This is a genomic window from Aeribacillus sp. FSL W8-0870, from assembly GCF_037963755.1.
Taxonomy (GTDB): domain Bacteria; phylum Bacillota; class Bacilli; order Bacillales; family Aeribacillaceae; genus Aeribacillus; species Aeribacillus composti.
In genome coordinates this window covers 3,368,746-3,484,088 of sequence record NZ_CP150165.1, presented here as the reverse complement: position 1 = coordinate 3,484,088, position 115,343 = coordinate 3,368,746, and the positions used below count along the sequence as shown (strand labels likewise).

The 115,343-nt window shown below is 38.8% G+C and carries 108 protein-coding genes, 3 pseudogenes and 1 riboswitch (2 of these 112 only partly in view); of the genes and pseudogenes, 76 read left to right on the top strand and 35 right to left on the bottom strand.

From position 1 onward, the window contains the following. Together yfkAB and NSU02_RS16925 are read right to left on the bottom strand one after the other, a co-directional pair. A protein-coding gene (gene yfkAB / locus NSU02_RS16930) for a radical SAM/CxCxxxxC motif protein YfkAB (protein ID WP_063386763.1) crosses the window boundary here: on the bottom strand, positions 1-331 show its beginning. It extends 791 nt beyond the left edge of the window; 331 of the gene's 1,122 nt are visible here — the first part of the coding sequence; its start codon is at positions 329-331; its stop codon lies off the left edge, out of view. Positions 332-464: 133 nt separating this feature from the next. Next, positions 465-767, bottom strand: coding sequence for a hypothetical protein (locus tag NSU02_RS16925; RefSeq protein WP_339193361.1), 303 nt, complete (start codon positions 765-767; stop codon positions 465-467). Between the two features lie 368 nt (positions 768-1,135). Here NSU02_RS16925 and NSU02_RS16920 point away from each other — a divergent pair, with 368 nt between their 5' ends. The 3 genes from NSU02_RS16920 (at position 1,136) to NSU02_RS16910 (ending at position 4,904) form a co-directional block, all read left to right on the top strand. Next, positions 1,136-1,792 carry a UPF0236 family protein gene (locus NSU02_RS16920; protein WP_339193360.1) on the top strand — a complete coding sequence of 219 codons (657 nt, stop codon included), beginning with the start codon at positions 1,136-1,138 and terminating at the stop codon, positions 1,790-1,792. Positions 1,793-1,894: 102 nt separating this feature from the next. After that, on the top strand, positions 1,895-3,172 hold the full coding sequence (locus NSU02_RS16915) for an IS110 family transposase (protein ID WP_339193359.1): 1,278 nt from the start codon (positions 1,895-1,897) through the stop codon (positions 3,170-3,172). A 550-nt stretch (positions 3,173-3,722) separates the two neighbouring features. Continuing rightward, on the top strand, positions 3,723-4,904 hold the full coding sequence (locus tag NSU02_RS16910) for an IS701 family transposase (protein WP_063388773.1): 1,182 nt from the start codon (positions 3,723-3,725) through the stop codon (positions 4,902-4,904). A gap of 86 nt (positions 4,905-4,990) precedes the next feature. Here NSU02_RS16910 and NSU02_RS16905 read toward each other — a convergent pair whose 3' ends face one another. Together NSU02_RS16905 and NSU02_RS16900 are read right to left on the bottom strand one after the other, a co-directional pair. Next, the gene (locus NSU02_RS16905) at positions 4,991-5,371 is read right to left on the bottom strand and encodes a hypothetical protein (RefSeq protein WP_339193358.1); all 381 of its coding nucleotides are present in this window, start codon (positions 5,369-5,371) and stop codon (positions 4,991-4,993) included. 26 nt (positions 5,372-5,397) lie between these two features. Further along, positions 5,398-5,940: a hypothetical protein gene (locus tag NSU02_RS16900; RefSeq protein WP_339193357.1), complete on the bottom strand. Its 543-nt coding sequence runs from the start codon at positions 5,938-5,940 to the stop codon at positions 5,398-5,400. A gap of 364 nt (positions 5,941-6,304) precedes the next feature. Beyond that, a riboswitch (SAM riboswitch) is annotated at positions 6,305-6,410 on the top strand. Between the two features lie 78 nt (positions 6,411-6,488). On the opposite strand from NSU02_RS16900, the gene NSU02_RS16895 reads away from it, so the two are divergent. From NSU02_RS16895 to mtnA, 6 genes are all read left to right on the top strand, one after another. Then, complete coding sequence (locus NSU02_RS16895) at positions 6,489-7,712, top strand: 2,3-diketo-5-methylthiopentyl-1-phosphate enolase (RefSeq protein WP_339193356.1); 1,224 nt, start codon at positions 6,489-6,491, stop codon at positions 7,710-7,712. Continuing rightward, positions 7,688-8,398 (top strand): 2-hydroxy-3-keto-5-methylthiopentenyl-1-phosphate phosphatase, encoded by a 711-nt coding sequence (locus tag NSU02_RS16890; RefSeq protein WP_063386761.1) that lies wholly within the window; start codon positions 7,688-7,690, stop codon positions 8,396-8,398. The genes NSU02_RS16895 and NSU02_RS16890 overlap by 25 nt, the downstream gene beginning before the upstream one ends. Further along, positions 8,395-9,042, top strand: coding sequence for a methylthioribulose 1-phosphate dehydratase (locus tag NSU02_RS16885; protein ID WP_339193355.1), 648 nt, complete (start codon positions 8,395-8,397; stop codon positions 9,040-9,042). The genes NSU02_RS16890 and NSU02_RS16885 overlap by 4 nt, the downstream gene beginning before the upstream one ends. 22 nt (positions 9,043-9,064) lie before the next feature. After that, positions 9,065-9,595, top strand: coding sequence for a cupin domain-containing protein (locus NSU02_RS16880; protein WP_339193354.1), 531 nt, complete (start codon positions 9,065-9,067; stop codon positions 9,593-9,595). A gap of 672 nt (positions 9,596-10,267) precedes the next feature. Next, positions 10,268-11,545: an S-methyl-5-thioribose kinase gene (gene mtnK, locus NSU02_RS16875; protein WP_339193353.1), complete on the top strand. Its 1,278-nt coding sequence runs from the start codon at positions 10,268-10,270 to the stop codon at positions 11,543-11,545. Then, positions 11,505-12,566 carry an S-methyl-5-thioribose-1-phosphate isomerase gene (gene mtnA / locus NSU02_RS16870; protein WP_339193352.1) on the top strand — a complete coding sequence of 354 codons (1,062 nt, stop codon included), beginning with the start codon at positions 11,505-11,507 and terminating at the stop codon, positions 12,564-12,566. The genes mtnK and mtnA overlap by 41 nt, the downstream gene beginning before the upstream one ends. Before the next feature lie 66 nt (positions 12,567-12,632). On the opposite strand, the gene NSU02_RS16865 is transcribed toward mtnA, so the two are convergent. After that, positions 12,633-13,415, bottom strand: coding sequence for a carbon-nitrogen family hydrolase (locus tag NSU02_RS16865; RefSeq protein ID WP_311066503.1), 783 nt, complete (start codon positions 13,413-13,415; stop codon positions 12,633-12,635). Positions 13,416-13,502: 87 nt separating this feature from the next. On the opposite strand from NSU02_RS16865, the gene NSU02_RS16860 reads away from it, so the two are divergent. The 7 genes from NSU02_RS16860 to NSU02_RS16830 all read left to right on the top strand — a co-directional run bounded on the left by NSU02_RS16860 (position 13,503) and on the right by NSU02_RS16830 (position 21,115). Beyond that, positions 13,503-14,666 carry a pyridoxal phosphate-dependent aminotransferase gene (locus NSU02_RS16860; protein WP_339193351.1) on the top strand — a complete coding sequence of 388 codons (1,164 nt, stop codon included), beginning with the start codon at positions 13,503-13,505 and terminating at the stop codon, positions 14,664-14,666. Between the two features lie 147 nt (positions 14,667-14,813). Beyond that, on the top strand, positions 14,814-16,358 hold the full coding sequence (locus NSU02_RS16855) for a fumarate hydratase (protein ID WP_327863747.1): 1,545 nt from the start codon (positions 14,814-14,816) through the stop codon (positions 16,356-16,358). Positions 16,359-16,481: 123 nt separating this feature from the next. After that, positions 16,482-17,279: a delta-lactam-biosynthetic de-N-acetylase gene (gene pdaA, locus NSU02_RS16850; protein WP_327856984.1), complete on the top strand. Its 798-nt coding sequence runs from the start codon at positions 16,482-16,484 to the stop codon at positions 17,277-17,279. 59 nt (positions 17,280-17,338) lie between these two features. Further along, entirely contained in the window at positions 17,339-18,229 is an 891-nt protein-coding gene (locus tag NSU02_RS16845) for a DNA-3-methyladenine glycosylase (protein ID WP_327847645.1), read from the top strand. Next, positions 18,226-19,614, top strand: a complete 1,389-nt coding sequence (gene rlmD, locus NSU02_RS16840; protein WP_339193350.1) for a 23S rRNA (uracil(1939)-C(5))-methyltransferase RlmD — start codon at positions 18,226-18,228, stop codon at positions 19,612-19,614. Before NSU02_RS16845 ends, rlmD begins: the two co-directional genes overlap by 4 nt. 806 nt (positions 19,615-20,420) lie before the next feature. Then, the gene (locus NSU02_RS16835; protein ID WP_130158900.1) at positions 20,421-20,732 is read left to right on the top strand and encodes a nucleotidyltransferase domain-containing protein; all 312 of its coding nucleotides are present in this window, start codon (positions 20,421-20,423) and stop codon (positions 20,730-20,732) included. Further along, positions 20,720-21,115: an HI0074 family nucleotidyltransferase substrate-binding subunit gene (locus NSU02_RS16830; RefSeq protein ID WP_063389150.1), complete on the top strand. Its 396-nt coding sequence runs from the start codon at positions 20,720-20,722 to the stop codon at positions 21,113-21,115. The genes NSU02_RS16835 and NSU02_RS16830 overlap by 13 nt, the downstream gene beginning before the upstream one ends. Positions 21,116-21,247: 132 nt before the next feature. On the opposite strand, the gene NSU02_RS16825 is transcribed toward NSU02_RS16830, so the two are convergent. From NSU02_RS16825 to NSU02_RS16815, 3 genes and pseudogenes are all read right to left on the bottom strand, one after another. Beyond that, the gene (locus NSU02_RS16825) at positions 21,248-21,478 is read right to left on the bottom strand and encodes a hypothetical protein (protein ID WP_339193349.1); all 231 of its coding nucleotides are present in this window, start codon (positions 21,476-21,478) and stop codon (positions 21,248-21,250) included. Next, positions 21,479-21,835, bottom strand: coding sequence for a cupin domain-containing protein (locus tag NSU02_RS16820; protein ID WP_339193348.1), 357 nt, complete (start codon positions 21,833-21,835; stop codon positions 21,479-21,481). A 204-nt stretch (positions 21,836-22,039) separates the two neighbouring features. Continuing rightward, positions 22,040-22,745: pseudogene (locus NSU02_RS16815) on the bottom strand (transposase); the annotation flags it as partial. 236 nt (positions 22,746-22,981) lie between these two features. On the opposite strand from NSU02_RS16815, the gene NSU02_RS16810 reads away from it, so the two are divergent. The 7 genes and pseudogenes from NSU02_RS16810 to esaA form a co-directional block, all read left to right on the top strand. Beyond that, the gene (locus NSU02_RS16810; protein WP_339193347.1) at positions 22,982-23,368 is read left to right on the top strand and encodes a hypothetical protein; all 387 of its coding nucleotides are present in this window, start codon (positions 22,982-22,984) and stop codon (positions 23,366-23,368) included. Positions 23,369-23,447: 79 nt separating this feature from the next. Further along, positions 23,448-23,990, top strand: coding sequence for a hypothetical protein (locus NSU02_RS16805; RefSeq protein WP_130158894.1), 543 nt, complete (start codon positions 23,448-23,450; stop codon positions 23,988-23,990). A gap of 607 nt (positions 23,991-24,597) precedes the next feature. Then, positions 24,598-25,874: pseudogene (locus tag NSU02_RS16800) on the top strand (IS110 family transposase). Positions 25,875-26,342: 468 nt separating this feature from the next. Next, complete coding sequence (locus NSU02_RS16795) at positions 26,343-26,744, top strand: hypothetical protein (RefSeq protein WP_066247764.1); 402 nt, start codon at positions 26,343-26,345, stop codon at positions 26,742-26,744. Between the two features lie 267 nt (positions 26,745-27,011). Continuing rightward, complete coding sequence (locus NSU02_RS16790) at positions 27,012-28,937, top strand: LPXTG cell wall anchor domain-containing protein (RefSeq protein WP_339193346.1); 1,926 nt, start codon at positions 27,012-27,014, stop codon at positions 28,935-28,937. 634 nt (positions 28,938-29,571) lie between these two features. Further along, positions 29,572-29,868 carry a WXG100 family type VII secretion target gene (locus NSU02_RS16785; protein WP_066249497.1) on the top strand — a complete coding sequence of 99 codons (297 nt, stop codon included), beginning with the start codon at positions 29,572-29,574 and terminating at the stop codon, positions 29,866-29,868. A gap of 881 nt (positions 29,869-30,749) precedes the next feature. Beyond that, positions 30,750-31,313: pseudogene (esaA, locus tag NSU02_RS16780) on the top strand (type VII secretion protein EsaA); the annotation flags it as partial. A gap of 19 nt (positions 31,314-31,332) precedes the next feature. On the opposite strand, the gene NSU02_RS16775 reads toward esaA, so the two are convergent. After that, on the bottom strand, positions 31,333-32,211 hold the full coding sequence (locus tag NSU02_RS16775) for an IS982 family transposase (RefSeq protein ID WP_327848482.1): 879 nt from the start codon (positions 32,209-32,211) through the stop codon (positions 31,333-31,335). Positions 32,212-32,419: 208 nt separating this feature from the next. On the opposite strand from NSU02_RS16775, the gene NSU02_RS16770 reads away from it, so the two are divergent. From NSU02_RS16770 to NSU02_RS16705, 14 genes are all read left to right on the top strand, one after another. Then, the gene (locus NSU02_RS16770; RefSeq protein WP_339193345.1) at positions 32,420-35,017 is read left to right on the top strand and encodes a hypothetical protein; all 2,598 of its coding nucleotides are present in this window, start codon (positions 32,420-32,422) and stop codon (positions 35,015-35,017) included. Then, a complete protein-coding gene (essA, locus tag NSU02_RS16765) occupies positions 34,995-35,507 on the top strand; it encodes a type VII secretion protein EssA (RefSeq protein ID WP_066249501.1) in 513 nt (170 codons plus the stop codon). The genes NSU02_RS16770 and essA overlap by 23 nt, the downstream gene beginning before the upstream one ends. A gap of 14 nt (positions 35,508-35,521) precedes the next feature. Further along, the gene (locus tag NSU02_RS16760) at positions 35,522-35,773 is read left to right on the top strand and encodes an EsaB/YukD family protein (protein ID WP_066249503.1); all 252 of its coding nucleotides are present in this window, start codon (positions 35,522-35,524) and stop codon (positions 35,771-35,773) included. 57 nt (positions 35,774-35,830) lie between these two features. Next, positions 35,831-37,153, top strand: a complete 1,323-nt coding sequence (gene essB / locus NSU02_RS16755) for a type VII secretion protein EssB (RefSeq protein WP_339193344.1) — start codon at positions 35,831-35,833, stop codon at positions 37,151-37,153. 160 nt (positions 37,154-37,313) lie between these two features. Next, positions 37,314-41,849: a type VII secretion protein EssC gene (essC, locus tag NSU02_RS16750; protein ID WP_339193343.1), complete on the top strand. Its 4,536-nt coding sequence runs from the start codon at positions 37,314-37,316 to the stop codon at positions 41,847-41,849. After that, positions 41,842-42,234 carry a chorismate synthase gene (locus NSU02_RS16745; protein WP_339193342.1) on the top strand — a complete coding sequence of 131 codons (393 nt, stop codon included), beginning with the start codon at positions 41,842-41,844 and terminating at the stop codon, positions 42,232-42,234. Before essC ends, NSU02_RS16745 begins: the two co-directional genes overlap by 8 nt. Next, positions 42,221-42,520 (top strand): WXG100 family type VII secretion target, encoded by a 300-nt coding sequence (locus NSU02_RS16740; RefSeq protein ID WP_066249517.1) that lies wholly within the window; start codon positions 42,221-42,223, stop codon positions 42,518-42,520. The genes NSU02_RS16745 and NSU02_RS16740 overlap by 14 nt, the downstream gene beginning before the upstream one ends. Further along, positions 42,517-43,221 (top strand): DUF5081 family protein, encoded by a 705-nt coding sequence (locus tag NSU02_RS16735; RefSeq protein WP_066249519.1) that lies wholly within the window; start codon positions 42,517-42,519, stop codon positions 43,219-43,221. The genes NSU02_RS16740 and NSU02_RS16735 overlap by 4 nt, the downstream gene beginning before the upstream one ends. Beyond that, on the top strand, positions 43,214-43,543 hold the full coding sequence (locus tag NSU02_RS16730) for a hypothetical protein (RefSeq protein WP_066249523.1): 330 nt from the start codon (positions 43,214-43,216) through the stop codon (positions 43,541-43,543). Before NSU02_RS16735 ends, NSU02_RS16730 begins: the two co-directional genes overlap by 8 nt. A 4-nt stretch (positions 43,544-43,547) precedes the next feature. Next, complete coding sequence (locus NSU02_RS16725; protein WP_339193341.1) at positions 43,548-45,284, top strand: TNT domain-containing protein; 1,737 nt, start codon at positions 43,548-43,550, stop codon at positions 45,282-45,284. Continuing rightward, positions 45,281-45,922, top strand: a complete 642-nt coding sequence (locus tag NSU02_RS16720; RefSeq protein ID WP_066251020.1) for a hypothetical protein — start codon at positions 45,281-45,283, stop codon at positions 45,920-45,922. Before NSU02_RS16725 ends, NSU02_RS16720 begins: the two co-directional genes overlap by 4 nt. Positions 45,923-46,324: 402 nt before the next feature. Next, a complete protein-coding gene (locus tag NSU02_RS16715; protein WP_094244501.1) occupies positions 46,325-46,681 on the top strand; it encodes a hypothetical protein in 357 nt (118 codons plus the stop codon). Between the two features lie 176 nt (positions 46,682-46,857). Next, positions 46,858-47,028, top strand: a complete 171-nt coding sequence (locus NSU02_RS16710) for a hypothetical protein (protein ID WP_157727863.1) — start codon at positions 46,858-46,860, stop codon at positions 47,026-47,028. A gap of 3 nt (positions 47,029-47,031) precedes the next feature. Continuing rightward, complete coding sequence (locus NSU02_RS16705) at positions 47,032-47,271, top strand: hypothetical protein (protein ID WP_130157206.1); 240 nt, start codon at positions 47,032-47,034, stop codon at positions 47,269-47,271. 761 nt (positions 47,272-48,032) lie between these two features. Here the strand turns inward: NSU02_RS16705 and NSU02_RS16700 are convergent. The 4 genes from NSU02_RS16700 to NSU02_RS16685 all read right to left on the bottom strand — a co-directional run bounded on the left by NSU02_RS16700 (position 48,033) and on the right by NSU02_RS16685 (position 53,419). Next, complete coding sequence (locus NSU02_RS16700; protein WP_066250760.1) at positions 48,033-48,533, bottom strand: PTS glucose transporter subunit IIA; 501 nt, start codon at positions 48,531-48,533, stop codon at positions 48,033-48,035. 526 nt (positions 48,534-49,059) lie between these two features. Further along, on the bottom strand, positions 49,060-49,851 hold the full coding sequence (locus NSU02_RS16695; RefSeq protein WP_094244504.1) for a MurR/RpiR family transcriptional regulator: 792 nt from the start codon (positions 49,849-49,851) through the stop codon (positions 49,060-49,062). Between the two features lie 404 nt (positions 49,852-50,255). After that, positions 50,256-51,614: a 6-phospho-alpha-glucosidase gene (locus NSU02_RS16690; protein ID WP_066250754.1), complete on the bottom strand. Its 1,359-nt coding sequence runs from the start codon at positions 51,612-51,614 to the stop codon at positions 50,256-50,258. Positions 51,615-51,802: 188 nt separating this feature from the next. Beyond that, entirely contained in the window at positions 51,803-53,419 is a 1,617-nt protein-coding gene (locus NSU02_RS16685) for an alpha-glucoside-specific PTS transporter subunit IIBC (RefSeq protein WP_130157209.1), read from the bottom strand. 345 nt (positions 53,420-53,764) lie between these two features. On the opposite strand from NSU02_RS16685, the gene NSU02_RS16680 reads away from it, so the two are divergent. The 4 genes from NSU02_RS16680 to NSU02_RS16665 all read left to right on the top strand — a co-directional run bounded on the left by NSU02_RS16680 (position 53,765) and on the right by NSU02_RS16665 (position 56,794). Further along, positions 53,765-53,944, top strand: a complete 180-nt coding sequence (locus NSU02_RS16680) for a hypothetical protein (protein ID WP_130157211.1) — start codon at positions 53,765-53,767, stop codon at positions 53,942-53,944. A 629-nt stretch (positions 53,945-54,573) separates the two neighbouring features. Continuing rightward, the gene (locus tag NSU02_RS16675; RefSeq protein ID WP_130157213.1) at positions 54,574-55,422 is read left to right on the top strand and encodes an ABC transporter ATP-binding protein; all 849 of its coding nucleotides are present in this window, start codon (positions 54,574-54,576) and stop codon (positions 55,420-55,422) included. A 7-nt stretch (positions 55,423-55,429) separates the two neighbouring features. Beyond that, complete coding sequence (locus NSU02_RS16670) at positions 55,430-56,074, top strand: ABC-2 transporter permease (protein WP_063388946.1); 645 nt, start codon at positions 55,430-55,432, stop codon at positions 56,072-56,074. A 204-nt stretch (positions 56,075-56,278) separates the two neighbouring features. Then, a complete protein-coding gene (locus tag NSU02_RS16665; protein WP_339193340.1) occupies positions 56,279-56,794 on the top strand; it encodes a hypothetical protein in 516 nt (171 codons plus the stop codon). A 598-nt stretch (positions 56,795-57,392) separates the two neighbouring features. Here NSU02_RS16665 and NSU02_RS16660 read toward each other — a convergent pair. Further along, positions 57,393-58,322 carry a hypothetical protein gene (locus NSU02_RS16660; protein WP_144598183.1) on the bottom strand — a complete coding sequence of 310 codons (930 nt, stop codon included), beginning with the start codon at positions 58,320-58,322 and terminating at the stop codon, positions 57,393-57,395. Between the two features lie 628 nt (positions 58,323-58,950). On the opposite strand from NSU02_RS16660, the gene NSU02_RS16655 reads away from it, so the two are divergent. Further along, positions 58,951-59,223, top strand: coding sequence for a hypothetical protein (locus NSU02_RS16655; RefSeq protein ID WP_339193339.1), 273 nt, complete (start codon positions 58,951-58,953; stop codon positions 59,221-59,223). 699 nt (positions 59,224-59,922) lie between these two features. Here NSU02_RS16655 and NSU02_RS16650 read toward each other — a convergent pair. From NSU02_RS16650 to NSU02_RS16630, 5 genes are read right to left on the bottom strand one after another with little or no spacing between them, the layout of a single operon-like run. Further along, positions 59,923-60,546 carry a 4Fe-4S single cluster domain-containing protein gene (locus tag NSU02_RS16650; RefSeq protein ID WP_339195827.1) on the bottom strand — a complete coding sequence of 208 codons (624 nt, stop codon included), beginning with the start codon at positions 60,544-60,546 and terminating at the stop codon, positions 59,923-59,925. Beyond that, entirely contained in the window at positions 60,546-61,262 is a 717-nt protein-coding gene (locus tag NSU02_RS16645; RefSeq protein WP_339193338.1) for a helix-hairpin-helix domain-containing protein, read from the bottom strand. Before NSU02_RS16645 ends, NSU02_RS16650 begins: the two co-directional genes overlap by 1 nt. After that, positions 61,263-61,475: a DUF2997 domain-containing protein gene (locus NSU02_RS16640; protein ID WP_066248063.1), complete on the bottom strand. Its 213-nt coding sequence runs from the start codon at positions 61,473-61,475 to the stop codon at positions 61,263-61,265. An 8-nt stretch (positions 61,476-61,483) separates the two neighbouring features. Next, a complete protein-coding gene (locus tag NSU02_RS16635) occupies positions 61,484-61,930 on the bottom strand; it encodes a hypothetical protein (RefSeq protein ID WP_066248066.1) in 447 nt (148 codons plus the stop codon). Between the two features lie 19 nt (positions 61,931-61,949). After that, positions 61,950-63,590 carry an AAA family ATPase gene (locus tag NSU02_RS16630; protein ID WP_066248067.1) on the bottom strand — a complete coding sequence of 547 codons (1,641 nt, stop codon included), beginning with the start codon at positions 63,588-63,590 and terminating at the stop codon, positions 61,950-61,952. Positions 63,591-64,656: 1,066 nt separating this feature from the next. On the opposite strand from NSU02_RS16630, the gene NSU02_RS16625 reads away from it, so the two are divergent. Then, on the top strand, positions 64,657-65,811 hold the full coding sequence (locus tag NSU02_RS16625; RefSeq protein ID WP_339193337.1) for an MFS transporter: 1,155 nt from the start codon (positions 64,657-64,659) through the stop codon (positions 65,809-65,811). A gap of 608 nt (positions 65,812-66,419) precedes the next feature. Here the strand turns inward: NSU02_RS16625 and NSU02_RS16620 are convergent. The 5 genes from NSU02_RS16620 to NSU02_RS16600 all read right to left on the bottom strand — a co-directional run bounded on the left by NSU02_RS16620 (position 66,420) and on the right by NSU02_RS16600 (position 70,398). Next, positions 66,420-67,151 (bottom strand): ABC transporter ATP-binding protein, encoded by a 732-nt coding sequence (locus NSU02_RS16620; RefSeq protein WP_066248071.1) that lies wholly within the window; start codon positions 67,149-67,151, stop codon positions 66,420-66,422. Between the two features lie 13 nt (positions 67,152-67,164). Continuing rightward, the gene (locus NSU02_RS16615; RefSeq protein ID WP_339193336.1) at positions 67,165-68,901 is read right to left on the bottom strand and encodes a hypothetical protein; all 1,737 of its coding nucleotides are present in this window, start codon (positions 68,899-68,901) and stop codon (positions 67,165-67,167) included. Between the two features lie 15 nt (positions 68,902-68,916). Then, on the bottom strand, positions 68,917-69,432 hold the full coding sequence (locus tag NSU02_RS16610; RefSeq protein ID WP_311066486.1) for a stage II sporulation protein M: 516 nt from the start codon (positions 69,430-69,432) through the stop codon (positions 68,917-68,919). Between the two features lie 83 nt (positions 69,433-69,515). Further along, on the bottom strand, positions 69,516-69,701 hold the full coding sequence (locus tag NSU02_RS16605; RefSeq protein ID WP_339193335.1) for a hypothetical protein: 186 nt from the start codon (positions 69,699-69,701) through the stop codon (positions 69,516-69,518). Between the two features lie 16 nt (positions 69,702-69,717). Next, a complete protein-coding gene (locus tag NSU02_RS16600) occupies positions 69,718-70,398 on the bottom strand; it encodes a YIP1 family protein (RefSeq protein WP_339193334.1) in 681 nt (226 codons plus the stop codon). An 876-nt stretch (positions 70,399-71,274) separates the two neighbouring features. Between NSU02_RS16600 and NSU02_RS16595 the strand changes: the two genes are divergently transcribed. The 12 genes from NSU02_RS16595 to NSU02_RS16540 all read left to right on the top strand — a co-directional run bounded on the left by NSU02_RS16595 (position 71,275) and on the right by NSU02_RS16540 (position 82,050). Next, the gene (locus NSU02_RS16595; protein WP_339193333.1) at positions 71,275-71,880 is read left to right on the top strand and encodes a response regulator transcription factor; all 606 of its coding nucleotides are present in this window, start codon (positions 71,275-71,277) and stop codon (positions 71,878-71,880) included. Positions 71,881-72,218: 338 nt separating this feature from the next. Beyond that, on the top strand, positions 72,219-72,422 hold the full coding sequence (locus NSU02_RS16590) for a hypothetical protein (protein ID WP_063388395.1): 204 nt from the start codon (positions 72,219-72,221) through the stop codon (positions 72,420-72,422). Between the two features lie 91 nt (positions 72,423-72,513). After that, on the top strand, positions 72,514-73,476 hold the full coding sequence (locus NSU02_RS16585) for an ATP-grasp domain-containing protein (RefSeq protein WP_339193332.1): 963 nt from the start codon (positions 72,514-72,516) through the stop codon (positions 73,474-73,476). Between the two features lie 20 nt (positions 73,477-73,496). Further along, a complete protein-coding gene (locus NSU02_RS16580) occupies positions 73,497-74,591 on the top strand; it encodes a hypothetical protein (protein ID WP_339193330.1) in 1,095 nt (364 codons plus the stop codon). Positions 74,592-74,964: 373 nt separating this feature from the next. After that, positions 74,965-75,258 (top strand): UxaA family hydrolase, encoded by a 294-nt coding sequence (locus NSU02_RS16575; protein ID WP_232515603.1) that lies wholly within the window; start codon positions 74,965-74,967, stop codon positions 75,256-75,258. After that, positions 75,248-76,402, top strand: coding sequence for a UxaA family hydrolase (locus tag NSU02_RS16570; protein ID WP_066248079.1), 1,155 nt, complete (start codon positions 75,248-75,250; stop codon positions 76,400-76,402). The genes NSU02_RS16575 and NSU02_RS16570 overlap by 11 nt, the downstream gene beginning before the upstream one ends. Before the next feature lie 13 nt (positions 76,403-76,415). Further along, positions 76,416-77,372, top strand: coding sequence for a hydroxyacid dehydrogenase (locus NSU02_RS16565; RefSeq protein ID WP_339193329.1), 957 nt, complete (start codon positions 76,416-76,418; stop codon positions 77,370-77,372). A 14-nt stretch (positions 77,373-77,386) separates the two neighbouring features. After that, positions 77,387-78,448, top strand: a complete 1,062-nt coding sequence (locus tag NSU02_RS16560) for an Ldh family oxidoreductase (protein WP_339193328.1) — start codon at positions 77,387-77,389, stop codon at positions 78,446-78,448. After that, complete coding sequence (locus NSU02_RS16555; protein WP_063388402.1) at positions 78,441-79,154, top strand: FadR/GntR family transcriptional regulator; 714 nt, start codon at positions 78,441-78,443, stop codon at positions 79,152-79,154. The genes NSU02_RS16560 and NSU02_RS16555 overlap by 8 nt, the downstream gene beginning before the upstream one ends. A 649-nt stretch (positions 79,155-79,803) precedes the next feature. Further along, positions 79,804-80,250 (top strand): GNAT family N-acetyltransferase, encoded by a 447-nt coding sequence (locus tag NSU02_RS16550; protein ID WP_327848706.1) that lies wholly within the window; start codon positions 79,804-79,806, stop codon positions 80,248-80,250. A gap of 232 nt (positions 80,251-80,482) precedes the next feature. Then, complete coding sequence (locus NSU02_RS16545) at positions 80,483-80,923, top strand: MarR family winged helix-turn-helix transcriptional regulator (RefSeq protein ID WP_063388404.1); 441 nt, start codon at positions 80,483-80,485, stop codon at positions 80,921-80,923. Between the two features lie 35 nt (positions 80,924-80,958). Further along, the gene (locus NSU02_RS16540; RefSeq protein ID WP_063388405.1) at positions 80,959-82,050 is read left to right on the top strand and encodes an SDR family NAD(P)-dependent oxidoreductase; all 1,092 of its coding nucleotides are present in this window, start codon (positions 80,959-80,961) and stop codon (positions 82,048-82,050) included. A gap of 664 nt (positions 82,051-82,714) precedes the next feature. On the opposite strand, the gene NSU02_RS16535 is transcribed toward NSU02_RS16540, so the two are convergent. Continuing rightward, the gene (locus tag NSU02_RS16535) at positions 82,715-83,125 is read right to left on the bottom strand and encodes a DUF5367 family protein (protein WP_063388406.1); all 411 of its coding nucleotides are present in this window, start codon (positions 83,123-83,125) and stop codon (positions 82,715-82,717) included. Then, on the bottom strand, positions 83,122-83,706 hold the full coding sequence (locus NSU02_RS16530; RefSeq protein WP_063388407.1) for a TetR/AcrR family transcriptional regulator: 585 nt from the start codon (positions 83,704-83,706) through the stop codon (positions 83,122-83,124). The genes NSU02_RS16535 and NSU02_RS16530 overlap by 4 nt, the downstream gene beginning before the upstream one ends. 225 nt (positions 83,707-83,931) lie before the next feature. Between NSU02_RS16530 and NSU02_RS16525 the strand changes: the two genes are divergently transcribed. Further along, positions 83,932-84,252 (top strand): MazG-like family protein, encoded by a 321-nt coding sequence (locus tag NSU02_RS16525; RefSeq protein WP_063388408.1) that lies wholly within the window; start codon positions 83,932-83,934, stop codon positions 84,250-84,252. Between the two features lie 408 nt (positions 84,253-84,660). On the opposite strand, the gene NSU02_RS16520 is transcribed toward NSU02_RS16525, so the two are convergent. Beyond that, positions 84,661-85,563: a TauD/TfdA family dioxygenase gene (locus NSU02_RS16520; RefSeq protein WP_186439284.1), complete on the bottom strand. Its 903-nt coding sequence runs from the start codon at positions 85,561-85,563 to the stop codon at positions 84,661-84,663. A gap of 627 nt (positions 85,564-86,190) precedes the next feature. Here NSU02_RS16520 and NSU02_RS16515 point away from each other — a divergent pair. The 5 genes from NSU02_RS16515 (at position 86,191) to NSU02_RS16495 (ending at position 91,098) form a co-directional block, all read left to right on the top strand. After that, complete coding sequence (locus NSU02_RS16515) at positions 86,191-87,225, top strand: ABC transporter substrate-binding protein (RefSeq protein ID WP_063388410.1); 1,035 nt, start codon at positions 86,191-86,193, stop codon at positions 87,223-87,225. A gap of 39 nt (positions 87,226-87,264) precedes the next feature. Further along, on the top strand, positions 87,265-88,092 hold the full coding sequence (locus NSU02_RS16510; RefSeq protein WP_339193327.1) for an ABC transporter ATP-binding protein: 828 nt from the start codon (positions 87,265-87,267) through the stop codon (positions 88,090-88,092). 26 nt (positions 88,093-88,118) lie between these two features. Further along, a complete protein-coding gene (locus NSU02_RS16505; protein ID WP_232515604.1) occupies positions 88,119-88,940 on the top strand; it encodes an ABC transporter permease in 822 nt (273 codons plus the stop codon). 23 nt (positions 88,941-88,963) lie between these two features. Further along, positions 88,964-90,319: an LLM class flavin-dependent oxidoreductase gene (locus tag NSU02_RS16500; RefSeq protein WP_339193326.1), complete on the top strand. Its 1,356-nt coding sequence runs from the start codon at positions 88,964-88,966 to the stop codon at positions 90,317-90,319. Positions 90,320-90,705: 386 nt separating this feature from the next. Beyond that, entirely contained in the window at positions 90,706-91,098 is a 393-nt protein-coding gene (locus tag NSU02_RS16495; protein WP_339193325.1) for a hypothetical protein, read from the top strand. Between the two features lie 418 nt (positions 91,099-91,516). Here NSU02_RS16495 and NSU02_RS16490 read toward each other — a convergent pair whose 3' ends face one another. The 7 genes from NSU02_RS16490 to NSU02_RS16460 all read right to left on the bottom strand — a co-directional run bounded on the left by NSU02_RS16490 (position 91,517) and on the right by NSU02_RS16460 (position 99,695). Next, entirely contained in the window at positions 91,517-92,968 is a 1,452-nt protein-coding gene (locus tag NSU02_RS16490) for a 4-hydroxyphenylacetate 3-hydroxylase N-terminal domain-containing protein (protein WP_339193324.1), read from the bottom strand. A 12-nt stretch (positions 92,969-92,980) separates the two neighbouring features. Beyond that, complete coding sequence (locus tag NSU02_RS16485; protein WP_339193323.1) at positions 92,981-93,949, bottom strand: ABC transporter substrate-binding protein; 969 nt, start codon at positions 93,947-93,949, stop codon at positions 92,981-92,983. Next, positions 93,946-94,725, bottom strand: a complete 780-nt coding sequence (locus NSU02_RS16480; protein ID WP_339193322.1) for an ABC transporter permease — start codon at positions 94,723-94,725, stop codon at positions 93,946-93,948. The genes NSU02_RS16485 and NSU02_RS16480 overlap by 4 nt, the downstream gene beginning before the upstream one ends. Beyond that, positions 94,709-95,572: an ABC transporter ATP-binding protein gene (locus NSU02_RS16475; protein ID WP_339193321.1), complete on the bottom strand. Its 864-nt coding sequence runs from the start codon at positions 95,570-95,572 to the stop codon at positions 94,709-94,711. Before NSU02_RS16475 ends, NSU02_RS16480 begins: the two co-directional genes overlap by 17 nt. A 16-nt stretch (positions 95,573-95,588) precedes the next feature. Continuing rightward, on the bottom strand, positions 95,589-96,584 hold the full coding sequence (locus NSU02_RS16470; RefSeq protein ID WP_327856710.1) for an ABC transporter substrate-binding protein: 996 nt from the start codon (positions 96,582-96,584) through the stop codon (positions 95,589-95,591). 36 nt (positions 96,585-96,620) lie between these two features. Then, the gene (locus tag NSU02_RS16465; protein ID WP_339193320.1) at positions 96,621-97,937 is read right to left on the bottom strand and encodes a 4-hydroxyphenylacetate 3-hydroxylase C-terminal domain-containing protein; all 1,317 of its coding nucleotides are present in this window, start codon (positions 97,935-97,937) and stop codon (positions 96,621-96,623) included. Positions 97,938-98,465: 528 nt separating this feature from the next. Next, on the bottom strand, positions 98,466-99,695 hold the full coding sequence (locus NSU02_RS16460) for an IS110 family transposase (protein WP_027725928.1): 1,230 nt from the start codon (positions 99,693-99,695) through the stop codon (positions 98,466-98,468). 486 nt (positions 99,696-100,181) lie between these two features. Between NSU02_RS16460 and NSU02_RS16455 the strand changes: the two genes are divergently transcribed. The 10 genes from NSU02_RS16455 (at position 100,182) to NSU02_RS16410 (ending at position 109,880) form a co-directional block, all read left to right on the top strand. Beyond that, on the top strand, positions 100,182-101,462 hold the full coding sequence (locus NSU02_RS16455; protein WP_339193319.1) for a NosD domain-containing protein: 1,281 nt from the start codon (positions 100,182-100,184) through the stop codon (positions 101,460-101,462). Further along, positions 101,459-102,019, top strand: a complete 561-nt coding sequence (locus tag NSU02_RS16450; protein WP_339193318.1) for a nitrous oxide reductase accessory protein NosL — start codon at positions 101,459-101,461, stop codon at positions 102,017-102,019. The genes NSU02_RS16455 and NSU02_RS16450 overlap by 4 nt, the downstream gene beginning before the upstream one ends. A gap of 248 nt (positions 102,020-102,267) precedes the next feature. Next, on the top strand, positions 102,268-103,080 hold the full coding sequence (locus NSU02_RS16445) for an ABC transporter permease (RefSeq protein WP_339193317.1): 813 nt from the start codon (positions 102,268-102,270) through the stop codon (positions 103,078-103,080). Further along, positions 103,077-103,772, top strand: coding sequence for an ABC transporter ATP-binding protein (locus tag NSU02_RS16440; protein WP_339193316.1), 696 nt, complete (start codon positions 103,077-103,079; stop codon positions 103,770-103,772). Before NSU02_RS16445 ends, NSU02_RS16440 begins: the two co-directional genes overlap by 4 nt. Before the next feature lie 694 nt (positions 103,773-104,466). Beyond that, positions 104,467-105,381, top strand: coding sequence for a catechol 2,3-dioxygenase (locus NSU02_RS16435; RefSeq protein ID WP_063388369.1), 915 nt, complete (start codon positions 104,467-104,469; stop codon positions 105,379-105,381). Between the two features lie 36 nt (positions 105,382-105,417). Further along, a complete protein-coding gene (locus NSU02_RS16430; protein WP_339193315.1) occupies positions 105,418-105,624 on the top strand; it encodes a 2-hydroxymuconate tautomerase family protein in 207 nt (68 codons plus the stop codon). 222 nt (positions 105,625-105,846) lie between these two features. Continuing rightward, positions 105,847-107,049, top strand: a complete 1,203-nt coding sequence (locus NSU02_RS16425) for a flavin-dependent monooxygenase (protein ID WP_339193314.1) — start codon at positions 105,847-105,849, stop codon at positions 107,047-107,049. A 208-nt stretch (positions 107,050-107,257) separates the two neighbouring features. Beyond that, complete coding sequence (locus tag NSU02_RS16420; RefSeq protein ID WP_327873250.1) at positions 107,258-107,743, top strand: flavin reductase family protein; 486 nt, start codon at positions 107,258-107,260, stop codon at positions 107,741-107,743. 170 nt (positions 107,744-107,913) lie between these two features. Then, positions 107,914-108,216, top strand: a complete 303-nt coding sequence (locus tag NSU02_RS16415) for a 2Fe-2S iron-sulfur cluster binding domain-containing protein (protein ID WP_130157373.1) — start codon at positions 107,914-107,916, stop codon at positions 108,214-108,216. 11 nt (positions 108,217-108,227) lie between these two features. Further along, complete coding sequence (locus NSU02_RS16410) at positions 108,228-109,880, top strand: XylR N-terminal domain-containing protein (RefSeq protein WP_339193313.1); 1,653 nt, start codon at positions 108,228-108,230, stop codon at positions 109,878-109,880. Positions 109,881-109,932: 52 nt separating this feature from the next. On the opposite strand, the gene NSU02_RS16405 is transcribed toward NSU02_RS16410, so the two are convergent. Further along, positions 109,933-111,114: an IS701 family transposase gene (locus NSU02_RS16405; protein WP_311066339.1), complete on the bottom strand. Its 1,182-nt coding sequence runs from the start codon at positions 111,112-111,114 to the stop codon at positions 109,933-109,935. Between the two features lie 156 nt (positions 111,115-111,270). Between NSU02_RS16405 and NSU02_RS16400 the strand changes: the two genes are divergently transcribed. From NSU02_RS16400 to NSU02_RS16380, 5 genes are all read left to right on the top strand, one after another. Further along, positions 111,271-111,525 carry a helix-turn-helix domain-containing protein gene (locus NSU02_RS16400; protein ID WP_339193312.1) on the top strand — a complete coding sequence of 85 codons (255 nt, stop codon included), beginning with the start codon at positions 111,271-111,273 and terminating at the stop codon, positions 111,523-111,525. A gap of 360 nt (positions 111,526-111,885) precedes the next feature. Beyond that, complete coding sequence (locus tag NSU02_RS16395) at positions 111,886-112,674, top strand: 2-keto-4-pentenoate hydratase (protein ID WP_339193311.1); 789 nt, start codon at positions 111,886-111,888, stop codon at positions 112,672-112,674. Between the two features lie 39 nt (positions 112,675-112,713). Continuing rightward, the gene (locus NSU02_RS16390; protein WP_327873247.1) at positions 112,714-113,598 is read left to right on the top strand and encodes an acetaldehyde dehydrogenase (acetylating); all 885 of its coding nucleotides are present in this window, start codon (positions 112,714-112,716) and stop codon (positions 113,596-113,598) included. Between the two features lie 14 nt (positions 113,599-113,612). After that, on the top strand, positions 113,613-114,641 hold the full coding sequence (gene dmpG, locus NSU02_RS16385) for a 4-hydroxy-2-oxovalerate aldolase (protein ID WP_339193310.1): 1,029 nt from the start codon (positions 113,613-113,615) through the stop codon (positions 114,639-114,641). 15 nt (positions 114,642-114,656) lie between these two features. Further along, positions 114,657-115,343, top strand: the 5' portion of a protein-coding gene (locus tag NSU02_RS16380) for a fumarylacetoacetate hydrolase family protein (RefSeq protein ID WP_339193309.1). The gene runs 111 nt beyond the window's last position; the window shows 687 of its 798 coding nt (coding positions 1-687); it begins with the start codon at positions 114,657-114,659; its stop codon lies beyond the right edge, outside the window.

Genomic DNA, 115,343 nt, shown 5'->3' with positions numbered 1-115,343 from the left:
TCCCGCGTTCATGTGCGTATTTTAAAATGGGAACGACATAATTTTCCACAGATTTTATCGAAAGCATCGGCTCCCCGCCGGTAATCGAAAGGGATCGCAATGTCGGCACTTCGTCTAGCCTTTTTAAAAGTAAATCGAGCGGCAGCCCTTCCGGATCTTTCGGAGATAAAGTGTATCCTACAGCGCAATGCTCACATCGCATATTACAGATTGTGGTGGTGGTAAATTCTATATTTGATAATGTTAATTCACCGTATTCCTTCATATCTAAATAAGCTTCCCAAGGGTCATAGGAAGGAGTAATCTTTTTGAGGGTTGTATAAGTTTCCATAAAAATCATTTCTCCTTTAATTAACGTTCTCAAGACATAACGTTCCTTATGACGATATTGCCCTATTACCTCTACACCGTTTTTTGAATTAATGCTTCCAGCAATGCGGAATACCCTTGAAGCATCAACCGCCCTAGAGTCGCCCCCTAGCTCTTTTAATTGTTCTAAGAAGTGATTTTGTACCGCTTGCCATAACGGCTTTGTAAGGAACAGGCTCTTTAAGCCAAATTAAAACCATTCCTTGACCGCTAAAAATGATTATATTCGGCTCTGGAATCGATTGGCCAAAATAATCGTATTCTAATTTGCCGATGATCCAGTTCGAATTATAATTAAACAAATAAAAATCTAAATCAACATATAACGACTTTAATTGCCTTATATTCGTAATTTGTCGGCTAGGCTTATAAAATTGTATTCTAGCTAAAATAAACATCCTCTTCGAGCCATTCTGTTAGTTTTTCAGCCAATTCCTGTGGTTTGTAATGATATTGGATGAATTTACCTTCTTTTTTCTTTGCAACAGTAATCCATCAATCAGAGTTATGATGATGAAACCATGCATGGTATCTAGCGTTATCTAGCCTTTTTGCATTTTCCATAAATATTTTCTGGTGTGCGTAAAATGTTTGTGGGAGAAATTCTTAGAATTCCCGATGAGGGGGGATGGGAACGTAGGTTCGCAATCCCCTCATCGGGGTCACCAAGCGAAAGCGCGGTAGGATCCCAAGCAGGAACATGAAAAAAGGACTCTCTCCCTGATAAGATGATTGACCACACTATCAAACAGGAGGAGAGAGTCCCATGAATATTCAACAACATCTTACCACAAATTCGTTGACATGGAAAGAGATCGAACTTGATTTGTTTCGAGCCCTGCAAAACGCCTTCGCCGAACTGTTTACGGCTTTGTTGGAGGACATCGACCGACAATTGGCGGAAACCCGGGACAAGCGCCGGTACCACTTGAAAGACAAACGACGCTCCACGATTCAAACCCTGTTTGGCGAAGTCACCTTTGAGCGAAACTACTATTTAGACCGAGAACAAAACCGTTACACGTTTTTGCTTGACTCCCTTCTAGCGTTTGATGGATCGCAGTCAATCAGTCCTTGTCTAGAAGAAACGGCGGTGGGATTGGTTGTGGAGTGCTCTTCTTATCGCAAAGCGGCTTGTACGCTTGCCCAGATGGTCGGGTATCCGGTGATAAGCCATGAGGCGATCCGCCAGTTGGTGCTCGAAGCCGAAGCTCCGCTGCACTGCCCGGTTGACCAGCAATATGGACGGATGCTGTTTGTGGGAGGCCGATGGACTGTTTGTCTCTCGCCAAGGGAAGAGAAAACGGGCCAAGGAAGACAAATCCTGATCGTTCACGAAGGGTGGAAGCGCAACGGCTTACGGATCGAATTCGTGAATCAGCGCCATTACGTCCATGAGGGCAAGGGGGAGCATTCCTGTTAGAAGTTTTTTCGGGGACTTGAATAAAAAAAGCCCTCTTGGTATGATTCGGGGGTGTCAATCAACCGAATTGACCCCTAATTTGGATACCAAGGAGGACTATACATGAATTCTATCTCAAACAAGAAGATTAATCAAGTCACCGATCAAACGCTGGTTGTTGGGATGGATATCGCAAAGAAAAAACATTATGCCTGCTTTGTGGATGAGCGAGGGAGGGTGTTAAAAAAGCCGTTTCCCGTTCTGCAATCGAGAGAAGGATTGGAATGGTTGTACCAGTGCATCGTGGAAGCCATGAAGGAATTTGGAAAAACCGAGGTGATCGTTGGCATCGAGCCAACAGGACATTATTGGCTGAATCTCGCCTATTTTCTTGATGAGAAAGGCATCCCTCTCGTCATGACAAACCCGATGCACGTGAAGCGATCCAAAGAACTGGACGACAACCTTCCAACCAAGCACGATGCGAAAGACGCGCTCGTCATTGCCCGGTTAGTGAAAGATGGCCGATTCAGCTATCCACGTATTCTCAAAGGGATGGAGGCGGATCTGCGCGTGGGAGCGACATTTCGCTCCAAATTGGTGGAAGAACAGGGAGCGATTCGAAATCAAATGATTCGCTGGCTTGATCGATATTTTCCGGAGTTTTCCCAAGTCTTCCCGTCATTTGGGAAAATGGCGCTCGCGGTGCTGGAATATACGCCATTTCCGAGTGATCTGGCAGGAAAAGAACTAGAAGAGGTGCTGGCCCTTTACCGGCAAAGTGAGGGATTACAATCGCCACAAAAGCCGAAAGCGAAGAAGTTGATGGAATTGGCCCAACACTCCATTGGCGTAACGGAAGGACAACAGATGGCCCGTATCGAAATTGCCACGCTTGTCCGCCGGTACCGCCAACTGGAAGAAGAAATCGAGGCACTGACAGAGCAGCTGATCGAACTCGTACAGACATCGGTCGAGTACGAATGGTTGAAGACCGTTCCGGGCTTAGGCGATGCGACCATCGTAGAATTGTTATCAGAGATCGGGAGTTTCTCCCATTATCAGGATCCGCGGCAGCTTATCAAATTAGCGGGCCTGACGCTGCGGGAACATTCCTCCGGCCAACACAAAGGGCAAAAACGGATCTCCAAGCGTGGAAGAAGGCGGTTGCGCGCCCTTCTGTTCCGGGTGATGATGCCGATGATCCGCCACAACGAAGCGTTTCGGCAGCTGCACGACTATTACACGGCACGTCCTGATAATCCGTTGCGGAAGAAGCAATCGATTGTGGTGTTATGCGGAAAATTATTGAAGGTATTGCACGCTGTATGTACGAAGCACCAAGCGTTCGATGCGAAGCGAATGATGCAGGACATCTTTGGCCTCGAAACGGCTGCTTGATGCCTATAGTCTCGATTCTCTAGACAACAAGGATGACACGGAGAAGCTGGCGCGATATCATCCATTCGACCTTGAGTCCCTAAAGGAGCTTAGCCGGCCTCTGCCTGATGACTAGACCGAACGAAGGAATGTAGGCACAAGGATGCCAAGAGACATGGGAGGGTTCGTCATCATCAGCGATGCAGAGATCCACGGTGCATCCCATACGCTTCCCCCACTACAACCAAATTTAACCAGTAGTGGCCGCGAAGCGTACCCAGTCAATGTAAGATATACACATATTTAAGAAATAATGTTAGAAACTTTGTCGAAAAATATTTTTTTGACACCCCTGAAACGGCTACAACCGTTGATATATCAACATTTATAGAGGGAGGGCTGTCAAGAAAAACTCGACAGCCTAAAATTAAATCCAGATTTTAATTAACAAACTGTAGATGAGCAAATTCACTAACATAAATTTACATCCGAACAAAAAAGGAGACATGAACCCGATTCCTTGATTAGAATAGATGTGTCACCAAACCATTCTCAAGGAGGTTCATGTCTCATGAATAGACTACCACATCACCAAGGAATCGACAAGTTTTTCGCAATGTTGGGGCTGGCCCTTTATTTCTCTAAGCCGGTCATGAAGCATCTCGTTCATATTATCGATGCGCTGACAACGAAAGGATTTGTGGGAACCTTGACCGATCTGCATCATGAGAGCTTTCATCCCAACCATCGAACGACACTGAGCCATTTTTTCACGAAAAGCCCTTGGGATGAAGAAATCTTGCTTCGCAAACTCCAGCAGTGGATGCTTCGTCATGTGGAACGAACGGCCAAGCGAAAGAATCACCCCATTTTTGTTTCGATCGATGATACGATCTGCCGAAAAACGAAGCCTTCGTCACAGGCGAAACACGCTATTGAAGGGTGTAATTGGCATTATTCTCACGCGGACAAAAAGTCGATTTGGGGACACTCTCTCGTCTGGCTCATGGTTCATACGATGACGCAAGCCTTTCCCTTTGCGTTTCGCCTCTACGACAAGGCGGATGGGAAAAGCAAGGGTCAATGGGCCATCGAGATGCTTTCTTCTTTGGATGTGCACGGTTCTGTTTATGTGCTGATGGATTCTTGGTACCCATCGAAAACACTCGTGGAAGCCTGCCTGAAAAAAGGATTCCACGTCATTGCGATGCTCAAGACGAATCGGGTTCTTTATCCAAAAGGCATCGCCATCCAAGCCAAACAGTTTGCCCGCTATATCGAACCGAACGACACCCATCTCGTCACGGTGGGAGAAGAGCGTTATCGCGTGTATCGCTACGAGGGAGCGCTGAAAGGTCTCGATGATGCCGTTGTGTTGTTGGCTTGGAAAGCCGATCAGCCGATGACACCTGAACATCTTCACTGCGTCTTGAGCACCGACCGGGAGCTAAGCGATGAAGAGATCTTGCGCTACTATGCCCAGCGTTGGTCGATCGAATGCTTTTTTCGACAAGCGAAAGACCAGCTGAAGCTCGATGGGTACCGCGTTCGTCAACGTCGGGCGGTGAAACGGTATTGGATCTTGGTGCAACTCGCTTATGTGTACAGTATGGTCGAATCCAACAGCGATTTCTCTACCGGGCTTGACTTCCTTCGAAAGAAGAAAGGACATAGCCTCGTGGAGTTTATTTACGATGCAGCGAAACAAGATATTCCCATTGATGTCGTTAAAAAACAGCTTCATGTGGCATAAGGGGTACTCCGTTTGTCTCTTTTTACATGGTAATTATTGTAATGAAAATTGCTCAACTACAGTAACAAATTTAATTGTTTCCACCTTTAAAATTCCCTTTGCTCTTCCACCTTTAGCATTTCCTTTTCTATAACGTCTACCAATTTTTTAGTACTATACATATATAGCACTAACTCTTTATCCCCATCTTCAATGTGGATTTCAGCTTGAACCCTTATTTTTGATGGCTTTCCTTTATAGATAACATCGAAAGTTCCAAACTCTTTGATCTCATTGTCTTCATTCATTTTATCTATTTCAGATATTTCAGATAGAATCATGTTGATTTCTTCTTGAGTCAAGCCTGAATCTAAAATTGAGTTTGATAAATGGTTTAAAAAGGGTTCTATCTCTTCAAGATCAAAATTCATTCCTGCAGCATAACGTGCTTCTTTGTATTTAGTAACTTTATTCCAAAAATTAATCATAAAAATAGGTTCCTCCTATCAAATGTTTAATTTTCAGGTTTAATTCTAGAATATAAAACATCATGTTCTTTAATTGATCGATCCTCGTTTTTAATTAAATCATCCGTTCCAGTAAATAACATATAACATCCTTTCCTTACATACGATTCACTTATTCCTAGCAATTTAGCTAATTTGTAATTCGAGAAATCAGGATTCAACTCAATTGCTTGTCTAAGTTTTTCTAAGTTCTTATCCGTTTTATTGCGCTGTTCTTTTAAATACTCCTCACGGCTTTTTACGCCCATTTCCCGGCGTTTTTGTTTCCTTCTCCGCTTTTCATTCGCATCTATAATCGTGCTTAAATGGCGTTGTTCGTCCTCTGTTATATCTAACCATTCAATTAATTTTTTATTGCTGATATTATATCCAGCGCCAGGATACCCTTTTTCTCTGGCTATTCGGTTTGCTTCTTCGTTATTCCGTGCATAATAGGCCTTTTCAGCGCTTCTGGTGGATCTTCTTAAAGGCTCATTAAACTGTAAATTAAACGTTAGCGTTTGTTTTAAGGCTTCTTCTGGATCATTCAAAAAGCAACATAACCAATAACGGTACAAGAAACAAATTGTCTCACGATAACCAGTAACGTTATAATTGCGTAATTCAACCAGTTTTTCTAAGTCTAGTAATCTAGCATGATGCGATCGGAAGACGTTAAAAAGATGTTGTACCTTCTTTTTTCGTCCTCTTTTTTTAGGCTTTCCTGTTTTGGCTCAACCTCAAGTTCCGGTAAATACCTCAAATTGTAAACTGCACCATTAAATAATTGTAGCATGCCATCAGAAAAATGTAAGCGAATTTGAATCGAATATGATGTAAAAAAGTGTTGACAGAGGGGAAGGATAGTGGCATAATCCAAGTAACCAAATAAGAATTATAAAGTTAATAATAAAACTCTTATCAAGAGCAGGTGGAGGGATGAGCCCAATGAAGCCCGGCAACCGACTCATATGATGAGCACGGTGCTAATTCTCCCAACAGAGATGTTGAAAGATAAGAAGTTGTTTTGACAAAAAACCTCTTCTTATTGAAGAGGTTTTATTTATATAAAAAAATCTGAATGAAGAGGATTGAAAAAATGGGTCACGTAACAGCAGTATACCAAATCATTGCGAAACGAGAAGATTTAGAAAAAAAAGCAGAAGGCATTGCTCTTGGATTAACGGTAGGTTCGTGGACTGATCTTCCTCTTTTAGTGCAAGAGCAGTTAAAAAAGCATAAAGGACAAGTGGTTGAAATAAAAGAAACAGGCGAGGATCCATCCTCCGGCAAAACGATTGCACAGCTTCACATTCGCTTTCCGGGAGAAAACTTTTCTAAAGACATTCCTGCCATCTTAACGACAACTTTTGGAAAATTATCACTAGATGGAGAAATAAAATTACTAGATTTGCAGTTTGACGATGAGATCTTTCGGTATTTTCCAGGTCCTCGATTTGGAATTCAGGGGATACGAGAAAAACTTGGCGTTTACGACAGACCGTTAGTGATGAGCATCTTTAAAGGTGTAATTGGACGTGATATAGATTACCTTCTTGCCCAATTGCGGGAGCAGGCTCTCGGGGGCGTCGACTTAGTAAAGGATGATGAAATACTTTTTGAAAATTCGCTCACATCATTTGAAACAAGAATAAAGGAAGGCAAAAAAGTTCTTGATAACGTGTATCAAGAAAAAGGACACCGAACTTTGTATGCGGTCAATTTGACGGGAAAAACATTTGAATTGAAAGATAAGGCAAGAAAAGCAAAAGAATTAGGTGCCGATATTTTGCTATTTAATGTTTTTACATATGGCCTCGATGTGCTGCAAGCATTAAGGGAAGATGATGAAATCGCCCTCCCGATTATGGCTCATCCGGCGTTTAGCGGATCGTTTACTTCATCCGAAAAATATGGGCTCTCTCATTCCTTATTGCTTGGAAAATTGATAAGAATTGCTGGAGCAGATTTTTCGTTGTTCCCTTCACCATATGGCAGCGTTGCATTGGAGCGTGACAAAGTTTTAAACGTGAAAGAAGAATTGGTGAAGAAATCAGTTTTAAAACCAGTTTTTCCTGTTCCATCTGCTGGCATTCACCCGGGTCTTGTTCCCATTTTAATTCATGATTTTGGAAAAGATTGTGTCATTAATGCAGGAGGCGGTGTTCACGGTCACCCGCAAGGTGCTAAAGGTGGAGGAAAAGCTTTCCGTCAAGCAGTTGACGCTGTTTCCCGGGGTGTTCCCCTTAATGAAGCAGCTGAAGACATAGAATTACAAGAAGCAATTCGGCTCTGGGGATGGAAGGAGGCACCGTCCAATTGAAGCCAGTAATATTTTGTGATTTTGATGGAACGGTGACAAAAAAAGATAACATCGTTAGCATCATGAAGCGTTTCGCTCCAAAAGAGTGGGAGCAATTGAAGGATGGCGTCCTTTCCCAGTCGATTAGTATTCAGGAAGGAGTCGGCAAGATGTTTGCACTTCTTCCATCTTCTTTAAAGGGTGACATCATTCACTATATTTTAGAAACTGCAGAAATAAGGGAAGGATTTCGCGACTTTGTTCATTATGCGAAAAACATGAACATTCCTTTATACATTGTCAGCGGCGGAATCGATTTTTTTATTAAACCGCTGTTGCAGCCTTTTGATTCTATTACCGCACTGTTTTGCAATAAAGCGGATTTTAGCGGAGAAACGATCACCATTCATTGGCCTTATACGTGTGATGAAAAATGTCCCAATCAAAATTGTGGGTGCTGCAAACCGACAATTATTCGGCAAATTGCAAATGCTGACACTCATTCCATCATCATCGGGGATTCCGTCACAGATTTAGAAGCCGCGAAGATTGCAGATACAGTTATTGCACGTGATTATTTATCAAAAAAATGTCAAGAATTTTCTATTCCTTATCAATCTTTCGAAACATTTTACGACTGTATTGACATTTTAGAGAAGACAATAAACAAAACAAATTTCATAGAAGAAAAAGGTGGCGCAAAATGAGTGTCGTTTTAACTCGTGTTCATGAGCTTGCGGAGATTAAAGAGGAGCTTGCTGCGAGGGATTGGTTTATGGGGACAAGCGGCAATTTAGCCATAAAAGTTCAAGATTCCCCGCTTCAGTTTCTTGTGACCGCAAGCGGCAAAGATAAACGAAAAAAAACGAAGGAAGATTTTTTGCTTGTTGATGGAGAAGGAAATCCTGTAGGCGCAACACATCTGAGGCCTTCGGCAGAAACGCTATTGCATTGCGAAATATATAAAAGAAGCAAAGCCGGCTGCAGCCTGCATGTACATACGGTTGCAAATAATGTCATTTCTGAACTTTATGGTGACGCTGGGAAAATTGTATTTCAAGGACAAGAACTGATAAAAGCGTTTGACCGCTGGGAGGAAGATGCAGAATTACAGATTCCGATTATTTATAATTATGCCCATATTCCTACATTAGCAAGCACTTTGGGCGATTTCGTGAAGGAGGATAAAGGGGCAGTTCTTATTCGCAACCACGGAATTACTGTATGGGGAAAAGATGGCTTTGAAGCAAAGAAAATTTTAGAAGCTTGTGAATTTTTATTTCAGTATCAGCTTGCTCTTATTCAAGCAAAAGCCGGTCTCCTTGCGAGTACAGGAGCTTTAAATAATTAAACATTTTAAGGAGGTATTTTACATGACAACGATTAAAATTCAAGGAACAAACGAAGTTATCAGCAATCAAGAGGAAGTGATTTCATTTTTAAATCAACAAGGTGTTATTTACGAGCAATGGGATATTGCCAAATTACCAGAGCATTTAAAAGAGAAATATCTTTTAAATGATGAGGAAAAACAAACGATTTTACAATCTTTTGAAAATGAAATTAAAGATATTTCAGCAAGACGCGGCTACAAAGCTTGGGATGTCATTTCTTTAGCAGATCATACGCCAAACCTTGAAGAGCTGCTGAAAAATTTTCAGCGTGAACATCATCATACAGATGATGAAGTGCGCTTTATTGTAAGCGGCCATGGAATTTTTGTTATTCAAGGACAGGACGGAAAATTTTTTGAAGTGCATCTTAATCCGGGAGACCTTATTTCTGTTCCAGAGGGCAGACGCCACTATTTCACATTAGCTGATGACCGAAAAGTTGTTGCGATCCGCATCTTTGTGTCAGAAGAAGGCTGGGTGCCTGTTTACGAAAAAGAAGAAGTAAATTAAGTTTTCAAAAAATTGATGAAAAAGCGGCTTTAAACGTTCACAGCTGCAAGCTTAACATCATCTTTTTCATATAACTGGCTGCTCTTCGGATACACGATTCATCCAGCTCAGTGAACAATGTTCCTGAATGCAAAGAAACTATGAAAAATACCACAGCGGCTGTTGACCCGGTTTTAATAGGTTTATACATTTTTGCGAAGAAGCTTGCAGCTAAAAGAGCACCACAAAAATAAGCTTGTCTTATGTTACAAGAGGATATAGTTTCACTTGAAAACCAAGTAAACACAGATAATTTATCAAGTATTATGGCGGGATGGGGAAAATCAAGAATAAATGATGCAGATTTATATTTTTGGGAAGGGGCTGTCTTAGAAAGTCAAAATCCATTGAAAACGAAACATCATAAGCATTGATATATCAACGTTTCTAAAACATTAAAGGGGCGTCTATAAGCCGGAAAATCGACTTATTAGACAGCCCCCTCTATTTAATGGATGCGGCGGCTGCTTTGGATCTAGAAATCCGAATCCATTTGGAGCATTTGCCGAAATCGGCTTTTACAAGCAGGTGACGAAGTGGTCTTGTAATAATGTCGTCCCCATATTGTGAATGGATATTATGAAAGACTCTTTTTTCGCTTTATGACAAACAAAGATAGAGGAGGGAATTTTTTTGAAGGATTTTACAACATATTTTACGATGACTGAGAAAGATGTCATCGAATATGTACAGAAAAAACTCGATATTTTTGAACAAAACGCAGAATTGGAATGCCGAGAGATTGGCGATGGCAACTTAAATTATGTATTTCGTGTCGTTGATCAAAATAGCGGCCAGTCTGTCATTATTAAACAAGCTGGTCCGGTTGCACGTATTTCAGACGCCTTTAAAGTTTCGCCAGATCGCAATCGGATTGAAAGCGAAGCATTGAAGCTGCAAGGGGAATTAGCGCCTGGATTTGTACCTAAGGTTTATTCGTATGATCCGATTATGAATTGTTGTGTGATGGATGATCTATCTGACCATGAAATTATGAGGACAGCTCTTTTAAAACATAAAAAATTTCCTTTGTTTGCCGATCATATTACAACGTTTCTTGTCAACACCTTATTGCTTACTTCAGATGCCGTTATCGATCATAAAGAGAAGAAAGCATTGGTGCAAAAATTTACAAACCCAGAATTATGTGAAATAACAGAAGATCTCGTGTATACAGAACCTTTTTACGACTGTGAGCAAAATGATGTATTTCCAGAAACGAGAGAATTCATCCGCGAAGAAATTTGGAATGATTCAAAGCTTGCATTGGAAACAGCTAAACTGAAGTTTGATTTTATGACAAAAGCACAGTCCCTCCTCCACGGCGACCTTCATACCGGTTCCATTTTTATAAAGGAAGATTCAACAAAAATAATCGATCCTGAGTTTGCTTTTTATGGACCTGCTGGGTTCGATATTGGGAATGTGATTGCAAACCTTATTTTCGCCTATGTAAATGCAAGCTTTACAATTGAAGATCAAGAAACAAAGGAAGACTACTTGCAATATATTCAACAAACAATCTCAGACGTAATAGAGCTGTTTACAAAAAAATTTTTACATGCTTGGGATGAGAATATAAAAGAAAGAACTGCAAGTGCACCTAGTTTTAAAGAATGGTATTTAAATTCCATCCTTGAGGATGCCTCAGCCGCTGCCGGACTTGAATTATGCAGAAGAATTATTGGGATCGCCCATGTAAAAGACATCACGTCAATTGAAAATAAAGAATCCCGAGCTTTGGCTGAAAAAATTTGTTTAACAGCTGGTAAAACCTTTATTCTTGAACGTGCAAACATTCGTACAGGCGACGACTTTGTGAATGTTTTATTACAAAGTGTCCGCAAATTTATTGAAGGGGAAAAGTTTTATGACAGCAGTAAAAGCCATTCAATCCGTACAACTGGATGATGAAAACAATACGGTGATCATACTCGACCAAACGTTATTGCCGAATGAGAAAGTATTTCTGCATCTTTCTACTCCAGAAGAAATATGGGAGGCCATTTACCATCTGAAGGTTAGAGGAGCGCCTGCGATCGGAATTGCTGCTGCATTCGGTGTTTATTTAGGCACGAAGCAATCAAAAGCGTCGACTTATGAACAGCTTTTGGATGATTTTCAAAAAATCAAACAGTATTTGGCTTCATCGCGGCCGACTGCAGTGAATTTATTTTGGGCTTTAGATCGCATGGAGGATAGACTCAAAGTAGAAAAAGACAAAAGCATCGAGGAAATTAAAAACGCACTGAAGGAAGAAGCAGAACATATCCGTAATGAGGATGAGCAAGTCTGTTATTCGATCGGGGAGCATGCCCTGTCATTATTAAAACCCGGCTGGGGTCTTCTGACCCATTGCAATGCAGGAACAATTGCGACGGCGAGGTATGGGACTGCGTTAGCTCCCATCTACTTAGGCCAAGAAAGAGGCTACCATTTCAAAGTTTTTGCAGATGAAACAAGACCGCTTCTTCAAGGTGCACGTCTAACTGCATGGGAATTGCAGGAAGCTGGTGTGGATGTAACGTTAATTTGTGACAACATGGCATCCATTGTGATGAAGGAGGGAAAAGTACAAGCGGTTTTAGTCGGATGTGATCGAGTTGCCGCAAACGGAGATACTGCGAATAAAATTGGAACTTCCGGAGTGGCAATCTTAGCAAAATATTATGGAATCCCGTTTTATGTTTGTGCTCCGCTTTCAACAATCGATTTAGATTGTCCGACAGGGGAACATATACCGATCGAAGTGAGAAAAGCAGAGGAGATCACGACAAAATGGTATGAAAAACCGATGGCGCCGGAAAATGTGCAAACATATAATCCGGCATTCGACGTGACCGATCATGAACTCATTACGGCAATTATTACAGAAAAAGGGATTGCCTATCCACCCTTTACCAAAAGTTTAAAACAAATGAAAAGCGTTTAATTGCCTTTTCATACAAAAACCCCTTAAAAGGGAATGCTTTCACATTCTTTTAAGGGGTGTAAAATTTTATTCGAAATATAATTCCGGACGTCTGTCTTGAAAAATAGGAATGGTTTTTCTTACACGGTCAATTTCTTGAAGATCCAGTTGGGCGTAAAAAATTCCTGCATCTGTTTGATCATGAACAAGAAGCTCGCCCCAAGGGGCAATGACCATTGAGTGTCCATTAAATTCATTATTTTGATCCGCTCCGACCCGGTTTACTGCTACAACAAACATTTGATTTTCAATTGCCCGTGCTTGGAGAAGCAATTGCCAATGGTCAATTCGCTTTTTCGGCCATTCGGCAGGAATGAACATAATGTTTGCACCTTTTAATGCATGGGTGCGAATCCATTCCGGAAAACGCAAATCATAACAAATAACACCACCGCAAGTGATGCCGTCCAGCTCAAATATATTTACTTTTTGACCGGCACTCATAAATTTATGCTCATCCATCAATTTAAACAGATGGGCTTTGTCGTATTCAGCGGTGATATTTCCGAATCGGTCGACAACGTACATGGTATTAAAAAATTGTCCGTTTTTTTTCGTTGCAACTGAACCGCCGACAATATTGACATGATATGTTTTAGCAAGGGATGTCAGCAGCTCAATTGTTTTTTCTCCATTTTTGTCTGCAAGCTCATCAAGCTGATCAAGGGCGTATCCTGTATTCCACATTTCAGGCAAAACAATTGTATCCGCTTGATGGCTTGCTGCTTCTATTATATTTTTTTGAGCGATTTCATAGTTTTGGTCCGGTTCGCCTAAAATGATATTCATTTGTATACAAGCAACTTTCATGATTTTCAGCCCCTAGACATTTTTATATAAAGACTATAGAATTTTTATGATAATTTCAACTATTTTTATAAAAAAAGGTGGATTAGAGTGGAGATTTCAGAACGTTTAAAAAAGCTTCCAACACAATTTTTCTCTGCCCTTGTGAAAAAAGTGAATAACGCTGTAGCCGAAGGAAGAGATATTATTAATTTAGGACAAGGAAATCCTGACCAGCCGACTCCCCCGCATATCGTCAAAGCGCTGCAAACCGCAGCAGAAGACCCGAAAACACATAAATATTCACCATTTTCAGGTCTGATCGAGCTAAAACATGCGGCTAGTGAATATTATAAGAAACAATACGGAGTCGATATAGATCCAGAAAAAGAAGTGGCGATTTTATTCGGTACGAAAACTGGACTTGTTGAATTGCCGATGTGCCTATTAAATGAAGGAGATCTAATGCTATTGCCCGACCCGGGTTATCCAGACTATTTATCAGGCGTTGTTTTAGCCGGGGCTCAATTTAAAACGTTCCCGCTGTTGGCAGAAAATCAGTTTTTACCTGATTACAACGCCATTTCGTTGGAGGATAAAGAAGCGGCAAAATTGATGTATTTAAACTACCCGAACAATCCGACAGGAGCAACGGCCGATCTTAAGTTTTTTGAGGAAACGGTTACGTTTGCAAAAAAGCATCGAATTTCCGTTGTCCATGATTTTGCGTACGGTGCGATCGGCTTTGACGGCAAAAAACCGACCAGCCTTCTTGAAGCGGAAGGAGCTAAGGACATCGGCATTGAAATGTACACATTGTCGAAAACCTACAATATGGCCGGCTGGCGCGTTGGATTTGCTGTAGGGAACCAGAATATCATTGAAAGTATTAATCTTATTCAAGATCACTTATATTGCAGCCTTTTTCCAGCAATACAATTAGCAGCAGCTGCCGCATTAACAGGCGATCAGTCGTGTGTAGAGGAGCTTGTCTCCCTTTATGAAAAACGGCGAAATACGTTTATCAATGCTATTCGGCAAATTGGCTGGAACGCCCAAGCTCCGAAAGGATCATTTTTTGCCTGGCTCCCTGTTCCGAAAGGATTTACTAGCGAAGAGTTTGCCGATTATTTGCTTGAAAAAGCAGATGTCGCCGTTGCGCCAGGAAACGGCTTCGGGCAATATGGAGAAGGATACATACGCGTTGGTTTATTAGTTGATGAGAGCAGGCTTTTAGAAGCGGTTGATAGAATTCGCAAGCTGAACCTTTTTTAACTGCTGCAATGAATGTTGAAACACTCTCCTTATCCCCCTAAAAAAATGATCAGCACGTGAATGCCTTTCCAATCAAAATTAAAAGAAGTATAATAAAAATTGTGTTAAGTGGGAGTTTTTTGACTGAATGTAAGGGGGATAAGCGGGATGGAAAAATTATATGAGAGTATGTATCAATTAATTGTGGAAACGTCTACAAAATTGCCGAAGGATGTCCGCCGCGCTATTTTGAAGGCGAAGCAGCGTGAAAATGCTGGTACAAGAGCTGCGATGTCGCTTGCCACGATAACCGAAAATATTAAAATGGCAGATGAAAATGTATCGCCGATCTGCCAAGATACCGGATTGCCGACATTTAAAATTAAAGTGCCAGTCGGTATCAATCAAATTCAAATAAAGGAAACAATAAAAAAAGCGATCGCTCAAGCGACGAAGGACGGGAAGCTTCGCCCGAACTCGGTCGATTCACTCACTGGAGAAAATTCCGGCGATAACTTGGGCGAAGGGCTTCCAGTCGTAAAATTTGAACAATGGGAAAAAGATTATATGGATGTTCGCTTAATATTAAAAGGCGGCGGCTGCGAAAACAAAAATATTCAATACAGCCTGCCGTGCGAACTAGAAGGATTGGGAAGAGCCGGCAGAGATTTGGATGGAATCCGCAAATGTATTTTGCATGCGGTATATCAAGCACAGGGCCAAGGATGCAGCGCAGGATTCATTGGAGTTGGAATTGGCGGAGACCGTTCAGCGGGGTACGATTTAGCGAAAGAACAATTATTCCGCGAAGTCGATGACGTAAATCCTAACGAAGAATTGCGCCAATTGGAAGAATATATTATGGAAAATGCAAACAAGCTTGGCATCGGAACGATGGGATTTGGCGGGGAAACCACTTTATTAGGCTGCAAAGTCGGCGCAATGCACAGAATTCCTGCAAGCTTTTTTGTTTCTGTCGCATACAACTGCTGGGCATTCCGCCGTTTAGGTGTGCATATCGATCCAAATACGGGTGAAATCATAAAATGGCTTTATCAAGATGGAGAAGATGTTGATTTTCAAGAAAATGCTGCACAAGAAGAACATGCAGCATCAACGGACTCTGAAAGACGTGTCATCACGCTGCAAGCGCCAATTACAGAAGAACAAATCCGCGAGCTGAAAGTCGGCGACGTTGTTCGCATCAACGGAATCATTTACACAGGAAGGGATGCCATCCATAAATATTTAATGGATCATGATGCGCCGGTTGATTTAAACGGTCAAATTATTTACCACTGCGGACCTGTCATGTTAAAAGATGAAAACGGTAATTGGGAAGTGAAAGCGGCCGGGCCGACCACTTCCATTCGCGAAGAGCCTTATCAAGGGGATATTATGAAAAAATTTGGCATCCGTGCGGTAATGGGCAAAGGCGGCATGGGGCAAAAAACGCTGCAAGCTTTAAAAGAGCATGGCGGAGTATACTTGAATGCGATTGGCGGTGCTGCTCAATATTATGCGGATTGCATCGAAGCGGTTGAAGGTGTTGACTTGCTGGAGTTTGGAATTCCAGAAGCTATGTGGCATTTGCGCGTAAAAGACTTCACGGCCGTTGTCACAATGGATTCACACGGCAACAGCCTGCATGAAGACATTGAAAAATCGTCATTAGAAAAGCTTTCTCAATTTAAAGAGCCGGTATTTAGCTAAATATTAAACTCAATGCCATAGCCAGATGATTGGCTATGGTATTTTTTTGAAATCAAGATGGAGCATAATTCCTAAAAACGGATAAAGACTAATAGTAAAAATAATGGAAAGGAGATTCACAGCTTGAATTATTTCCGGATTTTATATTGCTCTGTCTTGTTATTTTTTTCTTTTTTTAGCTGCGCCTCTGCTGCTGTCAGCAATCACCCGATTCATTGGGGTTTTCAAAAAAACAATAATCATCAGCCTCCTGATGCCGGGAAAGAATGGAATGAACTTTTAAATAAATATGGAGCGTTTTATTTAGGAGATCCCAGCAAAAAAGAGATTTATTTAACGTTTGATAATGGCTATGAAAACGGCTATACATCGAAAATTTTGGACGTACTGAAAAAGCACGATGTACATGCGACGTTTTTTGTAACAGGCCATTATTTAAAAACAGCCCCTGATCTTGTAAAGAGAATGGTGAAAGAAGGGCATATTGTTGGCAATCATTCATGGAGTCACCCTGATATGACGACAATAAGTGCTGATAAAATAAAGAAGGAGCTTGATGCCGTCAGCGACAAAGTAAAGGAGCTTACAGGCCAAGAAGGAACAGTATATGTGAGACCGCCAAGGGGCATTTTTAGCGAACGCACACTTGCATTGTCCGAAAAATACGGTTATCGCAATATTTTTTGGTCGCTTGCATTTGTCGACTGGAAGGTGAATGAACAAAAAGGCTGGCGATATGCATACGACAACATTATCAATCAAATTCATCCGGGCGCGATCATTTTGCTGCACACCGTATCAAAAGACAACGCTGATGCGCTTGATGAAGCGATTAAAACTTTAAAACAGCAAGGCTATACTTTTAAAAGCTTAGACGATCTAGTGATGGAGAAAATGTTTGAAAGTCCATTTCTTTATTAATAGAAGCGGATTATGTGATATAATAGCTCCGAAAAAATACGATAAAGGTCGGTAAAAACATGTGGAATGTGACGATAAAAGCGGCGCCGCCGTATGACTTCGACCGCGTGTTAGAGCGCCTTTCACTTGATCCGTTGAACAAGGTGGACGTGCACAAGCGAACCGTCCTTGTTCCTCTTTATAGTGAAAAAGAAGAACCTTTTGTTGCCGCTGTAAAAGCAATCGGATCGAAGGAAAACCCAGTATTTGAAATATCAGGGGAACAGGATGAACAAAAAGAACGAGCCATCCATGAGCTGACACGCATATTTCAATGGAAGAATTCGCTTAAAACCATTCAAGATCATTTCCTGCAAACCAACCTTGCTCCGCTTTTTCAAGAGCATGAAGGGACGCCGCTCGTGCTAGATTTTCATCCGTATGCTTGTTTAATGAAATGCATTATTCATCAGCAATTAAATTTATCATTTGCCTATCAGTTGACGACCGCTTTTGTGCAAACTTTTGGGTTTAAAGTAGATAATGTATGGTTTTATCCAAAACCGGAAACAGTAGCCAAATTGAATTATGAGGATTTGCGGGCGCTGAAATTCAGCATGAGAAAAGCGGAATATGTTATTGATACCTCCAGACTGATTGCAGAAGGAGCACTGCCGCTTCAGGCCTTCCATGAATGGAGCGATGATGACATTATGAAAAAATTGGTTCAAGTGCGCGGCATCGGCCCGTGGACGGTGCAAAATTTTCTTTTATTTGGGCTAGGCAGGCCGAATCTGTTTCCTGCTGCTGATATCGGCTTGCAAAATGCTATCAAGCATTATTTTCAACTGGAAAAGAAACCGACAAAAGAAGAAATGGAAAACTACAGCCGCGAGTGGGCTCCTTATTTAAGCTATGCAGCTTTTTATTTATGGCGAAGCATCGAAAAGAGACGGGGAGAAGCGAAATGAAGATAAAAAATAGACCGGCATCTGTGACGATTCAAAAGGGACAGCAATTTCCGCTGACCATTAAGCGGCTTGGCATTAACGGAGAAGGTGTCGGGTATTTTAAGAAACAAGTCGTCTTTGTCCCGGGAGCTTTGCCCGGGGAAGAAGTGGTCGTTCAAGCAGAGAATATCCAACCAAATTATGCAGAAGCCGTTATTAAAAAAATACGGAAAAAATCCCCTCATCGTGTGAAACCGCCCTGCATCTATTATGACCGATGCGGAGGCTGCCAATTGCAGCATTTGCAATATGAACAGCAGCTTGCTGCCAAACGGGACATTGTCATTCAAGCGCTTGAGCGCCATACGAACCTAGAGGTTGACACCCTCGACATCCGTCCGACAATCGGTATGGACGACCCTTGGCATTACCGCAATAAAAGTCAATTTCAGCTCGGAAATGAAAAACAGCAAGTGATAGCGGGCCTGTATGGTGCGAATTCACACAAGCTTGTTCCAATTCACTCTTGCATGGTCCAGCACCCGCTGACAGATAAAATTACCCAAACGGTAAAACAAGTACTGGAGGATTTTCACATTCCGATTTACCATGAGCGAAAACGGACGGGCATCGTTCGCACAATCGTTGTACGCGCCGGCGTTCAAACGAACCATGTGCAAGTCGTCCTCATTACAAAAGCGGAAGAATTGCCGCGAAAAGAACTGATTGCAGCGGAGATCATGAAGCGCGCGCCGGAAGTAAAATCAGTCATGCAAAATATAAATGGAAGCAAAACATCGCTGATTTTCGGCGACAAAACGGTTTTGTTAAAAGGTGAAGAAGTCATCCAAGAAACATTGGGCGATCTTTCCTTTGAACTATCCGCCCGCGCTTTTTTCCAGCTTAACCCGGTGCAAACGGTCAAACTTTATGACGAAGTCAAAAAAGCAGCAGGTTTAACAGGAAGCGAAAAAATCGTAGATGCCTATTGCGGCGTCGGCACGATCGGCTTGTGGCTGGCAAAGGATGCAGCAGAAATCAGAGGAATGGATGTCATTGAAGAATCCATCCGCGACGCGAAAAAAAACGCCGAAAAACACGGGATCAAAAATGCAACATATGTCACAGGCAAAGCAGAAACATGGATGCCAAAATGGGCAAAAGAAGGCTGGCGCCCAGATGTTGTCGTCGTCGACCCTCCCCGCACCGGCTGCGACCGAGCGTTTCTCAAAACAATCAAAAAAGTGAAGCCAAAACGATTCGTTTACGTCTCATGCAATCCGTCCACCCTGGCAAAAGACATTCAATTTCTTTCCAGCTTGTACAAAGTCGAATACATCCAGCCCGTCGACATGTTCCCGCACACGGCGCATGTGGAGTGCTGCGCGTTGCTTATAAAAAAATAAATATTCGAAAAAGCGCGTTTCTGAAAATCAATGAAACGGGCTTTTCCTAATGGATAATACAACTGACAGATCCGATTAGTTCGAAACAAATCAAAGAAGGAATAATCCATCCAGACTTGCCCGATACAATGAATTTATTTTTTCCGTGAAATAGATTTTTGAATCTGTTCTAAAAAAACCGGAACAAATGGAACAACCAAAATGCGCTATAAATAAGGCTTTAGCGCGAGTTGTTCCCTTGTTCCTAAAATTTTTGCATAGTGCTATATAATTTTATGATGGAAATCGAAAAAGTTATTAATAGTTGGGTACTTAATTAATGGAACTTTGGAACACTGAATATTAAGTAGTCGAAAAATGCAATAATTGCAAGTCTTTGTTTTAATATAGGTGTTCCAAAACAAATAAGAGCTTAGAACATATTTGGAGCATTAGTTTTTCACAGAGAAACAAAGGTCTGGTAATAACTTTGTAGAATTACAAGGTTATGTGCGATCCCATTCTCCTTTACAATCCGGGCATTGCCACCTTACTACACGGTCTTCCTCTAAACTAGATATCCCGATTTTTCGACTAAAGTGTGTCGCATTGTAATGATGTTGTTTTTCCTTGGGGATGGGATCTCCTTGTAGACAGCTCCCACAAAATGGACAGTACTCTAAATTATCTTCCAAAATTATCATCCTTTCTTAATTTATTAAACATTAGATCTTGTGGAATTTTGATGTTAGTCTAAAAATTGGACACGTTTATGATACATTTTATGGTATAATCATTTTCAAATTCAAAAAAGGGTTTGATAAAAAATGGATTTAAATTCGGCTGATCGGGAACAGATACTGTCGTTTTTGAAAAAAATAATTGTTGAAACATTACATGATCAATCAGTAAAAGTCTATCTGTTTGGTTCGTGGGCTCGTAAAGAGGAAAAGAGGACATCCGATATTGACATCGCTCTTTCTGCAGATTCAGCTATTCCGATTTCTAAGTGGGTGGAACTTCGTGAACGAATAGAGGAATCGCCATTACCGTACAGAGTAGATCTTGTCGATTTATCTAAAGCCGATCAGGCTATGAAAGAAAAAGTGAAAAAGGAAGGAATTTTATGGAACGGTTAAAGGAACGTATTCAACTTGCTTTAAAAGCTCTTCGTGCTTTCCAAGAGGTTTTGCTCCTAGAGAATCCAACGGAAGTTGAACGGGATGCAGCTATTCAGCGATTTGAGTTTAGTTTTGAAGCTTGTTGGAAAGCAGTAAAACAATTTTTATATGATAAAGAAGGAATTGATGTCGGTTCACCTAAAGGAGTAATTCGTTCAAGCAGGGAAATTGGAATTTTATCTGATGAGGAAACGATCATTGCATTAAAAATGGTAGATGATCGGAATTTGACAGTTCATACATACAATGAAGAGCTAGCTGTTGAAATTTTTGGCAATCTCCATAAATATTATCAACTTCTCTATAACTGGATTATCCGTATAGAGAAGAGAGAATATTAAATATAGTTGGAAGAGTAAAATTCCGTTAACGATGTATCGTTGTTTTTTAAGATTGGCATTTGCAGTTCGCCCACTCAATTTTCTACGCCTGGAAAGAATTATGAACATCGTTTTATATTGAACAGATTTTCCCTATTTTTTCTCAAACAATCGATTGTTTATCGTCAATACCGAATACATGCATTCGGTATTGACTTGTGTAAATGAAATTTGCTTCATCGGTATCGACGGTATTCGGGAGAAAAGCGGAAAAACGGCTTTACCGGTCGGGTCTGAAGGATCGGCTGACAATAAGGATCCGGTTTTTGCTTTATTTTGTTTTTTGATTAAGCCAATTCCCGATTTCAGCCATCGGTTCCACATTCACTTTATCATTCCCCGGGGGCGCTTTAATAAAAAAATAACTGTGCCGGGTTGTGACCGTTGAGCATATTTAATGCCTGGGGTAGTTACATAGAAATCGCCTTTTTGAAAGGTGTACAGTTCTCCTGTTTCCACATCTAAATATTCCGTTTTTCCGCTGATAATGTATTGATATTCATAAGCTTGCGTGTGGTAATGCGGCAATTCACCCTTAAAATCACCGTATGAAGTGATTCCGATTTCCAGTTTGTCGCCTTCTATAAATGGAAGTGTTTGCGGGCGTGATAATTGGCCGACAAAATATTGCCTTGTCGTCTTTTCGGGCGATTTCTTAATTTGTTCGCTTATTTCCTTCACGAATTGACAAAGTTTTCCCCCCTCTTTTTTGATAGTTCTAATGTTTCTTTTGTTTTTGGCGCCTGTTTCTCAGTTTAAACTTCTTTCTTCGAATATGAAAAAAGGGACGAATGCAAAAATCTCGTCCAGTAGGAGTTGCTCTGATACACTTATTATTATCTTCAAAAAGCAAACAAAGATCCCCTTATGCCACTCGTAACTGGTTTTTTTAATGGAATCTAGTAGCATTCCTCGTTGGGCTTCGTAATAAATAAACTCAATGAGATTGTGAATTTTTCTCGATCTCACACTCGCAAGACCGGTTGAAAAATCACTTGAATGTTCTGTCATGCAATAGATATACGTAAATTGTACGATGGCCCAAAATCGTTTAATGGCTCGCTCATGTCGGATTCGATATCGATCGAAACCTAATGTTTCTTTCGTTTGCCGAAAGTAGCTTTCGATCGACCAGCGTTTCGCATAGTATTCAAGAATAGCCTAATCGCTCAGTTTTTGTGTCTGTACTTAAAAAACAACGCAAATGCTCGCTCGTCATCGGTTGATCGGTTTTCCAACAAAAAAATACCACCGCATTTGGAATGTCGTTCAATGCCCCTTCGTAGCGATACATTCGATACGTTTCGCCTCCCACGGTCACGAGGTGGGTATCGGAAATGACTCAAACGTCGTTCGGTGTTTCGGATGGTAACTCAACTGATGGAGATCCGTCAGAGTACCAGAACATCCTTTTGTGAGCATTCCATCTATGAGGTGGACGAGATGGTTCATCACAGACTTGGAATAATAACGTTTTAATCCGAGAGAAAATCATGTATTGTAAATTTCTTGATGATGTGCTAATCGTATCTATACGAGAGACATGAACCTCCTTGTTTGGGTAGTTTGATAGCACATCTATTCTAACCAAGGAATCGGTTCATGTCTCTTTTTATGTTTATTTGTAAATTTATGTTAGTAAATTTGCTCAAGTACAGTTTGAAAAAATATAAATTTCAAGTGAAGCGGAAGAAGATGGGGTTTTTCAAGAAAATAAATTCAATGTGAGTGTTCTTGAGTCTGAAGGGATTCTTTTATTGCAATATTCACCGATCTAAAGACAGGTGAACAATACGAATATAACACTACTAATTACAGGCTTCTGCTGTGCCGTATTTTGTTTACTTACTCGGAGGTGCTGTTTTAAGATATACTATTAAAAAAATAGGTAGTAAAACCGTTTTACAAATTGGAAAAAAGACTTTCCTGAAAAAGTCAAGCAGTGCAGCAAAAAACGCAGTGAAAACATTTAGGAACGTTTCTTATAACGTTGGTGGTGGAAAAAAAGTAATTTTTACAAAAGCCAAGATGGAACATATCCTGAAGAATCACCATCCAAGATATTGGACTGGAAAAAAGAATAAAGACTTTTTTGATCCGGATTTTACAGTTAATGATATTAAAAATATAGTAGCAAATGTTATAAATTCTAATAAATCAAAAATAAGTTCTGCACTTAAGAAAAAACGAGGAGTAAATGTTACAAAAAAATAAGGGGAGTAACATATGAAGTAAGAATAAATTCTAATGGCTATGTATCTACAGCATTTCCGAGAAAATGAGGTGAACAGGTATGATTGAAAATGACGTTATGATAAAAACTTTCGTATATAATTACAGCCATGAACTTGAGGAATATTATACGGTAAAAAAGACTAAATTTTTGTCGATTGATGACCCTCTGGCCGGGATTGCCGCCAAGAAAATATTGGAAGAGAATAACTTGGATTACCTGGCAGGCTATATATTTTTAAGTTATGATGGAAAGCCTGTTTTCACGGAGGAAAGAACGGAAACCGAATGTTTGTTAACAACGTGGCTGGATTTGGCAAGAATTTTAAGAGAGGAAGAAGATAAAGAATTTGAAATATGCTTCCTTGATAATGCCGATGGGAATGCCATAATCAAAAAAGAAGCCGGCAATTATGTAATTACATTACAAAAGAGAAAACAAGGACCGGCGGATACATTTACAATACCAGCGGAAAAATTAAAGGAGGCAGTCCGCAAAAATTTTGTCAAGTTTATCGGGTTTTGCCGGCAGTCGAATCTTGTTTTCTCAAAAGAAAGCCTATATTCAAACGCTTTGGAAGAATACGAAAAGATCAAAGGATGAAGGCAGGAAGTGTTTCTTCTCTTTCCAAAAGACAACAGCATAAAAGTAAGGTTTTGAAAAAATCTATCCAAAAAGACATCGCTCCCAAAATAATACATGATTTTATGTATCATCAGAAGAATGGAAAAACCCTGAAATCCTTGCATACAATGGATCTCCAGGGTTTTTTAAGTGTAATGGAACACTTGAGTATTTAAGTCCGGTGGAGTACAAAGAGAAACACCTCAAAAAAATTGTCTAGTTTAGTGTTGACATACCAATACAAAAAAAGTTGACAATTATACATGTAAATGGTAAAATTATACTTGATAGGCAAACATTTTATTTACTACATCAAGATGCCACTCATTATGCAGGGCATTTTTTTCGCGCATCATTGATAATGATTATCATTATTGAACCACAATCATAATCAATGGTGTTTTTTTACGTCATATATTGAGAATGATTATCGTTTCCATTAAATGCCCTGGCATATAAAAACATAAAGGAGCATTCCTGTTAGAAGTTTTTTCGGGGACTTGAATAAAAAAAGCCCTCTTGGTATGATTCGGGGGTGTCAATCGCACGAATTGACCCCTAATTTGGATACCAAGGAGGACTATACATGAATTCTATCTCAAACAAGAAGATTAATCAAGTCACCGATCAAACGCTGGTTGTTGGGATGGATATCGCAAAGAAAAAACATTATGCCTGCTTTGTGGATGAGCGAGGAAGGGTGTTAAAAAAGCCGTTTCCCGTTCTGCAATCGAGAGAAGGATTGGAATGGTTGTACCAGTGCATCGTGGAAGCCATGAAGGAATTTGGAAAAACCGAGGTGATCGTTGGCATCGAGCCAACGGGACATTATTGGCTCAATCTCGCTTACTTTCTTGACGAGAAGGGCATTCCTCTCGTCATGACAAACCCGATGCACGTGAAGCGCTCCAAAGAGCTGGACGATAACCTTCCAACCAAGCATGATGCGAAAGACGCGCTCGTCATTGCCCGGTTAGTGAAAGACGGCCGATTCAGCTATCCGCGCATTCTGAAAGGGATGGAGGCCGAACTGCGCGTTGGAGCGACATTCGCTCCAAATTGGTGGAAGAACGGGGAGCGATTCGAAATCAAATGATTCGCTGGCTTGATCGATATTTTCCGGAGTTTTCCCAAGTCTTCCCGTCATTTGGGAAAATGGCGCTCGCGGTGCTGGAATATACGCCATTTCCGAGTGATCTGGCAGGAAAAGAGCTGGAAGAGGTGCTGGCCCTTTACCGGCAAAGTGAGGGATTACAATCGCCACAAAAGCCGAAAGCGAAGAAGCTGATGGAACTGGCCCAACACTCCATTGGCGTAACGGAAGGACAACAGATGGCCCGTATCGAAATCGCCACACTTGTCCGCCGGTACCGCCAATTGGAGAAAGAAATCGAGGCACTGAATGAGCAACTGACAGAACTTGTGCAAACATCCGTGGAATACGAATGGCTCAAAACTGTTCCGGGCTTAGGGGATGCGACGATCGTGGAACTGTTATCGGAAATCGGGAGTTTTTCCCACTATCAGGATCCGCGCCAATTATTGAAACTTGCGGGACTGACCTTACGGGAAAACTCCTCCGGCCAACACAAAGGGCAAAAACGGATCTCCAAGCGTGGAAGAAGGCGGTTGCGCGCCCTCCTCTTCCGCGTGATGATGCCGATGATCCGCCACAACGAAGCGTTTCGGCAGCTGCACGACTATTACACGACACGTCCTGATAATCCGTTGCGGAAGAAGCAATCGATTGTGGTGTTATGCGGAAAATTATTGAAGGTATTGCACGCTGTATGTACGAAGCACCAAGCGTTCGATGCGAAGCGAATGATGCAGGACATCTTTGGCCTCGAAACGGCTGCTTGATGCCTATAGTCTCGATTCTCTAGACAACAAGGATGACACGGAGAAGCTGGCGCGATATCATCCATTCGACCTTGAGTCCCTAAAGGAGCTTAGCCGGCCTCTGCCTGATGACTAGACCGAACGAAGGAATGTAGGCGCAAGGATGCCAAGAGACATGGGAGGGTTCGTCATCATCAGCGATGCAGAGATCCACGGTGCATCCCATACGCTTCCCCCACTACAACCAAATTTAACCAGTAGTGGCCGCGAAGCGTACCCAGTCAATGTAAGATATACACATATTTAAGAAATAATGTTAGGAACTTTGTCGAAAAATATTTTTTTGACACCCCTGAAACGGCTACAACCGTTGATATATCAACATTTATAGAGGGAGGGAGGAGTAAGTAAACGCAATTGATTTAATAAGTAATGGCAGGGTTTATGAGAATGGATGTAATACCAAGAAATGAAGGAGAATGGTAGAGAATGATTCAAACTAATCTAAGCTATAAAAGAACTGTTGCGATGTTCATAAGTGTATTATTGCTATCCATAGCGATTGCTGTATCTGTATCTGCCGCAACATTAAATTATCAGTTTTTAGATTCTAATGGGAATTATTCTAGTCACGCGAGTTCGTTTATTGTTGGTGATGCCGTTATCGATGGTAATTCTGCAACTATTACATTGAAGGATGCTAGTTATATTGGTGATTTATTAGTATGGGATGGCAGTGATTATGTTTCCGCCAATCGGACAGTTGATGCGGATGGAAATGTTCAATTTACTTTTGACGTCTATGATTTCGATGTAAATTTAGCTGTTCAATTATATGTAAACGCTGGTCCGCATAGTGGATATATTCCTCTATTTATTCAATGGCTTTGATATTTTCAGAATATTTGGAGAGTGGCGGGGTTTTTCCATTCACTCTCCATTGGAAAAATTTTGTGATTAGGGAGAGATCAGCTTGAAGAGGAAAAGTAGGTTATTATGGATAGGTATTGCAATATTCCTGTTGACTTTATCACCTATCCTTCCAATATTTCATAATGTTCATGCGGAAGGGGCAGGATTAGTAAATGGACATATGAAGGAGTTGATTATCGTTATTTAAAAGATGGAACTGCGGAAACATCAGCAGCTCATGGTTATTTGTATGTTGCTAATTCAGGAAGATTGATTATAGAAGATGATACGATAATATTTGAGCATGAAATTACAGCAGTAAACAAAGATTATTTACCTTATATTGGTTATCGACTGCCAGGTAAGCCAAAGGCTGTTATTTCAGGTGATAACATATCTGGTATGGATGGGTATCAGCAAGTTCAGCCAGAACGAAAAGATAATGGGAATTATGTGATTCGTTATAAAATGGAGGATGTAACAAAAGCTTTAGATATTTTAATGCATGTGCATATGGAAAATGTCCCTGGTATGCCTGGTGGCATATATGATAATTGGTACAATGTTCAATTACAATTAGATACAAGTACTCTACCGATTGATGTTGAAACGGATAAATCTGAATTGGAAAAAGTGCTTGAGGAGGCAAGACACCTCTTTAATACAGTGCATCCTAGAGGGACTTTGATTCCATATGTTTATTCTGAAGGAGAACATGGCTATGCTGTCCCCGAAATTCAAAGAAGGCTTGCCAACGCTGAAAACGTTTATAATAATCCAAATGCTACACAAACAGAGGTTGATGCAGCAATAGAAAGTCTAAAATTTGCAATGGATTCTGTAAAGAGGGATCAATTCTTTAAGATAGAGCCTTTAAGATTTAGAGTTTTAAACTCTATTGGTGATGATGCAGAACTGTCCGAGCATGCAGGTGATTTCGGCGAAGAAACAACAGCAGTATTAAAGCAATTTGGAACATATCAAACTGTTGCTAATATTCCTGTTCATTTACCAAAAGAAACTTTACAAATTTATAAAGCCGCAGATACTGCAAATGGCGGTTTTTCAAGTGCTATGTCTAAAGTGTATTTTGTAGAAGCGAAAAATGATACTAATATTTATCAAATAAACATTAGGCACAAGGATGCTGGAGACGATGTTTGGAAAGGCATTTCTTATGTGAAATATAATACGGATGGTGTGGAAAAAGAAGTATATTTAAACTTTAATGTCAATATCCAAGAAGACTTAAAAGATTTCGTTGAACTTGCAAAGAAAATCGATCCAAGTAAATTGGAAGCTGATGGGGAGCATGTGAATACTTTTCAAACGTCACTTAATGAAGCTGAGAAGGTTAGTAACAAATTAGCCGCAACAAGAGTGGAAATTTTATCTGCTACGCAAGCATTGAAAGAAGCAGTAACAAATATTCTAAAAACGAAACACTATGATGCAGGCACATATGTTCTCAGTTTAGCAGATTTTGGAGCGGATTTTGCGAATTTTGTTGAAAAAAGCCATTTAATTGTTGATGAAAATGGTCAATTAAGCTTACAAATCATTCCGGAAGCTAATGTCGAAGTTAGCTTACAAAATCAAGAAACGGGTGAGGAAATAGCAGCTGATTCTTCACATATTTTTAAAGATATTGATCCATCCATACCGTATACTATAGAGATTTCAAATAATGGGGAAACTGCTGCTTACTCTGTATATTTTGCGCTTATCACAGCCGAATTGTTAGCAGAGCCTGAACAGCCGGGAGGAAATCCTGAGCAACCAGCAGAACCTGAACAGCCGGGAGAAGATCCTGAGCAACCAGCAGAACCTGAACAGCCGGGAGAAGATCCTGAGCAACCAGCAGAACCTGAACAGCCGGGAGAAAATCCTGAACAACCAGCAGAGCCTGAACAGCCGGGAGAAAATCCTGAGCAACCAGCAGAGCCTGAACAGCCGGGAGAAGATCCTGAGCAACCAGCAGAACCTGAACAGCCGGAAGAAAAAATCGGACAACCAACAAAATCTGAACAGTTAGCAGAAGAAAAGAAGGAACTAGAAGGTAAAAAATTGCCAAATACAGCTACCAATCAATTTAATTTCCTACTGATTGGCATTATTTTACTTGGAATGGGGAGTATATGTTTTGCTGTTGTAAGAAAAAAATATAACTAAAAAGAGAATGCCAAGTGAAGATACAAAAAATTGATAGCCTCTCCTTGCAATGGTCTAGTCCAAAAAAAGTAGAAATGAAGAAAAATCCCGGAAGTAATTGTCTTATTTAGAGGTAATTGCTTCCTTTTTTCTTGCCAATATAGGCAAGGGTATTAGATGTTATACGGGATTAACTGTTGTAAGCATACTTTTCCGCGTTTGCATCAAAGAACAGGTCCTTAGGGTTATCAAAATTTCAAAAAAAGACAGCATTTTTAACTACAATCGGCATCCTCCTAACAAAAAATCCTCAATTATGAAAGCGCAATATAAACAATTTCCATTACCTAGATTTTTTTACAAAAAATAAGTTATATGCACCATAAAATGTAACATAAAAACCACAAATAACCAATTTTAGAATTCCGAATTACTGGTTAAATGGAATTGTATGCCATCAATTGTTTTTAGAAAAAATCATAGGTTCGAGATAATTTTGGGCAAAAAGTACTGTGTGAAATTTGACATCTTTCATCGGGCGTTTGACTGTTTTTCCAACTATTGATAAATACATTTATAGGAAAATATTTATTAAGCATTCGATATTATTTAAAGAAACGAATGCCACAAAACTATTTTGAAGGAGATGGATATTTTGGCAGGACAAATTCGAATGACCCCAGAGGAGCTAAAAGCGAAGGCTCAGCGTTATGGGCAAGCTGGTTTGCAAATTGAGCAAATTTTAAGAGATTTAACAAATTTACAAAATGAACTTCGTGCTGAGTGGGAAGGCCGTGCTTTCCAAGGATTTGATGATCAATTTAATCAACTAAAACCGAAGGTGCAAAACTTTGCCCAGCTTATGCATGATATTAATACGCAATTGAATAGAACAGCGGAAGCAGTAGCTCAACATGATGAGCAGCTATCACGCAATTTTGGGCTTCAATAATCAATCCGCGTTGACTTCATGTCTAATACCAGGCTTAGATGGTTGGACGACTTCCGTGTTGTCAAAAAAGCCACGCGACGATGTTGTGTGGCTTTTTTCTTGTGCGCCCGGCATGGGTGTAATCTATAGGGTGAAAGTCCCGAGCTGCGAAGGCAGAAGTAGCAGTTAGCTTAACGCAAGGGTGTCCGTGGTGACGCGGAATCTGAAGGAAGCGAGCGGCAAACTTCCGGTCTGAGGAACACGAACTTCATATGAGGCTAGGTATCACTGGGTGAGTTTGCAAGACAAAACAAAGCCCTTTCTGCCGAAGGTGATACAGAGTAAATGAAGCAGATGGATGGAAGGAAAGATTACACTCTTACCCGGGGAGGTCTGGCTGGCACGCCAAGTAACCTTGGTAACCTATCTAGTGATAGATAGCTGAACAGTCAGAAGTCAGCAGAGGTCATAGTATTAGTTGGTCTAGAACAACTAAGAAGGACCGAACAATTAAGAGAGAATAGCCCTTGGCATTCAGTGAGTCATGATGAACACAGAAAACGTAGTACCTCACTTGAGGGAGGAAGCGGTGAATCCCGTGGGAGATCTCTTGGAGGGTGGAGTGACCACTGGCATAAAGAGAACAGCTATTCACGGAAGTTATAAAGACTTGCGTCAATTATCTTAATTGAACCGCCGTATACGGAACCGTACGTACGGTGGTGTGAGAGGACGGGAGTTAATCGCTCCCTCCTACTCGATAATACATAAATATTTTCGGAATGGATGTGCAAGGAAAAATGAGGCGTTGGCAAGAAGGCAGTGCCTTTGAGGATGTTTGTCATGTTTGGTTTTCATCCCAACATATCTGTATGTCATTCACATAAAAGGGGGTGAATGGAATGAAGAAATTTGTGCTCAATTCTTTCTTGTTTCTTGGACTGGTGCTCATGCTTTCCTCAGGAAGTTCCTACTTAGCATTAAACCAAGTATCGAAAAGTACAAATGATGATGAGCAAAAAATGACTGTTGCTTTAGTAAATGAAGATCAAGGCGGCACCTTTAATGGCAAAAAATACGCATTTGGCAATGAATTTGTGAAAAGTATTGAAAAAGATAATGAACATGATTGGTATATTGTCAGCCGTGGTGTTGCTGAAAGCGGCTTTAAAAACAATTTGTACAACATGATTATTATCATTCCAAATGATTTTACAGAAAAAGCACTATCAATGAATGATAAAAATCCGGAGAAAATCACTTTAAACTATAAGATTAATGCATCGGGCAACAGCAGCATGAAAGCCCGGGCGGAAAAAACGGCTAGTTCAATTTTAGAGGATTTTAATCGTCGAATTATTGATGTTTACTTCGCTAGTGTAATAGGAAACTTACAAAAGGCCCAAGACAATGTTGCTGAACTTGTCAGGAAGGAACGGAATCATACCAATATATATAATCATGACCCATGGTGCTAGTTGAGCGTCAACGCTCAACTAGCCCAAGAACAACGAGCGAATAGGCCAATAAAATGGCATCAAGCGCCGTTTCAAATCCAGAGATCGAATTGGCGCGAATTTTCGTGATCCGAAATGAATCCACTAAAACCGAGAACGCGGTTTCGACGATTTTGCGTTTTCGTTTCATCCATTGTTTCCATTCTTTTGATTGCACCACACGTTGATTTTTTCGGGCAGGCGTCCAAAAAGCGATCTTGTATTCATCGTACAGCTTCTTTTGCAGGGCTTGGCTCACATATCCTTTGTCGCCAAGTGTATACGGATGAGGAAGTTGAGTCATCACTGTTTCCGCAGCTGTCCGATCGTGGCAGGATGCCTCGGTCAGGACATATCCCATCGGAAGCGCTTGGTCGGTAATCTGAAGATGAAGCTTAAACCCATAGTAAACCATCTTTTTGGATGCACAATACCCAATATCTGCGATTCCTTGAAATCGTTTGACGCGATACATTCGTGCGTGGTGGCAGAGTTCAATGGGTAAGCTGTCCACTACCGCATAAGCGTGATGTTGTCCACGTTTGGCGAGTTGGTGACGAATCCATTTGATCGCCCAACGCAAAGAACGGCATCGACGGTTGTATCGAGAGCGCTCTAGGAACTTTTCCTTGGTGAACAGGTTTCCAATGACAAATCGATGCCAAGCCCGTTCCGAAGTAAAACCCAGCAATTTTCCAAGAACGTGAATGGCGATGATAACCTCATCCTCTTGCTTCAACAAATGACGATTTCGACGTTGCAAATACATCTGAATACAAGACAGTTGTGCTGATACAACGAATAAGATCGCGGTATATTGCTTTTGAATTTTTGCTTGGTTTATTGTAAAATGAAAGTGCTCTTGCATGGAACTTCTCCTTTTGAATGTTTGTTCGCACTTTCATTTTAAAGGAGATCCTCATGCAAGGGCTGTTTTTATGTCTCGAGATTTTATCTAGCACCACGGGTATAATCATGATATTCATCAACCATTATCTGGTTTCACTAATCAGTTTGCGACAGTAAAGGATCAAACAAAGGTATCAACCGATGCTTTCAAAGGTCTGGAGGATATCTTGCAAAATTACCAGAGCTCCTTTGTTGAAGGGGCAAAAGCAACAAATGCTTATCAAACAAATTTTTTAGATTTCCAACAAATGAAGAATGCTCATGAAACTTTGGCAAAAGGTTTTGCAGATCAGCTAACAGCATTCGACAGCAGTCTAAACGCTGCAGACGTTCAGCAAAATATTAACCGACTGGTTGAAACCAATCAAGCAATTTATAATCAGTTCCATTTCAATTCCATGGAGGACCAAAATATTTTCTTGAAGTCTGAAGCGCTGAAGATGTCGTTAAAATCAACATTGGAAACAATAGACAGCTATGAGCAAGAATTAACGAAAAAGCTAGAAAATGAAACAGAGGAAAATATTGCGAAAAAACTGGCAAAACAAATGAAAGATGGTGTCGGAAACAGTTACGTTTCGTTAAATCAAATATTTGATACTCCCGATAAAATTGTCCAAAAAACGATTAAAAGCCAAATTGATAAACTTCAAACGTTAAAACGGGAAGAAATTGATGATTTAAACATCGATGAGTCGGTGAAGAGCGATATCAAAATGGTTATCAAGGTGACAAACCAATTTAATCGGGAATTTCAATATCAGCCACAACCATCCAACGGTACGGGGCTTCCTTTAGCAAATTTAATAAACAAAGTGAAAAAGGATTTAACGGAATCAGGCATCATTTTGTCGGACAATGCAGCTATTCTAGGCGGAAATATTGAGAGTCAAAATATAAATGCGGCAGTTCCTGAACTTTTTCGTATTCATGAAGTGACATTGACTCTTCCTAATGGGCAAACAAATGTTTTTAAAGTGGATGGAGATCAGAACAACGTTACATTTGATCTTCCTGTCACTGAAAAAGGAAATATTACAGTCAACATAAAAATAAGCTTGAAGGACGAAAATGCGAAAATTGATTTATTTCAGCCTGTTGCATGGGAATGGAAGATTATTCAAAAGCATAAAAATACAGAGGCGCCAGAGCCGTCTGATCCATCTGATCCATTGCCGCCAGAAGAGCAACAGCCTGATCCTGAAGCTCTAAATATGAATGAAAACAGTAATTCCGAATCGACACAGGACGATTCAAATGATGAGAATACAAATGAACCTCCTGTTGAAAGAGAAGATATTAACAATGTTATCTATCATAAAGTAATGTCTCAGCTGATAAGTGATCCGGCTAATACTTTCATGAAAAGCCTTAATGAAAGTATCAGAGATTATCAAAAAACAGCGATGTTATATGAATTATATTTTGGGAAAAGTATTTCCGATTTAGCCAATGGATTGGAACAACGTAGCTTGGGGGATATGGCTGCAGAGGATTCTCTTTATTACCTGTTCCATAAACAAGATATTGTAGAAGCCATATCCGACTATATGGCCGGGAAAATAACTGAGGATGTCAGAGCTGAAACGGAAGACCTTAAAAATAAGATAGCAGGTTATAAGCAGCTAGTTCAGAAAACTCAAAATCATTCTGACGAAATGGCTTTATTAGTCCAACAAGCGACGATACAAGCAGAAGAATTGAATCATCGCATTACCAATACATTACAGCGGTTGGAAGCATGGCGGGAAGCCAGTTTGAAGCTGCAAAACGCAAATAGTGAGATACAAGCCGGTCAAAATAAAGAACAAAGCGCTGTTCTGTCCTTAGACGATCAACTTCAAACATTGCTGGCTACAAGCCAATCCTTGGCAGATCAATCTGAAAATGTATTGATTTCAACAGACAGCGTCTATAAAACTTTTGATGCGATTGATAAACAGGCTGACAATATTGTAAACAGCGGCGACACATTAGTGAAAAAGGCTCAAAAGCTTTCAAATGATTTGACTAATAAGCTGCTGAAGGATCAAGAGTTTGCTGATAACTTTGGACAAGTGTTAGCCAACAGCCGTATAGGCGACCGTCCAAATGAAAACTTGTTAAATTTTCTATCAAATCCGGTGCAGACAAAAAACAGCGAAGTGAAAGTAGTTAAAGATACTTTTATCCCTTATTATTTGGTGTTAATCTGTTTTATTTTGGCTTTATTTTCTGCATACGTCATTGCAACGTCTGAAAGAAAAAGATTGATAAAGGATGATTTCTCAGAAAACAGAACATTGGTTTGGAAAAATACTCCGATCACATGGGTGACAGCAGGAATTGGCGTTATCGAAGGAATCATCATCGGTTTGCTGTCAGGTTCTTTTATCGATATTCCACAAGAAAAATATTTTCAATGGATTGGCCTGATCTCCCTGATTATGTTCACCATGGTGCTGGCAGGAGCTTATTTGCTAAGACAGCTTAAAATGATCGGGATGTTTTTACTTCTTGGCATGTTAAGCCTTTATGTATTGTTGACAGAAACTCTTGGGCTGAATTTCGACAAACAGTCTTTAGCATCTACATTGCAAGAATTGTCGCCACTGCAATATATTGAGAAGCTGCTATTAGGTTTTGTTGACGATGCAAAGTACGATCCATTGATCATCATCATATTAGTGGGGACAGCATTTTTAAGTCTTGTCGGACATTTATTTGTGATAAATGGGTTTACACAAAGTAAGGAGGCAAGGGATGAAGCAGCTAATCCGAATTAGTATTTTAGTTGCTGCAGCTATAGGCGTCCAGCCTTTGCTTTCTGCACATTCGTTGGCAGATGAACATTTGGATCACAGTGGGAAGCTTGATTTACAAGTAGACCGTATCAGCGATGACATAAAATCACAAGAATCCCAAAGTGAGAGTGAAACTGAACTGGAAAAAATCGCGCCCGGTTTGTTTAAAAAACAAACTCGGGCTGCGGTCCAGAAAAAACAAAAAGAGCTGGATCATGCAGTGAATCATCTAAAAGAAGAAATTTTTGCCGATTCGGTGGCGAGCGATGCAAAAACAAGCTTTTACGATGCGAAAAAGACATTATTTTCACAACATTTTTTTACGCAGCATTCTTCTCCCGCTAGCCAAAGCACTGCGGATCATGCAGAGAAAAAGGAAAGGGTAAATCAGATAGCCATTGGATTTCTGAGCGGATTTGCTGTTATGTTGGTCGGCGGAATTTTGGCTCTTATAAGAAAAATAATGGAGTAAAGGGGAGATCAGGAATGCCCGTTGAAACGCATATCAATGTGACCGTTGATTTTAGTAAATGGGGGAAAGGTCGATATGATGTGAGGATACCGGCACATCAGCCGATAAAACAGCTGCTGTCGAACTTGAATGAATCTTTAAGGCTCGAACTCCCTAATTATTCCCTTTTTGCGGTAAAAATCCCGACTAAAGAACTTTTACTGGCGGATGACGACCAGATTAGCGAGTTCCCAGTGGCGAATGGAGATATTTTACTTGTTTTATAGAACAAGAACCATGCTTTTTATCATAGCCTGTGTAACGTTGAAAAGGAGTCAGAAATCATGAAGGAAAAAACAATTAAAATGGATTCCGTGTCTTATCATTTTTTTATTGAAAACAATCAATGGAAATTAGAACTGGCAAAATCGCAGACCCGCGTGAAAGATATTCGTGAATTGGCTCTGATGAAGGAGAATACAGACCAGTTTGTTCCGGTAGAAGTGGAGGACGGGGAAGAGGTTCTCACTTTCCAATTTCAAGTTGATTCCAATATGAACCATTGGGAAACCATTCAAAGCTTGGGGCGAAGTGACAAGTTGCGATTGCTGTGCAATCTGGCCCGTTTCAGAAAAATTTTAGATACGCGAATTACGTTCTTCCTGCATCCACATAATCTCATATTTGATGATAATCTTATACCTTTTTTGGTTTACAGAGGCATTCGACAGGTGCTACCCCCCTATGAGATCAACGACGAAACCTTCCTGCTGCAATATAAATGCTTGAGTATCGCCCTATTTTCAAAAAAATATAATTTCGATGAACTATATGCAGGTTCATGGAAAAATGCAAAAGATACCGAGTTTGAACGTCAAATCAGTGAAATTGATCATTTTGATGACTTTGTTGAATTTTTACACAATCAGTATCGCAAGGAAAAGCGCGAAACAGAGAAAAATATGCAAATCGTTCCAAAAAAAAGATTTCAGCTATTTAAACGTTTATCCATTGCCATGATCGCAGCTGCAGTCATTTTGGCTGTTCCTGTTGTATACTTCGGCTTTTTCAAGCTGCCGTTTCAGCAGCACCTTTTGGAAGCGCATAGGGCTTTTTTATCCAAGGATTATTCAGAAGTCATTTCAGATCTCGAAAGTGTCAATCCTGAAAAATTGCCAGATTCGGGAAAATATATATTGGCCTATTCATATGTTAAATCCGAAAATCTGGGCGATGAAGAAAAAGACACCATTATGAATAATATTAGCTTAAAAAGCGATCCTAACTACTTATTGTATTGGATTTACAATGGCCGCGGAGATTTGGATAAATCACTTGATTTAGCGATGTATCTCGATGATCCGGTGTTAATCATGTACAGCTATATTAAAAAAATTGAGAAGGCAAAAAATGATCCAAACTTAAGTGGAACCGAACGGCAAAACCAGGTGCAGCAATATGAAGAGAAGTTAAAATCGTATGGAGAAAAATATGGTCTGGAATCTTTGTTTGTGACGGATCCGGAGAAAGCCAATCCAACTGAAGAAACGGGTGGATCCGCGCCGGCAGCTGCAGAACAACAAGTAACCGATCAAGCAAAGGGGACACAGACAGATCGAACGGAGAAAAAGGTTCCTGAACAAAACCAAACAGAAGAAACGAAATGAGGGGATCTTGCCTGCATTTATGAGCGGCTATCATTTTAATAGTTCAGCTGATTTTTAGTTTTAAAGAATTAAACGTTACGATTCATGTACCCCAATCATTTCGCTTACTGGAAAAAAAGGCATGCGTCTTTCTTAATTGCATGTAGAGAGGGAGAAAGAGATGGCACAACGATTATTACTGGTGAGTTATGATAAACAATTGCATAAATGCCATTTACATGACCATGAACCGAAAAGAGTATCAATCGGCGGCCAATGGTCTGACACTATTACCTTTCGCGGTTTATCCGACACCATTTGGGTGGATTGGGATGGTGAAACATGCAAGGTTGAAAATAAATCATTGATAAATGGTGCCATTTCATTACAGATAAACAATATTCCGCTGGAAATATACCTTACGGAGCATAATGATTGGCACTACTATGACATTTCCAATAAATTGAACATTACCTTTGGCAAAAATACGTATGATGATGTGCAGATTCCCAATACTGCTATTGATTTCGTATTGTTCCGTGATCAATTGGGAGACTCTTTTCAAATGGCTGTCTATCAGGGCACTGTCTATCATAACTATACATTTGTGGATGGAGAAGAAGTGAAGATTGAAGCGGGGGATGAGCTTTTTTTTGCCGGTGTAATGGTCAGAGTGACCAGAGATCGTTTGGAGATATTGGCCTCCGAACCCTATATATCTAAATTGGTGCCATTATATAGCGCACAAAGCAAGTATAACGCGGATTATCCTGATTATCACCGTTCACCGCGCATTATTTACCGTGTTCCGGAAGATAAACGGAAAATTGCTAAACCATCCAGCAAGCCAAGCAAACCGAGTGAACAACTTGCCCGTGTCATTGTTCCGCCGCTAGTCATGATTGCAGCCTTCGTACTCGTTTCCTTTTTTCAGCGAAGCGGCATTTATTTAATTGTGATGCTGTCTATGACGATTGTCACAGTTATTTTTTCCATCACCTCTTATGTGAAAAGCTTGCGGCAATATCGATTGGATATGAAAGAACGGGAGGAGAGCTACCGGGATTATTTGAAGCAAAAAACACATGAATTGTATCAAGCAAGTGAAGAACAGCGCCATGCCTTAAACTATCACTACCCAAGTGTGGAGCAAATCCGTGATATGGCCTTAAGGGTGGACTCGCGGATTTACGAAAAGACGAGGTTTCACCATGACTTTTTAATGTATCGCGTTGGAACAGGGACAGTGGATGCCAGCTTTGACATCGAATTCAGCATGGAAGAATTTACACAGGATAAAGATGAACTGGTCGAGGAGGCGCGCAGCCTTCGATCACAATTTTTAAAATTGCATGATGTTCCGATTGTAACGTCCTTGTTAAATGGGCCAGTGGGATATATTGGTCAGCGCCGTCTTGTGTTGGAACAGCTGCAAATGCTCGTCATGCAAACAGCCTTATTTCACAGTTATCACGATGTTCAATTTGTGACGATATTCCCGGAGGAAGAAAAGCAACAATGGGCTTGGATGCGCTGGCTGCCGCATGCCAGTTTGCGTGATTTAAATATTAGAGGTTTTATATACCACGAGCGATCTCGCGACCAGGTTCTCAATTCGCTCTATCAAATTTTAAAAGAAAGAAAATTAACAATTGATGAGAAAGCGAACAAAAATGAGAATATCTATTTTTCACCGCATTTTGTCATTTTTATTACAGATGAAAAGCTGATTTTAGACCATACGATCATGGAGTTTTTTAATGAAGATCCAATCGAACTTGGTGTTTCGCTCGTGTTTGTGGAAGATGTCATGCAGTCATTGCCTGAGCATGTAAAAACGGTGATTGATATACGCGATGCCCACTATGGCAACATCATTATCGAAAACGGCGAATTGGTAAACAAACGGTTTGTTCCAGATCACTTCCCGGACGGTTTTAACAAAGAAGACATTTCCCGTGCTTTGGCTCCTTTAAACCACCTGCAAAACTTGAAAAATTCCATTCCGGAAAGCGTGACTTTCCTTGAAATGTACGGCGTGGAAAAGGTTGAGGAGCTCGGGATTGAAGAACGCTGGGCACGAAACGAAGCATATAAAAGCCTGGCAGTACCGATCGGACTGCGGGGAAAAGAGGATATTGTCCAGTTGAACCTCCATGAAAAAGCGCACGGACCGCACGGGCTGATCGCCGGGACGACGGGTTCGGGGAAATCTGAAATCATTCAATCTTATATTCTCTCGCTTGCCGTTAATTTCCATCCGCATGAAGTTGCATTTTTGCTGATCGACTATAAAGGCGGCGGGATGGCGAATCTGTTCCGGAAGCTGCCGCACCTGCTCGGCACCATCACAAACCTTGACGGTGTCCAGTCGATGCGCGCGCTTGCCTCGATCAAAGCCGAACTAAAGAAGCGCCAGCGCTTGTTTGGAGAGCATAACGTCAACCATATCAACCAATACCAGAAGTTATATAAAACGGGCGAAGCGAAAGAGCCGATGCCGCATTTATTCCTGATCTCAGACGAATTTGCCGAACTGAAAGCGGAGCAGCCGGATTTCATGAAAGAACTTGTCTCGACCGCCCGCATCGGTCGTTCGCTCGGCATCCATCTGATATTGGCAACGCAAAAACCGAGCGGGGTTGTCGACGATCAAATTTGGTCCAACTCGAAATTTAAACTGGCACTCAAAGTCCAAAACACAAGCGACTCGATGGAAATTTTAAAAACACCGGACGCCGCTGAAATCACCTTGCCGGGACGCGCCTACCTGCAAGTCGGCAACAATGAAATTTACGAACTATTTCAAAGCGCATGGAGCGGCGCAAATTATGTTCCGGATCAGGAGGACCAAGACCTTTTGGACACGACGATTTACGCGATAAACGAGCTTGGCCAATATGAGCCGATTTCTCAGGATTTAAGCGGCCTTTCCAACCGCAAAGAAATAGTAAAAGTCCCGACTGAACTCGAAGCTGTCGTCGACTGGATCAACGCCTACGCTGAAAAAATCGGTGTGGAAGAATTGCCAAGACCGTGGCTGCCGCCGTTAGAAGAGAAGATCTATTTAACGGAGCTGCATCAAGTAGAATATACAGAAGCTTGGTATCAAGAGAAGCAAGGGCTTGAAGCGACCATCGGCTTTTTAGATTTGCCGGAAATGCAAGAGCAAAAGCCATTAACCTTGAATTTGGAGAAGGATGGACATTTAGCTGTTTATTCCAGCCCAGGCTATGGGAAATCAACCTTTTTGCAGACTTTGGCAGTGGATATTGCCAGACAGTATAACCCCGAAAGAGTTCATATGTATTTAATCGATTTAGGAACTAACGGTTTGTTGCCATTGAAAGATTTGCCCCATGTCGCCGACACCATTATGGCAGATGACGAAGTGAAAATGGCTAAGCTTATTCGCCGCTTCCGAAACGAGATGAAGGAGCGCAAGCAGAAATTAAGTAAATACGGAGTTGCCAACATTCGCATGTACGAAAAGGCAATCGGCGAAAACGTTCCGGCGATTCTACTCATAATCGATACGTATGATTCCGTTTTAGACTCTTCTTATAAGGATGATTTTGAGAATATGGTCGCGCAAGTTGCAAGGGAAGGCGTCAGCGTCGGTATACATCTTGCCATCAGCGCAGGAAGGCAAAGCGCGTTAAGAGCGCCTCTCCTCGCCAATATTAAACATCAGATTGCCTTGTTTATGATAGATGCTACAGAAGTTCGCAATATTGTAGGGAGAACGGATTTATCGATTGAGGAAATACCAGGCCGCGGCCTAATCAAATTGGATCAGCCAACTGCTTTTCAAACAGCTTTGCCTGTAAAAGGCGAAGATACGCTGCAAATCATTGAGGGAATCCAAACGGAGAGCAAAGGTATGCGTGAAGCGTGGAAAGGCAAAACGCCGGCTCCAATTCCAATGGTTCCAGAAGTGGTTGAATTTTCTGTATTCATTAAACATCCGAAGGCAAAAGATATGTTGGCGTCAGGAGGCATTCCATTTGCGGTGGATTTTGAAGAAGTAGAGCCTGTAGCACTACAGGTTGTTGAAGACCAAAATACATTAATTTTAGGAGAAATGGCTGATGCAGTGGAACAAACGTATTTAACTCTTCTATCCAGCATTTCGCTCAATGAGCACATTGATGTCGGTTTGTTGGATAATGCTGCAGCAGCATTCCAATTGTATCAAAACCATGTCAATTTGTATGCGGATAATGGAGCTTCAATGGATTTGTTTGTAGCCAAAATTCAAGAACTATACGAGGCAAGGGAAGACGCATTTCGCCAAATCCAGTTGGAAACAAACGGGCGAGCGACCATACGCGATTTTAAGAACCAAATCCGTCCGCTCGTTGTTTTAATCACCGATGCCTCCTTTGTCGTTGAAACGATGTCGGCGCTGTCGCAGTCAACGCTTGCAAAGCTGATGGAAACGGGAGCAAGACTTGGAATCTATTTCATTATTGGCGGAATCCCGGGAAGAATTGAAAGAATGTATGATGACATTTCCACTATGATCAAAAAACAAAAAACGGGTGTGTTGATTGGCAGGGTTGCCGACCAAAATATTTTGGAAGTGATGAATCGGCCGTATAAGGAAAAGAACCTGCCGCCTTACGAAGCTTATTATATCCGATATGGAAAAGCGGTAAAAATTAAAATCGCCGCGCCATATCGTACAAAGGAGGAAGTGAGCGAACATGTTTGATTGGTTCAAAACGGCGACGGAGAAAAAAAGAGATGATTACCATAAGCTTTACGAAAAACTTCATGATGCACTTTCGGATTATGATCAAAATGTTTTGGAAGCAGAAGGAATCTACGAAAGCTATGTAGGAAAAGCAGCTCATTTATCCATCTCAGACATTCCATCAAACGACTTCGAACCTAAGCGGCAAGAACTCAATCAGAAGCTGAATAAATATTTCCAACTGGAAAAGCAGAAAAGAAGCTCTCTTGTGTCCGCCAAAAATAAGGCATACGAAAGATACATTTACTATAAAAACTTAGCCATTAAAGAAGCGAGGGAGAGAGCGGAAAGAGAGGAAAGAGAACGGAAAGAAAGGATGGAGCGGTTATATGGGAAGCGTTAAAATCAACGGTGCCAAAGTAAATGAAGCGAAAGAAACGGCAAAAGCGCTTGAAGAGTCGATTAGAAACACGAAGAACACATGCAGCCAATTAATTTCCTATATTCACTCGGCGGGGTGGAGTGGAAAATCACGAGACGCATTTCTTACCTATCTCGAGATTATACACAAATATCATCAAGAGATGGAAAAGGCTGCAGCGAAACAGACAAAAGCCCTGAATAATTTGGAAAGTTATTTCCATGACTTTTTGAACGATCCATCAGTTAAAGAAGTGAGAAACTTATGAACGTTGCTCGCGATGCTTTTAACGTACCGGAATTATATTTGTTGGCTGCGGCTTTTGGATGCAATACGATATTCGGCCTCCCGGATAAACAAATTTACCAATTAAAGGGAGAAGAAGTTTTTAAAGAAGCTCACGAACGCTTAAAAGAAAAACAAATATTAGATTCTGCCGGCAAAATCACAGAGGCGGGGGCCTTGGTCATTCAAGCACTGGAACATTATGCTCAAAGTGAAAAATATGTGCGAATTAATAATTTAATGTTTGCTTTCTTCGAGAAAACAAATGACAAGCTGATCGTTTTGGTGGAACTAGAAAATAACTTATACCAATTAAGGATCATGGCCAAAGCTTTTGTTCTCAAATTGCTAAGCGAACAGTTTCCGTTAATGTCAAGAGAACCGGCGCCGCTTGAAAAAACTTTTTTAAAGCGTGAACTAACCCATGAAGAAAGGCGAGAAGTAGAAAGTTTTGAACCGGAAAAAATGTTTATGAATCTTGAATTCTTTCATATGACTGAACGGCCGATGGAGCCTGACAATCCGAAATTCTATCAGCAGTGGATGATTTTTACGAAAGATCAAAATCTGATTATGGTGGATATCCCACAAAAGAAATACTACCATGCAAGCCAATATTGGTTTCTGAAACTGCTCTTTGACGAATTGGAATTTCCTTATAAGGAGGCAAAAGCGCATGGCTAACGCGAATATGGGCGGAGGAGGATCCGGCACCATTGATGTCAATCCGGATGAAATCACGACTGTTTTTAATTATTTGAACAGAATTCTTTCGGAATTAGAGGAAACGGCAATTCCCAATATAAAAAAACTAAGCAGCCTTGATTACTATACGGCGGGCAAAGCGATGAAAGCGATGGCTGTATACGATGAAGCGAATGAAAAGATCATGGATTTGTACGATCATTACAGTCGTGCAGCAACGTTAGTAATGGACATTTTATTAACCATGATGGAAGTGGACCAACAAATTGCGGAACAGATTATAGCAAAATTGGAGGTATAATCGGATGGATGTCAAATATATACCTTCCGAATGGGAAAGGACCAAGAAAGGCATTGGCGATCTGATCGGCCTCGGTGCATGGGGAAAAGGCATGATCGACAACTTAAAAGATATCAGTGATCTTTTGGAAGACGCCCAATCAGACATCGCCAAATATGATAGCGACGGTGTCATCTCTTTCACCCACACGGACCGCAAAAGCCAATATCAACAATTATATGAAGATTATCTCGTCCTGCACCGCTTTAGCGGCCGTGTCGGAGATATTGTCGACCGTACGATCGATGAGCCGTTTTATCAAGATATCGATGCTTTTGTCGAAGCGATGCGCAACTTATCGATATCAGAGATCAAGACGAAAAACCACATCGGTGTTAAAGAAATAATCGTCGTTCCAGGAACTTATGGCACACAAGAGACGATCGAAGTGCCAAAAGCCGAGGTCGGACTAGAAGATCTGTTCAGCGGCAGCAACTACTATGCCAGGCTGATGGAACGGGAATACGCCTCATGGAAAGAACTGAATCCCCACCAGGACTTTTCGGAAAAAGAATACATAAAGAATGCATTGAATTCCTACGCCTTTCAGTATGAATCGATCAAAGACGGGCAAATGAACAAAGAATTCTGGGGGCAAATAGCGGCGCTCGTCGTGATTGTCGGCGTCTCATTTATTTGTCCGCCAGCAGGGATGGCATTGGGCATGGCCTATGGTACACTGGAATTAAGCTCGGCCGTTTCCGGAAAAGACTGGATTTCAGGGAGGGAACTAGAAACAGGCGAAAGAGTATTCCGTGGTGTCCTCGCTCCATTGGATATCGTCCCTGGCGTCAGCGCGCTTTCTAGATTCAGCAGCGCCGCCCGCTTTTCACCTCTAAGAGAAGCAAGTGATCTTCAATTATTAACGGGGTTAAAAACGGGCTTCCAGCAAAAATCACTACGTGCCTGCGACATGGTTGTCCATGCTGAAAAAGACATCGTTGCCCGCATTCGAAATGCGAAAGCATGGGCGAAGGAAATGCCTCAGCATTTGAAAACCGGCGCAGCAAACGGTGCGCCTAAAGTCGGCCGATTCGTAGACAACGCCATAACAAATCTGAAAAATGCGATCCCTGACCGGCAAATGGGATTCGCCATGGAAGGGGTTGGGGATGTTAAGGTTCCGGCGGAAAATACGCATGCGGTGGAAAACAAAATCCGGGCATACTTGAGCAAGGTCGATGGGGTGAATTTGGAGGACATAAAAGAAATTAAAGATAATTCAAAAGGTTTAAGTCCAGGTGATAAAGCGAAAATTGAAAAATGGATGTATCCACCCAGTGAGGAAAAGTACCTTAAATATAAAGATGTATATGATAATCCAAAATATTATAATCAAGAAACTGGAGAAGTAATATGGCCTCCAAATGATGGATTCGCAGAAGAACCGGTTGACACAATCCTGAAAGAAGGAATGTTAATAGATAGATATGGAGAACCAACTGGAGGCTTCTTTTCTCCAAAGGGTGTTCCGTATGAAGAGAGAGCGCTCGCATTGCATAGTGACGAAGCAAACTATTACGTTTATAGAGTATTGGAAGACTTTAGTGTTAAATCTGGTAAAGCTGCGCCTTGGTTTGGCAGACCAGGCGGGGGAACACAATTTGTAAAATACCATGAAAATGGGAAACCTTATACAATTAATGAATTAATTGAAGAAGATTTAATTGAACTTGTTTCTGTAAGGAAGTGGAGTCCATGATGAATGTGCTTGAACTCTTAAAGAAGGATCCTAATCTTTTTATCGTTGAAAATGATAACCAATCGTTAAAAGAAGTTTCTGTCTATCAAAAAAATTATGATAAAGACAATGTGTATTTCGATATGTCTATAAGATGTAAAACTGATATTGTCAACAAAAAAATGAGATTATATGAAGTCCAAAGAAATAAAGAATTTTTGATTGGACAATATGCCGATTCGGAATTTGGCCAATTGGCATTTTATATAGTTGTGTATAGTTACTTTAATCAAGATAAACCAAGTAATAGCGTAAGAAAAATGCTGCGAAATATAGGAGAAGATGTTAATAAAGCAAATAAAATCCTTGAAGATCATATAGGGAAAAATTATTTTTCTTTGTATAGAAAAGAAATTGGAAAAATAAATATTGATAAAATAAATGACGATCGTTGTGATGTTTTTTACTTGTCTCTTGAGAATAATATAATCCCAATTGTCCGAAACAAAAGATTGACAAGTGCATTTGTGATAATTTATAATTATGGCTTTTATTTAAAGCAATTTGACTCCTTAATGAAAAAGATCATTTCACATTACAATTTAAAATTAAAGAAAGAAGAAACAGAAGAATTAAAGAGATTGTATTTAAAAAAATAATTACAGCGGTGATAGTTACGAAACTGATTTAATTTATCATAAACACTAAAATATGAAGTCTTAATTCATAGAACCTCAGCTTTTTCTTTATTATCGCGGTATCTCGACATGGGCCGGTCCCAATCGGTCTAAGGGTTGATGACGGAATGAGCAACGAAAGACTTTGAAAAATAGCACTTCTTTGTAAAAAATGTTGGGGGGAATAAAGTTAACAACGATGGCTTCGAATATAACATTAAGGGTACGGGAAAAGGCGAAAGTACTATAGATCCTAAATTAGAAAAATATGTTTGTGAATCATTTGAAGGTATAGGGAAAGAGGCACAAGATAATTTCAATAAATATCTCAGAGATAATGTTTGGTGTAATGAAACGTTATCTAATGCTGAAAAGATTGAAATTATGAAAGCTAACTTCAATAAGTTAACACCGGAACAAAAAATAAATTTTAATGTTTTAAATGATGTTAGAGTGATAAAAAATGCTGATTATTCTAATTGGGGAGAATGGCCAGATATTGACTGGCCAAGTTTTCCAGATTTGAATAAAGATACTGCAATTGGTGTATTTAATAAAGAAACTGGAGAAATATTAATTCCAAGTGAACTAGATAGAATTGGAAGTCCTTTTGGCAACAATTTAGGTGTGGTAGAAAATGGTTATCATAGTACACAAAGTGAACGTTCTATTTGTTATATTGAAATGAGTATGCGAGGAACACCTATTATTTTGATAAAACGTACTATAAAGATGCAATAGATGCTATTAAAAATTTTAGTATTGACCATCCAGAATATTCTGTTAACAAAATAAATTCTATTATTGATAAATTAAATATAAAGAATGGAACAAATAATCCTCATATTACTGAAAATGTTATTGCCAATTGGTATTCTCAATATAAAGCTTTTCAATCAAATCCTAAATTGGTAGCTTTGTGTAAAGAAAAAGAAATAGACTCAACATATGGTGTTATGGGGGAAGCAGCTCCATGGGAAAAAAACGGTGAAATAATAACTACGGGTGGTGCGAAACAAATTAACACTCCAATAAATGTGAAAGCTTTAGAGGATATCGGTATATTACAAAATAAAGGAGGTTGGTAAAAAATGACACGAACTGAATATGAAAATAAAATAAAAGAGTTAGGCATAGATTTGGAAGAATTGAATATTGTTATTGGTAGAAAAACCAATGTACCATTTTCAACAGGTTGCTACTTTGAAGGTGATAATTGGATCTTATATAATGTGGATGAAAGACAAAATTTTTCAATTATCGAGAGGGGAAATGAGAATCAAATTTTCAAATTTTTATATATGATAACGATGGGAAAAATAGGTAGATAGAAAATAAACATTTTAATTTGACCGCACTACTTATCCAAAGCTTCTAAGCTATTCCATGTCGATGAAATAAAATTAATAGTTAATGGAAATTAAATTTGACCGTAATAAATGGTTCAGAGAAGAGGGGTTTTTGAATCCTTTTTATGTTATCCATGATAATAAAGATCCAATATTGTAACAGGTTCGGAAGTAATATTTAATAATGAAAGTGATGCCATTGATAACTTTATAAAAAGGCTTAGAACAGAAAAGCTGTTATTTTAGGATATATAATATTAGCTAAGAACAATAAGGTATTTAAGTAATAGAAACATAAAATTGATGTTAGTCTAAAAATTAGACACGGAGAACAGGGAGATTATAATAAACTTAATTACAATAGGTTTGTTTTTTGAAAATAAAAGTGCAGAGAATTGCAAAATCCTTATGCAGTGATATGCAAAGGAGCTTTACATGGAGGAGGAGCCATGATAACCTTTTTTGGTTTTGCCAAAACTGTTGAAGCTGGCGCTTGGCTAAAGAATCATGGCTACAGAAGATCCATGTCAAGCCCTTGATGGATAGATCACATATATGTATATTTATACAAAATTTTGATAAAGATATACTGCGACACTCTGAATTTTCTTCTTGCAGAAAATACCTTGCATCATTTTACAGAAAAATATTTGGAAAATGCACAAATGCTTGGTAAGAATGTGCATCATCTAGGGGATTCGCAAAATTTTTCGCGGTATTTCGGATGTTAGGATGAAATTGCCCTAATTTACAACATAGCATTTCAATATATACTCTCCCCTTTGTATTTCACCAGCTTCCCGCACAACTATTTTCTCAGTCTTTTCAGCGCTATTTGTAATAATAATTGGCGTTACGATTTCTTTATTATTTTTTTCAATAAATTCTATATCAACATTCATTATGGGATCTCCAATTTTTACTTTTTGCCCTTCACTCACAGTTACTTCATAACCTTCACCATTTAATTCAACCGTATCTAGTCCAACGTGAATTAATACTTCTAACCCATGTTTTGTTCGAATACCTATTGCGTGCTTAGTAGGAAATACTTGAATAATTTGTCCTTTTACAGGGGACACCACCTTTCCGTCTTTAGGAATAACCGCTATCCCATCCCCCATCATCTTTTGGGCAAACACGGGATCCGGTACTTCTGATAATGAAATTACTTCGCCATACATAGGTGAAAAAATTTCTTCTATAATAGTTTTGGGATTTTTCGCAAATATTTTTTTTAACATACTAATTCCTTCTTTCTATCTATAATAATTTTATGAAAATTGTATTTTAATAATAAAGACAAGACAAAGAACAGACAGCAATCCAACAATAATGGTACTTCCGACAAATCTTAAATTTGCTCCTTTTTCCTTCCGGTTCAACGTACTATTTTTTATGAATTCTTTATGTTCTTTCCGGTATTTGCTAATAGCTAAAAGAAGCAACATACTGCCAAATATATTTCAACCAGCAATAATGAAATCGCCAACCTTCCTATTTCTAACTGGATCTGTTTTATAAATCTGACAACACCATTCTTGTCAATACACCAAAAAAAGATTTAACATGGCAAACACAAACAAATTTTAATGAAAGGATCCTCTTTTACTTGAGCAAAAAAAGGTTGGTTTGCCTGCAGCGACATTATATATAAATAATTAAGAAAGAGAAATGGGACGTATAAAAAAGATGACCGATATTTTAAAAATGTGCAAACTTTGTAATATGGAAGGGGAATCATTCGAATGTTTTTGTTGGCACGTTGTATTATGCGTCTTCATCTTTTCCCGCCCTTTCAATTGTTTCTTTTTTCTCTTTCAGGTAGTCAACATAATGGCTAAAAATAGCTTCTCCAATAATAAAAAAAGGGGCAAATGTTTTCAATTTTGTTCCGTTATGGCTTGCGAGATTTGAACTCCTGGCATATAAATTATACGGAGTCATTCTAGCCAAACGATTATTTACTAAATTTGTTATAGAGATAAAAGGAATTCCTTTGGCAACTAAATTTTGCACTGCAGGAAAAATTGTTGGTGTATCTCCTGATAAAGAAAAAATGATCACAACATCGTTTTTCTGCAAATCCTTTACAATTATTTCAAACTCCAATTGAGAGTGGATAACATTCAAATACTTTTGAAGCGGCAGAAACATTCTTTGCAACTCTAATGCACAATGTAATTGTGCAGTGCCCGTCCCAAAAACAAATACTTGATTGGCATTATATATCAATTCACAAACATCCGAAAAATCTTTGGTTTGAATATATTTGATTGTTTCATGAAGATCTTCCTGCAAAATTTCTACACCGCTTTTTTCTTCTACCGGATCCTCTCGACCTTGCCATTTTAAGAACACTCGGAATTCACTATATCCACTAAATTCCAATTTCTGTGCCAACCGCAATATTGAAGAGCGGGAAACATTGCATTTTTCAGCTAGATTATTAATCCCTAACGAATAACAAGTATTTTTATTATTCATAATGTACTTTAAGATGTGTAAATCTGTCTCATTTAATTTTTTATAATGTTTATTAATAAGTTCTTCTAATCTCAAGCCATATCCCCTCCTTCAATAAATAATTTATGTTTGCTCTTGTCATCTCCAAATGGCCGTGCCGTTAACTGCGAATAAATTCGCTGGCAGAACTATATGGAACTGTACTGGATTATTATCCTTTACATTCCTTCGGAAGCAGCCAAATGTAATGCCAGAACACTACAATACTTAGTTTAAAGGAAAAAAAGGTGTAAGTCTGCTGCTTGGCAAAAAATAATTTTTCATTAACAGAAGGAGGAGTGAAACAAAAAAAGGGGGTGTCTAATAATTCGTTTTTACGGCTTATTGACGCCCCCATTAATGTTTTAGAAACGTTGATATATCGGTGTTTATGATTTTTTGTTTTCAATGGGGATCTGACTTTCTGGACAGCCCCTTTTTATTTGATAAAATCGATCATCTTAAAAAAATTCGCTCACTACCACATCATCTTTATGAAGTTCAGGCCAGAAATCTTTATTTGCTTCAATTAAATCATCCAATATTTCTTTAGCAACTTTTGCACTCGGTACTGTTTTTGATAATGTTATTGCTTGCCATAATTTTTGGTAAGACCTTGTTATCCATGCTTCTACCACTAGCTTTTCCACAGATACTTGTTGTTCCATTAATCCTTTTTGGAATTGCGGGATTTCCCCGATCGATAGCGGTTCAGGACCATTGCTGCCGACAATGCATGGAATTTCCACCATTGCGGTCGGATCAAAATTGGAAATAGCCCCTTTATTTTCTACAATAAGCAACATTCTTTCATGAGTGTTATAAGCAATGGCACGCGCCAAATCTACAATATATGCTGCATGTTCATCTATATGAAGTTTACTGCCTTCTGTGGATTGATTTTCAATTATTTTTCTACATTCGCCGAAAACAAATTTTTCACGGCCTTCCATTACTTCATTTGCTCTTGTATAATTCGGGTTAGAATTTGCCACTACTTCATCCGGGAATAAATAGTATTTTAAATATGTGTTTGGCAACGTATCTGGGTCTAATGCATATACGTCTCTCGCTTTTAAGAATGTATCTTGCCAGCTAGCATCAACATGCTGATTGTCTCCGCTATCATTGACAACATACCCGTACTTTGCAACATGCTCCTTTAATTTAGGCATTAAATCATTTCCTTCTTTGTCGCGAATATCCGTCCACCATCCAAAATGGTTCAATCCATAATATCTTACCGTCATTTCTTTGCGAGATTTTAACCCTAAAATTCGCGCCATACGTTCTTCAATCCCGACAGGCATATCACAAATGTTAAGTACTTTCGAATGAGGACGGAGACGGCGCGTCGCTTCAGCTACAATCGCTGCTGGGTTGGAATAATTGAGCATCCATGCATTAGGAGAGTATTTTTCCATATAATCAATTAATTCTAATACTCCTCCAATAGAACGCATTCCATATGCAATTCCACCTGGCCCGCATGTTTCTTGACCAACTACACCATGTTTCAAAGGTATTTTTTCATCTAATTCACGCATTGCATATTTTCCTACACGAATATGCGCCATGACAAAATCAACATCTGTAAAGGCTTCTTCAGGATTTGTTGTTGCCAAAAATTCTATTTCCGGAGCTCTTTCTTTGAGAATTATTTCGCAAGCTCCTGCAATTGTTGCTTGACGTTCCTCATCATTATCATAAAGTTTTAATTTCCGAATTGGAAACTTATATAAATTATCTAATAACATCAAAACAATCCCTGGAGTAAAAGTACTTCCCCCGCCTGCAATTAATACCGAGAATTTTTTCATTTTTAGGTTTCCTCCTTTAATGCAATATCCTCTTTCATCCAAGTTATAACAATTCATTTGTATGAAAACAATATTTCTTAACCATTCTGGTCGCTATCTCAAGTTCAGTTCTATTTCCCATAAGAAGGGAATTTTCCCGCTTGTCAAATAAACAACATTTTAGAATTTGCAAGTAAATGTGGAGCCTTTCAGTTTTCTTTATATTGTTTTTTGCTAGAATCACTCAATAAATTCTCAAATTGTTCCCTTACTTGTGGAACCGATAAACCGACTATCACTTGAATTGCTTTCCCATTCTTAACAATTCCGTGGGCTCCAGCTGATCTAAATCGGCTATCAGGCGCTATTTTTGATTCATCTACTACTGTTACGCGGAGTCTTGTAGCACAGTTTGTTACATCGGCAATATTAGAAGATCCGCCTAGAGCTTCTAAAAATTCACTAGCTTGAACAAAATAAGCATTTTCTTTATTTGCACTATTTTTATTTTCTGCTTGCTTTTTAGCTTTGTAGTCTGCTTTTGTATACAGTTTTACTTCTTTTTGGTCATCTGCTTCACGACCTGGGGTAGCTACATTTAGCTTTACAATTAAATAACGAAACGTGAAAAAATAGATAACCGTAAATGCCAATCCAATTATCCACTGAGTGATATAAGTGGAAGTATGGTATTTGAATAACGGAATCCAGTTGGAGCTGGCAATTTCTAACAATCCACCACCCATATTACCAACTGCACCAAACGCATACATCACCGCAGCCATAGAAGCTGCTAAAAATGCATGTACAGCAAATAGAAGAGGAGCAACAAATAAAAATGTGAACTCTATCGGTTCTGTGATCCCAGCTACAACAGATGTTAAAGTTGCTGCAATCAACATACCTGATACGATTTTCTTTTTCTCAGGTTTTGCTGTTACGTATATCGCTAATGCAATGCCAGGGATTCCAAAAATTTTGGGCATACCATGCAAAGCAAAACCGCCTTCCGGGAACATTTCTTTTAATGAATGAGCACTTGTTGCATATTCCGATAAATGCTCCATCCAATATTTTGCAATTCCGCCATCAACAACTGCCGGGCCGTAGATAAAAGGACCGTATATAAAATGGTGCAGCCCCGTTGGAATTAAGATTCTTTCAAGGAATGTATACAACCAAACCCCTAATACATCAGAGGAAGCCAAAAACCCTTGTAAAGAAGCAATTCCGTTCTGAATTATCGGCCATCCCCACGAGGTAAGCAAGGCAAGAGGCAACATAGCAAAAAAACAAACAATGACAACAAAGGATGTTCCTTGGAAGATACCTAGGAAATCTGGTAGTTTTTTGTCAAAATATCGATTGTGGATTAAAACAACAATGGAAGAAATAACAATCGCACCGATAATATTTGTATCTAAAGTTTTAATACCGGCAATTTCCGTTAACCCGCTCACTCCTCCAACTTCTTGGCTAAAATCGACACCAAAATTTTCCCCCCAAATCGTTAAAATAGCGTTTACAAAATAATTGAAAGTTAAATAGGTTACGAGTGCTGCTAAAACAGCTCTCGCGTGTGCTTTTTTCGCTAATCCAATAGGGATGCCGGCAACAAAAAGCAACGGGATTTGATTAAATACTGTCCATCCACCTTCCTCTATTACCGTCCAGAATTTATACCATGCTCCATCTGGATCAGCCAAAGAACCCATAATATCCCCGTTTTTAAATAAAATTGTGAGACCTACAAGTATCCCCGCAAATGGGAATAATAATACTGGCACAAACATCGCCCCACCGAACCGTTGGATTTTTTGCATCATCCTTGATCCACTCCTTTTCTAGCAATTAAATAACAATACTTAAGAAGAAATTTGTGGGATCTGTTATTTCATGCAAAAGATGATTGCCATAGCAAAAATGTCAAGGTGCTTATAGTTGCAACTATAAACTGTCAGCGCTTACAATTAATTTATATTAAAATCTAATTTTTAACAATAACTTGGCAAGATGTCGGGACTTATCTTTCCATTTGAACATTTTCCCACAGTTTGAAAAATTTCACGAACTTTTCAAACTGGAAAAACATATAAAATTTCTTTCTCACGGTTATTCACTATGTAGCTTTAGCTTCCCTAAACATCGAGTAGGAGGCTAATGAATTAGAAGTGCCGCAGCATTTGAAAACCGGCGCAGCAAACGGTGCGCCTAAAGTCGGCCGATTCGTAGACAACGCCATAACAAATCTGAAAAATACGAACCCTGACCGGCAAATAGGATTCGCCATGGAAGGGGTTGGGGATGTTAAGGTTCCGGCGGAATTGAGGGGAATTTTGGTTACTCCATAATTAGTGGGGAAAGTAAAGAGCCTCAAGAAGTTATTAATACTGTATATGAAACGGTTTCTAGATTTAAAAGGGATCCGATAAAAAGAGATAATGCACAACGTGTAATAAATAAGGAAATTGGTTGCTTTTTAAGGTCTATTAATTCGCCTCAATTTATTGCAAATCAATTCACACGTTATCATTTCAATGGGACGAATTTATTTGACGTAATACAAATATTAGAAAAATTAACCGAAAAGGACCTAGAAGAAGTACTACACTTACATTTTTCTGATGAATCGAGTTCGACACTAATCATTAAGTAAATGATACTTGTTATTTTTCTATAAATTTTTTTATTTAATGTAGTGTCAAGGTAGTATCCATCTATTAATTTAACATCAATCAATGGAAAAATACTATTTATTCTCTCCTATATTATTTTCATAACCTTGGATGTACAAACAAAAATAAGTAAAAACATAGGCTCTTAGACCTAATAAAAAACAAAACGATTCAAAAGCCCCTTTTAAAATGTATTATTCTACATTATTATTCTGAATAGAAAAATAATTTTAAAAAAAATAAATGATTTAACGGGTGTAAGTAGAATACATATATATACTAAGATAATATGTTGGAGTGAGAAAATGTCGTACTTATTAGATGTTCAAAATATTACAAAGCGATATGGCAATAAAGTTGTTTTAAAAAATGTTACATTCAATGTTCCGTCAGGATCAATAGTTGGCTTTATTGGTGATAATGGTGCAGGTAAATCTACTACATTTAAAACAATACTAGGTCTAGTTTCTCAGGATTCAGGTAGAATTAAAATCTTTGGCAAAGAAAATATACATAAACAGCCTAAGATGAAGGAAAAAATTGGAGTTGTGTTCGATGCTATGAATTTACCGGCGCACCTAACAATCAAACAACTAAATAAAGTTTTTTTGAGAATATTTAATACTTGGAATCAAGATGATTTTTTCCGATTGGTTAATTCTTTTTCTCTCCCCGAAGATAAACAAATATATAAATTTTCTCGTGGGATGTCAATGAAACTTTCTATAGCTGTTGCACTGTCACATAATGCAAAACTACTATTACTAGATGAGGCAACAGGAGGGCTTGATCCCTCATCAAGAGAACAAGTCTTAGGTGAGTTAAAAAGCTTTGTGAGAGAGAGTAGTGGTGGGATATTACTTTCTTCTCATATTATGAGTGATATTGAGAAAATTGCTAGTCATATTGTTTTTATCAAAAATGGTGAAATTTTATTAAATGAGAGAAAGGACAAGATTCTTGAAAAATTTGCAATTGTTGATATCAAAAAGGAACGATTATCTTTACTAAATAGAAATATAGTTGTTGCAAAAAGGGACTATGGTTCTTGTTCTAGAATACTTGTATCAAATAAAATGGAATTGCCAAAGGACCTTAGCTCTAAAAAGATTTCAATGGAAGAACTTAGTCTCTTACTAACTAACAGGGAGTGAAATTTAAGTGAAAGGTCTATTATTGACAAACTATTACCTAGTTTATCGAAGTATTTTTGCATATGTAGGTCTCGCATTATTGATTTCTGGTGTACTTTTATTTTTTTCAGGGCCTATGGTAAGTGGTGTGGCCGCTATGTTAATTATATTATTAATGACTTTGCCTTCACTTGAAGTTATAAAAATAGAGAGTAAGTCTGGTTATGATAAATATGTACTTACCTTACCGGTTAGTAGGTCTAATATTGTCCGAAGTCACTATATTTTTTACTTATCGGTTGTGATTATCGGAGCATTTCTTTCATATATTGTTATTTATACATATGATCTAATTTTTGAAACACAAATAAATGGCATAATTAATATTATTTCTTCTGGAATTTTCGTAGTTCTTTTAGCAGGTGCGCTTATATACCCGTTCCTCTATATCTTTGGTGCAGACAAATCTGATGCATTTGTACTTGGAGGAGGATTTGTAGGTCTATTTGTTTATTATGGAATCAAATTCTTAGTAGAAGATTTAATAGACAAATTACCGTTATCCATAGATTCGTCTTTATTAGTTCCGATTTTATTTATAGTACTTGGTATTACTGTATTTACTCTCTCATATTTAATTGCTGTAATTATTTATCGAAAGAAAGAATTTTAGACTATGTGATTAGTACATCAAGTAGGCGCAAAAAATCGTGCCCGTAGAGGCTCCATGTCAAGCCTTTTTTGCACACGCACCACATTCATAGCGAAAGGAGAGAATGGATAACTTAAATATTATCAATTTGTGTCTTGACAAAGGGGTGCATTACAAAGTTTCTGTCTATCAAAAAATTATGATAAAGACAATGTGTATTTCGATATGTCTATAAAATGTAAAACTGATATTGTCAACAAAAAAATGAGATTATATGAAGTCCAAAGAAATAAAGAATTTTTGATTGGACAATATGCCGATTCGGAATTTGGCCAATTGGCATTTTATATTGTTGTGTATAGTTACTTTAATCAAGATAAACCAAGTAATAGCGTAAGAAAAATGCTGCGAAATATAGGAGAAGATGTTAATAAAGCAAATAAAATCCTTGAAGATCATATAGGGAAAAATTATTTTTCTTTGTATAGGAAAGAAATTGGAAAAATAAATATTGATAAAATAAATGAAGATCGTTGTGATGTTTTTTACTTGTCTCTTGAGAATAATATAATCCCAATTGTCCGAAACAAAAGATTGCCAAGTGCATTTGTGATAATTTACAATTATGGCTTTTATTTAAAGCAATTTGACTCCTTAATGAAAAAGATCATTTCACATTACAATTTAAAATTAAAGAAAGAAGAAACAAAAGAATTAAAGAGATTGTATTTAAAAAAATAATTACAGCGGTGATAGTTACGAAACTGATTTAATTTATCATAAACACTAAAATATGAAGTCTTAATTCATAGAACCTCAGCTTTTTCTTTATTATCGCGGTATCCCCCTATGCCACTCGTAACTCGTTTTTAATGGAATCAAAAAGATTAGTTTTTTAAACTAATCTCAGTTTGTCGACTTTGTCGATAAGCTGAAAGCACGTTTCTGGAAATCATGAAACGTGCTTTTCCTATATCTTTTATTCTTTTAAAACATCATTTTTGAAATGATAATAAATCTTTGGTGAAACATCTTCTTTTATTTCGATTCGATCAACCAAACGGTGAAGCATCTCAGAAGTTAGTTCATTGAAATGTCTATTAAATCATTTTGTAGTCTTTCCTCATATTTCTTTCGTTCACGTTTGGATTGATAGTAGATTTTTCCAGCTTAAGCTTCAGTTTATTCGAAAGCAGATTATTGATTTCTTCAGTTATTAAACGGTAATTTTCATTGCAAGCAATTTTCTGTTGGTTGAGCTTTTTCCATATTTTGCTCAACTTTTGTTAAAAAGTGCAAAAACTTCCCCCTATCTTTTAACACGGATCAAATGAACAATTTATTTTTCTTGCAATAACATACGCCAGTAATTCTCAATTCGATTGAATGTGTCATCGGCACGCTGTGCAACAAAATCTCTTGCCAATTGGTAATCTATATCCCTTGGTGAGATGCCTTTCGTAGCAAATGAAAGCAGTTGTTCTTTTGCTTTTGCAAGCACTCCAGACAAATCTTCTTCATTTTGAATGCTCTCAAACATTTCTTGATAATTTTTGATGACTGATTCAATTTCTGCTTGTGTATATACCGTTTTCCCAAGTTTATTCGTCATGGACAGCTCACGGCTTTGTTGGTATGTTAAAGGAGCATTTAGTGACCTGATTTTGGCTCGTGCTGCGATGAATCGCTCCTCTACCGATTGGTGATTTATGGCTATTTTCGTATTGTGGCGGACATAATCTTGAATCAGTTGATCAAATCCTTTTTTTACATCACCGCTTAAAAACGTATCACTGAAGTATTGAAGTGCAGCTGTTGAAGAAGCCAATTCAAGATGGGCTTCATAAGAATGCTGTTGTTCTTTACTAATTCCAAAAAGGCTAATCCCTAGATATGGCGACAAACTATCTACTCCGTCCGTTATGTGTTGTAAGATGGATTCTACTTTTTTTACTTCTTCATTACTTAGCGAATCGAAGTATTTGGATTCATATAAATATTGGCTGAACACAAGCCATTGATCCTTTGGCCGATAAGAGAAAATATCAGAAGGGTCAACGTTTTCTACGTGAAAAAACTTTTCCATCGGTATGGCCATCAAGCCTTGAACTTGTTTGATTTCATCCGAAATCGTAAGTTTATAGGCTTGTCCGTTTCGGTTGACTTCCACTTGTTGTCCGGCCAATGGATTTTTGATTTCGTGTACGGGTGGCATTTTGGCTCTATTTCGAGCGACTATTGCTCCGATATATCCAAGATCAATTTTCACGGTTATTCCCTCCTATCTAATTAATGGAAGGCAATGGTTCCACTTTGCTTCCATAGTAAAAATTCAACGCACTAAAGAAATCGATTGATTTACCTGTTTTTAAATCGACGATTAAAATGTGATTGCCATAGTTAAAATCGCCAGTTTCCAGTCTGCGTTGTGTTGTTTTTTTAAAGTATCAACAAACGAACTATGTACGGGTTTGGACCAGATTAATATTGTGATTCGTAAAAAGCGTACCTACTTCCAGATATCCCGTAATTGCAAAAATCGGAACTTGCAGAGTTCATGTTTGGTTGGTCTTCCGCAAAGCTTTTCTGCACACAATAGTCATCAAAGTGATAATTAAATTGAAAACCAAACAATTTCATTATTTATAATCGGCTTTTTAAATAAATAGTTAAATGATTATAAGGAAAAATTTAAATAATCTACCTAAAACCTTCTATTTTAAGTAAAATATCCTAGGATTTGAGGCGCATCAGCCAGAAATTGGATGGAATAAGTAGTCAATGAGGGATTGTTTGTTGCAAAGGGTAAAAAAGTTAAAAATATCATAAGTATATCGCCTGATTTTAAACATGTATTATCAATTAAAGAAAATACGGAGAGTGGGGATGCCGTTTACTTGAGGTCTTATTACGGAATTCTGGCTCGTCCAAAAGAAAGGCTTCCCTATAAAACAGATGGGGAATTTAAAGTGGAATGGTTAGCGAATGAATTGCCGTCGTTACATATAAAACCGTTGATCATACGATTCAACAATTTATCGGGACTTATGGTGATCGCGGTTACGGAAGGTTCTATTATTATGCCGGGGCTGAAATCCATGGTCGATGGCGGAAATAACATTGAGGTTGTGAGCAATTCAGAAGGAATTTCTGTTACTCATAAATGGTAAAAAGGAAATTATTTTACTGGGATCATATTACTCAGTTTGGCACTCTTGCTGTCGTTTTAATGAGACATAACGAAGAGATTTGGACTATATCATTAAATGAAAATTTTGTGGCTGATTACGCAGACTCCGAACATACAACTGGTGAAATTAGTTTATATAAAGCAACAATGAAAAAAATAAGCCTATCATCCTGCATTATAAAGCTTCGCAATAACATCTGCCGCCGGTTGGTATACGAGAAAGTAATCGATTGCCTAGGTGAAAATGACCTGGCAACCACAACCTTATGATTGAGGATTTGGTAAATTAATCCTGTATCAGCTAATGAGAAATGGGCAGAGCGAAAGTTGCCAGGATTGGCCGAAGTACAAGCAGCCCTCGAGCAAATGTTTGAAGAACTAAATAATGCAAATCAAAAAAATAGGAGGATTCCCACTTTCCACATGGGGGTGTCTAATAAGTCGTTTTTACTACTTATTGACGCCCCCTTTGATGTTTTAGAAACGTTGATATATTGATGTTTATGATTTTTTGTTTTTTATGGGGATTTGATTTTCTGGACAGCCCCGTGTGGAGAAACATTCCAAATCCATTTCAGAGACCCCCTATCTATCTTGTATTACACAAAATTTTTGACGGTACCTGAAAGGTAGGGGATTATCTATTGTTTCTTTATCAAGTGCACCTAACAAATAAAAATTAAGTATTTGATCGGATACGTTTAAAAGTGTGCTGATTCAATATTTCTTTCAATGTATCTTTCGTTGCCATTCCGTTCACTGAGATTGTACCATTTTGAGAAATTCGAATTTCAATTTTATTTTGGAATTGATGAAAGTTCGTTTCTAAATGTTTATAAACATCCGTGAGGAAATGATAGTTTTGATTGGATGAACCAACCCAAGGACGGCTTAAATCTAATTTTTCTTCGATAAAAGGTCCATCGATTAGCAAATCTGTCACTGATAGCAGCCGTTGATTTTGTTTTTGTTTTTTCAAATCATCATATAAATACCCTGTAAATGTCATAACTGTTAAGCCGAGCTGTTTCACTTTTCTTCCTAGTTCCCCTAAGGCTTCAGCTTGATCAAACGGTTCTCCTCCAAGAAATGTGACGCCTTCAATCTCGTTTTGCTCTTTACTATCTTTAATGAATTCAAATAAATTCTCCACATTCATTTTTGTACCGTTTTCATTTACCCAAGTCCAAGGAACGGCACACCCTTTACAACGAATTGAACAACCTTGTACCCAAATTGCAAATCTTTTACCTGGTCCTTCCACTTCAGTAACTGGAATATAACGATGTATGTACAGTTCCATCAAAAGTCCACAACTCTTCCTCGTTCCATTTTTTTCTTTTGATTTCCTTGATTATTATCGTCTGTATTAAACTGTAAATATGGTCTCATTTTTTCAGCTACATGAGGCTTAATCCCAAGAACTTGGATAAAGTGTTCGAAATTTTGAAAGAATCCTACCCTTTCTCTCTCTGCAAGTATTTTTTTCGCAAAAATCAATCCAACCCCAGGTACCTTTGCAATTTCTTCTGCTGAAGCATGATTAACATCGATTTGTTTACTTACGCTTTCGTTTTCAATTGATGGCTGCATTGGGTTTATAAATTCTTCCTTTGGAGAAATCACTTGCTGTTCATCATTCGATTCAAGGATATGTTCTTTCGCAATAGCTTCTTTTAATTGCTTTAAATTTTTTTCTTGTACTTTTTGCTGTGATTCAAGACGGAGTAAATATTCAGGTCTAATTCTAAAAACATGAAAGATGGAAGAAACCCAACTAATAAGTGCTAATGCAAACGCGATATCAAATAAGAAATGTCCTTCTTCTGCAATTAAAAATATGATAAAAGGTAAAGTATATATGAGTCCTGCAAAAAACCATTTTCTTTGTCTTACTCTGAAAGCTGCATAGAAAAAAGAAATATAATTAAAAAAAGCAAAAGGGAAAAAGACCCATAGCATCCAGATGGAGTTACGTAATTCCCAACCTATCCCCTTCTCAGTTATACTCCGCATCATTCACTCCTCCTTTAGCTTCAATTTATTTTGTTCAGTTATAGTTTCTTCAAATTGAAAATATTCTTCTTTATAATTTGAATCAACTGTTTCCGATTCGAGTAGTTTCTCCAAAAGGTCAATATACTTGATGCATTCTTGTCCCTTCATGCCAATTGTTTCCGCAAAGATTTTACCGTCTTCTGTCAATTTGATCTGTATTTTTTTGGTTCCCATAGCATCACCTATTTAGAAATATTGTTGACATTAAAAGTTAAAACAATTGTTCGGTCTTCTTGCATAATTTCCGATTCCAGATGTAAGCCATGTTCTGCTGCTTGTTTAAGTAAATGTTGATAAGTTTCTTGTTGTATTAGATATTTGTATTCTGTCTGTAAATTTTCAATAAATTCCATGGCAGCTTGTGTGTCAACACTATTGTTAAATATCGCTTCAAAATACCCCTGTTCAGTTAGTTGAAAATAAATTTGAAGATCTTCAATTGTCGTTTGGTAATTTTGTTCAGTCAATTTTGTCACTTTGCAACCATACTGTTCAATCGATTTTTGAAGTAAATCTTCTTTCTTCATAATCGTTGGAATGATAAAGGAATCATTTTTTTGATTTGCAAAGGCTTTAATCGAACTAATTGTTGCAATACCAATTGGAACTAACAAAAGTTCAATGCTCAAATTCATTCACCTACTTCTATTAAAAGTCAATCGCACGACCGCCACGAGTGGACTTAATATCCATATCCATGTTAGAGCTATTTGATTCGCAATACTCCGCTCGATCTTCTCTAGGCGTAGCCGCAACCGCTCTAACACTAGCCCATTCACGAATCTCTTTAATTTGTTCAGCCTGTGTCACCGCAAGTGGTACAATTAATTTCGAAACTTTTTCAAAATCACTAAATTGAACACTTCGTTCTTCATAAAATGCCTCAAATAATCCATTTATGACAACTTGTTCAATCTCTGCTCCTACAAACCCCTCCGTCATGTCAGCCAATTTTTCCAGGTTTTCAGTACTAATTTCAAAATTACCTTTTACGCTTGGGTTATTTAATCTTTTCTTTAAATGAACTCGGAAGATTTCAATACGTTCTCTATGTGTTGGTAAATCAACAAAGAAAATTTCATCAAATCGACCTTTTCGCAACATTTCAGGAGGAAGTGCCGATATATTGTTTGCAGTGGCAACTACAAATACGGATTTTTCTTTTTCTTGCATCCAAGTTAAAAAGTGTCCAAAAACACGAGAACTTGTCCCGCTATCTCCAGATGAACTAGTTCCGTTAAATCCTTTTTCGATTTCATCAATCCATAAGATGGAAGGAGCAATGGCTTCAGCTGTTTGAATCGCTTTTCTCATATTTTCTTCACTACTACCAACAATGCCGCTAAACACTTTTCCAATATCTAATCGCAGTAATGGAAGCTGCCACATTCCACTAATCGCTTTACTTATTAAACTTTTACCACAACCTGGAACACCTGTAATGAGCACACCCTTTGGAGCTGGTAAACCATATTGTTGCGCAGACTCTAACCAAGATTTATCTCTTTTTTTCAACCAACGTTTTAAATTTTCTAATCCACCGACTTCATCCATATTAAGATTACTCGATATAAATTCTAGTATCCCTGTTTTCTTAATGATTTGTTCTTTTTCTTGAAGGATTACTTCAACATCCTTGATTGATAATTTTCCATCATCAACCATTGCCCGTGCAAAGGCATTTTCGGCTTCCGAAAGTGTTAAACCCAATGATGCTTTTACGAGTTTTTCTTTTTCTTCTTCATTTAAGTTAATTTCAATTCTTCCTGTTTGTCGGTTTACTTCAATCATTTCATCAAGCAGTTGCTTCATTTCAGTAAAGGTTGGTAAAGGAAAATCAACAATTGTAATATCTTTCTCCAAATCTTGCGGTAATTTAAGAATTGGAGATAAAAATACAATATTCTTTGGATTAACACTTTGTTTTAAACTCATTACAATGTCACGTAGTTTTCTTATCACAAGAAGATCTGGTAATCTTCCTTGATCACCAAAATAAACATGGAAGTCTTGCAGTACAAAAATAGCGGGCTCATCATACTTTTCAATAAATTCTAATGCTTTTACAGGAACCTTCGTATCGTCTTTACGTATACCCTCTCCTACAATCCCTTCCGTAATCTTCCAAGTAAATAATTTTCTTGTTGTTTTAATCAACTGTTGATCATAGGCAATGTCATTAATAAGTGCTAGTGCTCTTTGCTCTTCCCAAGTTGGAATATATATAAATGGGAATCTAGCTTTAAACAAATTAGCTACAAATCTTTTTTGCTTTAATAAGTAATTCAATGCTTTCCCTTCTTCCTTTAGATTTTTGGGTTATTAAGAATTTTATAAGCAGTTGTAATGTTTAAAATATATCTTTACCCATATATCCTATAGATACCTGAATCCGTGATAAAAGGTAGCTTACCTAGATAATTTTGGAATGACTTTCTTTTACCTTAACTTTGGATATTTTTACTGGAATTAACCGTTTTTGGGTATATCAAATAAGTTTCCCATACTGATAAAAGCTAGCAGTCTAAATAAATCAAAGCTTTGTAATAAGTTTCTTGTTCAAGGCATTTAAGCAAGTGTAGAGTTTAGTATTGTAATTTTACCTTTCTCTTCATCATTAATATTACATTAATTTTGAAAAATACTAAAAATAATAAATTGAATGAATTTTATAAATATTAGTCCTCCAGACTCAAAGATTTCTAAGCACTAAATAAGAAGTACTCCCGAAAATGTCGAAATAAGTAAGCGGTCAAACAATCTATCGACCTAAGGTTGACCCCCTATGCCTATTATAAGACAAGGAAGCTTTTTTGACATCAAGATTTATGCAGATTTACCAGTTGCAAAGTTAGATCGGAGTGGCCCAAAATTCAATTATCAAATACAATCGGATATTGGTTGATACAGGCTCTGATAGTAACGGTTATTTCAAGTGAATTGGCTGAGACAATATTGTTCTTGAGGAAAATGATACGATTTATAGAATAAGTGGCGTTGGCGACTCTGAATTTGTATTTTCGAAAAAAGTAGATTCTATTAAATAGGATTCGAAAGTGCAGCCGCATTCATATGGTTGGCTGTTCTTTTTTCTATATATTTGGAACGATTATAGATTGAAAGAGGCGTGAGGATAAAAAAATGAAGGATATTTCTTTCGTATCTCGAATTATTTAAAAGAGTTACTTTTTTGTTAAACGAAAAGAACTCTTCTCATCCTCGGTAATTTGTTTTCCATATAAGGATGTCATTCATTGTATAGGCTGCATTATTGAATATGAACCGGCCGATGCTCTCAGTAAACATTTAAAAAGATGACTTCAACAATAAAAGATAGCGGAGGAGTAGTCGCTATATGTTACGTTTATTCATTATTTTTGTAGCTACAGCAAATGCGTTCATTGTTCTTTATGCACCACAGCCTCTACTCCCGTTGTGGACTCAAGAATTTAATATATCGATAGCAACGGCAAGCTCAGCTATTTCGATTACCATTATTTCATTAGCCGTGTCATCTTTTGTATTTGCTCAATTATTGGACCAATGGGATCGAAAAAAAGTTATTCTTTTTGCAAGTATATTATTAATTTTTCCGAGTATGATGATTTACATTAGTGAATCATTTTCATCAATTTTATTTTGGAGATGTATGTATGGTCTCATCATACCTGGCATCTTGGCTGTGATGATGGCATATGTATCTGAAGAATTTCCTCTAAATCAACGTGGAAGAGTGATGGGAGTATATGTAAGTGCTAATGTGGCGGGCGGATTGCTGGGACGGGTTATTTCTGGACCGATAGCCGACACATTTTCCTGGAAGACTGTTTTTTCAATAATCGCGGTGTATTCCATGGTCGTTGCTTTTTTAGTTTGGAAATATCTCCCTAAACCTAACTATCAAAGAGAAAGGAAGAAACAAAGTTTTGGCATACATTTTAAAAATCCTGCTCTGATAGGTACATTCACTATAGGTTTTTCGCAATTCTTCGCATTTATTAGCTTTTTCACATATATTCCTTTTTATGTTGCTCAACCTCCTTTTCAGTTAAGCAATACACAAATTTCGTTGCTTTATGCTACATATGCGTTCGGCATTTTCTCCGCTCCTATAGCCGGCATGATATCTGATAAGATTGGCCGGCGTTGGACAATGAGTATGGGGCATATTCTTGGCGGAATCGGTATTTTCATAACGCTTTGGCCAACGATTCCTGCGCTTGTTGTGGGATCATCATTGTTGACGCTCGGAAATTTTGCTTCTCAATCAGCAACAACAGCTTATGTGACAGATATGGCCGCCGATTCACGGGGAGCTGCTACGTCTTTATATTTGGTGTTTTTCTATTTAGGAGGAAGCCTTGGCGGTTGGATTCCCGGCCTTTTATGGGAAAATTACGGATGGCATGGTGTCGTTTTTTTAACAATTGGAACAATCATTTTGGCACTATTAAGTAATTTATTTCTCGCAGGAAGAACCCCAGGGAGATTGAAAGTTTCTGAATTATGATATGAACAAAACAGTATTATTTCCTTGCCGAATCATAGTGAATATTTATGACTAAAATAAGGATTCTTTTTCCACAATGGGATTGTCCCGAAAGTCATTGAAACTTGACTTGTATCGTCTCCTTAATGAATTAAGGTGAAGCAGACGGGAACATACTGCGATTTGATTTTGAGCCACTGTGTATGCTTTTTCAGCCAGGAAGACAGTTAGCTAATTCAGCCTTGTTAGCTTACCTACCACTCAACGTAAAGTTTTTCGTTTGATCGGTGGTGCATGAAAGATTTTTCCCCATGGTTTTCTTAACTTTATAAGAACTTCATTTTATTGTTCGATTAAGTGTAACTTTTCGAATAGGAACCACCTTTTCCAAGGGTTATGTACTTTATCATTTTTGAACATTGTTAGTGTGGTGGAATCATCGGATTTATTTGCAATGGTAGTGATTTAAAATATAAATCTAACGATGATTCCTCCCAAAATAAATAAACTAAATATGAGATACCATATACTTTCGCTTCGGTTTTCTTTCCATCCCTTAATTGCGTAATAAAAGGCAAATGCAAAAAGTATAAAGAGAAGTATATCCCCAATATATTTGTACACATTCCTCATCCTTCCTCAGTTGAAAATACATTTAAATAATATTCCTCAAGACTGCTAGCTGTCTCTTTGATCTCGGAAATAGATATATTATTTTTTAATATTTTCCCATTGGAAATTAAAATAATTGAATCACAACATCTTTCACAAACCTCTAGTTGGTGTGTAGACATAAAAATACTGCATCCATTTTGTGCGTATTGAATTAAGATGTTTTTAATATCTTTCATACTGACAGGATCAATTCCTGATAAATACTCATCTAGCAAAAGTAGCTTCGGTTTTTTCATTAATAATGGAATAAGATTGAGTTTCTTTTTCATTCCAAGCGAATAATTGAAAATTTGCTTATTTAAGGAATTTAATAATCCCAATAACTGGAGCATTTCTTTAATTTCCGGGCTGTCTATATCAAAATTTAATAACTCGCTCATGAATTTTAAATATTCTTTTCCGGTCAGCACGGAAAATAATAATGGGGCATCAGGAAGTAACATGATTTCTTTTCGATCCAGATCTGACAGTTTTACACCATTGACGTAAATTTCTCCATCATCGTAGCCGGTCAATTCAGATAAAATTCTAAAGGTTGTGGTTTTCCCCGCTCCATTTGGTCCGAGAAATCCGACAATTTTATTTTCAGCAATTTCAAACGTTGCTTGATCTAATATTTTTTTCCCATTTTCAATTTTGGTCAGATTATGGACTTTCAATAAATAATCAGAAGATGCTGCTCCCACTGGATTTTCACTCCTAATAAATAAATTGTTTTTTATTTAGCTTTCTTTTTACTAATAAAAGTGATATAAAGAGCATTCCGAATAGATAAATAGCAAGAAAAATAGGATTGATGAACAAATATTGTGATTTTGTTAAATAACCCATGATAAATAAAACCATGGGGATTGTCATACTAGGAAGTATGATAAATAAAGACATTGCATCTAAGATAGAATCGACCATTTTTTTATCGCCAAATTCATTCAATTCTTCAGCGTTTCGAAATTCAAAATGAGGATAGAAGGCGCTGGAAATATAATTTAAAGCGCCAAAAGCATTTAAAGCTAAAATTTGCATTGAGAGCAACCATATAATAGTAGTTAATGAAATGGGAGTGAGTATATAAACAATGAAATCACCTATTATGATTAAAGGAATTAACGTGATGATGTAAACAAAAAACTTTTGTTTAAATACATACCAAAGATTTTTTCCAGCATTTAAATAAATTAAGACATTGGTGCCATCACTTTCTAAGGCCATTCCCCCTATGAAATGCTGATAATGACGTTCCGCCAAAAAATAAATATGGTACAAAATAAAAAATGAAAATACTAATTGCTGCACTTTGTACTCATCATCTAAATTGGCGAGCAATCCGCTAAATATGCCAACAGAAAACCAATAAACGAAATCGCCAAACATATACGGAAGCCTCTTTTGAAAAAAGCTCGATCTAATAAATAAAAGAATCATAAAAGCTTTTTTCTTTAAAAACGGCACTTTTAATAACGGGGAAGGCAGCCGATCAAAATACTCCGCTGATCGCCTGTTGGGGTTTTCTTTAAAAAGAATGATAAATAACAAGTAAAATACCATAGTAAACATACACATCAATATCGTGCCAATATATGTATATAGAGAATCAGCAGTGAGAATATCAAAAAAGCTTAAATTGATTTTGATCGTCGTTACACTGTCAAACAGAATTTCCCAACCTTTGTTAGACCATTTTTCAAATGACTCGGATGTGGGATTTTCTTTAATAAAGGGAATATCAATAAGCCATCCTGTAAACTTTGCAGCGAAAAAATAGCCTATTGAAAATATGATCATTCTTGATATGACAATTTTGGCTACTTTGTTTACGAAAGGTTTTTCTATTATAAACTTGTATACATAAAATGTGTGCGAAAAAGAGACAGCAATGCTGACAAACAAATATAAAGAAAAGCTGAGCAGTGTTAATCCAATTACCATAGATATGTTTAAACCGATTGCGTATGATAAGCTAAAAAGCAATGTTAAAATATGTATGATGAAACTTCTTATGTTCCAGCAGATTGTTTCGAAAATAACCATAGAGTTGGCTTTACTTAAACTCAATTTAAAATGTGACAGCAGCCACTCCTTGTCCATTGAGCTTAAATTCCACTTGGAAGCTTTTATGCCAGCAATAACAGAGAAAACTATTACATATACAAAATAAAACTGCCAGAGAATATAAACATTGTTGTTAATTTGGGAAATTTTTTGCAATAAAAAGTCCAAAAATGGCGCACCTGTCGTTGCTGTATGTAAAAATTCATTCATAATTACCAGTTTTAATACAGCATATGCAGAAAAAAAATAAAAAATAGCCTCTATGACATCAAGAAAAAAAGCTGTGATCGCAAATATATATCCTGAATACCCTCTTCTATTTAAAAATTTACCCCATTGATTTTTCCATCTTATATAAATCTTCCATTTAATCCATGCTGCTCTCATTTTGACTCCCGACTTTCATAAATTTAATGTAATCAATCCCTCTACAATGGAAGCTAGAAGGATTCCTATAATTACCATTACGACATGTTTTAATAAAAATTTCAACCCATATTTTCTATTAAAATAAAATGTAAATCCTAAAAAGCCGATAGCTCCTGCTAATAAAAAAAAGGGGATTTCAAATATTCCATGAGGTATAACCTTTAAAAATATATTTAATAAAGGTTGATCAGATAAAATAAGATGAGTTAGACCTGCTCCGATAGATATGCCATTAATGAGTAAATAAATAAACGTAGGAATCCCAAATGTAAATAAACCCAGCATTAAAACTAGACAAACAAGTATATTATTTAAAAAAATAGAATACACTGAGTACCAGCCAGCTTTATAAGTTCTTTGGAGCTCAGCTGCCTCCTCCATTTGAGGCGAAGTCGAAAAAATTATCATGACCCCAATAATTAAACCTATGCCAAATACAATGGCAGAAAGGATAAAAGTGTTTCGTAGACGGGAAAAATAGTTCAACATCACTCACTCGCTAACTTTTTCTTAAATTAAATAGAAGGTAGGATAGAGAAAGACTAACGGCTCTCTATCCTATCCTAAAAACATTATGCTACTACAGCTTTTTTGCCTCCGGCTCTTAGAGCTATCTGCAAGGCTTTTAATGTGAGACCTGCTCCGGTTATCAATGTCAAGAATGAAGCTATTCCTAAACCGGCGTCCAAAAATGCAGCAATAGTTTTTGCAGTAGTTTCATTAATGCCATAAGCAACTAAAAGATCAAGTTCCAACATTATAATTCACCTCCTTTCAAATAAGTTCAATTAGTGTGTTAAATATAATTATTACTGGGAATAATATGGAAACTATCTTTGTTAAAGACTGCTTTGTAACAATTGTTAAGCTTAAACAAATTAGAAATAATGACCACAAATTAAATAATTCAATTTTCGATAAAAATATTTGCACAAATTGATTCATGTTTAATCCTGAAAATAGGTAGGCCAAGCTGGTGACAGGAATATGATATTGAGACGGATCAGATAACACGTATTTTATACCGAGCCCCAAAATAACAGGGGATTGAGCGATGATGACAAATCTCAATAATTCCCTGAATTTTACTTTCAATTTTACGATGGAGAGAACTATTTTTATTAAGGCTGTAAGTAAAAGAATATTAACGAAAAATAAGAAGACTTGCATAATTGCGGCAAAAATAGTAAGAGCATTTTTAAACGATTGTGATGGATTGTTTCCTAAAAGATCTGCTATATATTCGGATTCCAATAAATTTTGACTTATAACAATACTTATTGCGGCAAACAATATAACTAATGTCAAAGTAGCTAGTATTCCTAGTTTTTTTTCATTATGTATGTTCAATAAAGTTTTTTGCGGCGAATAAATGATTTTAAATGGATAAAATATCCTTTTGATAAAAACATGACTAGGGTTTCTTACCAATTGCTCTTGCTCTTCAAGACGCATTATCAAATCACCTGCTTACATAATTTAATGAGTTTTCGATATTTATTTGCTAAAAAACAATGTCAATATTTCATATGATCACAATGCTCCGGCTTGTTGTTTAAAGTTTTAGAGAGAAGAGAAGAATTGATATATTTTTGGTGGAATTTACAATTTCTTCTTCTTAATTCAAAATATATTACAAATCTTCTAAAAAAACATCGGTATTTTCCACAAAAAATGATGTGGAAAATACCTATTTTTAGAAAAAACAATGAAAAAAACTGTCATTTAGTGTAAAATTTTTACTATAAATACTAGTTGAAGGAGGGATAAAAAGCGAGAATCGATAGGATTCACTGAACTTTGCATTCGCAAAAGAAAAGATTGGATTTGGATGTGTTCTCTCACTTGTGTATATATGAAAAACAGACGGACAGTTAACGGAAAAGTAAATGAGTTTTTGGAAAAACACTTGTTTAGCTCTAAGCTTTAAAAAAGGCATCTTTAAACTGTTGCGCCTTTAGAGGAAAATGATTTGGAAACGAAGATTATTTTTTTCGAGATGTGTATACGTTTTTAGTCTATAATCGCTAATTGTTTATGCTGATGCCAATGTACATCTGATTTTAGTGAAGCTAGTCTAAATACATTCTGTTCTAATTGAAATTCTTTTAATGGAAATTTTGTGAATTATTCTCACATCTGTTCTCTTCAATGTTTTTTAGACTTATAAAATGCTTTAAAAATAAAAGGGTGTTTATATTGAGTTTTCCGAAAAAATCAATTAGGGTGAGTGACGATCTAAAATCTTCGACGAAGATGGCTACGCTTAAATGCAGTCAGAACTGGGCATTGTAACTTCCTGATAACTTTGCCGAGATTAGGATGATTGAAATGAAAATTAAAGTACTACTGGTAGATGATCACTTACTAGTCTTGTTAGGAATCAAACAATTATTAGAACACGAATCAGATCTTGAAGTTGTAGATACCATTTGCGACCCTGCCGAAATCAATGCAGCAATATCAAAAAATCATCCGGATGTTGTGGTAATGGACATAAGAATGAAAGGCTACAATGGAATTGAGTTGACAAAGAAATTAATCGAAAGCTATCCGAATCTGAAGATTGTCATATTATCAGCTTATAACGATGATGAATATATTGACGCATCTTATCATGCCGGTGCTTATGCGTTCATTACGAAGGAAAACTCTGCTACAGAACTTGCAAATGCGATCAGACAAAGTTTTTTGGGCAACAATATCATTCCTAGAAAAAAAATAGAATATCAGAATCACTATTTAACCAAAACTGAGTTAGAAATTTTAAAGCTGATTTCTGAAGATAAAACGAACGCAGAGATCAGTGATATTTTGATGGTAAGCAGAAGAACGGTCGAACACCATGTTTCATCAATTATTAAAAAGCTGAATGTGTACTCAAGAGTTGGTGCAGTGGTAAAAGGAATAAAACTGGGACTATTAAAAACTATTTAAAATCGTTATATTTTGTTCAAATCGGAAGCCTACATTCCAGCATGTAGGTATTCAAGACATGGATATTGTGTCTGAACTCAATTGCGCTTTAAACAACAAAACCGCTGTACCGTGTGTGAGAGTGTCTATCAAACATAGTGATTCTCTTATTTTTTAAAGCCGAAATGTATAAACTTGACTTTTCCAGGTGGAGGATTTAGCAAAAAGACCTATTTGTTCTCTCAATTTCATTCTTAAGCACTATTCAGAATAGGATATTTTATCTATAGGAAGATAAAGGTAAATATGTTATTTTTAAACAGAAAATTTTTTAATATTTTGAATAGGAGGAATCAAAAATGAAAAAGAAATTGTTTATTGAAGAATTGGAAGTAAGGCAATCTAGCTCTCCGTTATTTGTGAGCCCTATTGTGGATCCGGGATATGCCACAACGTTAGCTTTAGGCGAAGAAGGAGGATATACAACTCAAGCTATCGGGGAAGAAGGCGGGCCAATTGTTACCACATATGCACTTGGCGAAGAAGGCGGTTTTATAAAATAGGTTTTGTTAAAAGTTGGACAAGCGCCCCAGAGAATGTTTTCTGGGGCGCTAAAATTCGGAAAATTCTCATTTATTTCATCGGAGGTGCGAAATGGCGGAAGTATCTGTTGGTATTATCGGTTCACAATTTGAAAGGCATTGTCTTTATTTACAAAAGGAATTGGTTCGACAAGGCGCCCAAGCATTCATTTTAGATAATTCGCCGGATGTCCCCTACCCCTTAAGCTTTGGGGGTGAAGACAGCCATTATGAAAACCGTGATTTATCGGAAACGAACGTTTACTTTTTGAGAGCATTATTTGTTCCTACTCCTGCATTCGATACTTCTCAAATAAAGGAACAAATCAAGGAGAATGGATTTTTGGCATATGCGGCGGAGCGGGAGAGATATGCTGCTTGGCTGTCTTGGTTAAAATCTTCCTCTTACTTCGGCAGACTCATCGTCAATCCTGTTGATACACTGCTCATTCATTTTGCAAAGCCTTATCACCTTGAGTGTCTAAGAAGAGCAGGTATTCCCGTTCCTAAAACGTTAGTAACCAGCAATCCGGAAAAAGTTTTGGAATTCAGCCATAACTGCGATGTCATCTATAAACCCGTTGCTGGAGGAGCATTGTGCCGTCTATTGACAGAGGAAGATAAAAAACCTGAAAGATTAGAAGCATTGAGCACAGCACCGGTGCAATTCCAAGAATACATACAAGGTCAGGATGTACGTGTATTTGTCCTGGACAGAAAAGTCATCGCATCATTTATCATTGAGGGAGAAGGAATTGATTATCGTGAAGGCGCCCATCAAGTCAAACCCTTTGAGATAACGCCAGAGATCGCTCAGTTATGTATAGAGGCATGCGAAACATTAGGGCTTATTTTCAGCGGAATTGATTTAAAACTACGTCCAGACGGTTCTGTTATATGCATTGAATGTAATCCAAGCCCAATGTTCGAAGGATTCGATCGGGTTGCCCCTGTTTCAATTGTTTCCCAGCTGGCTTCATACTTGATCAAACAAGCCATTCTTAAAGAGGAAAATAAACTGAAAGTGAGAAACTGACGTTTGGAGAGGGAGTATTTGTGAATTACTCACAGTCATTTCAAAAACCGTTAGTATACAAAATAGGAAAGATAAAAGAAGATCGGTACTGGATTGAACGACCGGATGGACTTTTATTGCAAATAGATAACTATTCAAAAAAATTGTTGGAGCAGTTGGCAAACAAAGAGCCTATATCTTCTATTGCAGATAAAATGGAAGTATCGGAGAAGGAAATTTTACTATTTCTTGAAAAGTTAGGCATCGATAAGGATGCAGCCTTTTCCCTTATTGAAGAAAAACAATCTGATTTTGAGCCGTATCAAAAGCCGCTCATAACCTATTACAATCCTTGGCTGGAGCGTAAATGGTTTAACTGGATTACCGCAGGTGCTGTTTTGATTTCGATCATCAGCACCGTTTTGTTCATGATCAACACTCCATTTTTTCTCGTCACTGATCTAAAAGGTCAATGGATCATCGCCGGAGTTTTAACATTTTCAGTCCTCATCCATGAGCTTGGGCACTTATTAACAATGCCGCGTACAGGGAACATTTCCATTTCTGTTCAATGGTCCGGGCCTGTCCCGTTATTTAGCATTGTTTGCAATGAAGCTTGGAAGCTATCAAAATGGCAGCGCATGCGGATCAACATCGCGGGCTTTACGGCAGATTTGATTGTATGCGGATTAACATCAGTGATCGGCTTATGCTTTGCACAGCTTTCACCATGGATTTGGTCCTTTCTTATTGTTCATATGTTTAGAATGCTGTTTGCGATTTTCCCGCTGCTTCCTGGAGACGGCTACTGGATGATCGTTGATCTATTGAATCAGCCGAATTTGTGGAAAAATGCAATAGATCAACTAAAGAAATTGAAAATTAATTTGCTTTCCTTCTATGCTTTTGTGCGGATTGCCTTTCATATCTTTATTTGGATTTTATATACGTATTTCATTTTTTTGTGGTCAGCTATCATATTCACAAGGCCGTTTGAAGACGTTCTTTTATTCTTTTTACAGCCTGCGCCGTTGTTGTTATTCCTGAACCTTTTCTATCAGTTGATTTTCATTACTTCCCTCGGAATCAAGCATATAAGGCGGCTGGGCAAGGCGGAACGGGCTCTGGAACGGTAACGATTTTTCGCCATTTTATGAAAATCATAACTTAATGATTCGCCATAAACGGCTCTCGAGTTGTTGAAAAGATTGCAAGAGTGGAATTTTTGAATGATTATTCCCGGAACGGAGCCAATCTTGAACATAATTTAATTGATTTTTTTTGAAAAAATATTGACAAAAAATTCAATCCATGGTAATCTTTAAACCGCAGTAAATCAATAGGAATAATTTAGGTTCGATCAGACGACTGAAGGGCCTTGCAATGCTTGGAAATAATATATTTTCAGGCGTGCAAGGCCTGTTTTTATTTAATTTAAAGAAATTGGTTGGACCATTGAATGTCTGAACCAAATGCGTTGTAAAAAAGGAAATGGAGGGGTGGTTCATAGTGTCACACAAGTTTTTAGTACATAATGTCGGCGATTCTGTGGGAGTCGCAATAGAAGACATTGAAGCAGGCGAGCAAATCCAAGGGGTCATCTTAGAAGACGATTCAGTTGTTTCAGTAGAGTCTAGAGATTTTATTCCTCTTGGTCATAAGATTGCTTTAGTGGATTTGGATGAAAACAGCAAAGTAATTGAATATCGCGTACCGATTGGTGTAGCTACAAAAAAAATCTATAAAGGGAGCTATGTTCATACTCATAATTTAAAAACGGCGAGGTGGAAATATGGAGAATAAAATTTGGGGTTATCGCAGAGAGAACGGAAGAGTTGGTATTCGGAATCATGTAGTGATCATGCCTGTCGATGACATTTCTAATGCGGCAGCAGAAGCGGTTGCTAAAATTGTTCCTGGTACTTTAGCGATCCCGCATGCATACGGGCGATTACAATATGGGCCGGATTTAGACTTGTTTTTTAAAACGATTATCGGCAACTGTTCTAATCCAAATGTAGCAGCTGTTGTTGTGATTGGTATTGAGCCTAACTGGACAAATCGAATTGTTGAGGAGGTACAAAAAACAGGCAAGCCGGTAGCTGGATTTTCAATTGAACGTTATGGCGATTTGTCTACGATTGAAAAAGCAGCTCGAACAGCACAAAAATTTCTGCAGGATGCTTCTGAAATTCGCAGAGAGCCTGTGGAATTATCAGAAATTTTAGTGAGTATTAAATGCGGAGAGTCGGATACGACAACCGGGTTAGGATCATGCCCTACGGTAGGAAATGTAGTTGATCGTTTAATCGACGAAGGCGGAACTGTTTTGTTCGGTGAAACCTCCGAATTAACTGGCGGCGAGCATTTAATTGCAGAGCGTTGTGCCACTCCAGAAGTAAAACAAAAATTTTTAAGCCTTTATCAAAACTATGTTGAAGAAATCGCATCAAAAGGTGTTGATCTGCTTGGCAGCCAGCCGACAGAAGGAAATATAAGAGGCGGCCTCACAACAATTGAGGAAAAGGCGCTCGGCAATATCGAAAAAACGGGCACAAAACCGGTGGTTGATGCTTTAGGACCTGCGGAGGCTCCAGTAAAAGCGGGATTGAATTTTATGGATACCTCCTCTGCAGCAGCTGAATGCATTACTTTAATGGCAGCTGGAGGGGCAGTCGTACATTTCTTTCCTACCGGTCAAGGCAATATAATTGGTCATCCAATAGTACCCGTTATTAAGCTTTCGGCAAATCCAATTACAGTTTCTACTATGTCAGAGCATATCGATGTAGACGTTACAGGATTATTGAAACGGGAATATAATCTCCAGCAGGCTGGCGATTTGCTGCTTGATATTTTGATCCGAACAATAAACGGACGTTTAACTGCAGCGGAAACATTAGGGCATAGAGAATTTGTTTTGACGAAACTTTATCGCAGTGCATGAGCGGAGGAAAGTAATGAAAATACTAATCTCTGAATATATACCTGAATCCGGGATTAACAGGATGAGGAAAATAGCGGAGGTCGAATACAATCCGGATTTATGGAGAAATAAACAGGAATTAATAAACAAAATAATAGATGCAGACGCATTAGTCGTTCGAAACCAGACAATTGTTGATCAGGAAATACTGGATGCAGGGAAAAAATTAAAGGTAATCGGCAGATTAGGAGTCGGGCTTGATAATATAAATTTACTTGCAGCAAAACAACGTAATGTAAAAATCGTCTCCGCCAAAAATGCCAATTCGGTTTCAGTAGCAGAATATGTTATGGCCGTTATTTTAACGGCATCGAGGTCTATCATACAAGCCGGAGAAGACGTTAAAAAAGGAAATTGGAATAGGAAATTATTTACGGGAAATGAGATATACGGGAAAACATTGGGATTAATCGGAACGGGAGAGATTGGCCACAGGCTTGCTAAAAGAGCCATTGCATTTGGAATGAAAGTGATCGGCTATGATCCTTATATAAGAGAATTCGATTATCCTTTTTCTGAAACGGGGATTACAAAGGTTGAATTAGCAGAGGTCTTAAAAGAATCCGACTTTGTAAGCATTCATGTTCCGCTAACGAATGAAACAAGAAATTTACTTAGTACGAAAGAATTTAACTTAATGAAAAAAAATGCAATTATTATCAACACTTCTCGCGGGGGAATTGTTGATGAATCCGCCTTATTCAAGGCGGTGGAATCCGGGCAAATTGCTGGTGCTTACTTAGATGTACTTGAGAATGAGCCGGTCGAAAAAGACTATTTTCTATTAAACAGCAGCAAGATTACTGTAACTCCGCATATTGCTGGATTAACAGAAGAGTCCCAAGAACGAATCACTAACATTATTTCAGATGAAATTATGAAAGTACTTGAGGGAAAAGAATCACTATTTTTAGTTTCATCTGATTTTTAAAGGGTGAGTGAAGTTTGACTGTTTATGATGCGAAAGCTTTAAAAAAATTTGTTGAAGATGTTTTGGTGAAGCAAAACGTTAAAAAAGAGAATGCTGAAGTTGTAGCAGATTCATTAATAAGGGCAGATCTTGAAGGTATCACAAGCCACGGAATCAGCAGATTGCCGATCTATTCAAAACGTTTAAAAGAGGGGCGGATTAATCCGACCCCGTCCATAAAAATACAAAAAAAAGGGTTATCCATTTTAACTGTCGATGGAGATAACGGATTGGGCCAGATTGCATCATATTATGGCATTAAAGAGGGAATCAAAACAGCAAGAGAAACGGGAGTTGCTGCCATCGCCATTCGAAAAAGCAATCATTTTGGATGTGCATCATATTATTGCAAGGCAGCTTGCGATGAAAATCTTGCAGCAATTGTGATGACAAATTCTCCGTCTGGTATTCCGCCTTGGGGAGGCAAAAAAGCTTTCTTTGGAACGAATCCGATAGCATTTGGCTTTCCAGTCAAAAACGGACCGGATGTTATTATCGATATGTCTGCAAGCGTCGTTGCAAGAGGCAAAATTATAGAAGCGGCAAAGGAAGGAAAAGCCATTCCAAAAGGCTGGGCAATCGATCAAAGAGGCAATGATACGGAAGATCCTGCAGAAGCATTAAACGGAGCCGTTCTTCCTTCAGGAGGAGTAAAGGGGTATGGCTGGGCTTTGGCAGTGGAAATATTAACAGGGCTATTAACAGGTGCTGCTTACGGCCCACATGTCGAAAATATATATGACGATAACGGCCAAATAGCAAATGTAGGGCATTTTTTTATTTTAATCGATATAGAAAAATTTATGCCTGTAGATCAATTTACCTCTCTTCTGCAAAAAATGCTTTTGGAAATGAAAGCTGTTCCTAAAAAAGAAGAAGTCCATACAATTTTGTACCCTGGGGAACGAAGAGAACAATCTTATATTCATAAATTACGTTGTGGTATTCATTTATCTCAGGAAGTTGAAAAGGATTTAGTGCAGCTGGCCAATCAGTTGCATTTGGAATTTCCTACCATAGGTGATCATTATGTTTGAAAATATTCGTTTTGATCGTTCCACTGTTCCGAATAAGATTGTTGAAGAATTGAAATCACTTATTCAAGAAAATAAGCTGAAACCCGGGGAAAAGCTGCCGTCAGAAAGAGAGCTTTCTCTTAAATTAAATGTGAGTCGAAATACAATAAGGGAAGCTTACAAAGTTCTCTCTACGCTCGGATTTATTGAAATTAAACAGGGGAATGGCGTTTTTGTAGCGGATGGAACGAATAATTTAGCTCAATTAGCCAATCATTACTTTGTCAAAAGCGACCAATTTGCAGATTTATTTGAAATAAGAATGCTCATTGAAACGCAAGCAGTAGTATGGACTGTTGAACGGGCATCCGATTCGGAAATTGACGTTTTGTATCAGTTTGTAAAAGAGACTGTACAATTAATCAGCGAAAATAAAGTGAATGAAAAGATATTGTCTGAACGAGATCACAAATTTCATATTAGAATTGCGGAGCTTTCCAAGAACGCAATTGCTTATCGGATAATGAACAGTCTCACTAGCCTTTTTAACAATATCAGGGTGGAGACATCTAAAATACCTGATCGGATGCACCATTCGTGGCTGGAGCACTTAGAAATTGTCGAAATGATCAAAAAGCGCGACATAATTAGGTCAAGGAAAAGCATGGAGAAGCATTTGCAAAGTGTCGAGCAGACTTTAGAAAACGCAAAGAGGGATAACGGCTAACATATGACATTTAAGTTTATTTCCGAGAAAAAATCGACGGGTTCACCGCTGTATTGTTCGGCCGCTTATCGGTAAATGAAAGCAAAACTCTATCAGCCTTATATATGAGCTGATGTGCCTTAGCGCCGACGCTTGCCATTTCCCTGATTTTTATAGCAAAAATATATTGTCAGGCGCCATTTTTTCCGAGATTCATTGAGATACTTCTTGTGCTATTTGGAATTGGCTGTGTTTTGAAAGGAAAAAGGCAGAGCTGCCAGCAGGAAAAATTCGCCTCACTTTCATTTATTAAGCTTCTTAATTATGAGCATAGGCTGTGCAGCCAGTCCGTCAGCGGTATCCGTTCGCTGGATTTTTTTATGATGATGAGGAACTTATCCTAGAACCAAAGATTTTACGAAAGATGTACAAAATGAAACGGAAGCATAAACAAAATTAGCCGAAAAGACTAGAATCCGCAAATGACATGAAGGCCATTTTCTATTAAAATGATTTTAAGATTTAAAATAGATAGAAAATGGTAAGCAAAAACAACAGAGAAAGTTTTCTGTGCTGGCAACACCAAATCGAATAGTTTAATGGGGAGTGTTTTCGAACAGACGGGAGTCAGGATGCACTCCCCAGCTATTTACTATAGGGGGAAATTTTTGTGGCAGAAACAATTGCACCAATGACGGCAAAACATTTGGAACAATGTATTGAACTATATATGAAAGTTTTTAATCGTGACCCTTGGAATGAAAGCTGGACATATGAAACGGCTAAAGAAAGGCTTACAGATTTGCTGCATACTCCGAAATTTACAGGATTTTTTTGGGAAATCGATGGAACTCCCATTGGTTTTATAGCAGGGAACAGCAAGAAAACATATCAAGGAACAACTTTTTATTTAGCGGAATTATGCATCAATCATGAAATTCAAGGTAAAGGCTATGGCTCCAAGCTTCTCCAATATTTAGAGAAAGATTTACAAAAGAAACAAGTTAAAAGCATTTACCTCTTAACATCCACTGGAGGACTCGCAGAAAGCTTCTACAGAAAAAATGGTTATGCTGTGAATAACAATCGAATTGTGATGAAAAAAAATTTGTTTTAGACAGTTTTTTCCTAGCTGAAATTTTATCCAGCCAATTTTCGGTCTCCGCCAAAGAATCATGCAATCACTGTGCGCATATGAAACCGAATGAGATAATGTTTTAAAACGAGAAACGACAAGTGCTATTCCCCACGCTTATGTTTGGGGAAATTTTTTTGTGATTGACAAAAAATAATGGTAAATAGTTAAATATATTTAATTAAATATATTTAACTATTTATTGGGGGATTTTATGGTTAAAGACAGCATTGCGTTTATTGCAAATTATTTGTGGAGGGAATCGATTAAAAATTTACATATGCATTTGACGGAGGCAGAGATTAAAAAATTCAGCAGCAATGACTACTATTATTTAACGACTATTTACTATATGGGGAAACCCAATTTTTCTCAGGTGGCAGAAGCTTTGAACCTCACGAAGCCGGCTGTTTCAGCGATGATTAGAAAGCTGTCAAAAATGGGCCTTATAGAAAAAATACAATCGCAGGAGGACAAACGAGTTTATTATGTAAGTGTTACAGAAAAAGGAAAGAACATTGTCGAAGGTGATGAAAAGCTCTACAAGAAAATTGACTTGCAAATAAAAGAGTGTTTAGGAAGCGATCATAAATATGAATTTCTGGAAACTTTATTGGCAGAAATCGTTCGTTATTTGCAAAAAACAGATCGCTAATGCATCATATACATTCTTACATGGAGGAGCTGTTCATGAAAAGGAGTTTTGAGGGTAAATCCGTTATTGTCATAGGCGCTTCAGGGGGATTAGGTTCAAGCTTTGCAAAAGCTTTTGCCGATAAAGGTGCAAGGCTTCTTTTAGTTGGAAGGAATGAAGAAAAGGTTAAAAAGACAGCAGAGCAAATAACTGGAGATATAACAACAGCCGTTTTTGACATTACTGATTTACAATCGATTGAAGAACTGAAAGATATTGTAAAAAGGTGGTCGGCCCATATTGATATTGTCGTCAATGCTTCGGGTTATGACGTGAGAAAGTCTTTAGCTGAGCATAGTTATGAAGAAGCGAAGAACACGCTTGATATCAATCTTTTAGGAGCGATTCTTATAACGAAGGCATTCCTGCCGCATATGAGAGAACAAAAAGGCAGCACGATTGTGCATATCGGGGGATTTGCAGATGGCCGCTTGGCTTTTCCTTATTATAGTGTCGATGCTGCATCACGTGCAGGGCTGTTCACATTTATTGAAGCTGTAAACCGTGAATTGGAATTGGAAGGCAGTCAAGCAAGGGTTGCCTATTTTTCGCCAAGTCCTGCAGATACTGAAGCTGAAAGACCATTTCATCCGCTTTGGAGGAAAATGGGTGTTTCCATTATGCCTGTTGAAAAAGTGGCAGAGGATTTGCTTAAAACAATTGAAAAAAAGAAGACAGTACGAATTATGGGAGGGATGTCCACGATCCTTTTTGCCAAGCTTAACTCCATATCACCGAAGCTGGCTGATGCTATCATGATGAGAAAATATGGAAAAATGCTTCAACAATTTTTTTACAGGACAGAGGATGGCGGACAGCAAAAGCCGAGTAGGCATAAAAGAGGCTATCTCCGCAAGATTGCTGTCATTCTTATTATCGCCTCGTTTATTTTGTATGGACTAGCCGCCGTTGTCCCATTGCTTCCGCTCACTCTTACTCAAAAAGCGGCGGCTGTTCCGGCGCTGATTGCAATTGGCGAAATCGTTTGGTGGGCCGGGCTGGCAATCGCAGGTCGGGAAGTCGCTGCCAAGTACAAAAAATATCTTAATCCGTGCACTTGGTTTTCCTGTAAAAGAAAAACAATTTAAAGATTAGAAAAGTGCCATCAGCTGGAATTCTAAACTTTATGCGAGAAGTGAGGAGCTTGGAATTTTTTTTGCCAGATTGGCATATTCTTATTGTTAGTTGTTGGAATAGGATTCATTTCAAAATTATTGGGTAAATATAGTTTGTATTTTTTGCTGGCTCTCACTTTTACAGTTTTAATTTTTGCTGTTCTAAATACGAATGATTTTAGTAATCGGCCTTCTTATATGTTGTTTTATTTGGAACAGTTTGTCTAGCTTCAATGATAAAATTGATGATCAAAACGTATAAGTTAAAATAAAAGGTTCTTCGGAGTTTTATCAGGTAGACGGCAGCTTATAAATAGCGTAAAAGGACATTTTGAAATTCTTTTTAATGAGAAAGACGTCCTCAACATCTATCTTGCTTTCTTCTAAATGTTGATTCGGTTATTAGGCAGGCGGCAGCATGGATTACTTAAATAAGGAAAAGAAAAGACTCACGTTTTGATAAGGTGAAATCCCTTTAAATTCGAACAGTCATACAATGCCCTAAAGGGGCTGTCTTAGAAAGTCAAATCGTCATTGATAACCACGATATATCAACATTTCTAAAACATTAATGGGGGCGTCAATAAGCCGTAAAAACGACTTATTAGACACCCACATTTTGTGATTGCATTTTAATTCATTCGGTTTTAAGCTTCTTTTTCATTAATTCATTTATTATGGCAGGTATTAATAAATACAATGCGTAGGCAAAAGACATCCATGCTGCAAAAGCGATAACCTGCGGCTCATCAAGCTTAGGAAAAATCAGCTGGTGGTTGGATAAAGAAAAAGTATCTAAAATTAAACCAACGATCGTGCCGATGAATCCAAATTTCAGCGGTGCATTTTCGGCTTTGTCAAACAATACATATAAATACGTGGCTCCTGCCAATAACACCCCTGTTCCAGCTATTAGCAAAGAGAGGCTGACAGCAAACTCCGCTGTACCCGGTCTGAAAAGAACGCTGTCCCCAAACATAACAAAAAACATTGTGGCAAAAAACCAAACAAAAACGCTCCAGCATGCTGTGTACAAATATCCTTTCATTTGTTCTCCACCTCTTGTAAGCCGCTCAATGCTATAAATAATTTCTCAAGTTCTGCGTATGTTTTCTCTACCGGAAAATTTTTTGACAATAGAGCCTGTAAGGCGATTCCGTCTACAACAGCGTTTAAAATGATCGCCCATGTGTCAAGCGAAATTCCTTTAATTGGTGATGAAGGCCATATTTTTAATAAATTTTCCGCTAGAGCTTTATTTTCTTGTAAAATAATCCCCTCAAGCTGTTCCCTGATTTTATCATTATGAAAACCTGAAACGACGAGCGTTAAGAACAATTTATGAAAAAAAGAATCATGAGAACAACGGCTTTTCGCTGTCTCAATCGCTTGTTTAATGATGTTGCCGTCACTTTTCGATAATTCGTCCCAAGAACTGTCGCAAATATCTTTTACAATATCCAATAATAATTGTTCTTTTGTTCGAAAATGATAATAAACAGTCCCCTGCGTAACCCCTGCCGTTTCGGCGACTGCCCTCAATGTGAACTTTTCAATTCCGTTTTTGACTAAACACTTCTTCGCGGAACGAATTAATTCATTTTTACTAATAACATTCGGCTTTGCCATATGATCACTCCTTATTAGTTATTCATATAACTAACTTAACTCAAAAAAATTTACCGTTTATTCACTGATTCATTTTAGATTATACAAAATTCTTGACAGTACCACAATATAAAATGGTCATAATTACCATCTTTTCAAAAGTCATTTGAATTCTCTAATTTGAATATTGACAAGAAAAGAGTTTTCATGTGACTCTTTTTAAGAGAGAAAGGGCAGGTGAACAAAATGGATATCAATGAGTTTCAACAATGGGTGAAGGAGTATTATGACAGCAGGGGCTGGGCTGAATTAGATATTTTTGTCCGCATTGGATTTTTAGCCGAAGAAACAGGGGAAGTTGCCCGAGCTATAAGAGCGCTTGAAATTGGCAGAGACAGACCAGACGAATCAACAGGTTCAGTTGAGGAAAATAAACAGGCATTAATCGAAGAGCTGGGAGATGTGTTAGGAAACATCATAGTGATTGCAAACAAATACAATATTCCTTTGGAAGAAGTATTTCATTCACATAAAAAGAAGCTGTTAGATCGTTATTCTACTGTTTAAGTTTTATGTCTTAAAAATTCCATAATAAGGTAAAATTGCGGCATCGCTGTTTCACGTGGTGAACGGATTCTTCCGTATTCTTTGATGCCGCAAACGATTGTTGAATAGATTGTGAAATCCATTTCTTTTTATGGTCGACCAATTGCAAATAAACTTTCTTTTCCGGGCAATAGGGGGGATGCCCAATTTTCAAAAGTCATTAGCGATAAAAACGATTCCAAGGTTATTAGATAAAAGGCAGTGTTCGCATCAGAGGATGACGATTCTGCGTAAAACGGTTCCGAACTTATATAGCTTGATATTCACATAAGGGAGATGCCGTTTTTATTTGGTTATAAAAATTTTTGAAGTTTAACTTTTTAACTGAAAGGCTTTTATAAATTATTGGTTAGAAAAATCCTGATGGGACTATTTTTCTATTTTTCGTGTAATGCTGCGGCGGCCGTCTATACTAACAGGAACATCTCCTGCAATTGTAATTCTTCTCACAACTCTTTGTTCGTCGCCATAGTCATTTATTGCATAATGCTGGGTTGCACGGTTATCCCAAATCACAACATCTCCTGCACTCCATTTCCAGCGAACTGTATTTTCTAATTGTATAATATGCTGCTGCAGGACAGTGAACAATTGGGCTGAATCGAAGGTGGAAAGTCCGACAAATTTTTTGACAAAATGACCAAGTAAAAGATTGCGTTCACCGGTTTCAGGATGTATATGGACAACGGGGTGCTCGGTTTCATATAAAGTGGAAGTGAATACTTCGTCATAGTGCTTTTTTGCTTCAGGAGATATATTATATCGCAGTGCTGCATAATCATAGGCATTTGTATGGATTGCCCACAATTGATCAGCAAGATTCCGCAGTTCTGTTGGCAGAGTTTCATAGGCAGCAGCTGTGTTCGCCCAAACAGTATCCCCTCCTGCTTCAGGGATCACAACCCCCCGTAAAATGGAGAATTTCGGAAATGCATCTACAAATGTAACATCTGTATGCCATGAATTGGCCCGGTCGCCACGATCAGAGTCTAGCTCAAAAATATAATTGGAGCCGTCTTTTGCTGGAACAGTTGGATGAACAACAGGATTGCCAAGCAGCTGTGCAAAGGCTTCCTGCCCCGCATCATCTAGATGATGCTGATTTCGGAAGAAAACTACCTTGTACTTTAAGATCGCTTCGCGAATAAATTGAATTGTTTCAGCATCTAGTTCATCGGAAAGTTTGATGCCTGATATTTCAGCGCCAATTCGTCCGGCAACTGGTTTGACAATAATCTCTGATTCATTTTGTACTTGTTTGACATCAGTCATATAGATCGCCTCCTCAAGAAAGTTTATGATTCTACGGAATATTCATCTTTCTCAAAATTTCATCGGCACTTAATAGAAGCCCCACCTCCTTACTCGTTGAGTGAGCCATTTTAATAAACCGATAATAAGCAAGAAAGCCAGAGCAGATGAGCTCCGGCTTCCAGATGGCTGGTCAGCTTTTTATTCCAGTTGTAAATCCTATGAATTCATATCGGTTTAGTAAAAATATTAGATTCGCAAGAAAAAAATGTCAATATTAAATTTTAAAAATTTTTTATTTATAAAAAATTAATATTTTACAGTAAATTTTAGCTTGACTATTTTTCATTTGCTCAGTAACATTAAGGATAACTAATGGATACTAATTCAATAGGAAATATCGGTTAATTGATTGTTCCCACCGGTCAACCGGAGACATTGCTGCAAAATGTCTCCGGCATTTTTTTAATAGATGAATATGCCGACCAGTACACTGGAGGTCTTTACAGAAAATGTAAAGACCTTTTTTATGCGGGCTGGCATGGACTTAATTGAACTGCCGTATACCGAACGGTACGTGCGGTTGTGTGAGAGGTCGGGGGTTAGTCACCTCTTCCTATTCAATTGAAATCAAAAGGGAGGAGTAAGATGAAGTTGTTGAAGAATTGCAGAGTGATAGGAATTTTATTGTTAGTAGGGACAGTTGTTTTATCTGCTGGCTGCCAGAACAAAACAGTTGCTGAAAAAGAAGGCAAAGCCGGAGGTGATGGCAAATATGAGACGCTGACACTGCGCTATCAAGGATCTCCTGGACAAGTCACTTTCCCGGAATTGGCGGAAGATTTAGGTTATTTAGATCCAATCAAACTTGAATGGGTTGGAAATACAACGAGTGGACCACAGGATATCCAAACAGCTGCAACAGGGGAAATTCATTTTGGCGGTGCATTTAATGGAGCAATTATTAAATTAAAAGCCAGCGGCGCCCCGATTAAAGCCGTGATCAGTTATTACGGCAGCGATGAAGATACGTTCAGTGGGTTTTATACATTAGAGGATAGTCCGATTAAAGAGGCGCGAGATTTAATTGGCAAAAAAGTCGGGATGAATACTCTCGGTGCACACCATGAATTCGTGTTAAAAGAATACTTGCGTCAAAATGGATTAACAGAGGAAGAAATTAAAAAAGTAACGATAGTGGTGATTCCGCCAGTCAATGCAGAACAAGCATTGCGTAATAAACAAATTGATGTAGCTGTGTTAGGCGGAATGCTGCGAGACCGGGCATTAGAAAGGGGCGGGATTCGGAAGCTCTTTAGTGATTATGATTTGTTTGGTGCTTTTAATGCGGGCAGTTATGTTTTTACTGAGAAATTCATTAAAGAAAATCCGAATACTGTGAGAAAATTCGTTGAAGCAACAGCGAAAGCAATTGAATGGGCGCGTTCAACCCCTAGAGAAGAAGTCATTGCACGTTATGAAGCAATTATTGAAAAAAGAAAACGAAAAGAAGATGGTGAAACAGTTAAATTTTGGAAAAGTACAGGAATCGGCTCGAAAGGAGGTTATATACAGGAGAAAGATTTTCAAGTGTGGATCGATTGGCTAATAAAAAGCGGTGAGTTGAAAAAAGGCGAAATTGGGCTGGATGACTTATACACAAATGAATTCAACCCTTACTAAAGGAAGCTTGAACAAAAATGTTTAGGAGGTGTTCAACAGGTGACAGATAAAATTCAATTTGACCATGTCACAAAAATTTTTAAAATTCGGGATGTTGAAAAGGGAAAAGGAAGCTTTAAAGAGTTTACCGCATTGAGGAACGTTCATTTTTCCGTTAAAAATGGAGAATTTCTAACGTTAGTCGGGCCGTCAGGATGCGGAAAATCAACTTTGCTTGATCTTCTCGGCGGATTATCTCAACCAACATCTGGGAAAATTTTGATAGATGGGAAGCAAATCGACGGCCCCGGTTTAGATCGAGCAATTGTCTTTCAACAGTACGCCTTGTTTCCTTGGAAAACAGCTAAGGGAAATATTGAGTTTGGTTTAAAAGCGAAAGGTGTGCTAAAAAAGGAACGTTCGGAAATCGCCCGTCATTTTTTGGAGCTAGTCGGCTTGTCCGGCTTTGAAGAACGTTATCCCCACGAACTATCAGGCGGGATGAAGCAGCGTGTAGCTATTGCTAGAAGTTTGGCTTTTGACCCTGACGTTTTATTAATGGATGAACCGTTTGCGGCCTTGGATGCTCAAACACGCGAAACATTGCAAAACGAATTGCTTCGTATCTGGGAAAAAACAAAGAAGACGATCGTGTTCATTACTCATGGAATTGATGAAGCCGTGTACTTAGGACAGCGTATCGCTGTAATGACTTCACGTCCGGGGACGATAAAACAAATTATTACAAACTCAGCTCATTCCCAAGCAAAGGAAGACGATGCGCGTTCCACGCCGGAATTTGTAAAGACTCGCCATCAAATTTGGGATTTACTTCGGGATGAGGTCAGTAAATCGCAAAATGATCATAAAAAAGAGCATTCAGCTTAGGAAATTTAATAAAAGGAGTGATGACATTGGCTAGTGTTAGCAAATCCATTCAAACTACATATGAAACGAGAAAACATATCCGTTTTTCTTTTCACTGGATCCAAAAACTTGTGAAGCAAACAGCCGTTATTATCCTGCTGCTTTTATTTTGGGAAGTGGCGCCTCGCATTGGAGTGACCGATCCGACGTTCTTTCCGCCTTTTTCAAAAGTAGTTGAAGGCTGGTGGGGATTAGTTGTCTCAGGTGAATTATTGGCTCACTTTCAAGCGAGTATTGTACGTTCATTTATTGGATTTGGAATTGCGCTGCTTATTGCTATTCCTCTCGGATTATTGATTGGCTGGTACCCGATCGTTAGCGATTTGTTAAACCCGGTGCTGGAATTATTCCGAAACACAGCTGCATTAGCGTTATTGCCTGTATTTATATTAGTGTTTGGCATTGGTGAAACATCGAAAGTAGCGATTGTCTTATTCGCTTGTACATTTCCTGTTCTGCTAAATACTATTAGTGCCGTTCGAAATGTCGATCCGTTACTTATTAAATCGGCAAGATCAATGGGATTACCGCCATATAAATTGTTTTATCAAGTCATTTTGCCTGCATCTATTCCGACTATTTTTACCGGAATACGTATGGCGGGAACAGCCTCCATTCTCGTATTAATTGCTGCTGAAATGGTAGGGGCTAAAGAAGGATTAGGATACTTAATTAATTATACTCAAATGAATTTTCAAATTCCCGAAATGTATGCCGGTATTATTACCATTGCCATACTTGGCTTTGTATTAAATTATATTTTAGTATCTTTGGAAAAACGGTTCTCTGCTTGGAAGACAAATCAATAATAAAGGAAAGAGGGGAAAATTAAATGACGGCAAATAAGCGCGAAATGAAATTAGGTGCATTTTTCATGATCCCAGGGCATCATGTCGCAGCTTGGCGGCATCCTGATGCAGAAGCTCATAATGTCATGAACTTTGATTTTGTCAAAAGGCTTGCGCAAACGGCTGAACGAGGAAAGTTCGATATGATCTTTCTGGCGGACACGTATGCAGTAAGAACAGGGAATCAAAAGGCGTTTGAGCAGACAGTGAATACACTTTTTGAACCATTTACTCTGTTATCAGCCCTTTCATCTGTGACCGAACGCATTGGGCTTGCAGCTACCGTGTCGACCACATTTAATGAACCCTTTAATGTAGCGCGAAGATTTGCCTCGCTTGATCATTTGAGCAAAGGCCGGGCAGCATGGAATGTTGTCACATCCAATACGGAAGCAGAAGCTCATAACTTTAGCTTAGAGCATCATCTTCCGCATGAACAGCGTTATGATCGTGCTGAAGAATTTGTAGATATAGTGAAAAAGCTATGGGATAGTTGGGAAGATGACGCTTTAGTGATTAATAAGGAATCGGCTCAATTTGTAGACGGTTCAAAAATACAGGCCATTCATCATAAAGGAAAGTGGTTTTCTGTAGAAGGACCTTTAAACGTTTCCCGTCCTGTACAAGGCCATCCCGTTGTGATCCAAGCAGGTTCGTCTGAAGCTGGAAAAGAGCTGGCCGCACGTACCGCGGAGGTTATTTTTACAGCGTGGCAGACTCTTGAAGAGGCTCAAGCTTTTTATGCCGATGTGAAAGGAAGAATGAAAAAATATGGACGTTCACCAGATGAATTGAAGATTATGCCAGGTGTTTTTCCTGTTATCGGAAGAACTGAAGAAGAAGCTGAGAAGAATAAGAAGCTGCTGGAGGAACTTATTCCTGAAGAAGCAGGAGTTGCTCTTTTATCTGGAATGTTAAGTGTTGATTTATCAGGCTATCCTGTCGACGGTCCCTTGCCTGATTTGCCTCATTTGGAACAAATAAATGGAGGGAAAAGCCGTTTTAAGCTGTTAAAAGACCTTGCTGAGCGTGAAGGATTAACGATTCGTAAGCTATATCAACGGATAGCAGGAGCACGAGGGCATAGAGAAATTAAGGGAACACCTGAACAAATTGCCGATCAACTGCAAGAATGGTTTGAAAATGGGGCAGCTGATGGCTTCAATATTATGCCGCCATATTTGCCCGGAGGACTTGAAGACTTCGTTGACTTAGTGATACCTGAACTGCAAAAACGGGGATTGTTCCGCACGGAATATGAGGGCAATACTTTACGAGAACATTTAGGGCTAAAACGTCCTGAAAATACTTTAATTGCTAAAATAGGAGAGACACTGTAGATGAAGGGAAATATTGCATCTAAAAAAATAGTCATGCGAAAATGACAGTTTAATGGTCGAGTCAATTAGTTAGGGGTGTCCCAAAAAGTAAAACTTTAGGGCATCCTTTTTATTTTAGAAGTAAGAGCTGGCCGCTTCTTTATTGGAATTAGACTAAGATTCATTTACATAAATTATCTTTTTTATATAATTTAGAAATTAATAAATGTTTTAAATTGAAAAGTTCATACTATATTTTTGTTGCATGCAATTGTAAATACAGACAGCATTGCACCCAAACGTTCAAGGCAAATGGTTTTATTTAAGTTTCAATGTAAAAACTTTTTTGAAGAAGGCAGATTAATTTGAACCTCTTTAAGAATATTGGATTAGAAGGGAATATGGTTTTGAAAGCATTGTTAAAAAGAAAAATGTTAGCTAGTATGATCGTAAGAATTAATATGGCTTTTATATTTTGTACATTTGTCCTTTCTGATACAGATTCTCACCATTTTATCTTTATCGTTGCAACAACTAGTTTTTTTATTGGAGTTCTTATTGTAACTGTCATTGCGGCATTTATTATAATACCAATTGCTTTAATCTTTTCTAGTGTTATCGAAGTAAAAACCAATTCTTTAAAATACGGAAAAATTTATTCCTTTTTCCTTCACATATCTACAGGTGTTCTTAAAACATTTATCATACAGGATACTTCTTACTCAAACACATTGCAATTAGCATATGGGGGTCTAATAAGTCGTTTTTACGGCTTATTGACGCCCCCATTAATGTTTTAGAAACGTTGATATATCGGTGTTGTTTATGATTTTTGTTATCAATGGCGATTTGACTTTCTAAGACAGCCCCGCAGTAGGTTTATCTAATTGATACGCTTTTACAAAGGAATCAACAAAATGATCTATTAGAAAAAGACCCGTTTCCTTTTTGCAATAGAAAAAATTCCACTAGCAATCTATTGAAACGATGTTGTGAATTAGCGCTGGTTAGACTGCTGAATAATCGGTTCATACTGCGAAGGCAGGCTTTTTTTAAATCGCCCGATTCGTTTTGCTGACAAATGAATATTAGTTAATAGAGCAAGAGCTGACATCTTCAGAAACCACTGCATTGGTTCTCTAAACGCACGACATCTGTGAGCGAATAAAAAAGGAGAGCATTTACTACGTAAAAGCAGTATACTCTCCTTTGTTCGTTTTATTGAAAGGATAATTCAGACGATATTTTTGATTTTATCCGGTCCTGCACTCTTTTGATTAAATTGCTTTTATCATACTCCAAATACTGAGAGGCAAAAGCTCGAACTGAATCGCCTGCATAAAACCTCTCGTACAATTCATGTCTTGAACCCAATGGACTGCCTACGAGATCCCATGCTAATTTTAACAATTTAACCCGCTCCTCAGCATTTCTGTCGGCTCCTCGATAATATTTATTCACAAACTCTCCTATTTCGCTATGGAACTCGGCTGTACTTGAAGGAGTTTGAAGCATTCCGGCAGCGGATAATTGCTGTAAAATTTCAATTGCTCGTGGATAATAGTGCATCCCTAAGTTTTTGGCGGTTACCATTGGATCAATGGAAGGTGCCCAGACATCATCGTATTTGTTTGAATGATGCTCTGCACTTAACAGCAATGCATTAATTGTTTCAACCTGCATGAATAATTCCGCTAGTTTTGCTTGCACATGCTGATATTTCGTGATACCAATCGACTCTGCTAAATCATTGCCAATCGCTGCAACGAATTCAAGTTTGCTCACGAGACGAACGATTGTTTCATGTATACTAATTGCTGTCACAAATGGATCATTTCTTATTTTCCACATGGCCTCAATATCATCCTTGATAAACACTCTCTCCCACGGAATGAGTGCATCATCAAAAACGATGACCGCATCCATTTCATCAAATCGAGAGCTGAGCGGATGATCCTCTTTATTATCTGAAGAAAATGACTCTCGGCATATAAGATGCACGTTCGGTGTATTGACATTAATGGCAAACATAGAACCGAAGCCTTTTTCTTTTTTCTCTCTTTTTTTATGAGATGAAATCATAATTTCATCCATATAAGGAGCTCCAGTCGCGATCATTTTCGCACCGCGGACAATAATTCCATCCTCCGTTTCTTTTACTATTCGTGCTGCTGTATATAAATCACCTAACTCATCGGCGGTTTTCGAACGGTCAATCTGCGGATCATGTCCAGCAGCTGTTAAAAGTAAATCATTTTCTCTCACCCATTCAAAATAACGCTTCATTTTATCTGAAAACTTCGGTGCTTCATTTTCAAAAATATTTCTATGGACATACCATCCTACAAGCTGTGAACGATAATAGCCGGCTACTCGACTCATAACTCCAAATGTTGCACCGCTCCATAACCTAAATGCTCGGCTGCGGCGAAAGATATCTTCTTTTGTTTCAGGTATTAAAAATGCCATGTTAGCCCGATTTCCATTTGATATTTCAAAGGTCAGCTCATCCCGTACATCCGGATGATCCTGTAAATCAAGTAAACTTGCAATCGATTCAATTGTTCCGGAAAACGCAGGGTGACTAACTAGATCTCGAACTCGTTCACCATTTATCCATACATTTCGACCATCACGCAGTCTTTTTTTTAATCTTTCACCTGCACCCATTCCTATTCACTCCTATTCATCCAGCTTTACAACATAATCTGCAACGTTATAATGATGTTCAATGACTTTCTGTTCATAAAGGAAATCTACCTTTTTCTGTTGTTCTGCAATCATTCCTTCAAAGAATGGGGAAATTCCATATGCTTCATTTTCAAAAACAGCCATCCATACTGCATGAAGGATATTTGTGCTTTGATAGAGAAATTCAGCCGCAAGATGAATATCATTAGTCAAAAAATCATCGTATTCATAGATGACTTGCAAAACTGTATTTAAAGTTTCTTTTCTCTCTTTTACGTTTTCTTTTGTCGTCAGATAAATATCTGCATTCGCCGGAAGCTCACCATCGAAAATAAGAGGATATTGCGAGCTTTTAAGCTGACTCACATAAGGTTCAGATACAACTGCGGCATCTACTTCACCTTTTTGTAATAACTCCATTCCTTCAGAAGATGTGGCTTCAATAGATTCAAAATCTTCAATGGCATCCGTGCCTAAGCCGTTCTTCACTAACAGTTGCAATAAAAAATAATGTTCATTCGAGAATTTTGTATACGCCACTTTTTTTCCTATTAGGTCCTTTACTCCCTTTATTTTTGAACCTTTTGAAACGGCAATGGCCCTTGCGTTTGGGTTTGGAGGTTCAGCTGCGAAATAAATAGGTGAGTCCTTTCCTTTATGAAGAAAGGCGGGTACAGCATCCCCGACCTTTCCAAAATCAAGATTCCCCTGTTCTAAAGCCTGATAGAGCCTCACTTCATCTTGAAATTCAATCCATTCTACTGAGATTCCTTCTTTTTTTAATTGATTCTCTAAAAGCTGTTGGTCTTTTAAAGCAGTTAAAGTGTCTCGATTTATATAACCTATCCGAAACTTTTTCAAATCAAGACTTCCTTCGCTTTTGAAAAGGGTAGTAAATCCCGATAAAGAAGAAAGCAAAACAATAAAAACGATGGAACCCCAAAAGATTTTCTTCTTCATTCCTTTACTAATCCCTTTTTCCATTTAGTAAATCTTGACTCAATCAGGGCTAAAATGTAGTTCAACCCTAATCCTAAAAAGGCAAGTATGATAATACCCGCATACATATGCGGAATTTGAAAAATCTCCTGCGAGTTTAAAATATAAAACCCTAGTCCAGAAGCCGCTCCAATCATTTCCGCTGCGACTAATGCTGTAATACAGTAAGCTCCTCCTAAGCGAATTCCCGTAAAGATACCAGGTGCCGCAGCTGGGATCACTACTTTTTGGAAAATAAATGTCTGAGAAGCCCCCATCGAGCGGGCTGAATCAATGAGAAGCTTATCGACATTTTTTACTCCACTTACCGTGTTTAAAAGAATCGGCCAAAAGGAAGCCCAAAAGATAATGGCTGATTTGGATACTTCTCCAATTCCCAAAAATAAAATAAATACAGGGAAAAGTGCGAAAGCTGAAATTTGTCGAAAAAGCTGTAATAAAGGATCAATGAAAGCTTCAAATTTTTTAAACCATCCTAAAAATAAACCTAGAAGAATTCCAGATATAATTGCTGTAATCAGCCCTGATAAAGAACGCTGTAAACTGCTTTCTATATGCGTCCAAAGCTCCCCGGTTGTAATGAGCTCTTTAATCGCTACGATAACTTCGGACGGCGGACTTAAAAAGGCAGAGTTTACAATTCCTAACCGAGGCAAAAGCTCCCATAGAATCAAAAAAATGATAATCGCAGCACTGCGATACCAAGCATTGTATAGAAATTTAAACAGCTTTCTCATTTCTTACATTCCCTTTCTTTTGTTTCTTATTGACATGTATTGTTTGAGGATTATGTTGGTTTTGAGCTTGTTTCACTTCATCTTTTAATATCTCCCATGCTTGATGGCGGAGTTTCACAAACTCTTCAGAGTTGCGAATCTCAAACTGTCTTGGTCTTTCAAGTGGAATATCAATGATTTTTTTGACCTTTCCAGGGCGAGAAGTCATAATCGCCACCCGATCTGATAAGTAAATAGCTTCATCTAAACTATGAGTAATAAAAACAATTGTTTTTTTACTCGCTTCCCATATTTTCAACAATTCGGTTTGCAGTATTTCCCGCGTTTGAGCATCTAACGCTCCAAATGGTTCATCCATCAACAGCACATCTGGATCATATGCCAGTGCCCTCGCAATGGCAACTCGTTGTTTCATACCGCCGGATAATTCATGAGGATATCTATTTGCAAAGGGCGTAAGACCGACCATATTAATATAATTTAAAGCAATTTCCTTTCGCTCTTTTTTTCCTACACCGCGAATTTCAAGACCCGTCTCGACATTTTCCAATACCGTCCGCCAAGGGAAGAGGGCATACCCTTGGAAGACAACACCATGTTTCTTATTAATTCCGTTCACTTCTTCACCGTCGACGGTTAAAACACCGCTTGTTTTGGGAGTGAGCCCGGCTAGAATATTTAGAAATGTGGATTTGCCGCAGCCGCTTGGGCCCAGCAGTGATAAAAATTCGCCTTCCCTCACTTGCAGATTGAAATCATCTAATACGGTGATCTGTTCCTTTTTTCCTAAATCATTAGTGACCGGAAATGATTTATTTACATTCAAGGCGTTTATTTTAATTGTCATCGTGATCCTCTCCCGTTTATTTACTAGCCGTTTTTTCTTGGGCAAACGGATTAAACTCATTTGTATAGACATCTTTTACATCAACTGCACCTTTTTTAATCTTTCCTTCTGCTTCAAGGATGTCAATATAGTATTGAATAGGTTCTTCTGTCACTACTTGGTTTTTGACATAAGCAAATCTTTCCACTAGCTCTACATCTATCCCGATTCTTTTTGCAATGTATTCACGTGCTTTATCAGGGTTTTCATTTACCCAATTTGCTGCCTTTGTAATGGCTGTTACAACATCTTTTACTGCTTCTGGATGTTTTCTAGCAAATTCCCCGTTGACACTGTATGGTGCCATGCCGCCTAGTCCTCTATCTAAATCATAGTCACTCCATAATCGGACAAGCTTATCGTTTTTTTCTGCGCTGCCGGATAATGGAGGGTGAATGATCGCCAAATCGGTACCTCCGCTCAATAAAGTTTGCTCCGCTTTATCATCTGGTACCACTATCCATTTAATTTTATCCACATCGACTCCTTGCTCTCGTAACCATTTTTTAGTCACAAATTCAGCGCATGCGCCAAAACTATTAAATCCAATGGTTTTTCCTTCTAAATCTTTTGGTTTTCTAATTCCGGAATCAGCCCGGACAAAATACTTCATATGAGGAGCTTCTTTTAACGTCTCACCACCCGCCGCAACAACCTTAATATCTGCACCGCTGGCAATCGCTGAAATAACTAATGGCACCATCCTTGAGCCAAAATCAAGATCGCCAGTTCCAACTAGCGGAATAATCTGCGGAGCGGCAACCTTTCCGACATATTTTGGACGCGCGCTCGTCCCTTCAAAATATCCTAATTCATCAGCAAGATAAACTAAATCAAATGTAGGGTTATCAGGATATTTGAACTCAACGACCCCGTCTTTCTTACTAGATTGATCCGAGCTGGATTCTTTAGATGAACAAGCCGATAATAGCATCGCCACGGACAAAGCAAGAAACAATCCAACTTTTTTCATTTTTGCAGCACCCATAATAAATACACTCTCTCCTTTTTATGTAATTTTCGGTAAAGCGGCATATAAATCTCCTGTTTCATGAAAATCCCAAAAATCTTGCAATCTATTTTTTAAGAAGTTTGTGGAATATTCTTTATAGTATTCCGCCCAAACTTGTTCTGGATCACCGGAGTAATATGTCAGATATTGCAGCCGGCACAGAGTGGAGGATGAGGCCCCGTATTTTGAAATAAATGAATATAGTTGATCTGCTTCACCATTTTCAACTTCGTATAAATGCTGTAAAAGCCGATTTCCTCCTACGCGCTGAATAATGTCGACCGCACGCTTATAAAAGGCGATGCCTTGACTTTTTGCAGTTTGAAGTGGAAACAGATTCGGAACAACGCCTTCTGCCGCGTTCTCTGCTTTAATTTCTGAAACATGTAAATACGCTTTAATAATGTCTAATTGTTGGAGCAGCTCTCCAAAAGATTCTTGGATATGAAGTTTTTCGTTTTCTCCCGTTTCTTGTGCTGCGTAAAAAGCTAAGCCCGTAATCCATTCCAATTGATGCAGTAAACTGGCTACTCGCTGATAATCAGGATAAGCAGTAGCCAAATTAGAGTGGAAAAGCTGTGAAATATTTTCTGGCTTATCTTGAGCAAGTATTCTGTCCCACTGAATGAATACATCCTCAAAACGAGCGGTTACTGTATGGTCAAAATTTCCTTCTTGAATGTGTAAGGAAAGTCCCTCACTATTTAATGGCGCTATCAAAAGCACTTCTGTTTCTTGATAGGAAGCTGTGGTCAATAATTCATGAACCACAAGTGAATCACTTGGCAGCTTCTGTGTTCCTTGAATGAATATCCCCTTATCTGTTAGATTTGTCACTTTAAGCGAAGAATGATGAACACTTTGAGGCAATCCAAGCACATAAGGGATCGTAACCAATAGCTTCTCTTGTTTAAATGCTTCAACTAATCGAACAATAAGTTTAGAAAATTCAGTGAAATGAGCATCTAAATTCTCTCGATTGATCAACCAGCCTTGTAAAAAAGCATGAGCAATATCTGTCCAGCCTTCTGAAAAGAATGGATCTTCTGCAAACCAATACGATAAATGATACTTTTGTTTTTCTAATTCCTTCGCAGTTTTTGGAATTTGCAATGGTGCATAATGAAAAAATTTCTGTCCGATCCTAGGCAAAGAATCCGATTCTAAACGACCATCCAAAAGTTCAGATATCCGATTGAGTTCTTCTCCAAACAATGCCAAATAGGAAGAGCTATCTATTTTCTGCCCTCCCACCCAAACTTCGCGTCCATCTAGAATCTTCAATATATAAGATGAGTTTTGAAGGTTACTCATAAAAATCCCTCCTTATAAATAAAAACGGCACTTAGTCCTAATAAAAGAAACTAAGTGCCTCCAGCCAACTGGTCGGTATTCCCTTCTTATTAAAATCTATATATGATTCCTAAATTAATATCTTATTATCCTCATAGGATTTATGGAATTAAAGTAACATACCTGATTTTAATTGTCAATAAAATTTTCAAATTTAAATAATCTGTTACGTATTGATAGATTTTATAAATATTATGACAAAATAATTTTACTTGACAAATAGGATTACTTATATTTACTATACATTTGTATTATTCAGAAAAATATAAATAGGCTGACTAGAACACTAGAGGCTCCCTTATCAACATGAAGGGAGCCTCTAATACTTATACATTGGAAATTTATAAAGTCCTGCGGTAATATGTCAAGGTGAAAAATCATAGAAATTGGAAATTCCCTTGTCCGATGATCCGAAAAAAGGCAATACTGAAGAAATACATGTAATAAACTGGGTCTAAAGGTTGATATTGGTATACCAGATCGATCCTCTTATCGATCTTCCCCCTTTCTTGGCGTGTAGATTTGACCGTTGCGTAGCAGCGCATCGATCACACGCACGAGTTTTCTAGCGGTGAGGACGAGGGCTCGTTTATGTTGGTGTTTGGGCACTTCCTCATACTTCTTCCGGTAGTACGCACGAAACGTCGCATCATGCCGTTGCACCGAGTTGGCAGCCTCCACTAGGTAGTAACGGAGATAGCGATTGCCGGAACGAATGAGGGAGGTGTCCTCGGCTTGAAAACGGCCCGATTGGTGCTTGGACCATGTCAAGCCGGCATATTTTGCCAAGGCGGCCTGGTTGTGAAACCGCTCGATTTGCCCGATTTCGGCCAGGATGCCTGCGGTATAAACCGGTCCGATGCCTGGGATGGTTTGCAGTGTGTTCGGAATGCCTTCAAGATGGCGGGTAATGGCTTTATCGAGCTCTTTGAGCTGCGATTGCAGGCTGCGGATTGATTGAATCGACAGCCCTAACAGCAAGTCGATGGAATCCTCGACACACTTGGACAACCGATACGACGAACGGGCCGCCTTTTGAATCGACTTGGCGATGCATTCCGGATCGGCAAAGCGATTGCGCCCTTTTTGGCGCAGGAAGTCGGCCAACTGCTTGACATCCATTTGGCAGATGTCATCGAGGCTCCACGACTCAAGCAGCAGTTCGAGAATGGCATGTCCGAAGATCGAACTGTCCACCTCTTGGGTAAAGGAACTGCATTTGTAAAACAAGTGCTGGAGAAAATACTGTTTCTCACGGGTTAACTGGTGGACGAGATGATATCGCATGCGTGTCAGTCGCTGAAGCGCGAGAAACTGCTCCTTGAGGACAGCCGTCATCTTCAGACGGCCGAAGCGAAGCCGATCCGCAATGATCCAAGCATCGATGTCATCCGTTTTCTCCAAGTCGACATAGGCTTCTTTAAACTTGCGAATGAGCTTTGGATTGATCGTAAACACCTTGACGTTCCAAGCCTGCAAGGCCTCCTGCTGGTGGAAAAACATAGCTGGATGCCAACTGTAGACCGAGGTGGCTTCCATCCCGATCAGAATTTCGGTTGGCTTTCGCTTGTTAGCCCACAGGAGGATTTGATCCCGAAGGAAGGTGGCGCCCAGAAGATGATTATCCACTTTGAAGCGTGCGCACGTATTTCCTTCATGATCCATAATGCAGGTGGCTAAGTCGCGTGAGCTCACGTCGATCCCGACGTAGAGTTTCATGAGATCACCTCCTATTGTTGTAGGATCGAGGGGTAGGACTCTTCGGGATGCCCCCGGATCGCGCCTGTTGACCAGTCACCCTCGCATATGAGAACTCACGTTGGACCATGGGCTGCCCTGGAAGCTGCTCCTTCCAGCATGGGGAAAACCAACGGGAACAGCCTGCGGGTTAGACGTCCAAACAGGGGCCGAGGAGACAGACTTTACAAGTAGTCAAAGCTACAGGAGTGAGAAGAGTATCCCCGATGATCCTAAGACCATTATCCAGGAACATTGCGAAAAGTCCAACCCCGGTACGCTGAACCCTTTGTGGGAGGGGCGCGCCCCTCCCACAAAGGCAACCACCCAAGATATGCGATTGTCAAGGAGCGTATCGGACTGGAAATTCGATAAAAAAACTTTCTGAAACTTAGTATACGAGGAGTGAGAGGCTATGGAAATATTTCTAGTTTAGAAGGAAACTAGCCATTTTTAGGGAGCGAGGATATGAAAGTTATGAAAACACTAAATTACATCATATTTCTTCTTTTATTGTTTTGCGTGCCGGCTGCTGCCGAAGCGGCTAGTTCATTACAAGCAAAAATTGATGCAGCTCCTAATGGGAGCAAGATTGAAATAGAAGAAGGGAAGTATGAGGAAAAGATCGTCATCTCCAAACCATTATTCTTAGTAGGAACTGGTAAAGTCACTCTTTACTCTTGTGACGGCGGTCCAGTTATTACTATTAGCGGTAAAACTGTTCGTCTTAAAAATATCGAAGTAGAACATTGCGGTAATGAAAAAGAAGATGCAGCAGTTTATGTAACAGGTTCCAATCATACACTGGAGGAGCTTGAAATCAAGACAAATCGTTTTGGCATAAGGCTTAATCAGGCAGATGGTGTGACTATACGAAACAGCAAAATTGTTGGCAGCAATACTGGCAATGGAATTGATCTGTGGCAATCTAATCGCAGTCATATTGAAAAACTTATGATTGCCAATATGACTGATGGCATTTATTTAGAACAAAGTAATAGGAACTCTTTAAAAAGAAACAATATCCAGCATTCCCGTTACGGTATCCATTTAATGTTTTCAAACGGAAATGTGCTTGAAAAAAATGTATCCAGAGACAATACGACAGGCGCGATGGTAATGGGATCAAAACAGAATGTTGTGAGCAATAATAAGTTTTTATTTAATCATAATAATGTGAATGCTCAAGGACTATTAATTTATACAGCTTCTGACAATGAGGTAAAAGGAAATGATATTATTTCCAATCGAGTTGGTGTATATGCTGAAAGAGCTGAAAATAATCGTATAGAATCCAATAAAATTATGAATAATTTTATCGGGATTCAGTTCAAAAAAGCGAATAAAAATGAAGCCACACAAAATACGTTCATTGGAAATGTCAACGATGCTCATGCGATAGAAAGCCCGCATAATCAAATAAATGAAAACTATTGGGATGCTTCGAGTAAAGTGGATATGAATGGAGATGGCAAAAGTGAAATCAGTTTTGCCGCTGACCCGTATTTCCAAACGTTGACGAACGATGTCCCCGAATATCAATTATTTTTCCATGCACCGGGACTTATAGTAATACAAAATCTGCTCAAAAGCCCTGTAGACCAGCTTTTAACAGATACAGCCCCATTGATGGACATGACGAGCGAAATGGAAAAAGAAGTATCATCTAATTCAAGCTTGTGGATCATGAGCGCCTGTATGATTGCATCCAGTTTTATTTTATATCTACTCGGGAGGAGAAGAGGATGAAGAAAAAGCTATTTAGTTTTTATGTAATCGCAGTAATAGCAATGATCATCGCTGCATGCGGCAACAATAAAGTTCAGCCGGTTAGCATCAATGAATCAACTGATACTTGTGAAACATGTAATATGGCTGTTGCAGATAACCAATATGCGACCCAAATCCTTCTGAAAAATGGCAAATCACTGATTTTTGATGATATAGGCTGTATGTATGAATGGATTAATACGCATAAGGATGAAGAAATTGAAGCGAAGTTTGTTCGAGATTACAATAACAAAAAATGGATTTTATCTGATGATGCCACTTATGTTTATAATCAATCAATTAAAACGCCGATGGCTTACAATATAATCTCTTTTCAAGAAAAAGCTTCTGCGGAAAAATTCGTTGCTAAAAATGAAGGAAGCAAACTATTGACAGCAAGCGATTTAGCCGACCATTCTTGGAAGCAAAACCATGACATGTTAAAGAAGCATGGAGAGGAAGGTCATTCAAATTCAGAGGGTACTGAAAAAGATGGTCACTCTCATTCAGAACAGGATCACAATAGTTCACATTAATTGGTTCGTGCGCGGCCGAATCCATTTTTAGATGGTTTCTTTTTCTTTATCAAAACACTTTCGACATTGACTGGATGATGATCACGTAAAATATAGCTTTGTGTTTTCAGCCATGCGTATTATTCGGATGGCAGCTGTGCATATACTTAAAGTTTGACAATTGTTTATAAAAGCCTTTCAGTTAACAAGTAAAAAAACGGCTGTTCGAAAAATAAGATATACACGAATTTTTGAAAAGAGGAATCACAATGTGGAATATCTTTCGCTTTGAACTGCGAATGGCATTACGACAGTGGTCTTACTATTCTTTTTTACTATTATGGGTAGCTGTTATCACTCTATTATTTTTATTGCAAAACAGTTCCCCTTCCTTAGCTGGATATACAAATATGACAGGAACAGTAGTGAATATTGCGTTGTATCTCATTCCGCTTTTGATGCTGATCACAGGCTCTTTTTCTATTGCGAATGAAAAGGAAAATGGACAGTGGCAGCTGTTGAATACCTATCCGTTATTAACGATATCTTACGTTTTAGGGAAAATAGGCGGACAATTCATTGCTCAGGCGATTGTGTTTACGTTTAGCTACGGGATTAGCTTGGCAATAGGCTTGGTGTTTGGCAGTGAATTTTCTGGTAAATGGCTTCTATCTATTTATTTGTTCTCTATTATTCTTATCTTTTTCTTTCTTGTTCTTGGTATTACCGTTGGCAGCATTGTTTCAACAAGATGGCAGGCCTTATCGATCTCAATCATTATCTGGTTTTTTCTCATTATGATTTGGCCGACTGCTTTGATTGGTATTTTAGGCATGGTTCCATATAGATGGATCGCTCCATTAATGAAAATTGCCCTATTTATTAATCCTGCTGAATTTATTCGAGTAGCATTCATCATTTCACTCGATGGAGGAGCGGTCTTTGGACAAGCATATGATTCGCTTGTGACCTTATTGGAGTCTCCTCAGGCAATCTTAATCTATATTATTTATTTCATCGGATTCTTGATTTTGACATTATTGTTTTCCATATTCATGCTGGAGTGGAGGAAAAGGCAATGACAGGCTTGAAAGTTGACGGTGTTTCAAAAGTTTATAAGAAAAAAACAGCGTTGGCTCCATGCTCTTTTCAGGCAATGCAAGGAACCTGCGTGGTATTATGCGGCGGGAACGGTGCTGGGAAAAGTACATTACTTCAAATCATTGCGGGAATCCTTTCCCCTTCAAGCGGAACAATAACAATTAACGACAAAGAAATTAGCTTAGACCGAAAAAAATACTTGACTGAAATTGGCTTCATGCCAGATGATTTTCATGCCCAGAAAACGATGACAGTAAAAGAGTTCCTTCATTTTTACGGCTCCATCCGGAAAGTGAAAAAAGAAAGTGTAGACGACATCATTGATTTAATCGGGCTTAGCGACAAAAGAAACGAATTAGTGAAAAGTTTGTCTAAAGGAATGAGACAGCGCTTGTTATTCGGGCAATCAATTATAGCCAAGCCAAACGTTCTTCTGCTTGATGAGCCAACAAATGGATTGGATCCATACTGGATTAATTGGTTTGTTGAAATGATCAATGAAATTAAAAAGGCTGGCACGATCATTGTTTTTTCTACTCATATGATGGATGTAGCAGCGGAAACTGGCGATGTCATTCTGTTTATGAAAGAGGGAGAGGTCATTCAAACGATCAATAACAATAAAAACATAGAAGAAACTACGATAAAGTTAATGAAGCTTTATCGCCAGTAGTTTCTTTTTTTATAAACTGAGCTTTCGCTACTCTGTTCTTGGAAGAAAAAAATTTTTAATAAGGATATAAAAATGAAAAAGGCTTTTCTCTATGTTTCTCTTATCTTCCTCTCTTCTACCAAATCACTTGTGCTTCTTTTAAGCTCCAAGGCATTTTCCTTTTTCCGAATGGATGAGTTGTTTTTCCAGCATTACTGAGCTTTCTTTTAAGGCAAAATGTATATTTTTAATAAGCAGAATCCTTCAATAAATATTTGTCCTTCAGTTGATAGCCTATTGAACCATTTCAGCAAAAATGTCCGAGCATTCAGCGAGTATGTCGATTCAACTAATGGTTGAATAATTAGCACCTTATCTGTCAGACAAAACGATAAGCGATATTTGCTTTCTTTTCAAATTGTTTTGAGGGTTTCCAAAAAGATCGGGTGCTTTTTTTATGCATTGTTTGTATTTCTTGTAATAAACGATGGATTCAAGCAGCAGGGATTTATCAAACATATCATCAATGATTTCGTTCTTACCATATAAGTATATGTTTTTCAGTATTTCTCGAAGCTCCACATGAAAATTTAGTACATTATTGCGAAAATGGCAAAGAATTTAAAGGTAAAACAGCACAATTGTTTGTATAATCAGAAAATAAAAATTGTTAAAATTATTCCATAAATTAAATCCAATATAAGGAGTGGTTGAAATGGCTATTATGCGGGTTGGCAAGGCTGAAATAAGAGTCATGGATCTTGAAGAATCAGTCAAGTATTACACAAATGTAATTGGTCTTGAAGAGATGAGAAGAAGTGAAGGGAGAGTTTATTTAAAGGCGTGGGATGAATTCGATCATCATAGCCTTATTCTTCAGGAGGCTGACTCTCCTGGCCTTGATCACATTGCTTTTAAAGTAGAAAACGAAGAAGATTTAGCCAAGTACGAAAAGAAGATTGAACAATTCGGGTGTACATTAAAACGGGTTTCAAAAGGAACAAGAATTGCGGAAGGAGAAGCAATTCGTTTTGAACTTCCAACAGGCCACCAAGTTGAATTGTATCATAAAATCGAGCGTGTCGGTACAAAAACAGGAGATTGGAATCCTCACCCATGGCCGGATGGACTGCGGGGAATTGCGCCGCATCGTCTCGATCACCTAGCATTAACAGGAGATGATATAGACACTGTAACGAGATTTTTCACTGAAGTCCTGGATATGTTCGTTAGTGAAAAAATTACAACAGTAGATGGAGAACAAATGGTGGGGAGCTTTATTTATGCTAGAAATGGAAAACCACATGATGTTGCCTTTATTAAAGGACCGGACAAGAAGATGCACCATGTCGCGTTCTATGTTGACAATTGGTATGATGTGCTAAAGGCAGCAGATATTTTATCAAAAAATAATGTCCAATTCGATGTTACACCGACACGCCATGGCATTACGCGAGGACAAACAACTTATTTCTTTGATCCTTCAGGCAATCGCAATGAAGCTTTTGCGAGCGGTTACATTACTTATCCTGATTTTCCAACTATAACATGGACTGAAGACAAAATCGGTCAAGGAATTTTTTATCACAGAAGAGAGTTGACCGAGTCATTTGCCAAGGCATTGACGTAAGAAAAAGCAAAACTGATCATAAGCGAGGATAAAAACATGCCGATTATTCAAGTTCAATTGTTTGGAAGTCTTACAGTAGAACAAAAAGAGGCGTTAATAAAAGAAACATCGGACGCAGCAGCCCATGCCTTAAATGTGCCATTAAGCACCATTCGTGTACTGATTCAAGAGCTTCCTGCGGAAAACTGGGGAATTTCCGGAGAATCAGCACAAAAGAAACTCAGTCAAACTAAAGGAAAATAATCGAAATTCTTGTATTTTTAAAGAATTTTCACGATTCTTTCATATCTGTGTGGAACAGATTTCGCAGTGTTTAAACTAAAAAGCGTATTTTGTAAGCGTTACCAAGAAATTTTTAATCTTTTATGGAAATAGGCAGACCGAATAGCGGTTTGCCTTACCTTAAATGATATGTAGGGAGACGCTGAATCTCCTTAAATGACAGGTCGGGGGAGGAAAATTAGAATGGAAAAAAATAGAATTTTATTAGAGAATAAACCGGACATCGCGACTCTTCTTGCCAAAGCAGAAGAGGTAGGGCGTCTTGCTGAGGAAGAAGCTAGCGAAGCTGATCGAAATGCCCGTTTTTCTGATCGGGTGGCTAAGGCCATTAAAGATGCAGAGTTTCACAAGCTTTTGCGTCCCAAGCGGTACGGAGGGCTTTTAGTAGACTTAAGGACTTATAGAGAGATTATCCGCACAGTGGCTCGCCACAGTGTGGCTGGTGCTTGGCTGACATACTTTTACTCCATGCATGAAGTTTGGGCTGCATATCTGCATCCAAAAGGCAGAGAAGAAATCTTTGGGCAAGGAGGATTGCTGGCTGACGTGGTGGCCCCTGTAGGCCGAGTAGAGAAAGATGGTGAAGGCTACCGTCTCTATGGGCAGTGGAACTTCTGCAGCGGTGTCCTCCATAGTGATTGGATCGCTCTCGGTGCCATGATGGAACTGCCTGACAGCAATGGTCCAGAGTACTGTCTGTTGGCGTTGCCCAAGTCTGATGTCAAAATCGTAGAAAATTGGAATACGATTGGTCTCCGTGCTTCTGGAAGCAATGGAGTACTTGTTGAAGGCGCCTATGTGCCATTGCATAGAATCCTTCCAGCTGGTCGAGTGATGGCTGATGGAAAACCGGTCGGGGGCGATTATGATGAGAATGATCCGGTATATCGTATACCGTTTATGCCGCTTTTCTTGCTGGGATTCCCTTTAGTATCTTTGGGCGGGGCAGAACGGCTGGTTTCACTATTTCAAGAGCGTACCGAGAAACGTATTCGTGTCTTCAAGGCCGGTGCGAAGGAAAAGGACTCTGCGGCCAGTCAGCGGTTACTGGCTGAAATGAAAACAGAGTTAAATGCAATGGAGGGCATTGTTGAACAATATATTCGCCAGCTAGAGGCTTGTCAAAAAGAAGGAAAGACCGTGATGAGCGATATGGAAAGGGAACAACTGTTTGCATGGCGAGGATACGTGGCAAAGACGTCAGCTAATATCGCTGTGAGAACAATGCTGACACTTGGAGGCAATTCGATCTTTAAAGGAGATCCGGTCGAACTGTTCACGCGAGATTTGTTAGCTGTGGCGGCTCATCCAAACTCCCTGTGGGAGGACGCTATGGCTGCATACGGAAGGACATTATTTGGTTTACCGGGTGATCCAGTCTGGTAAAGCAGCGGCAGAGTGTGTAATTGGAGTTAAAATCACTCTTTATGAGTGTGAAATGTTTTAGAGGGGAGTTCAACTTCGCATAAAGCTCGGACCAATAAAACCAGCTGGAGGGTTGTTATTCAATTCTTAACAGTTGTGAGGGTCCAGCACAATATTTATGGGGAATTTTAACAGAAAACTACCGAAAAAGGAAAGGATACTGATACCGATGGATGATCGTTTGTTTCGCAACGTAATGGGGAAATTTGCAACAGGGGTGACAGTCATAACGACGGAGATCGATGGGAGTATACACGGTATGACTGCAAATGCGTTTATGTCCGTATCGTTAAATCCAAAATTAGTGCTTATTTCGATTGGTGAAAAAGCTAAGATGCTTGACCGCATTAAAAAATCTAAAACATATGCCGTGAGCTTTTTGGCTGAAAATCAAAAGGAAATATCTATGCAATTTGCCGGACAAATCAAGGAAAATCGTGAAGCTGAATTTGATTGGTTGAACGGTATGCCTGTGATTAAAGGAGCGATCGCTTCCTTGACATGCAATGTGGTTGCAGAATATGAAGCAGGAGATCATACATTGTTTATTGGAGAAGTTACAGATGTTCATTTTCAGGAAGATGCTGAACCGTTAATATTTTTCCAAGGAAAATACCGCGAATTAAAATCTCTAAAAGAAAGCGTCCATAGTTAACGATTCCGTTGAAAAGAGGGGAGCTCAATTTCTTTATCATAGTGTTAACACGGGCGATCGAGTTGCTCTCTTTTTCACGAACCGTACCATCGTATAGTCATAGAAACGACGGAAATTTAATGGTTATGAAACAGAATTTAAGCGTAAGAAGCAGGAGGGGAGGGAAAATCATGTTTAAGGTGCAGGTGATCGATGATGGCGAAGGAAACCGCGAATTGCTATGCCATGATCGGGAAAGCTTGCTTGATGCGGCTAATAGAAAGGGCATTAAAATTCCTTATGCTTGTAAAGGCGGTGGGTGTGGAATGTGCAAAATTAAAGTGGAGGAAGGAGAATTTGAAAGAGGTACCAGTTCCAAAGCAGTGTTGCCTGACACGGAAAGAGCGGTGAATTATACATTAGCATGCAAGACGTATCCAAAAACCGATATGAAGATTCTTATTGATCTATCTAAAGTCACTCACTCTTCTTAGGTGGTGAAAACATGAAAGCTGATGAACTGGACTTAACGAAAATTTATAAAATCTCTACTCTTACCAATCAAGACGATCCACAAGAGCGAATAGTTACGATTCCAACAGCCGCCATGGGGATGCTGCGCCATGAGCTGATAGAAACGTTGGGAATCGATCGAACGAAAGGGTTCCTCCTGCGTCATGGATGGCATTGCGGGGTTAAAGATGCGCAAAAAGCGTTAGAAATGGACTGGGATAGCAAAAAGGAGCTTTTATTCGTAGGTCCGAGAATGCATACGCTGCATGGCTATCTAGAAGAGGTAGATGTATTAGTGGCAGAAGTGGACTTTTCCAATGGAACGATGCACCATGAAGCAATTTGGAAAAATTCTTATGAAGCTGAAGAACATCTTCAAAGATTTGGGCTTGCTCACGAACCTGTTTGTCATACACTTGTTGGCTATGCGAGCGGATATTTATCAACTATTCTTGGCAAAAAAGTCATAACGAAAGAGGTTAAATGCAAAGCAATGGGCCATGAATATTGCCACGCTGTCTGTCGAACTGTTGAAGAATGGGATGGCGAAATAGATGGCGAGCTCAAATATTATAAGGCAGATAATATTATCGGCGAGCTTGATGAGACGTTTAAGAAGCTAAAAATAGAAAGAGACAATCTTAGTAAAGCGTACGAGGTTCATCGAAAGCTGATGGAAGAGGTTCTAAAGGAAAATGACTTATCTTCGATTGCATACGCTCTTCATCAAATCACAAAGATACCTGTGCTCATAGAAGATGTCAATTTCAATCTAATTGCTTTCGCGGGGTTTCCAGAACAAAATGCTTCTTTTGCTTCCGATAACTTTAAAAAATGGATTCATCAAAAAAGTAAATACTTAAGAGATTTGAAAACTTTAAAGCAAACGTTATTTTTAGAATCTTCCTCTAAACAAAAAAGACTGATTACTCCGATCTATCTGGATCGAAAAATTGTCGGGTATTGCTCTTTTCTTTATGAAGAAAAAGCTCCGCAGGAAGTGGATAAGTTGATAATACAACATGGAGCGCTTGCTTGTTCGCTTTATTTGTTGAATGAGCGAACTCGCTTTAATACGGAGCAACGGATTAAGGGAAAATTTTTGGACGATATTTTATCTAAACAAATTTCTTTTGAAGAAATGACCAAGCGGGCCTATTATATAGGCTTTCAATTGAATGATCCGTACTTTATGATTGCAATCGATACTTTGCTTCAAAAACCATCAGTTGAAGAAGAGATGGGCTTTAACGATGATTTAATAAATGATATTTCCATATTTATAAAAAATCAAGGGTTAAATGCTTTATTTGGTCAAAAATCTGGAAAGGTCATCATTCTTTTATCCGAATGTCTGTTGTTAAAAAACAAGATGAATAAGGAAAACTTTTGTAAATCATTAATTGATTACTGTTCCAATAAATATCCTCAATATTTATTTAAAGTAGGAATCAGCTCAAACACCAGTTCAATAGAAGAGGCATCTCAACTGTATGAAGAGTGCCTGTCAGCGTTGAGGGTCGCCAACCGTCATCAGAAGATTATTTTCTTTGATTCCTTAGGGATTGAAGGAATCATCTTCCAAATGAAAAATATAAACCCGATTCAAAAGTTCATTTATAAAAAATTAGGAAACTGTAGATGAGCAATTTTCATAACAATAATTACCATACCAAAAGAGACAAACAGGGTATCCCTTATGCCACATGGAGCTGTTTTTTGACAACATCAATGGGAATATCTTGCTTCGCTGCATGGTAAATGAACTCGACGAGACTATGCCCTTTCTTCGTTCGGAGAAGATCAAGCCCAGTAGAGAAATCCCGGTTGGACTCGACCATACTGTACACATAAGCGAGTTGCACCAAGATCCAATACCGTTTCACCGCCCGACGTTGACGAACGCGGTACCCATCGAGCTTCAGCTGGTCTTTCGCTTGTCGAAAAAAGCATTCGATCGACCAACGTTGGGCATAGTAGCGCAAGATCTCTTCATCGCTTAGCTCCCGGTCGGTGCTCAAGACGCAGTGAAGATGTTCGGGTGTCATCGGCTGATCGGCTTTCCAAGCCAACAACACAACGGCATCATCGAGACCTTTCAGCGATCCCTCGTAGCGATACACGCGATAACGCTCTTCTCCCACCGTGACGAGATGGGTGTCGTTCGGTTCGATATAGCGGGCAAACTGTTTGGCTTGGATGGCGATGCCTTTCGGATAGAGAATCCGGTTCGTTTTGAGCATCGCGATGACGTGAAATCCTTTTTTCAGACAGGCTTCCACGAGCGCTTGCGATGGATACCACGAATCCATCAGCACATAAACGGGACGGCGTACATCCAAAGAAGAAAGCATCTCGATCGCGAGTTCCCCCTTGCTTTTCCCAGCGGCCTTGTCGTAGAGGCGGAACGCAAAGGGAAAAGCCTGGGTCATCGTATGAACCATGAGCCAAACAAGAGAATGTCCCCAGATCGACTTTTTCTCTGTGTGAGAATAGTGCCAATCACACCCTTGAATGGCGTGCGTTGCCCGTGACGAAGGCTTGATTTTTTGGCAAATCGTATCATCGATCGAAACAAAAAGGGGTTGATTTTTCTGTTTGGCGATCCGTTCGACACGATGAAGCATCCATTGCTGGAGTTTGCGAAGCAGCGTCTCTTCATCCCAAGGGCTTTTCGTGAAAAAATGGCTGAGTGTCGTTCGATGATTGGGGTGAAAGCTCCAATGATGAAGATCGGTCAACGTTCCAGAAAAGCCTTTCGTGATCATCGCATCCACGATATGAACGAGATGCTTCATGACAGGTTTTGAAAAATAAAGTGCCAACCCCAACATCGTGAAAAACTTGTGGATTCCTTGATGATGTGCTAATCTATTCATGAGACATGAACCTCCTTGTGTGAATGGTTTGTTGGCACATCTATTCTAACCAAGGAATCGGGTTCATGTCTCCTTTTTTGTTTCGATGTAAATTTATGTTAGTGATTTTGCTCATCTACAGTAGGAAAGTTAATTGAAGAAGATAAAAACAGAAATATGGAATTCACTAAAACACTTTATTATTACTTGAGCAACGGCAGCAATGTTCATAAAACAGCGCGTGCTATGAATTTTTCTATAAGCGGTTTGCGGTATCGGCTGCAAAAGATAAATGAAATTTTGCAAATCGATATCAATTCTCCCAGCGTAGGCTATCAGATGTTTTTGTCTCTTCGATTCCTCATCTACTGGGGGGAACTAAATATCGACCTAGATTTGCATTTAGATAAAGAGGAGATTGTTGGAGACTGAAAGATGAACAGCTTAAATAGTCAAGGAGACTGGGACGGCACGTGAAATTGCAGCAGCTGCCTATATTGGAGAAATTCCGGATATAAATGGATCATTAAATATTAAGCTTGCTAAAAACATGATTCTTTCAAGCATCTGCTTTTGGTTCTCTAGGAATCAGCCGGTATTTTCTAAATCAAGACGATTATATGTTGGTCAAATGGATGCCTGTACATTTCTTCAACCCATTAGCAGCAAGATTTGCCGAGTCAAGAGGAATGTAAAGAGAAGCTGTCATATGATATGTCTTCATAAATAGAAAAATCAGATATCCGAATCGTTGGCAAAAGTAGAAGAAACCTAAACGAGGTGCATACCATTATGCAGGTTATTGATGAAAAAGTGATTCAATTCGCTGACTGCCTTATAGAAGCGGAAAAAAATAGGAAAGCTGTTGAGCCGCTAACTTCTCTCGATCAAGAAATCACGGTAGAGACTGCATATCAAGTTCAATTAGTAAATATTCAACGGAAAGCTAACACTGGACAACGAATCGTAGGGAAAAAAATAGGATTAACATCCTTGGCGATGCAAAAGCTGCTAGGAGTCAATGAACCGGACTATGGTCATTTATTGGATGAAATGAAGGTGGAAAATAGAGGAGCTCTTCCTTATGAAAAGGTTCTCCAGCCAAAAGTAGAAGCAGAGATCGCCTTTGTTTTAAAGAAAGATTTAATCGGTCCAAGAGTAACAGAGCTGGATGTACTTCAAGCAACAGATTATATCGCTTCAGCCTTAGAAATTGTCGATAGCCGTATCGCCGATTGGAATATAAAATTGCAGGATACGATTGCTGACAATGCTTCTTCAGGTTTTTTTGTATTAGGTGACAAGCAAGTGGCTGTTGATTCTTTAGATTTATCAAGGATAGGAATGGTGTTATATAAAAACGGAGAGGTCATGAACACAGGAACAGGGGCGGCAGCTTTAGGGAATCCAGCTACCTGTGTAGCCTGGCTAGCCAATAAGCTATTTGAATACGGAATAACACTTAATGCAGGAGAGATTATTCTTTCAGGTGCTCTTTCCGCCGCCATCGATGCGGAGCCGGACGATTTTTTTCAAGCCCGTTTTGCTCATTTAGGCGAAGTAAGCGTTCGCTTTTGCTAGCAACAGTTTAAAAAGAGTGATAGAAACGGAGTGATATTCATGACTAAAGTAAACGTCGCTATTCTTGGATCAGGAAATATCGGCACAGATTTAATGTTGAAGCTGGAACGTTCCAATATTTTGCAATTAACAGCTATGATTGGGATTGATCCTGAATCAGATGGTTTGCGCCGTGCGAAAGAAAAAGGGTATACGGTTATCAGCACAGGAATCAAAGGGTTCCTCGAGCAACCGGAACTTGCTGATATCGTCTTTGATGCAACATCAGCTAAAGCGCATATCCGTCATGCAAAGCTGTTAAAGGAAGCGGGTAAGATGGTTCTTGACTTGACTCCTGCAGCTGTCGGAGCACTCGTCATCCCGTCTGTAAATCTCCATGAACAACTCGAAGAAAGGAACGTGAATCTCATTACATGCGGCGGCCAGGCGACCATTCCGATTGTCCACGCAATTAATCGGGTGAGTCGAGTTGATTATGCTGAAATTGTCGCAACCATTGCAAGTAAAAGTGCGGGACCGGGAACAAGGGCAAACATTGATGAGTTTACACAAACGACGGCACGCGGCATTGAAAAAATTGGCGGAGCCAAAAAGGGAAAAGCCATCATCATTTTAAATCCGGCGGAGCCGCCTATTATTATGAGAAATACTGTTTATGCTCTAGTAGAAGAAGCAAGTATGAATGAAAAAGCCATTGTTCAATCGATTTTAGAGATGGTGGAAACGGTCCAATCGTATGTACCGGGATACCGGATACGTACCGATCCAATCATTGATGGGAATAAAATCACTGTCTTCCTTGAAGTAGAAGGAGCAGGCGATTATTTGCCAAAATATTCTGGAAATCTTGATATTATGACGGCTGCTGCGGTAAAGGTTGCGGAAGAATTCGCAAAACATCAATTAGCAGCACAAACGGCGTAGAGGAGGAAAACCGCATGGCAAAAAAACGTGATGTATTAATTACGGAAGTAGCTTTGCGAGACGGGAGTCATGCCATTGCCCATCAATACACAGTCGATCAAGTCGCAAAAATCACCAAAGCTTTAGATGAAGCGAACGTTCCATACATCGAAGTCGCACACGGAGACGGATTGGCCGGTTCTTCTTTGCAGTATGGATTATCTCGCACAAATGAGCTCGAGCTGATTGAGGCCGCCGTGTCGGTTTGCAAGCAATCAAAAATCGCCGTCTTGCTTCTGCCGGGAATCGGCACGATGAAAGATTTAAAACATGCTGCCGAGCTTGGGGCGAAGATGGCGCGGGTTGCAACTCATGTAACAGAAGCAGACGTTTCTGCCCAGCACATTGGGCTGGCAAAAGAGCTTGGAATGGAAACAGTCGGATTTTTAATGATGGCCCACATGGCGCCAGTTGAAAAACTGGTAGAACAAGCAAAGCTGATGGAAAGCTACGGAGCGGATGTCGTTTATGTCGTTGACTCAGCAGGAGCGCTTCTTCCGCATGAAGTCAGGGATAGAATTCGTGCCCTTAAGCAGCATGTAGGAGTGGAAATTGGCTTTCATGGCCATAACAACCTGTCTCTGGCCATGGCGAACAGCTTGGTTGCCATCGAAGAAGGAGCGACCCGCATTGATGGAAGTGTTCGATGTTTGGGAGCAGGGGCAGGGAATACCCAGACGGAAGTGTTGGTAGCTGTGTTGGATCGATTAGGAAAGGAAACCGGTATTGATCTTTATAAAATGATGGATCTTGCAGAAGAAATTGTGGCGCCAATGCTTCCAGCTCCCCAAGAAATTACAAGAGACAGCCTTGTGCTGGGATATGCCGGTGTTTATTCAAGCTTTCTGCTCCACACCAAGCGGATAGCCCAAAAATTAGGGATTGACTCGCGCGATATTTTAGTTGAACTCGGCAAACGCAAAGTAGTTGGCGGTCAAGAAGACATGATTGTAGACGTAGCAACAGAAATTGCGAAGAAGAGAGAAAAATTGCCAGTTTCATAAGGAGGTGTTGGGGCAATGGCAGTAAAAGTTCGTCACTATCGAAAATTTGCTGAATTGTTAAATGAAGCGGAATATGAAAAAAGGGAGATTACTCGCATCACAGAAGATATTTTGGACCTTTCTGTGGAGGAATCATACAAGATACAAAAGGAGCTCATCAAAATCAAAATAAACAGCGGTCATCGCATCATTGGTTCGAAAATGGGGCTGACAAGTCAAGCGAAAATGACGCAAATGAATGTGAAAGAACCGATTTACGGATATCTTTTTGATTATATGTTCGTTCCAAACGGCGGAGTCGTCCATTTGAGCGAATTTATACATCCGAAGGTAGAAGTGGAGATTGCTTTTATTTTAGGTGAGGACTTAGAGGGCCCAAATGTAACGAGAACACAAGTGCTGTCGGCAACAAAATATGTCGCACCGGTCTTAGAAATTATTGATAGCCGCTATAAAGATTTTAAGTTTACGTTGCCGGATGTTGTCGCAGATAACGCTTCTTCGTCAAGAGTTGTAATCGGGAGCACATTGACTCCAATCCACACGTTAAAAATTGATTTAGATTTGATAGGTGCAGCGCTTTATATAAATGGGGAATTAAAAGCTTGCGGAGCTGGTGCAGCGGTATTCAATCATCCGGCAAATTCTGCTGCTGCTTTGGCCAATATGCTGGCGCGCAAAGGAGAGAGATTAAAAGCGGGC

Excerpts from the sequence above, each read along its gene's own strand:
- NSU02_RS16530 (WP_063388407.1), bottom strand. The coding sequence starts at position 83,706 with ATGGCAAAGCCGAATGTTATTAGTAAAAATGAATTAATTCGTTCCGCG.
- NSU02_RS16720 (WP_066251020.1), top strand. The coding sequence starts at position 45,281 with ATGATGAATGTGCTTGAACTCTTAAAGAAGGATCCTAATCTTTTTATC.
- NSU02_RS16775 (WP_327848482.1), bottom strand. The coding sequence starts at position 32,211 with ATGCAAGAGCACTTTCATTTTACAATAAACCAAGCAAAAATTCAAAAG.
- NSU02_RS16645 (WP_339193338.1), bottom strand. The coding sequence starts at position 61,262 with ATGATGCGGAGTATAACTGAGAAGGGGATAGGTTGGGAATTACGTAAC.
- NSU02_RS16590 (WP_063388395.1), top strand. The coding sequence starts at position 72,219 with ATGAAAAAGAAATTGTTTATTGAAGAATTGGAAGTAAGGCAATCTAGC.
- NSU02_RS16490 (WP_339193324.1), bottom strand. The coding sequence starts at position 92,968 with ATGGGTGCAGGTGAAAGATTAAAAAAAAGACTGCGTGATGGTCGAAAT.
- NSU02_RS16795 (WP_066247764.1), top strand. The coding sequence starts at position 26,343 with ATGATTCAAACTAATCTAAGCTATAAAAGAACTGTTGCGATGTTCATA.
- essB (WP_339193344.1), top strand. The coding sequence starts at position 35,831 with ATGAAGGAAAAAACAATTAAAATGGATTCCGTGTCTTATCATTTTTTT.
- NSU02_RS16425 (WP_339193314.1), top strand. The coding sequence starts at position 105,847 with ATGGAAAAAAATAGAATTTTATTAGAGAATAAACCGGACATCGCGACT.
- mtnA (WP_339193352.1), top strand. The coding sequence starts at position 11,505 with ATGACAGCAGTAAAAGCCATTCAATCCGTACAACTGGATGATGAAAAC.
- NSU02_RS16450 (WP_339193318.1), top strand. The coding sequence starts at position 101,459 with ATGAAGAAAAAGCTATTTAGTTTTTATGTAATCGCAGTAATAGCAATG.
- essC (WP_339193343.1), top strand. The coding sequence starts at position 37,314 with ATGGCACAACGATTATTACTGGTGAGTTATGATAAACAATTGCATAAA.
- NSU02_RS16400 (WP_339193312.1), top strand. The coding sequence starts at position 111,271 with ATGGAATTCACTAAAACACTTTATTATTACTTGAGCAACGGCAGCAAT.
- NSU02_RS16685 (WP_130157209.1), bottom strand. The coding sequence starts at position 53,419 with ATGATGCAAAAAATCCAACGGTTCGGTGGGGCGATGTTTGTGCCAGTA.
- NSU02_RS16705 (WP_130157206.1), top strand. The coding sequence starts at position 47,032 with ATGACACGAACTGAATATGAAAATAAAATAAAAGAGTTAGGCATAGAT.
- NSU02_RS16540 (WP_063388405.1), top strand. The coding sequence starts at position 80,959 with ATGAAAAGGAGTTTTGAGGGTAAATCCGTTATTGTCATAGGCGCTTCA.
- NSU02_RS16730 (WP_066249523.1), top strand. The coding sequence starts at position 43,214 with ATGGCTAACGCGAATATGGGCGGAGGAGGATCCGGCACCATTGATGTC.
- NSU02_RS16880 (WP_339193354.1), top strand. The coding sequence starts at position 9,065 with ATGACAACGATTAAAATTCAAGGAACAAACGAAGTTATCAGCAATCAA.
- NSU02_RS16905 (WP_339193358.1), bottom strand. The coding sequence starts at position 5,371 with ATGATTAATTTTTGGAATAAAGTTACTAAATACAAAGAAGCACGTTAT.
- NSU02_RS16825 (WP_339193349.1), bottom strand. The coding sequence starts at position 21,478 with ATGTGGAACCGATGGCTGAAATCGGGAATTGGCTTAATCAAAAAACAA.
- essA (WP_066249501.1), top strand. The coding sequence starts at position 34,995 with ATGAAGCAGCTAATCCGAATTAGTATTTTAGTTGCTGCAGCTATAGGC.
- NSU02_RS16415 (WP_130157373.1), top strand. The coding sequence starts at position 107,914 with ATGTTTAAGGTGCAGGTGATCGATGATGGCGAAGGAAACCGCGAATTG.
- NSU02_RS16545 (WP_063388404.1), top strand. The coding sequence starts at position 80,483 with ATGGTTAAAGACAGCATTGCGTTTATTGCAAATTATTTGTGGAGGGAA.
- NSU02_RS16890 (WP_063386761.1), top strand. The coding sequence starts at position 7,688 with ATGGAAGGAGGCACCGTCCAATTGAAGCCAGTAATATTTTGTGATTTT.
- NSU02_RS16740 (WP_066249517.1), top strand. The coding sequence starts at position 42,221 with ATGGGAAGCGTTAAAATCAACGGTGCCAAAGTAAATGAAGCGAAAGAA.
- NSU02_RS16895 (WP_339193356.1), top strand. The coding sequence starts at position 6,489 with ATGGGTCACGTAACAGCAGTATACCAAATCATTGCGAAACGAGAAGAT.
- NSU02_RS16760 (WP_066249503.1), top strand. The coding sequence starts at position 35,522 with ATGCCCGTTGAAACGCATATCAATGTGACCGTTGATTTTAGTAAATGG.
- NSU02_RS16625 (WP_339193337.1), top strand. The coding sequence starts at position 64,657 with ATGTTACGTTTATTCATTATTTTTGTAGCTACAGCAAATGCGTTCATT.
- NSU02_RS16805 (WP_130158894.1), top strand. The coding sequence starts at position 23,448 with ATGATTGAAAATGACGTTATGATAAAAACTTTCGTATATAATTACAGC.
- NSU02_RS16585 (WP_339193332.1), top strand. The coding sequence starts at position 72,514 with ATGGCGGAAGTATCTGTTGGTATTATCGGTTCACAATTTGAAAGGCAT.
- NSU02_RS16605 (WP_339193335.1), bottom strand. The coding sequence starts at position 69,701 with ATGTTGGAACTTGATCTTTTAGTTGCTTATGGCATTAATGAAACTACT.
- NSU02_RS16920 (WP_339193360.1), top strand. The coding sequence starts at position 1,136 with ATGAATATTCAACAACATCTTACCACAAATTCGTTGACATGGAAAGAG.
- NSU02_RS16445 (WP_339193317.1), top strand. The coding sequence starts at position 102,268 with ATGTGGAATATCTTTCGCTTTGAACTGCGAATGGCATTACGACAGTGG.
- NSU02_RS16885 (WP_339193355.1), top strand. The coding sequence starts at position 8,395 with ATGAGTGTCGTTTTAACTCGTGTTCATGAGCTTGCGGAGATTAAAGAG.
- NSU02_RS16610 (WP_311066486.1), bottom strand. The coding sequence starts at position 69,432 with ATGTTGAACTATTTTTCCCGTCTACGAAACACTTTTATCCTTTCTGCC.
- NSU02_RS16915 (WP_339193359.1), top strand. The coding sequence starts at position 1,895 with ATGAATTCTATCTCAAACAAGAAGATTAATCAAGTCACCGATCAAACG.
- NSU02_RS16430 (WP_339193315.1), top strand. The coding sequence starts at position 105,418 with ATGCCGATTATTCAAGTTCAATTGTTTGGAAGTCTTACAGTAGAACAA.
- NSU02_RS16525 (WP_063388408.1), top strand. The coding sequence starts at position 83,932 with ATGGATATCAATGAGTTTCAACAATGGGTGAAGGAGTATTATGACAGC.
- NSU02_RS16595 (WP_339193333.1), top strand. The coding sequence starts at position 71,275 with ATGAAAATTAAAGTACTACTGGTAGATGATCACTTACTAGTCTTGTTA.
- NSU02_RS16715 (WP_094244501.1), top strand. The coding sequence starts at position 46,325 with ATGAAAGCTAACTTCAATAAGTTAACACCGGAACAAAAAATAAATTTT.
- NSU02_RS16420 (WP_327873250.1), top strand. The coding sequence starts at position 107,258 with ATGGATGATCGTTTGTTTCGCAACGTAATGGGGAAATTTGCAACAGGG.
- NSU02_RS16615 (WP_339193336.1), bottom strand. The coding sequence starts at position 68,901 with ATGAGAGCAGCATGGATTAAATGGAAGATTTATATAAGATGGAAAAAT.
- NSU02_RS16570 (WP_066248079.1), top strand. The coding sequence starts at position 75,248 with ATGGAGAATAAAATTTGGGGTTATCGCAGAGAGAACGGAAGAGTTGGT.
- NSU02_RS16835 (WP_130158900.1), top strand. The coding sequence starts at position 20,421 with ATGGATTTAAATTCGGCTGATCGGGAACAGATACTGTCGTTTTTGAAA.
- NSU02_RS16675 (WP_130157213.1), top strand. The coding sequence starts at position 54,574 with ATGTCGTACTTATTAGATGTTCAAAATATTACAAAGCGATATGGCAAT.
- NSU02_RS16470 (WP_327856710.1), bottom strand. The coding sequence starts at position 96,584 with ATGAAAAAAGTTGGATTGTTTCTTGCTTTGTCCGTGGCGATGCTATTA.
- NSU02_RS16565 (WP_339193329.1), top strand. The coding sequence starts at position 76,416 with ATGAAAATACTAATCTCTGAATATATACCTGAATCCGGGATTAACAGG.
- NSU02_RS16475 (WP_339193321.1), bottom strand. The coding sequence starts at position 95,572 with ATGACAATTAAAATAAACGCCTTGAATGTAAATAAATCATTTCCGGTC.
- NSU02_RS16600 (WP_339193334.1), bottom strand. The coding sequence starts at position 70,398 with ATGCGTCTTGAAGAGCAAGAGCAATTGGTAAGAAACCCTAGTCATGTT.
- NSU02_RS16725 (WP_339193341.1), top strand. The coding sequence starts at position 43,548 with ATGGATGTCAAATATATACCTTCCGAATGGGAAAGGACCAAGAAAGGC.
- NSU02_RS16535 (WP_063388406.1), bottom strand. The coding sequence starts at position 83,125 with ATGAAAGGATATTTGTACACAGCATGCTGGAGCGTTTTTGTTTGGTTT.
- NSU02_RS16455 (WP_339193319.1), top strand. The coding sequence starts at position 100,182 with ATGAAAGTTATGAAAACACTAAATTACATCATATTTCTTCTTTTATTG.
- NSU02_RS16925 (WP_339193361.1), bottom strand. The coding sequence starts at position 767 with ATGTTTATTTTAGCTAGAATACAATTTTATAAGCCTAGCCGACAAATT.
- NSU02_RS16555 (WP_063388402.1), top strand. The coding sequence starts at position 78,441 with ATGTTTGAAAATATTCGTTTTGATCGTTCCACTGTTCCGAATAAGATT.
- rlmD (WP_339193350.1), top strand. The coding sequence starts at position 18,226 with ATGAAGATAAAAAATAGACCGGCATCTGTGACGATTCAAAAGGGACAG.
- NSU02_RS16410 (WP_339193313.1), top strand. The coding sequence starts at position 108,228 with ATGAAAGCTGATGAACTGGACTTAACGAAAATTTATAAAATCTCTACT.
- NSU02_RS16745 (WP_339193342.1), top strand. The coding sequence starts at position 41,842 with ATGTTTGATTGGTTCAAAACGGCGACGGAGAAAAAAAGAGATGATTAC.
- NSU02_RS16650 (WP_339195827.1), bottom strand. The coding sequence starts at position 60,546 with ATGGAACTGTACATACATCGTTATATTCCAGTTACTGAAGTGGAAGGA.
- NSU02_RS16395 (WP_339193311.1), top strand. The coding sequence starts at position 111,886 with ATGCAGGTTATTGATGAAAAAGTGATTCAATTCGCTGACTGCCTTATA.
- NSU02_RS16440 (WP_339193316.1), top strand. The coding sequence starts at position 103,077 with ATGACAGGCTTGAAAGTTGACGGTGTTTCAAAAGTTTATAAGAAAAAA.
- NSU02_RS16735 (WP_066249519.1), top strand. The coding sequence starts at position 42,517 with ATGAACGTTGCTCGCGATGCTTTTAACGTACCGGAATTATATTTGTTG.
- NSU02_RS16910 (WP_063388773.1), top strand. The coding sequence starts at position 3,723 with ATGAATAGACTACCACATCACCAAGGAATCGACAAGTTTTTCGCAATG.
- NSU02_RS16855 (WP_327863747.1), top strand. The coding sequence starts at position 14,814 with ATGGAAAAATTATATGAGAGTATGTATCAATTAATTGTGGAAACGTCT.
- NSU02_RS16845 (WP_327847645.1), top strand. The coding sequence starts at position 17,339 with ATGTGGAATGTGACGATAAAAGCGGCGCCGCCGTATGACTTCGACCGC.
- NSU02_RS16465 (WP_339193320.1), bottom strand. The coding sequence starts at position 97,937 with ATGAGTAACCTTCAAAACTCATCTTATATATTGAAGATTCTAGATGGA.
- NSU02_RS16830 (WP_063389150.1), top strand. The coding sequence starts at position 20,720 with ATGGAACGGTTAAAGGAACGTATTCAACTTGCTTTAAAAGCTCTTCGT.
- NSU02_RS16405 (WP_311066339.1), bottom strand. The coding sequence starts at position 111,114 with ATGAATAGATTAGCACATCATCAAGGAATCCACAAGTTTTTCACGATG.
- NSU02_RS16690 (WP_066250754.1), bottom strand. The coding sequence starts at position 51,614 with ATGAAAAAATTCTCGGTATTAATTGCAGGCGGGGGAAGTACTTTTACT.
- NSU02_RS16435 (WP_063388369.1), top strand. The coding sequence starts at position 104,467 with ATGGCTATTATGCGGGTTGGCAAGGCTGAAATAAGAGTCATGGATCTT.
- NSU02_RS16480 (WP_339193322.1), bottom strand. The coding sequence starts at position 94,725 with ATGAGAAAGCTGTTTAAATTTCTATACAATGCTTGGTATCGCAGTGCT.
- NSU02_RS16665 (WP_339193340.1), top strand. The coding sequence starts at position 56,279 with ATGTCTATAAAATGTAAAACTGATATTGTCAACAAAAAAATGAGATTA.
- NSU02_RS16865 (WP_311066503.1), bottom strand. The coding sequence starts at position 13,415 with ATGAAAGTTGCTTGTATACAAATGAATATCATTTTAGGCGAACCGGAC.
- NSU02_RS16640 (WP_066248063.1), bottom strand. The coding sequence starts at position 61,475 with ATGGGAACCAAAAAAATACAGATCAAATTGACAGAAGACGGTAAAATC.
- NSU02_RS16500 (WP_339193326.1), top strand. The coding sequence starts at position 88,964 with ATGACGGCAAATAAGCGCGAAATGAAATTAGGTGCATTTTTCATGATC.
- NSU02_RS16460 (WP_027725928.1), bottom strand. The coding sequence starts at position 99,695 with ATGAAACTCTACGTCGGGATCGACGTGAGCTCACGCGACTTAGCCACC.
- NSU02_RS16515 (WP_063388410.1), top strand. The coding sequence starts at position 86,191 with ATGAAGTTGTTGAAGAATTGCAGAGTGATAGGAATTTTATTGTTAGTA.
- NSU02_RS16485 (WP_339193323.1), bottom strand. The coding sequence starts at position 93,949 with ATGAAGAAGAAAATCTTTTGGGGTTCCATCGTTTTTATTGTTTTGCTT.
- NSU02_RS16520 (WP_186439284.1), bottom strand. The coding sequence starts at position 85,563 with ATGACTGATGTCAAACAAGTACAAAATGAATCAGAGATTATTGTCAAA.
- dmpG (WP_339193310.1), top strand. The coding sequence starts at position 113,613 with ATGGCAAAAAAACGTGATGTATTAATTACGGAAGTAGCTTTGCGAGAC.
- NSU02_RS16390 (WP_327873247.1), top strand. The coding sequence starts at position 112,714 with ATGACTAAAGTAAACGTCGCTATTCTTGGATCAGGAAATATCGGCACA.
- NSU02_RS16700 (WP_066250760.1), bottom strand. The coding sequence starts at position 48,533 with ATGTTAAAAAAAATATTTGCGAAAAATCCCAAAACTATTATAGAAGAA.